Annotated in this window: 97 protein-coding genes and 1 riboswitch (1 of these 98 running past the window's edge); of the genes, 56 read left to right on the top strand and 41 right to left on the bottom strand. The window is 71.4% G+C overall.

Annotation, left to right across the window (positions count from 1 at the left end; all coding sequences use genetic code 11):
• A protein-coding gene (locus R3E98_16945) for an ADOP family duplicated permease (protein ID MEZ4425086.1) crosses the window boundary here: on the top strand, positions 1 to 1,361 show its 3' portion. Its footprint begins 1,072 nt before the window's first position; 1,361 of the gene's 2,433 nt are visible here — the last part of the coding sequence; the start codon falls outside the window, past its left edge; its stop codon occupies positions 1,359 to 1,361.
• A gap of 7 nt (positions 1,362 to 1,368) precedes the next feature.
• On the opposite strand, the gene R3E98_16940 is transcribed toward R3E98_16945, so the two are convergent.
• From R3E98_16940 to peaA, 7 genes are all read right to left on the bottom strand, one after another.
• Positions 1,369 to 2,247, bottom strand: coding sequence for a sulfotransferase domain-containing protein (locus R3E98_16940; protein MEZ4425085.1), 879 nt, complete (start codon positions 2,245 to 2,247; stop codon positions 1,369 to 1,371).
• Positions 2,247 to 3,071 carry a S8 family serine peptidase gene (locus R3E98_16935; GenBank protein MEZ4425084.1) on the bottom strand — a complete coding sequence of 275 codons (825 nt, stop codon included), beginning with the start codon at positions 3,069 to 3,071 and terminating at the stop codon, positions 2,247 to 2,249. Before R3E98_16935 ends, R3E98_16940 begins: the two co-directional genes overlap by 1 nt.
• Positions 3,068 to 4,714, bottom strand: a complete 1,647-nt coding sequence (locus R3E98_16930; protein MEZ4425083.1) for an ABC transporter ATP-binding protein — start codon at positions 4,712 to 4,714, stop codon at positions 3,068 to 3,070. The genes R3E98_16935 and R3E98_16930 overlap by 4 nt, the downstream gene beginning before the upstream one ends.
• Positions 4,715 to 4,793: 79 nt before the next feature.
• The gene (locus R3E98_16925) at positions 4,794 to 5,912 is read right to left on the bottom strand and encodes a hypothetical protein (GenBank protein ID MEZ4425082.1); all 1,119 of its coding nucleotides are present in this window, start codon (positions 5,910 to 5,912) and stop codon (positions 4,794 to 4,796) included.
• A complete protein-coding gene (gene qhpC / locus R3E98_16920; protein ID MEZ4425081.1) occupies positions 5,909 to 6,304 on the bottom strand; it encodes a quinohemoprotein amine dehydrogenase subunit gamma in 396 nt (131 codons plus the stop codon). Before qhpC ends, R3E98_16925 begins: the two co-directional genes overlap by 4 nt.
• 10 nt (positions 6,305 to 6,314) lie before the next feature.
• On the bottom strand, positions 6,315 to 7,754 hold the full coding sequence (gene peaB, locus R3E98_16915; protein MEZ4425080.1) for a quinohemoprotein amine dehydrogenase maturation protein: 1,440 nt from the start codon (positions 7,752 to 7,754) through the stop codon (positions 6,315 to 6,317).
• Entirely contained in the window at positions 7,751 to 9,418 is a 1,668-nt protein-coding gene (peaA, locus tag R3E98_16910; GenBank protein MEZ4425079.1) for a quinohemoprotein amine dehydrogenase subunit alpha, read from the bottom strand. Before peaA ends, peaB begins: the two co-directional genes overlap by 4 nt.
• A 260-nt stretch (positions 9,419 to 9,678) precedes the next feature.
• Between peaA and R3E98_16905 the strand changes: the two genes are divergently transcribed.
• Positions 9,679 to 10,194, top strand: coding sequence for a hypothetical protein (locus tag R3E98_16905; protein MEZ4425078.1), 516 nt, complete (start codon positions 9,679 to 9,681; stop codon positions 10,192 to 10,194).
• Between the two features lie 7 nt (positions 10,195 to 10,201).
• Complete coding sequence (locus R3E98_16900; GenBank protein ID MEZ4425077.1) at positions 10,202 to 11,110, top strand: hypothetical protein; 909 nt, start codon at positions 10,202 to 10,204, stop codon at positions 11,108 to 11,110.
• A gap of 56 nt (positions 11,111 to 11,166) precedes the next feature.
• Here the strand turns inward: R3E98_16900 and R3E98_16895 are convergent, their stop codons facing one another.
• The 3 genes from R3E98_16895 to R3E98_16885 form a co-directional block, all read right to left on the bottom strand.
• Positions 11,167 to 12,810, bottom strand: a complete 1,644-nt coding sequence (locus R3E98_16895; GenBank protein MEZ4425076.1) for an ATP-binding protein — start codon at positions 12,808 to 12,810, stop codon at positions 11,167 to 11,169.
• A 71-nt stretch (positions 12,811 to 12,881) separates the two neighbouring features.
• Entirely contained in the window at positions 12,882 to 13,421 is a 540-nt protein-coding gene (locus R3E98_16890) for a methanogen output domain 1-containing protein (GenBank protein MEZ4425075.1), read from the bottom strand.
• Positions 13,422 to 13,545: 124 nt separating this feature from the next.
• Complete coding sequence (locus tag R3E98_16885) at positions 13,546 to 15,060, bottom strand: hypothetical protein (GenBank protein MEZ4425074.1); 1,515 nt, start codon at positions 15,058 to 15,060, stop codon at positions 13,546 to 13,548.
• Positions 15,061 to 15,204: 144 nt separating this feature from the next.
• On the opposite strand from R3E98_16885, the gene R3E98_16880 reads away from it, so the two are divergent.
• The 3 genes from R3E98_16880 (at position 15,205) to R3E98_16870 (ending at position 17,437) form a co-directional block, all read left to right on the top strand.
• A complete protein-coding gene (locus tag R3E98_16880) occupies positions 15,205 to 15,681 on the top strand; it encodes an NUDIX domain-containing protein (GenBank protein MEZ4425073.1) in 477 nt (158 codons plus the stop codon).
• Between the two features lie 146 nt (positions 15,682 to 15,827).
• On the top strand, positions 15,828 to 17,102 hold the full coding sequence (locus tag R3E98_16875) for an amidohydrolase family protein (protein MEZ4425072.1): 1,275 nt from the start codon (positions 15,828 to 15,830) through the stop codon (positions 17,100 to 17,102).
• On the top strand, positions 17,099 to 17,437 hold the full coding sequence (locus R3E98_16870; GenBank protein ID MEZ4425071.1) for a hypothetical protein: 339 nt from the start codon (positions 17,099 to 17,101) through the stop codon (positions 17,435 to 17,437). Before R3E98_16875 ends, R3E98_16870 begins: the two co-directional genes overlap by 4 nt.
• A gap of 50 nt (positions 17,438 to 17,487) precedes the next feature.
• On the opposite strand, the gene R3E98_16865 is transcribed toward R3E98_16870, so the two are convergent.
• The 3 genes from R3E98_16865 to R3E98_16855 all read right to left on the bottom strand — a co-directional run bounded on the left by R3E98_16865 (position 17,488) and on the right by R3E98_16855 (position 23,492).
• The gene (locus tag R3E98_16865; GenBank protein ID MEZ4425070.1) at positions 17,488 to 19,968 is read right to left on the bottom strand and encodes an ABC transporter permease; all 2,481 of its coding nucleotides are present in this window, start codon (positions 19,966 to 19,968) and stop codon (positions 17,488 to 17,490) included.
• Positions 19,969 to 20,141: 173 nt separating this feature from the next.
• On the bottom strand, positions 20,142 to 22,565 hold the full coding sequence (locus R3E98_16860) for an adenylate/guanylate cyclase domain-containing protein (GenBank protein MEZ4425069.1): 2,424 nt from the start codon (positions 22,563 to 22,565) through the stop codon (positions 20,142 to 20,144).
• A gap of 99 nt (positions 22,566 to 22,664) precedes the next feature.
• Positions 22,665 to 23,492, bottom strand: a complete 828-nt coding sequence (locus tag R3E98_16855) for an arginine deiminase family protein (GenBank protein MEZ4425068.1) — start codon at positions 23,490 to 23,492, stop codon at positions 22,665 to 22,667.
• A 208-nt stretch (positions 23,493 to 23,700) separates the two neighbouring features.
• On the opposite strand from R3E98_16855, the gene R3E98_16850 reads away from it, so the two are divergent.
• Positions 23,701 to 25,629, top strand: a complete 1,929-nt coding sequence (locus tag R3E98_16850) for an amidohydrolase family protein (protein MEZ4425067.1) — start codon at positions 23,701 to 23,703, stop codon at positions 25,627 to 25,629.
• 41 nt (positions 25,630 to 25,670) lie between these two features.
• On the opposite strand, the gene R3E98_16845 is transcribed toward R3E98_16850, so the two are convergent.
• Both R3E98_16845 and R3E98_16840 read right to left on the bottom strand, forming a co-directional pair.
• Positions 25,671 to 25,856, bottom strand: coding sequence for a hypothetical protein (locus tag R3E98_16845; protein MEZ4425066.1), 186 nt, complete (start codon positions 25,854 to 25,856; stop codon positions 25,671 to 25,673).
• Between the two features lie 8 nt (positions 25,857 to 25,864).
• Positions 25,865 to 26,251: a VOC family protein gene (locus R3E98_16840; GenBank protein MEZ4425065.1), complete on the bottom strand. Its 387-nt coding sequence runs from the start codon at positions 26,249 to 26,251 to the stop codon at positions 25,865 to 25,867.
• 267 nt (positions 26,252 to 26,518) lie between these two features.
• On the opposite strand from R3E98_16840, the gene R3E98_16835 reads away from it, so the two are divergent.
• Positions 26,519 to 27,646 (top strand): DUF5924 family protein, encoded by a 1,128-nt coding sequence (locus tag R3E98_16835; GenBank protein ID MEZ4425064.1) that lies wholly within the window; start codon positions 26,519 to 26,521, stop codon positions 27,644 to 27,646.
• Positions 27,647 to 27,789: 143 nt separating this feature from the next.
• Entirely contained in the window at positions 27,790 to 28,506 is a 717-nt protein-coding gene (locus R3E98_16830; protein MEZ4425063.1) for an HAD-IB family phosphatase, read from the top strand.
• A 114-nt stretch (positions 28,507 to 28,620) separates the two neighbouring features.
• On the opposite strand, the gene R3E98_16825 is transcribed toward R3E98_16830, so the two are convergent.
• Positions 28,621 to 29,778, bottom strand: coding sequence for a PQQ-dependent sugar dehydrogenase (locus tag R3E98_16825; protein MEZ4425062.1), 1,158 nt, complete (start codon positions 29,776 to 29,778; stop codon positions 28,621 to 28,623).
• 251 nt (positions 29,779 to 30,029) lie between these two features.
• Here R3E98_16825 and R3E98_16820 point away from each other — a divergent pair, with 251 nt between their 5' ends.
• Both R3E98_16820 and R3E98_16815 read left to right on the top strand, forming a co-directional pair.
• Positions 30,030 to 31,886 (top strand): PQQ-dependent sugar dehydrogenase, encoded by a 1,857-nt coding sequence (locus R3E98_16820; GenBank protein ID MEZ4425061.1) that lies wholly within the window; start codon positions 30,030 to 30,032, stop codon positions 31,884 to 31,886.
• A gap of 67 nt (positions 31,887 to 31,953) precedes the next feature.
• A complete protein-coding gene (locus R3E98_16815) occupies positions 31,954 to 32,646 on the top strand; it encodes an SDR family NAD(P)-dependent oxidoreductase (GenBank protein ID MEZ4425060.1) in 693 nt (230 codons plus the stop codon).
• Between the two features lie 72 nt (positions 32,647 to 32,718).
• Here R3E98_16815 and R3E98_16810 read toward each other — a convergent pair whose 3' ends face one another.
• The 4 genes from R3E98_16810 to R3E98_16795 form a co-directional block, all read right to left on the bottom strand.
• Complete coding sequence (locus R3E98_16810) at positions 32,719 to 34,707, bottom strand: filamin/ABP280 repeat domain-containing protein (protein ID MEZ4425059.1); 1,989 nt, start codon at positions 34,705 to 34,707, stop codon at positions 32,719 to 32,721.
• A gap of 235 nt (positions 34,708 to 34,942) precedes the next feature.
• Positions 34,943 to 36,793: a hypothetical protein gene (locus R3E98_16805; GenBank protein MEZ4425058.1), complete on the bottom strand. Its 1,851-nt coding sequence runs from the start codon at positions 36,791 to 36,793 to the stop codon at positions 34,943 to 34,945.
• 224 nt (positions 36,794 to 37,017) lie between these two features.
• Positions 37,018 to 38,310: a serine hydrolase domain-containing protein gene (locus R3E98_16800; GenBank protein ID MEZ4425057.1), complete on the bottom strand. Its 1,293-nt coding sequence runs from the start codon at positions 38,308 to 38,310 to the stop codon at positions 37,018 to 37,020.
• A 172-nt stretch (positions 38,311 to 38,482) separates the two neighbouring features.
• Positions 38,483 to 39,175, bottom strand: coding sequence for an OmpA family protein (locus R3E98_16795; protein ID MEZ4425056.1), 693 nt, complete (start codon positions 39,173 to 39,175; stop codon positions 38,483 to 38,485).
• A 419-nt stretch (positions 39,176 to 39,594) separates the two neighbouring features.
• Between R3E98_16795 and R3E98_16790 the strand changes: the two genes are divergently transcribed.
• The 3 genes from R3E98_16790 (at position 39,595) to R3E98_16780 (ending at position 44,723) form a co-directional block, all read left to right on the top strand.
• Entirely contained in the window at positions 39,595 to 42,417 is a 2,823-nt protein-coding gene (locus tag R3E98_16790; protein MEZ4425055.1) for a carboxypeptidase-like regulatory domain-containing protein, read from the top strand.
• Between the two features lie 112 nt (positions 42,418 to 42,529).
• The gene (locus tag R3E98_16785; GenBank protein ID MEZ4425054.1) at positions 42,530 to 44,104 is read left to right on the top strand and encodes a fibronectin type III domain-containing protein; all 1,575 of its coding nucleotides are present in this window, start codon (positions 42,530 to 42,532) and stop codon (positions 44,102 to 44,104) included.
• Between the two features lie 91 nt (positions 44,105 to 44,195).
• Positions 44,196 to 44,723 (top strand): hypothetical protein, encoded by a 528-nt coding sequence (locus R3E98_16780; protein MEZ4425053.1) that lies wholly within the window; start codon positions 44,196 to 44,198, stop codon positions 44,721 to 44,723.
• A 51-nt stretch (positions 44,724 to 44,774) separates the two neighbouring features.
• Here the strand turns inward: R3E98_16780 and R3E98_16775 are convergent, their stop codons facing one another.
• Positions 44,775 to 45,473: a response regulator transcription factor gene (locus tag R3E98_16775; protein ID MEZ4425052.1), complete on the bottom strand. Its 699-nt coding sequence runs from the start codon at positions 45,471 to 45,473 to the stop codon at positions 44,775 to 44,777.
• 327 nt (positions 45,474 to 45,800) lie between these two features.
• Here R3E98_16775 and R3E98_16770 point away from each other — a divergent pair, with 327 nt between their 5' ends.
• Positions 45,801 to 46,292: a hypothetical protein gene (locus tag R3E98_16770; GenBank protein MEZ4425051.1), complete on the top strand. Its 492-nt coding sequence runs from the start codon at positions 45,801 to 45,803 to the stop codon at positions 46,290 to 46,292.
• Between the two features lie 63 nt (positions 46,293 to 46,355).
• Here R3E98_16770 and R3E98_16765 read toward each other — a convergent pair whose 3' ends face one another.
• Complete coding sequence (locus tag R3E98_16765; protein ID MEZ4425050.1) at positions 46,356 to 47,180, bottom strand: MBL fold metallo-hydrolase; 825 nt, start codon at positions 47,178 to 47,180, stop codon at positions 46,356 to 46,358.
• On the bottom strand, positions 47,177 to 47,746 hold the full coding sequence (locus tag R3E98_16760) for a DUF5706 domain-containing protein (protein ID MEZ4425049.1): 570 nt from the start codon (positions 47,744 to 47,746) through the stop codon (positions 47,177 to 47,179). The genes R3E98_16765 and R3E98_16760 overlap by 4 nt, the downstream gene beginning before the upstream one ends.
• Positions 47,747 to 48,117: 371 nt before the next feature.
• Here R3E98_16760 and R3E98_16755 point away from each other — a divergent pair, with 371 nt between their 5' ends.
• Positions 48,118 to 49,686, top strand: coding sequence for a M20/M25/M40 family metallo-hydrolase (locus tag R3E98_16755; protein ID MEZ4425048.1), 1,569 nt, complete (start codon positions 48,118 to 48,120; stop codon positions 49,684 to 49,686).
• 66 nt (positions 49,687 to 49,752) lie between these two features.
• On the opposite strand, the gene R3E98_16750 is transcribed toward R3E98_16755, so the two are convergent.
• The 3 genes from R3E98_16750 to R3E98_16740 are packed head-to-tail and all read right to left on the bottom strand — an operon-like array spanning position 49,753 to position 53,402.
• Positions 49,753 to 50,712 (bottom strand): glutathione synthase, encoded by a 960-nt coding sequence (locus tag R3E98_16750; protein ID MEZ4425047.1) that lies wholly within the window; start codon positions 50,710 to 50,712, stop codon positions 49,753 to 49,755.
• Positions 50,709 to 51,458, bottom strand: coding sequence for a hypothetical protein (locus tag R3E98_16745; GenBank protein MEZ4425046.1), 750 nt, complete (start codon positions 51,456 to 51,458; stop codon positions 50,709 to 50,711). Before R3E98_16745 ends, R3E98_16750 begins: the two co-directional genes overlap by 4 nt.
• A gap of 60 nt (positions 51,459 to 51,518) precedes the next feature.
• Positions 51,519 to 53,402 carry a hypothetical protein gene (locus R3E98_16740; protein ID MEZ4425045.1) on the bottom strand — a complete coding sequence of 628 codons (1,884 nt, stop codon included), beginning with the start codon at positions 53,400 to 53,402 and terminating at the stop codon, positions 51,519 to 51,521.
• Positions 53,403 to 53,602: 200 nt separating this feature from the next.
• On the opposite strand from R3E98_16740, the gene R3E98_16735 reads away from it, so the two are divergent.
• From R3E98_16735 to R3E98_16725, 3 genes are all read left to right on the top strand, one after another.
• Entirely contained in the window at positions 53,603 to 55,348 is a 1,746-nt protein-coding gene (locus R3E98_16735; GenBank protein MEZ4425044.1) for a D-aminoacylase, read from the top strand.
• 7 nt (positions 55,349 to 55,355) lie between these two features.
• On the top strand, positions 55,356 to 55,784 hold the full coding sequence (locus R3E98_16730; GenBank protein ID MEZ4425043.1) for a hypothetical protein: 429 nt from the start codon (positions 55,356 to 55,358) through the stop codon (positions 55,782 to 55,784).
• Positions 55,785 to 55,924: 140 nt separating this feature from the next.
• Positions 55,925 to 56,422 carry a hypothetical protein gene (locus tag R3E98_16725; GenBank protein MEZ4425042.1) on the top strand — a complete coding sequence of 166 codons (498 nt, stop codon included), beginning with the start codon at positions 55,925 to 55,927 and terminating at the stop codon, positions 56,420 to 56,422.
• Here R3E98_16725 and R3E98_16720 read toward each other — a convergent pair.
• The 4 genes from R3E98_16720 to R3E98_16705 are packed head-to-tail and all read right to left on the bottom strand — an operon-like array spanning position 56,343 to position 59,192.
• Complete coding sequence (locus tag R3E98_16720) at positions 56,343 to 57,527, bottom strand: hypothetical protein (protein ID MEZ4425041.1); 1,185 nt, start codon at positions 57,525 to 57,527, stop codon at positions 56,343 to 56,345. The genes R3E98_16725 and R3E98_16720 overlap by 80 nt on opposite strands.
• Positions 57,527 to 58,330, bottom strand: coding sequence for a prepilin-type N-terminal cleavage/methylation domain-containing protein (locus R3E98_16715; protein ID MEZ4425040.1), 804 nt, complete (start codon positions 58,328 to 58,330; stop codon positions 57,527 to 57,529). The genes R3E98_16720 and R3E98_16715 overlap by 1 nt, the downstream gene beginning before the upstream one ends.
• Positions 58,327 to 58,734, bottom strand: a complete 408-nt coding sequence (locus tag R3E98_16710; protein MEZ4425039.1) for a prepilin-type N-terminal cleavage/methylation domain-containing protein — start codon at positions 58,732 to 58,734, stop codon at positions 58,327 to 58,329. Before R3E98_16710 ends, R3E98_16715 begins: the two co-directional genes overlap by 4 nt.
• Entirely contained in the window at positions 58,731 to 59,192 is a 462-nt protein-coding gene (locus R3E98_16705) for a hypothetical protein (protein MEZ4425038.1), read from the bottom strand. Before R3E98_16705 ends, R3E98_16710 begins: the two co-directional genes overlap by 4 nt.
• 906 nt (positions 59,193 to 60,098) lie before the next feature.
• Between R3E98_16705 and R3E98_16700 the strand changes: the two genes are divergently transcribed.
• The 12 genes from R3E98_16700 to R3E98_16645 all read left to right on the top strand — a co-directional run bounded on the left by R3E98_16700 (position 60,099) and on the right by R3E98_16645 (position 76,753).
• Positions 60,099 to 61,280 carry a calcium/sodium antiporter gene (locus tag R3E98_16700; GenBank protein MEZ4425037.1) on the top strand — a complete coding sequence of 394 codons (1,182 nt, stop codon included), beginning with the start codon at positions 60,099 to 60,101 and terminating at the stop codon, positions 61,278 to 61,280.
• 2 nt (positions 61,281 to 61,282) lie between these two features.
• Positions 61,283 to 61,381: riboswitch (TPP riboswitch) on the top strand.
• A complete protein-coding gene (gene thiC, locus R3E98_16695; protein MEZ4425036.1) occupies positions 61,378 to 63,276 on the top strand; it encodes a phosphomethylpyrimidine synthase ThiC in 1,899 nt (632 codons plus the stop codon). (Overlaps the previous riboswitch by 4 nt.)
• Before the next feature lie 617 nt (positions 63,277 to 63,893).
• Positions 63,894 to 65,186: a TolC family protein gene (locus R3E98_16690; GenBank protein ID MEZ4425035.1), complete on the top strand. Its 1,293-nt coding sequence runs from the start codon at positions 63,894 to 63,896 to the stop codon at positions 65,184 to 65,186.
• Positions 65,183 to 66,535: an efflux RND transporter periplasmic adaptor subunit gene (locus R3E98_16685; GenBank protein MEZ4425034.1), complete on the top strand. Its 1,353-nt coding sequence runs from the start codon at positions 65,183 to 65,185 to the stop codon at positions 66,533 to 66,535. The genes R3E98_16690 and R3E98_16685 overlap by 4 nt, the downstream gene beginning before the upstream one ends.
• Before the next feature lies 1 nt (position 66,536).
• Positions 66,537 to 69,809, top strand: a complete 3,273-nt coding sequence (locus tag R3E98_16680; GenBank protein MEZ4425033.1) for a CusA/CzcA family heavy metal efflux RND transporter — start codon at positions 66,537 to 66,539, stop codon at positions 69,807 to 69,809.
• A gap of 66 nt (positions 69,810 to 69,875) precedes the next feature.
• A complete protein-coding gene (locus R3E98_16675) occupies positions 69,876 to 70,478 on the top strand; it encodes a DinB family protein (protein MEZ4425032.1) in 603 nt (200 codons plus the stop codon).
• Positions 70,479 to 70,766: 288 nt separating this feature from the next.
• A complete protein-coding gene (locus tag R3E98_16670; GenBank protein ID MEZ4425031.1) occupies positions 70,767 to 71,378 on the top strand; it encodes a sulfocyanin-like copper-binding protein in 612 nt (203 codons plus the stop codon).
• Positions 71,379 to 71,544: 166 nt separating this feature from the next.
• Positions 71,545 to 73,434, top strand: a complete 1,890-nt coding sequence (locus tag R3E98_16665; protein ID MEZ4425030.1) for a hypothetical protein — start codon at positions 71,545 to 71,547, stop codon at positions 73,432 to 73,434.
• Positions 73,435 to 73,518: 84 nt separating this feature from the next.
• Entirely contained in the window at positions 73,519 to 73,926 is a 408-nt protein-coding gene (locus R3E98_16660) for a DUF3052 domain-containing protein (GenBank protein ID MEZ4425029.1), read from the top strand.
• Positions 73,927 to 74,149: 223 nt separating this feature from the next.
• Complete coding sequence (locus tag R3E98_16655; protein ID MEZ4425028.1) at positions 74,150 to 74,665, top strand: sigma-70 family RNA polymerase sigma factor; 516 nt, start codon at positions 74,150 to 74,152, stop codon at positions 74,663 to 74,665.
• Positions 74,649 to 75,725: a zf-HC2 domain-containing protein gene (locus tag R3E98_16650; protein MEZ4425027.1), complete on the top strand. Its 1,077-nt coding sequence runs from the start codon at positions 74,649 to 74,651 to the stop codon at positions 75,723 to 75,725. Before R3E98_16655 ends, R3E98_16650 begins: the two co-directional genes overlap by 17 nt.
• Positions 75,722 to 76,753 (top strand): M20/M25/M40 family metallo-hydrolase, encoded by a 1,032-nt coding sequence (locus tag R3E98_16645; protein MEZ4425026.1) that lies wholly within the window; start codon positions 75,722 to 75,724, stop codon positions 76,751 to 76,753. The genes R3E98_16650 and R3E98_16645 overlap by 4 nt, the downstream gene beginning before the upstream one ends.
• Before the next feature lie 90 nt (positions 76,754 to 76,843).
• Here the strand turns inward: R3E98_16645 and R3E98_16640 are convergent, their stop codons facing one another.
• Positions 76,844 to 77,149: an STAS domain-containing protein gene (locus R3E98_16640; protein MEZ4425025.1), complete on the bottom strand. Its 306-nt coding sequence runs from the start codon at positions 77,147 to 77,149 to the stop codon at positions 76,844 to 76,846.
• Positions 77,150 to 77,493: 344 nt separating this feature from the next.
• Here R3E98_16640 and R3E98_16635 point away from each other — a divergent pair, with 344 nt between their 5' ends.
• The 6 genes from R3E98_16635 to R3E98_16610 all read left to right on the top strand — a co-directional run bounded on the left by R3E98_16635 (position 77,494) and on the right by R3E98_16610 (position 83,866).
• A complete protein-coding gene (locus tag R3E98_16635) occupies positions 77,494 to 78,042 on the top strand; it encodes a hypothetical protein (protein ID MEZ4425024.1) in 549 nt (182 codons plus the stop codon).
• Positions 78,043 to 78,181: 139 nt separating this feature from the next.
• Entirely contained in the window at positions 78,182 to 78,859 is a 678-nt protein-coding gene (locus tag R3E98_16630) for a nitroreductase family protein (GenBank protein ID MEZ4425023.1), read from the top strand.
• A 14-nt stretch (positions 78,860 to 78,873) separates the two neighbouring features.
• Complete coding sequence (locus R3E98_16625) at positions 78,874 to 80,787, top strand: glutamate-cysteine ligase family protein (GenBank protein ID MEZ4425022.1); 1,914 nt, start codon at positions 78,874 to 78,876, stop codon at positions 80,785 to 80,787.
• 21 nt (positions 80,788 to 80,808) lie between these two features.
• Positions 80,809 to 81,972, top strand: a complete 1,164-nt coding sequence (locus R3E98_16620; GenBank protein ID MEZ4425021.1) for a succinylglutamate desuccinylase/aspartoacylase family protein — start codon at positions 80,809 to 80,811, stop codon at positions 81,970 to 81,972.
• Between the two features lie 36 nt (positions 81,973 to 82,008).
• The gene (locus R3E98_16615) at positions 82,009 to 82,680 is read left to right on the top strand and encodes an SOS response-associated peptidase (protein MEZ4425020.1); all 672 of its coding nucleotides are present in this window, start codon (positions 82,009 to 82,011) and stop codon (positions 82,678 to 82,680) included.
• Positions 82,681 to 82,711: 31 nt separating this feature from the next.
• Positions 82,712 to 83,866: a response regulator gene (locus tag R3E98_16610; GenBank protein MEZ4425019.1), complete on the top strand. Its 1,155-nt coding sequence runs from the start codon at positions 82,712 to 82,714 to the stop codon at positions 83,864 to 83,866.
• Between the two features lie 166 nt (positions 83,867 to 84,032).
• Here R3E98_16610 and R3E98_16605 read toward each other — a convergent pair whose 3' ends face one another.
• Positions 84,033 to 84,266, bottom strand: coding sequence for a CsbD family protein (locus tag R3E98_16605; GenBank protein ID MEZ4425018.1), 234 nt, complete (start codon positions 84,264 to 84,266; stop codon positions 84,033 to 84,035).
• A 341-nt stretch (positions 84,267 to 84,607) separates the two neighbouring features.
• On the opposite strand from R3E98_16605, the gene R3E98_16600 reads away from it, so the two are divergent.
• A complete protein-coding gene (locus R3E98_16600) occupies positions 84,608 to 85,576 on the top strand; it encodes a DUF892 family protein (protein ID MEZ4425017.1) in 969 nt (322 codons plus the stop codon).
• A 156-nt stretch (positions 85,577 to 85,732) separates the two neighbouring features.
• Here R3E98_16600 and R3E98_16595 read toward each other — a convergent pair whose 3' ends face one another.
• On the bottom strand, positions 85,733 to 86,050 hold the full coding sequence (locus tag R3E98_16595; GenBank protein MEZ4425016.1) for a hypothetical protein: 318 nt from the start codon (positions 86,048 to 86,050) through the stop codon (positions 85,733 to 85,735).
• 186 nt (positions 86,051 to 86,236) lie between these two features.
• Between R3E98_16595 and R3E98_16590 the strand changes: the two genes are divergently transcribed.
• Positions 86,237 to 87,607, top strand: coding sequence for a cytochrome P450 (locus tag R3E98_16590; protein MEZ4425015.1), 1,371 nt, complete (start codon positions 86,237 to 86,239; stop codon positions 87,605 to 87,607).
• A 37-nt stretch (positions 87,608 to 87,644) separates the two neighbouring features.
• Here R3E98_16590 and R3E98_16585 read toward each other — a convergent pair whose 3' ends face one another.
• Positions 87,645 to 88,160 carry a hypothetical protein gene (locus R3E98_16585; protein MEZ4425014.1) on the bottom strand — a complete coding sequence of 172 codons (516 nt, stop codon included), beginning with the start codon at positions 88,158 to 88,160 and terminating at the stop codon, positions 87,645 to 87,647.
• 249 nt (positions 88,161 to 88,409) lie between these two features.
• Between R3E98_16585 and R3E98_16580 the strand changes: the two genes are divergently transcribed.
• Positions 88,410 to 89,558 carry a zinc-dependent alcohol dehydrogenase gene (locus R3E98_16580; GenBank protein MEZ4425013.1) on the top strand — a complete coding sequence of 383 codons (1,149 nt, stop codon included), beginning with the start codon at positions 88,410 to 88,412 and terminating at the stop codon, positions 89,556 to 89,558.
• A gap of 87 nt (positions 89,559 to 89,645) precedes the next feature.
• On the opposite strand, the gene R3E98_16575 is transcribed toward R3E98_16580, so the two are convergent.
• The 6 genes from R3E98_16575 to R3E98_16550 form a co-directional block, all read right to left on the bottom strand.
• Positions 89,646 to 90,647, bottom strand: a complete 1,002-nt coding sequence (locus R3E98_16575) for an SDR family oxidoreductase (GenBank protein MEZ4425012.1) — start codon at positions 90,645 to 90,647, stop codon at positions 89,646 to 89,648.
• Complete coding sequence (locus R3E98_16570; protein MEZ4425011.1) at positions 90,644 to 91,450, bottom strand: aldo/keto reductase; 807 nt, start codon at positions 91,448 to 91,450, stop codon at positions 90,644 to 90,646. The genes R3E98_16575 and R3E98_16570 overlap by 4 nt, the downstream gene beginning before the upstream one ends.
• A gap of 254 nt (positions 91,451 to 91,704) precedes the next feature.
• Positions 91,705 to 92,343 (bottom strand): redoxin family protein, encoded by a 639-nt coding sequence (locus R3E98_16565; GenBank protein MEZ4425010.1) that lies wholly within the window; start codon positions 92,341 to 92,343, stop codon positions 91,705 to 91,707.
• A gap of 176 nt (positions 92,344 to 92,519) precedes the next feature.
• Positions 92,520 to 93,701 carry a hypothetical protein gene (locus tag R3E98_16560; GenBank protein MEZ4425009.1) on the bottom strand — a complete coding sequence of 394 codons (1,182 nt, stop codon included), beginning with the start codon at positions 93,699 to 93,701 and terminating at the stop codon, positions 92,520 to 92,522.
• 108 nt (positions 93,702 to 93,809) lie between these two features.
• On the bottom strand, positions 93,810 to 95,303 hold the full coding sequence (locus R3E98_16555; GenBank protein MEZ4425008.1) for an AAA family ATPase: 1,494 nt from the start codon (positions 95,301 to 95,303) through the stop codon (positions 93,810 to 93,812).
• Entirely contained in the window at positions 95,303 to 97,000 is a 1,698-nt protein-coding gene (locus tag R3E98_16550; protein MEZ4425007.1) for an amidohydrolase family protein, read from the bottom strand. Before R3E98_16550 ends, R3E98_16555 begins: the two co-directional genes overlap by 1 nt.
• A 123-nt stretch (positions 97,001 to 97,123) precedes the next feature.
• Here R3E98_16550 and R3E98_16545 point away from each other — a divergent pair, with 123 nt between their 5' ends.
• Positions 97,124 to 97,324, top strand: a complete 201-nt coding sequence (locus R3E98_16545) for a hypothetical protein (protein MEZ4425006.1) — start codon at positions 97,124 to 97,126, stop codon at positions 97,322 to 97,324.
• Between the two features lie 4 nt (positions 97,325 to 97,328).
• On the opposite strand, the gene R3E98_16540 is transcribed toward R3E98_16545, so the two are convergent.
• Entirely contained in the window at positions 97,329 to 98,447 is a 1,119-nt protein-coding gene (locus R3E98_16540; protein MEZ4425005.1) for an aminotransferase class I/II-fold pyridoxal phosphate-dependent enzyme, read from the bottom strand.
• A gap of 232 nt (positions 98,448 to 98,679) precedes the next feature.
• On the opposite strand from R3E98_16540, the gene R3E98_16535 reads away from it, so the two are divergent.
• The 15 genes from R3E98_16535 to R3E98_16465 all read left to right on the top strand — a co-directional run.
• Positions 98,680 to 99,888 carry a 2,3-bisphosphoglycerate-independent phosphoglycerate mutase gene (locus tag R3E98_16535; protein ID MEZ4425004.1) on the top strand — a complete coding sequence of 403 codons (1,209 nt, stop codon included), beginning with the start codon at positions 98,680 to 98,682 and terminating at the stop codon, positions 99,886 to 99,888.
• 4 nt (positions 99,889 to 99,892) lie between these two features.
• Positions 99,893 to 100,750 (top strand): hypothetical protein, encoded by an 858-nt coding sequence (locus R3E98_16530; protein ID MEZ4425003.1) that lies wholly within the window; start codon positions 99,893 to 99,895, stop codon positions 100,748 to 100,750.
• Positions 100,751 to 100,823: 73 nt separating this feature from the next.
• Entirely contained in the window at positions 100,824 to 102,095 is a 1,272-nt protein-coding gene (locus tag R3E98_16525; GenBank protein ID MEZ4425002.1) for a pitrilysin family protein, read from the top strand.
• Complete coding sequence (locus R3E98_16520) at positions 102,092 to 103,453, top strand: pitrilysin family protein (protein ID MEZ4425001.1); 1,362 nt, start codon at positions 102,092 to 102,094, stop codon at positions 103,451 to 103,453. Before R3E98_16525 ends, R3E98_16520 begins: the two co-directional genes overlap by 4 nt.
• Entirely contained in the window at positions 103,453 to 104,028 is a 576-nt protein-coding gene (locus R3E98_16515) for an NUDIX hydrolase (GenBank protein MEZ4425000.1), read from the top strand. Before R3E98_16520 ends, R3E98_16515 begins: the two co-directional genes overlap by 1 nt.
• Before the next feature lie 54 nt (positions 104,029 to 104,082).
• The gene (locus tag R3E98_16510) at positions 104,083 to 105,381 is read left to right on the top strand and encodes an MFS transporter (GenBank protein ID MEZ4424999.1); all 1,299 of its coding nucleotides are present in this window, start codon (positions 104,083 to 104,085) and stop codon (positions 105,379 to 105,381) included.
• A gap of 232 nt (positions 105,382 to 105,613) precedes the next feature.
• Positions 105,614 to 106,273, top strand: a complete 660-nt coding sequence (locus tag R3E98_16505) for a sigma-70 family RNA polymerase sigma factor (GenBank protein ID MEZ4424998.1) — start codon at positions 105,614 to 105,616, stop codon at positions 106,271 to 106,273.
• A 195-nt stretch (positions 106,274 to 106,468) separates the two neighbouring features.
• On the top strand, positions 106,469 to 107,026 hold the full coding sequence (locus R3E98_16500) for a hypothetical protein (GenBank protein ID MEZ4424997.1): 558 nt from the start codon (positions 106,469 to 106,471) through the stop codon (positions 107,024 to 107,026).
• 12 nt (positions 107,027 to 107,038) lie between these two features.
• Positions 107,039 to 108,025, top strand: a complete 987-nt coding sequence (gene holA, locus R3E98_16495) for a DNA polymerase III subunit delta (GenBank protein ID MEZ4424996.1) — start codon at positions 107,039 to 107,041, stop codon at positions 108,023 to 108,025.
• Positions 108,022 to 108,654, top strand: coding sequence for an SPOR domain-containing protein (locus R3E98_16490; protein MEZ4424995.1), 633 nt, complete (start codon positions 108,022 to 108,024; stop codon positions 108,652 to 108,654). The genes holA and R3E98_16490 overlap by 4 nt, the downstream gene beginning before the upstream one ends.
• Positions 108,655 to 108,936: 282 nt before the next feature.
• Positions 108,937 to 109,542, top strand: coding sequence for a tetratricopeptide repeat protein (locus R3E98_16485; protein ID MEZ4424994.1), 606 nt, complete (start codon positions 108,937 to 108,939; stop codon positions 109,540 to 109,542).
• Positions 109,543 to 109,546: 4 nt separating this feature from the next.
• Positions 109,547 to 111,748, top strand: coding sequence for a hypothetical protein (locus R3E98_16480; protein ID MEZ4424993.1), 2,202 nt, complete (start codon positions 109,547 to 109,549; stop codon positions 111,746 to 111,748).
• A gap of 35 nt (positions 111,749 to 111,783) precedes the next feature.
• Positions 111,784 to 113,808: an AMIN domain-containing protein gene (locus tag R3E98_16475; protein ID MEZ4424992.1), complete on the top strand. Its 2,025-nt coding sequence runs from the start codon at positions 111,784 to 111,786 to the stop codon at positions 113,806 to 113,808.
• Positions 113,809 to 113,818: 10 nt separating this feature from the next.
• On the top strand, positions 113,819 to 114,667 hold the full coding sequence (locus R3E98_16470) for a hypothetical protein (GenBank protein ID MEZ4424991.1): 849 nt from the start codon (positions 113,819 to 113,821) through the stop codon (positions 114,665 to 114,667).
• 4 nt (positions 114,668 to 114,671) lie between these two features.
• A partial coding sequence (locus tag R3E98_16465; protein MEZ4424990.1) for a cytochrome c3 family protein occupies positions 114,672 to 115,343 on the top strand: 672 nt, incomplete at its 3' end.

Genomic DNA, 115,343 nt, shown 5'->3' with positions numbered 1-115,343 from the left:
TCTGGCTCACGGAGCGCCTGGAGCGCTTCCTGGCCGGGTTCCGCCTCGGTGTGGACCTTCCGGTGGATCTGCCCGTGTTGGCGTTCACCATCGCGCTCGGCCTGCTGACCTCCCTGGTGGCCACGGCGGCGCCGGCGCTGTACGGGACCGGCCGGGCGCCCGCCTCGTTGTTGGGCCGGGGCGGGGGTGGAGGCGTCGGCCCCAAGCGTGCGCGCTGGGCGTTCGTGGTGGTCCAGGTGGCGCTGGCCACCTCCCTCCTGGTCGGCGCCGGGCTCTTCACCCGGTCGGTACGGCACGGCCTGCGCGCGGACCTGGGGCTCGCGGCCGACGACGTGGTCGTGGGTCGCCTGGCCTTGCCGGGCGAGCGCTATGATGCGCAGAGCGGCCCGGCCTGGCGTGACGCGCTCGCGCGCCAGCTGACCGGCGCTCCGACCATCGCCGCGGTGACCTGGGCCGGCCGTGCTCCGTTGGGCGCCGCCCGGTCACCCGTTGCCGTGGGGATCCCGGGGCAGGTGCCTCCCGACGGACTGGAGGGGTTCGCCGTCGAGGACATGCCGGTCGGGCCGGGATGGTTCGACGTCGTGGGGCTCCCGCTCGTCGCGGGGCGGAGGTTGAGCGACGCGGACCACGTGACCTCCGCCGCGGTGGTCGTGAATCGCGCCTTCGCGGACCGCTTCTGGCCCGGGGAGGATCCGCTGGGACGTCAGGTCGTCCTGGACGGACGTTCCCGGGAGGTCGTCGGGGTCAGCGCCGATGCACGGCTGCTGGTCCAGGACGACACCCCCGTGCCCACCCTGTACCGACCGATGGAGGAGACGTATCGCGCATCCGCTGTCCTCGTGATACGCGTCGCGGGTCCCATCGCCGACGGGAAGCGCGCGTTGGCCGACGCCGTGAGCGCGGCCGATGCCCAGCTCCGGGTGGATCAGGCGCGTACACTGCGCGAGATCGCCAACGAAGCGCTGCTCCCGCAGCGCCTGGCCAGCGGTCTGATCGGGGTGCTGGGCGTGCTCGGTCTGGTGCTGGCCGTGCTCGGCATCCACGGCCTGGTCGCGTACACGGTCGCGCAGGAGACGCGCGAGATCGGCATCCGCCTGGCACTGGGCGGGAGCAAGGCCGGCGTCGGCCGGGCCGTGCTGACGAGGGGGCTCCGGGTCGTGTCGATCGGGGCCGGGGCCGGACTGCTCGGGGCCGTCCTGCTGACCCCGAGGGCGAGACCGTTCCTCGTGGGCGTCGCCCCCATCGATCCGTTCACCTACGGGGTGGTGGCCGTCCTGGTCCTGGGGATGGGTGCGCTCGCCATCGCGCTTCCGGTCCGGAGGGCGATGCGCGTGGATCCTGCCGTCGCCCTCCGGGCGTGAGCCCAGGTCACACGCTCCACTCGGCGAACGCCTCGCCCGTGAGTGCGCGCAGGCGCGCCGCGTCCGGCGCCAGGAAGTCGACCAGGCGTGCGCGGGTGATGTCGTCGAGGGAGGGCCGCTGGATGGGGCGCGAGAACGGCCGATACAGCACCAGCCCGATCCGGCGGCGCATCTCCGGAGAGAGGATGCGCGCCGGCGCGGTCCGGGACAGCCGGTAGAGGGCGCGCGCGACCGGCCCCTTCCGGCGCTTCACCGCCGTGGGATTCCAGACGTCGTGGAGTCGGGGGGACGCGAACGCGGAATCGACCTCCAGGAAACGGTAGATCCCCTGCAGCACACCTGCTGGATCGGCGCGCAGCCGCTCCAGGGACACGACGCGAAGCCGGTCTTGCGGATAGACCGCGAGATACTGCTCGAGCTGCAGGTGGTACCGGCTGCGCTCCACCAGGTCGTTCCCCTCCAGGACCTCCAGCGCATCCCGCAGGGGGCGGTGCTCCAGCCCGTCGGAGAAGCGGTGCACGTAGTCCGACACGATCCGCGCGATGGGGTCACGAACGATGTAGAGCAATCGCACGTCCGGGACGATGTCGTGCATGCGCTGAGGCACACCGCGGTGCTTGGGGAACGCGGTGTAGGTCACGGACGCCTCACCCCGCACGGGCGCGCGCGGGTCGAACTGTGCCCGATACCAGTCGAGCCCCCGCTCCCACCGCCGCCCGCCCGTGAAGAAGTGCAGCTCCTTCTCGCGCGTCATGGCGATCTGGGGATGCAGATCGAGTTGATGGTGCAGGCTGGTGGTCCCGCACTTGGCCGCCCCGATCACGATGAGATCCGGGAACGCGCCCCGGTCGCTGCCGTGGGCCGCCGACGGCGCGCCGGCGCCCATCAGGGGCTCCCGTCACACGGGTGCGGCGCGCCGGACGGGGACTCCCTCCCGCTCCGGGCCGCGAGGCCCTCGGTCCGGGCGGGGGCCTCGAGGGAAGCGGGGCGGAATGCCTGGCGCAGGCCCGCGAACCCCGAAGGCCGGCCGGTACCCTCCAGGACGCGCGCCAGCGCACCGGTGGTGGTCGCCACCGCGAAGCTGATCCCGTGCAGGTTGAGCGCGGCCGGGACGCCCGGGATGGGGCGGGGCAGCCCCACCGCCTCGGCGCGCACACCGCCGTCCGCGAGCGTGTGGAGACACACGGAGCCCTGGGGCAGGGCGGGGGCCACCCGCACCCCCACGGCCTGGGGGAGCGTGCCCGGAAGCCACTCCCGTCCGTCGTGCACGTCCGCCGAGACCACCAGCGTGCCCTGGGCTGAGGCGCGTGTCAGCACCGGCTCGAACGCGCTGCGGTGCGCGGCGGTGGCGGTGCCCAGGCTCAGGTTGACGAGATGCGGCTCCTGCGCCATCGCCCACTCGAGGGCCCGCACCAGGACATCGATGCGCGTGGCCAACCGGTCCTCGAAGACGCGCGCCACCCACAGCTCTGCGTCCGGCGCGTGTTGTTTGATGGCGGCGCACACGGCGGTGCCGTGGCCGAGCCGGTCGATCCAGTCCTCGCCCAGCGTGCCGTCCGCGCGCACGTCGACCCCGCCGGCCACCGCGCGCACGTGGGGATGCCAGGGGTTCACGCCGCTGTCCACGACCACCACCCGCACCCCGCGGCCCGTGCGCCCGGAGAGCCAGGCCGCGTCGGGGGGCACGGCGAACGTGCGCTCGGCGCTCATGCGCTCGTGAAGAGACGTCGCAGCGAGGGGCTCTCCGCCTCCAACGCGGCCGCCGCCCCCTGCGCCCGGATGCGGCCGTCTTCGAGCAGCACGATCCGGTCGGCGAGCCGGGCCAGCTCCGGTCGGTGGGTGATCACCAGGGTCGTGCGTCCGGTCGACAGACGCGCGTAGGTGGACCACAGCTCCGCCTGACTGGCCGGGTCCAACGAGGCCGTGGCTTCGTCCAGCACGAGCACCGCGGGGCGCGCCAGGAACGCGCGCGCGATCTGCACCCGCTGACGCTCGCCGGCCGACAAGCCCCGACCGCGCTCGCCCAGCGGCGTGGCCGCGTCGGGCCTCCGGTCGCGGACCCGCTCCAGGCCGGCCGCGGACAGCGCCCCCTCCAAGGCCTCGGCGCCGGCGTCGGGGACGGCATAGCGCACGTTCTCCTCCAGCGACGCGTTGAAGAGGAACGGCTCCGCGTCGATGGTGAGCACCGCGGTTCGCAGGTCGGACAGCGGCACGGAGCGCAGATCGCGCCCATCGAGGAGGATGCGACCGGCGTCGGGGTCGATCTGCCGTGTGAGCAGATCGGCGAGCGTGGATTTGCCGCTCCCGCTGGGGCCCACCAGGGCCACGACCTCGCCGGGTGCGATGTCCAGGTCCACGCCGGCCAGCACCGGAACGCCCTCGTGGGAGACGTGCACGCCCTCCAGGGTGATGTGCCCCCGGATGGGCCCGAGCGGGGCGGCCCCCGGCGCGGAGACCACCTCGGGCGTCACGGCGAACAGGGCCGCGACCCGGGTCAGCGAGGCGCGGGCCGAGGCGAGCCCGGCGTACAGGCCCATCAGCCCCTGGACGGGTGACAGCAAGCGCATCTGGTAGGCCATGAAGGCCGCGAACGTCCCGAGCGTGAGCGAGCCTGCGATGACGCGCGTGCCTCCGTAGAGGAAGACCGCCGCCGTGCCGAGCGTGAGGAGCAACGCGGGGAGCCCACCCGCCAGGTAGGTGGCCCAGCGCATGCGCAGCAGCGCGTCCACGAAGCGATCGTTCCGCTCCTCGAAGCGGGCCAGCTCGCGCTCCTGCGCGTTGCTGGCCACGACCAGGCGCATTCCCAGGAGCGTCTCGATGAGGAAGGAGCCGATGTCGGCGCTGCGCTCCCGCACCCGGGTCACGCTCGCCTCCAGGCGGCGGCGGTAGAGCACGAGCGCGAGCAGGCTGGGCGGCATCGCCAGCAGGCCGACGAGGAACAGCCGAGCGTCCAGCCAGATCATCACGGTCACGGTCCCCACCAGGTACAGCCCGCTGCCGATCCAGGCCAGCGCCGTCTCGGCGGCGACGCGCTGGATCTCGCCGATGTCGCCGTTGATCCGCGAGACGATGTCGCCCAGCGGGGTGCGCGCGAAGAAGCGGGGGGACAGGCTCTGCAGGTGCCGGTACAGGTCGCGGCGCATCGCGAAGAGGATGTCCGCCGAGACGCGCGTGTAGCGCAGCCCCGCCACGACGTTGAGGCCGAAGCCGAGCACGCCCAGGGCGGCGAACGCACCCACGATGAGCACGAGCGCACGGCCATCGCGACCGAGCAGCGCGTCGTCCACCAGCAGGCGGGTCAGGTAGGGGAGCGCCAGGGACGAGACCGTGGACGCGAGGCTGAGCCCCACCACCAGGGCCAGACGGTGCGCGTGGGGCCGGATGTACCCCAGTGCCCAGCGGAGCCCTGCGGGTGTGCTGCTCAGAAGCCGATCAATCCTCGGGCGGGACCAGCACCCATCCGATCATGTCGGTGTCGAGCGTCACCGTGCGCAGAGGCTGGTAGGTCGCTGCGTCGTAGACGTCGATCGTGGCGCCGGCCGTGGCGATGTACAACAGCTCACCGTTCGTGCTGGCGGCCAGCCGCATGCGCGGGCGTCCGGGGAACTCCTGGCGCTGGGCCACACGCCGGTTCTGCAGGTCGAACGTCCAGAACTCGTACCGACCGATGTCCGAGTAGAGGCCGTAGGCCGTCCGTCCGTCGGGTGCCAGCGTGAAGCTGACCGGCTGGCTGGGGCCGAGTGTGTAGAAGTCCACGTCCTTGGCCGCCAGGTCGACGCGCGCGATGCCCATGAGGCGGCGGTGCTGCACGGGGTCGGACGTGCGGAAGAGGCCGGTGTAGATGCCGGCGTCTTCGTAGAGGCTCTGCGAGAACCCGAAGAACATCTCCCCGAGCCCGGGCTCGATGGGGCGTGACAGCGCCCAGCGATCCACCTCCGCGAACGTCTCCGCGTCCAGGGCGACGAGGTCGTCGCCGAGCACCCACAGCAGGCGACCGTCCGGGGAGAAGAGCGTGGAGCCGCTGGCGGCGTCGGGGCCGTCGGGCCAGGGGATCGTATCCGTCACTGCATGGGTGGACAGATCGTAGCGGACCAGCACCGGCTCCCCGATCTGGAAGCGGTCCCGCAGCTTCGTGTAGGACTGGATCTGGAGGACCATCCAGCCGTGATCGGGTGCGAGCGCGATGCTTCCGATCCGGACCTGGGTGTTGCCCTGGTCCAGCGTGAAGTGGTCCACGGACCGGCCCGTGGCGCGCTCGATCAGCTCGACGTTGCGGTTGGTGACGTCGGTGACGATCAGCAGGGAGCGGTCGTCGGAGAGCGCCACGCGGGCCGGGATGCCGATCTGCGAAGGCCAACGCGCCCGGACGTCCAGCGTGGCCTCATCGATGACGTAGACGTGCTTGTCGTATGCCGCCAGGTAGAACGTGCCGTTCCCGCCGCTCCGGGCCTGCGCCGTGGCGGGGAGGGGTGCGCCTGCGAGCAGGGCCAGACCCAGCAGCGCCGCGCGCCGCAGGCGTGAGGGGTGGGCACGACCGGGTCGTGGGATCACGGGAAGATCAGGTCGATCTTGCGCCAGTCCTTCTGGGCCGACGCGCACGTGCCGGTCCAGTCGGGCGCGTAGTTGAGCTGATCCGGCACGTGCGCCGGCCAGAAGCACCCCAGGTGGCAGTCGAAGAGGTCGCGCTCCACGGGCTGACACAGGCCGGCGGTCCCACCCGAGCTGTCGGCTTCCCAGCCGGGGAAGAACACCAGCGAGCACCCGATCGGGAAGTGCGGGCCCGACTCCACGCTCTGGAGCGCCACCACGTCCAGCTCGTCCTCGCGGACGAACCCGTCGTCTCCGCCGACGTGCAGCGTGGGCTGCGGATCCGCCCCGCCGCCGTCGGCGGCCAGGCGCTCGATCCGCGCCGCCTTGCGGTTGATGGCCTTGATGTGCTTCACGCCGATCCTCCTAGGCCGTGAGCGGGAGAGGCTCGTCGAAGCGAGCGAGCACGTCCGGCCGCTGCTCGGCCAGCTCCCCGTAGATCTTCAGGCAGGTGTCCGTCCAGGAGCGCACCCAATCGCAGAAGTGCAGGTTGGCCTGGCCGGTGTCTCCATAGCGCACATGGGCTTCATGGTAGCATCCGCCCGCGCAGAGCGGGCGTGCCCAACAGGACGCGCAGTCCGTCTTGTTGACCATGTGGTGCTTCTTCAGGAAGTCGTACTTGCGCACTTCGTCGACGCCGTCGAAGACGGAGCCGAGGGTGTGCTCGTCCGAGCCCGCGAAGCGGTGGCAGAGCGCCACGTCCCCGTCCGTGGCCACTCCCATGAGCCCCAGGCCGGCGCCGCAGGGAAAGGCCTTGCTGACGCCCTTGTGGATCTCCTCCAGCGTGTCCTTCACGTTGGAGAAGCCATGATGACGGCCTGCCAGCGCCGCGTCACGATACTCGAGCGCCAGCGTCTCGAACTGCGCCAGCATGTGATCGAAGCCGCTGCCTTCGATGGCGAAGTCGCGTTGGGAGGCGGTCGTGACCGGTGCGAACCCGGCCTCGTGGAAGCCGATCTCCTCCGTCAGATGCCGGAAGATCCCCAGCACGTCCAGGTTCTGGCGGGTCAGCGTGACCCGGGCGCCGATGGGCCGGGAGCGGTGTCGCTGCAACAGGGCGCGGATCCGGGGCAGCACGGTCTCGTAGCTGCCCGCCCCGTTCTTGAACACCCGGAACTTGTCCTGGGCGTCCTGGGGGCCGTCGATGGAGATGGTGACGCCGATGTGGTTCTCCGCGAGCCACTCGATGATGTGGGGACGGAGCAACGTGGCGTTGGTCGTGAGCGAGAAGTCCACCTGTTTGCCCAGCGCCCGGCCGCGTTCCATGGCGTAGGCGTGGGTCGATTGCAGCACCTTGAAGTTGAGCAGCGTCTCGCCGCCGAAGAAGGTGAGGAGCACGCGGTCGTTGGCCGCACCCTGCTCGAACATCCAGTCCACCGAGCGCCGGGCCGTCTCCTCGCTCATGAAACGGGGCTTGTTCGTGGCCGGGACGATGGCGTCCTCGCCGTACTCGTAGCAGTACGTGCACGCGAGGTTGCACTTGCTCGTCACGTTGAGGACCATGGTGGTGAGCGGAAAGCCGCGCGGGGGCAGCACCGGGAGGGCGCGTTCCGGCTCGGCGCGCGTCGGTCCGAGCGCGCGCACCTCCGCCAGCTCCGCGATGGCCGCGTCCACATCCGCCGCCGGGAAGCGGGGCGCGAGCGACGCCACCACGTCCGGGCGCGTGCGCGGTCCCTGCTCCAGCGTGTCCAGCACCGCGGCGGACACGTCGTCCAGCCGGATGACTCCCGCGGACGGCACCAGGTAGAGGAAGCGCTGCCCCGCGGCCTCGAAGGCGTGGAACTCGCGCAGACCGATCGTGCTCATCGGCCCTCCGTCCACGGGTCCCAGCGCATGTAGAGCGGCACCGTGACCAGCAGGTGGGCGCGGGCGCGCAGGGGCGCGGCGCCACCACCGGGCGCGTAGGTCGCCACGGCCCAGACGTCACCCACGTTGTTGCGGGCGCCCGCCCGGCGGGGGTTGGGCCCATCCTCGGCGGGCGTGAACGTTCCGTCGGAGCCCATCCGGCCCACGAACTGGAGGTCGTCGTCCCCGAACGTGGCTGCGTACTCCTCCAGGCTCCACGTCACGTCCACGGGGCCCAGGGCCAGGTCGTCGTCCGTCTCGGGCTTGCCATCGGGACCGTCGTGGAAGCCCACCGCCTCGAAGCGCTGGAGCCCCTTGGGGAAGTGGGCGCCGCCCAGACGGGCCATTCCCCACGCCGGGGTCACCGCGATGCGGTCCACGCGGTCGGCCACCACCAAGGCGGCCGCGCGGTTCTGCCCGGCCAGGAAGAGATCGCGGGGTCCGGTTCCGGCTTCGGCGTCGACGTCCACCCGCAGGCGAACCCGCTCCGGCGAGAGCCGCTCCACCCCGCGCACGCGCACGCCCTGGCCCAGATCCACGTCGCCGGCCGACAGGCCCTCGGGCAGGTCGAGTCCGTGCACCTCGACCGTCTGGCCGGCGGCGCCGCTGAACAGCAGGCCCGGCCACGCGCCCAGGACCACGGGACCCTCGCTGCGCACCAGCTCCACGTCGATCCCCAACTCGTCGTACGCGCCCGTGAACCAGCGACCGCTGAGCCTGCGCCAGTCGCGCTCCACGAAGAGCACTTCGCGCAGCGCCTCGTCTCCTTCGCCGCTCCGCCCCCGCCACTGGTAGCCCGTGTAGACGGTGGCGCGGCCGCGCCGGGTCACGGTGCGTCCGTCACGGGCGTAGCGGTAGGTCGTCTCGGTCGTGAACTCATCCTCGGCGCCGGGCACCGGCGTGATGGTCACGCGTCCGTAGATGGGGCCGCGACCCAGCTCCGTCCCCGACACCGCCCACGAACCCGCCAGACGCGGGGGCCGCATGGCCGTGGACCAGGCGCTCCACTCGGGCGTCTCCAGCGGATAGGCCTCGGCCAGGTGGTCGATGGCCTTGTCCATGGGGTGCCGCGGATCTTCGCCGTCCTCGGGGGGACCGCCGCGGCGGAAGGACTGGAAGTCGATCAGGGGATAGTAGCCGCGATGCATGGCCACCAGCAGCTCCCACTCCTCGCGCGTCCGCCGTTGCACCAGGGCACGAGCCGCCGAGTGGCAGCCCGTGCAGGTGGGCTCAAGGTCGTCCGCGAAGTCGCGATCGTCGAGGCGACGCTCCACCTCGTAGAACGCGGGCCGCAGCTCTTCGGGTGCCAGTCCGTGCGCGTTGGACAGGTAGCGCACGATCCGACGGGCCGTTTCTGGATCGAGGTCCACGCCGTTCAGCGTGACCATGCGCCGGACGGTCAGCTCCCACCCCTCCGGCGTCTTGCGCGAGAACGAGATGCGGGACATGCGCCCGTCGTCGGCCACGGCGTGGCACCGCCGGCAGCTCTGCACCACCGCGTCGTCGCGCACGGGCAGGCCACCGTCGGGGATCCGTTCATCGGTCGCTTGGGCCTGCAGGCGGGGGGCCGGCAGGATCAGCCCCGTCAGCAGGGCCAGGCGGAGAAGGCGTCGGGGCTGTGCCATCGGCTGGTATTAGCACGATCTGCCAGCGGGGCACAAGGAGCGGGGGTGGGGAGCGTATTCCTCTGCGGTCATGCAAGGGAGGATGCCCGACGACGCGGTTCGCGGCGGCCCCGACAGACCGCCGACCCCCCTTGTGATCAATTACCCGACGCACGAACGAGCCGGCTCTCCCGAGCGGGCGGGCCGGTCGACCCGAGGCCCGCGGACACGCGGGCCCACACGCAGCCGGCCCCGCGCGTGCGGGCCGGGGGGAGGGACCGATGTACGCGAACCGGAGAACGGTCGGATGGGCTACGCTGCTGGTGGGACTGTGCGTCCTGCCCGCCGGAGCCATGGGGCAGCAGCGCATGGCGCAGCAGGTGCCGGCGCAGCAGATGCAGCAGATGCAGCGCATGCAGGAACAGGCGCGGTTGCTCGGTGAGACCATGCAGCGGATGCAGCGCATCCAGACGCAGGCACACGAGATGGAGCAGCTCATGATCCGCGACATGGAGCGACTGCGTCAACAGAGCCAGTTGCAGGAGCGGGATCTGCTCCGCTTGCGTGAGCAGGAGCGGGTCCGCGACATGACACACGCGTACTCCAACGCCGCGCGCGAGATGAACCAGTCCATGGAGCGCGTGCGCGACATGCTCGGAGACCCGGGATCGAACTGGGGTCCGGACATGGAGCGCGAGATGCTGCGCCTGCGCGAGCACATGGATGACATGGCCGGTCGCATGGAAGACGGTCTGAAGATCATGGACCGGATCCGCGACCGCCTCCATCCGTCGTGAGGCGGGCATGAACGCCCTTCGCAGCGCCGCGGGCCTCCTGCCCGCGGCGCTGATCCTGAGCGTCGGGTCGGCGGCGGGTCAGACGGTGGGCGGCTCCGTGGGCCTGCAATACGCGACGGGACGCTACGTGTTCGATCAGCGCATCCATGCCGTGTACCTCACGGGCGCCGCGCGCCTGACCTGGGCGCGCTTCGAGGTGTCGGGGTCGCTGCCGCTGGTGCTGCAGAACGGTGGGCTGGTCACGTTGGTGGCGGGTGTGCCGATCCCCACCGGCGGCGAGCAGGCGGGCGTGGTGGCCCGACGCGAGCGCGGTGAGACGATCGGGACCCGGCGCGGCCGTGGCGGCGGGCAGGGCGCGGGAGGGGGTGCCATGCCTCTCACGATGGCGGCGCAGGACGTCGTGGACTCCGTGGCGTTCGAAGACGGCATCCAGGGCCGTCTCGGCGACCCGGTGCTGGGCGCCGGGGTGGAGGTGCTGCGCGGGGACGGTGCGCTCCGCTCGGTGCGGTTGTCGGCGAGCGCGAAAGCCCCCCTGACCGACGTCGAGTCGGGAGTCGGCACGGGCGAATGGGACTTCGCGGCCGGCGCGTCGCTCGTGCTGGGGGTCGGCCGTCTGCTGACGTTCGTCGACGCGCAGTACTGGTGGCTGGGCGACCTGCCCGAGCTCGAGCTGGTGGACGGCGTGAGCTACGGGGTGGGGGCCAGCCTCTCCGCGTTCGACGGAGCCGGGTCGGTGCTGCTCTCGCTCAGCGGCATGTCACGGACGGTGGAGAGCCTGGAGGTGCCGCTGTCGGTTGCGCTGGCGCTCGGACATCGCGCCGGAGAGCGTGCTTGGCTCAGTGCGGGCGTGGGCGCGGGTCTGACCGAGTCCGCGCCGGACCTGATGGCGCAGGTGGGACTGTCCCTGTCCCGGTGAGACGACCCCTCCTCGCGCGCGGCGTCGAGCCGGAGGGGGTCGCGCAACGGCGGGCGTCAGGCGACGGTCTGGGTGTCCGTTGGATCCGCGGCGTCCGTCCGCACGGCGGCGGTCCTGGTGGCCGCGCCGTCCGCGCTGGTCGGCGCCGCGTCACGCGCGCCCGCATCGGAGGAGGGTGTGCTGCTGGCGTGCAGGGAACGGGCCAGTGCCACCAGCTCGCCGGGTGCGACCGGTTTGCCCAGGACCGCCTGGAAGCCGGCTTCCAGCGCGTGCCGGCGACCGTCCTGGATGGCGTGTGCGGTCACGGCGACCGCCGGCACGGTACGCCGGCCGGAGGATCGCTCGAAGTCACGGAGCTTGCGCAGGAAGGTGAAGCCGTCCTCGCCCGGCATCTGCAGGTCGCTGATCACGAGATCGAAGGCCTCCTGCTCGTAAGCGCGCAGGGCGCCATCGGTGGCGGCGAAGGCCGACACCGACGCGCCCGCCAGCGTCAGGACGGTCTCCAGCATCTCGCGGGAATCGTCGTGATCCTCGACCAGGAGCACCCGCAGAGAGGCCAGCGTGCCCGAGCGGGTGGAACGGTGGTCACCGCCGTGGGGCAGGAGTGCCTCCTGGGGCCGGAACAGCGGGAGCGGCAGATTCACGACGAACGACGCACCTCTGCCCACGCCCTCGCTCTCCGCCAGCACCATCCCGCCATGGAGCTCGGTGAGGTGTCGGACGATGGACAGGCCGAGCCCCAGGCCACCGTGCCGGCGCGTGGAGGTGCCGTCCGCCTGACGGAAGCGGTCGAAGATATAGGGCAACACGTCCGGCGCGATGCCTTCGCCGGTGTCGCTGACGACCAGCTCGACATGGGAGTTGACCCGGCGCAGCTGGACCTGCACGCGGCCACCCTTGGGCGTGAACTTGATCGCGTTGGAGAGCAGGTTCCATGCGATCTGGTGCAGGCGCTGCGGATCCCCGCTGATGGTGCAGGGACCCGTGTCGGCGAGGTAGTCCAGCCGGATCTGCCGCGCCTCCGCGGTGGGACGCATGGAATCGACCGCTTCGCGCACCAGGTGCTCGAGCTCCACAGGCTCGAGCGCGAGCCGGAGCCGGCCGGCCATCGCCCGCGAGGTGTCCAGGAGGTCTTCGGTCAGGCGCACCTGCGCATCGACCTGGCGCTCGATGATCTCGAGGCCCTGCGCGCGGATGGCCCCGTCCTCCGGCTGGGTGCGCAACAGGCTCACCCAGCCCAGGATGGCCTGCAACGGCGTCCGCATCTCGTGCGAGACGGTGGCCAGGAACTCGTCCTTGAGTCGATTGGCGCGCTCCGCCTCCTCGCGCGCGTCCCGCTCCGCCTCGATGAGGGCGGTCCGCTCCTGCTCGAGCTGCGCCCGCCGCCGCACCTCGGCGTAGAGCCGCTCGATCTGCCGGTTCAGCGCCACGAAGCGCGCGCTGGTCTCGATGGCGGGCCGCAGGTGGACGAGCACGCGGGCCGCGTCGGATCCGTTCCCATCCGGCAGCCGGCTGGCGTCGCAGCGCCACGTTGCCGGCGCGAAGTCGAAGCGCACGGAGCCCGGGATGGGGGACGTCGAACGGCTCGCCAGCGCAAGGTAGCGGCGGAACGTCGCGGGAGCGGTGGCGCGTGCGGCCAGGTCCGTTCCAGCGCCGCTCTCCGCCCACACCGTGCGCGTGGCCTGGTTCGCGGCTTCCACGCGGCCATCCGGCGCGAGCAGCAGAAGCGGTTCCCGGATCCGGTCCGCCAATCGGAGGAACGCCTCGGCGGTCAACGCGCGTCGGGTCCCCGGTAGTATTCCCGCCCCTGCGCCGCCCGCGCCGCCGCGGTTTCGCTCAGGTGCACGACCACCCGGCATTCACGGTCTCCGCGGGCGATGGTCTCCTGGAGCTCGACCTTCGCGTACCCGAGGTCGTGGGCGGCGATGGAGCCGAACACGTTCGACGTCATCATGCAGAGCGACGGGCGACCCGCTACGGCCGCACCGAAGGGACACCGGCGATTCCCGAGCACCACGGCGTCGTCGGAGCGCTCGATGACGTAGAAGTCGCCGTCGATGCGCCGCTTGAGGTCCACCAGGGCGTGCTCCACCTGCTCGCGGTCCAGGCGGTCCGTCCCCGCGTGGGCGCGGTACATGGTGCCGATCTCCTCGCCGATCTCCTGACCCACGACGCTGATCAGCCCGGCCGCCTCCTCGACTCCGACGACGTCCTGGAGGGTGCCGGAGAGGTGGCGCAGCAGGGAGCGCAGGAAGCGGTCGCGGTCCAAGGGGACCGCGTCGGCCTCGGGGGCCGGAGCGGGGTCGGTCATACACGGCCCTCCCGGGGCGCGTCAGGGGGGACCCGGAACAGTAGGTCATCGGGCCGATCTGCGCACCCCGGTCGGAGGGGGCCTACCGCCCGGGCGCGCTACGGGGGCCCACTGCCCGGACGCGCTACGACGGGGAGGGCGACCGCACCATCCGGAGCACCCCCTCGGCCACCAGGACGGACAACGCCCCCAGGAAGTCCGGCAGGATCACCGGCTCTTCCTGCCGACAGTAGCGCTCCCACAGCTCCGGGACCTCGATATCCGGCCGCGCCAGTCGCGCCAGCGCCAGCAGGTCCACCCCCCGCAAATGGCGGACGCCGTCCGGCCAGCGCGGCGTGAGGAGCCGCTCCTCGAGCCCGACGCGGGTTCCCACGACGGTGGGGCGGAGCGCCGTCTGCACCCGGCCCGGGGTCAACCCCACGTGTTCGGGCTCACGCAGGGCTGCGAAGGCCCGCAACACCTCCGGGTCCGTGCGTAACCCCTCCACGTCCGGGTCCGCCGCCAACAGACCGTCCTCCTCCGCGCGCGCGCGCGCCGTCCAGAACGGATGCGCGTGCACCCGCTCAGCATCGGTCGCGAAGCCGGCGGTATCGGAGCGCAGGCGCGCGGGGATGGCACGCTCGCGCGTCGTGTGCAACAGCAACGCGGCGTCCAGCAGGTCCGGCTCGGTCAGCGCGGTCTCGACGACGGCCGTGGCCAGCCAGGCGGAAGCCAACGCCTTCTTGACGCCGAACGATGTGAGCGGATCGAGCGCGCTGGCCGCGTCTCCGACCAGCAGCAGGCCGGGGCGCGCGGGCGGGTCCACGGCGTAGGGGCCCGCTTCACAGGCCCACGCCGCGCTGCGGCGTTCGGCACCGGACAGGAGCGCACCGAGCTCCGGGGCGGCGCGCAGCCGTTCGGCGTAGAGCACTTCGAGATCCCCGCGCACGAGCGCGCTGTGCCGCGGATCCACCAGGAAGCTGACATCGCGGGTGCCGTCCGGCAGCGGGATCGACCATCCCCAGCCGTCGGACTGCGATTCGATGACCGTGTCTGCGGCCGCGGCCTCCGGGCTTCCGTCGCGGACCCTCCAACGCGCGCTGACCGCCAACGCCGCGGGACCCGCCGTGCGCTCGGCCAGACCGCAGCGGACCGAGACGCCGCCGCGGCCGGTGCAGTCGAGCACCCAGCGCGCGTGGTGGGTCGCGGAGGCGCCGGGAGCTTCGACGCGCACCGCGGACGCCTCCGTGCCCGGCTCGATGGTCACGGCCCGTCCGGCGAGCAGTCGGCCGGCCGACGTCGTGCGCCCGGAGCTCGTGCCATCGGCAGCCTGCGCATCGCGCCGCATCCACCGCTCCAGGTCACCGGCCTCGCACAGCCGCGCGCTCATTCCCGGGGCGAACGCCTCGTGCCGGGTCTCTCCCGCCCAGTGCACGCGGTTCGCGCCGGAGCGCAGCGGCTCGGGCGCATCCCACAGCGATCCGAACCCGGCGCGCTGGAACAGCGGCCCACAGGTAGGGGGAAGCGACAGCGCGAGCGCGGCGTGGGGACGCGCCGGCCCCGGGATCCAGACGACGTCGAGCCCGCGGACCCGCAGCAGCGCGAACGCCGCGGAGCCCGCCGGGCCTCCGCCGATCACGATGGCATCCCGAACGTGCATGCGTCCCTTGGGTTCCGCAGGAGCGACATCGAGGCCGGCCACCATACCGCACCGGGCGGGCGCCGGGCCAGCGGAACCCGGCGCCGACCTGACGGGTGCGAGAGGCTCCCGAAGGTCGAAGTCATGGTCTGACCCACGAGCTCCATGCGCGAGAGTGCGGGCATCGTCCTGTGGCGCCGGCGAGAAGGCCGCCTGGAGGTGTTGCTGGTCCACCCCGGCGGTCCCTTCTGGGCCCGGAAGGACCGGGGGGCCTGGTCCATCCCGAAGGGCGAGATCGGCGCGCAGGAGACGGCGGAGGCAGCGGCCTTCCGCGAATTCGAGGAGGAGCTGGGCGTGCGGCTCGTCGGCGACGCGTGGGCCCTGGCCCCCGTGCGGCAGCGGGGCGGCAAGCGCGTGCTCGGCTTCGCCGTCGAGGGAGACCTGGATCCCGCGTCCATCCGGAGCAACCTCGTGCACACGGAATGGCCGCGCGGGTCCGGCCGCATGCTCGAGTTCCCCGAGGTCGACCGGGCCGAGTGGATGGAGCTGGCGCAGGCGCGGGACCGCGTGAATCCGGCACAGGTGGCGTTGCTGGACGAGCTGGCCGACCGGGTGGAGGCGCACGGAACGGACAAGGCGTGATGCTTGCGCCTGCGCGCCGCACCGTGGTACCCGTGCAGGGAGGGCCGCACCGTCCCGGTCCGGTCGTGAAGCTCGGGCCGGGCCGCGCGCAACGCTCCGGGCGCGACCGCCCGGACCCACCCGCATTCCCACCGACGAGGATCCGGATGTCCCGCCGACTGCACCTTCGCCGAACGCCCCTGCTCGTTTCGCTGGCCGCCGTCGCGGCGATGGTCGTCGCCGCGCCGCTCGAGGCGCAGGATCTCGTGCTCGTGCGCGCGAACGTCGTGGACGTCCGCGACGGGACCGTCCGCAGGGACGCCACCGTGGTCGTCCGGGACGGCCGCATCGTGTCCGTGGGCGGGACGGCCCCGCGGGACGGCTCGGTCCGCACGGTCGACCTGCAGGGCATGTACCTCATGCCCGGTCTGATCGACGCTCACGTGCATATCTCCACGTTCGACCAGGCCCGCCGCGCGCTCGATTCCGGCGTGACCACGGTCCGCAGCATGGGCGCCGACAACTACACGGACGTGGGGCTGGGTGCGCTGGCCGCGGCCGGCACCATCGAATCCCCGGAGGTGGTCGCGGCGGGATACCACGTCCGCCCCTCGCCCGCGGAGGACTTCTTCAAGAACCACCCGGACCTCGGACACTACCGTGCCGGAGGCATCGTGGGGACGGAGGCCGTGCGGGCCATGGCGCGCGCGCTCGTGTCGCGGGACATCGACTTCATCAAGGTCAACGCCACCGAGCGGGCCGGTCTGCCCGACACCGATCCGCGCAAGCAGCTCTACGGTGTGGAGGAGATGCGCGTCCTGGTGGAAGAAGCGCGAGCCGCGGGCATCCAGGGCGTGGCGGCGCACGCGCACGGGGACGAAGGCGGTCGGGCGGCGGTGGACGCGGGCGTGCGCAGCATCGAGCACGGGACCTATCTGAGCCCCGAGACGCTGGCGCGCATGGCGGAGCAAGGCACCTTCCTGGTCCCGACGGTGGCGATCGTGCGCGACCTGACGATCCCGGGAGGGGACTACGAGAGCCCCGTGCTCCAGATGCGCGGACGGCACATGCTGCCCCGTGTGCAGGAGACCGTCGGCCACGCCCATCGCGCCGGCGTGCGCATCGTGGCGGCCACGGATACGGGCTACGGACCCAACAGCGTGGTGCGGCTCTCCCATGAGGTGGAGGAGCTGGTCACGATCGGGCTGTCCGCCCGGGAGGCTCTGCAGGCCGCGACCGTCACTGCGGCGGAGCTGTTGGGCGTGGCGGATCGCACCGGCCACATCGCCGAGGGCATGGAGGCCGACCTCATCGTGACGGAGCGCAATCCCCTGGAGGATGTGCGCGCCCTGCAGGACGTGTTGCTGGTGGTGAACGACGGACGCGTCGCGATGACCAAGGGCGACTGGTTCGCCGCCGCACGCGCGTCGAGCTCGTGGTGAGCGCGGCGCGCGGGTCCTGGAGGCGCGCGGTCCCGGTCATCCTCGCATGGGTCGCGGCCTGCGCCGGAGGCAGCGATGGCTGGACGGAGGTGGCGCCCGGGCCGGGAGACGGAGTGATGCGCATCGAAGGGACGATCCGCCACCTGGACCTGGAGGGTGGCGTGTGGGTGCTGGAGGGGAGCGACGGCACGACCTGGAACCCCACGAACCTGCCCGAAGGATTCCGTACGGAGGGCCTCGCGGTCGAGGCGGAGGCGCGGGTCCAGGAGGACGCGATGTCCATCGCCATGGTGGGTCCGCTGATCGAGATCGTGCGCATCCGCCGCACGCCCTGACCGAGGAGCGCGCCCGGTGGGCCGGGCGCGCTCCCGAGGGTGATCCGGATCTACTCCTGCCGGAGGGCCCGGATCGGATCGATGTGCGCGGCGCGGCGAGCGGGAAGCCAGTTGGCCGACAGCGCCACCAGCGCCAGGACCGCCATGGCCAGCGCGAAGCTCACGAGATCGAACGAGCCCACGTAGAGGACGCTGGACAGCGCGCGCGCGCCCAGCACGGCCAGCACGACACCGATCCCACCGCCCAGCGCCACGCGGGTCATCCCCTGCCGCAGCACCATCCCCACCACGGAGCCCGGCTCGGCGCCGAGCGCCTTGCGGATCCCGATCTCCCGGATGCGGCGGGAGACCGCGTAGCCGATGACGCCGTACAGCCCCACCGCGGCCAGCACCAGCGCCAACAGACCGAACGCGCCGATCAACCAGGCGCCGGCGCGGATGGGGAAGAGGCGCACGTCGGCGGCAGCCCGGAGGTCGCCCGTGTCCAGGAAGACCATCTCGGGGTCGAGCGCGCGCAGCTCCCGCTCCAACGCCGGCAGGACGGAACGCGCCGACGTCGACGTGCGCACGAGGTAGATCCCGAAGCCACTCTGCATCGACAGCGGGATGTGGATATAGGGCTTGGGGGCCTCTCCGGGCGTGTCGACCTTGTAGTTCTCCACGATGCCCACGATCTGCCAGGGCTGGCCCTCCCAGGACGTGCGGAATTCGCGGCCGAGCGCGTCCTGGTCCGGCCAGAACCGCTGCGCCATCTCCTCCGTGATCACGGCGACCCGACGGCTCTCCTCGCGGTCGGCGCGCTCGAGGGCCCGTCCGCGCACGATCCGTAGATCGAGCGCCGCGAAGTACCCCTCGTCCACGGAGGCGCCGTCCAGCCCATAGGGTCGGTCGGCCCCCGAGCTCTGGTGCCCGTCGATGAAGACGCCGAATCCGTTGTTGTTGAGCGAGAGCGGCAACCGGCTGGTGAGGCCGACGGCCTCGACCTCGGGCAGCGCAGCCAGGCGCAGGCGTCCGTTCTCCAGGAAGGCGCCGCCCCGTTCGCCGTCGTAGCCGTTCATCTCCATCGCCAGCGAGAGCTGGGCGATGCGGTCCACGTCGTAGCCCAGGTCCACGCGTTGCGCGACGGAGAGACTGCGCACCAGGAGCGCGCCGCCCACCAGGAGCACCAGCGACAGCGCCACCTGACCCACCACCAGCGCGTCCCGCAGCTCGATGCGGCGGGCGCGCCCCGTGGCTCCGTCCCCGGAGTCCTTGAGCGCCGGCACGAGCTCGGGCTTCGAGGCCCGGAGCGCCGGTACCAGACCGAACAGGATCCCGGTGAGGACGGCGGCCAGCAGCGTGAACACCAGCACGCGCCAATCGGGGGCGATGCGCAGCCCGATGTCGATCGGGAGCGGCGGTTGGATGCGGGCGATCAAGCCCGCCAGCCAGGCGGAGACGGCGAACGCGACCGCGCCTCCGGCCAGCGCCACCACGAGGCTCTCGGTGAGGAGCTGGCGGATCAACCGGCCCCGGCTCGCGCCCAGCGCCAGGCGCACGGCGAGCTCGCGTCGTCGACTGGCGGAGCGCGCCAGCATCATGTTGGCCAGGTTGGCGCATGCGACGAGCAACACCAGCCCGACCGCGCCCAACAAGACCATTCCGGCCGGGGCCACCGTGCTGTCGAAGTCCGGGTTGATGCGCACGTCGTTCGTGGCCAGCACCGTGGTGCGTTCGAGCTCGTTGGTCTGCGGGTACTGTGCGGCCAGGCGGGCGGTCATGCCGGAGAACTCCGCCTGGACCTGCTCCACGGTCACACCCGGCTGCATCCGCCCCCGCAACCAGAGCCAACGACCTCCGCGGAGGTCGAGACGGGTCTGCCCGGGACCCGCGCCCAGCGACCCGCGCTGCGCTCCCAGCGGCTCGACCTCCGCGACCATCGCGGTGGGGATCCACATCTGCGCGCTCAAGGCCGGGAACATCCCTGCGAACGTCGCGGGCGCCACGCCTACCACCGTGTAGACGATGCCGTTCATACGGAACGTGCGTCCCACCACGTCGGGATCGGCGCCGAACCGGGTCTGCCAGAGGGCGTGACTGAGCACGGCCACGGGCGTGGCGCCCGGTGCCGCGTATTCCTCCGGCAGGAAGGCGCGCCCGAGGGCGGGCTGCACGCCCAGCACCTGGAAGTAGTTGTCCGTGACCATCTCGCCCACGACCAGCTCGGCGTTGCCGCCCTGCGTGAAGTTGGCGAAGAAGTTCACGTAGCCCATGAGCCCCGAGAGCGTCTCGGTCTGGGCGCGGTAGTCGAGGTAGTCGGGGTATGAATGCGTCTCGTGGCCGGGAGACGTGGAGCGGTAGCCGTAGATGTCGACGAGCTCCTGCGGCGCCTCGACCGGCAGGGGTCGGAGCAGGACTGCGTTGACGATCCCGAAGATGGAGCTGTTGACGCCGATGCCCAGCGCGAGCGTGATCACCGCGACCGCGGTGAAGCCCGGCGATTTGCGGAGCCCGCGCAGGGCGTACTGGAGGTCCTGGAGCAGCCGTTCCATGGGTGCCTCGACGTGCGGGTGGCGGTGGCGGCGCGGGGGGTACGCGCGGCCGTGGCTGCCCTTACGACGAGGTGCGTCGCGGCGTTTCGTCCGGGGGCGCGGGGCCCGCGATCAGCGCCCTTCCCGTGCCGGCACCCGCACGGCTGGGTACCGGAGGCCAGCGCGCGCCTGCGTCAGCGTCGCGACAGCCGCGCGAGCTCCTGGGTGAAGCCTTGGACCAACACCATCTCCACGCGGGCCCCCGACCCCACGTAGCGGGCCATGAGGAAGCGGTCGTCGCCGGGCGCCACCTGGTAGGACGTGGAGTTGTTGGCGAAGTAGAAGCTGTCCTCGATGGTGAAGAGCGGCCGCCGTTCGAGAACCGTGAAGGGAGGACCGGCATCGACCGAGGCCTCCACCAGGAGGCGCGTGCCCACGTTGGTGCCCCCTTCGTCGGAGACGTAGAAGATCGCGTCTCCGCTGTGCGCCCACACGGCGCCCCGTCCGCCGCCGTCGGAGATCTGGAACTTGCCGGAGCCCACCTCCGGGAACGGCCGCACGAACACCTCGCGCCGGCCGGTCTCGTCGGAGTGGTAGGCGAGCCAGCGGCCATCGGGGGACAGCGCCGGCGCCGCCTCGTCGAACGGTGAGGCGATCAGCGGTGCAGGCACGGTGTCCACGCCGGGTCGGAAGACGAAGAGGTCGCGGTTCCCTACGATGCCGGCGGCGCCCGCCGTGCGCAGCACCACGGCCGTGCCGTCGCGGCTCCACGCCGCCTCGGCGATGCTCTGCTCCATGTCCACGACGACGGACGCGGTATCACGGCCGTCGGCGGCGCGACGCCACAGATCCAGGTTGCCGTTGCGATCCGACAGGAATGAGACGTGGGTTCCGTCCGGCGACCAGCGCGGCATGCGCTCCTCTCCCTCGGAGTACGTGAAGCGGGAGAGGGGTCCGTCCGGCACGCTCTTGATCCAGATGTCGGGCCCGAGGTCGGTGACCGCCTTGAGGGCGATGCGCGTGCCGTCGGGCGAAAGGCTCCAGCCGCGGTTGTCCTGCCCGGGATCGAAGATCCACTCGGGATCGACCGGCTCGGCCGCGCCCGACAGAGAGACCCACATGAAGCGCATGGCGATCGGATCCACGACGCCCGTGCGGTAGAGCAGGTCGCCCTGTCGCGACAACACGAACTTGGAGGCCGGCCCGCCGCGCAGGTCGTCGTCGTCCAGCAGCACGACCGAGGGGCCGGTGATCCGCAGACGCCGCAGGTCGAACGGGGCGGCGCGCAGCGCGCCGTCCGCCGTGGAGAAGAGCAGGAAGCCCGGATCCACGTAGCGACCACGCGTCCCGGTGACGAGCGTGCGGACCGTATCCTCCCCGGGGATCCACGCGGCGACGGTCCCCCGCTCCGGCGTGCCCGGGCTCTCGATCGTGAAGAGCAGCCCTCGTCCGCCCGGAAGCGCCTGCGGGAAGCGCTGCACCCCGTCGGTGGGAGGTGTCCACGCTTCGGGCTCGCCGCCATGCGCGGCGATGCGATGCAGCACCCCGCCGCTCGGAAAGTAGAGGAAGCCGTCGTCGCTCCAGTCGGGCCCACCGGAGAGGCCCCGGGGCACCAGTGTTCCACTCGCCCCACCGCCCAGCGAGACCGTGCGCAGGCTCTCGCCCGCGCGGAAGGCCAGTGTGCGGCCGTCCGGTGCGAAGACCGGATCCCGGGCGTTCGCCGTGCCGGGCACGGGCGAGGGTCGCAGCTCGGCCAGGGTGCGCGTCCAGAGCTGCGTACCGCCTCCCGCTTCACCCACGTAGACGAGGCGGTCGCCACCGGGGCCCAGGGCGATGTCGACGCCGCTCACGTTGGGCAGCAGGCTCCGACCCTCCGGAGGCGTCACGTCGAAGCGCGCCAGCGGCCGGCTGGGTTCGCGGAAGTGGGTCCAGGTGAACGCCAGGGCGAACAGCAGCGCCACCGCGGCCGTCAGCAGGAGCATCCGGTCCGAGGCCAGGCGCCGGACCGTGCCGCTCCGCACCGGCCCTCCCGTGAAGGCTCCCGGGGAGGGGGCGGGTTCCAGGAGGTCTCCCCCCTTGGCGCCGCGCAGCTGGTCCGGAGACGGGACGATCAGCCCGTCGGCGGCGACGGCATAGACCTCGACGGGTCGCTGCACGTTGCGGAGCGCGAACAGCCCCAACAACAGCGTGGACATGGCCGGCTGGTTCTTGACGTCGTCGTGCACCTTGCCGGAGATGAGCACGCTGCCGGGTACACCCAGGGCCTCGATGCGTGCGGCGATGTTCACGCTGTCGCCGTACGCGCCCTGCGAGTCGAAGCTGACCTCACCCTGATGGATGCCGACGCGCAGCGGCAGCCCCGGCTCGCGCTGCGCGTCCTGCTGGATGCGGACGGCGGCCCGTAGCGCGTTGACGGCACTGGGGAAGATGCTGAGGCTGCCGTCGCCGAAGTACTGCAGCAGCTCGCCTCCGTGCTCGGCCACGGTGGCGCCGAGCACGGCGCGATGACGGGCGCGCTGGTCCCGGGCCGCGTCCTCGTCGTCCTGCATCAGGGCCGTGTAGCCCACCACGTCGGTGAACATCACGGCCATCAGGTGACGGCTCTTGGCGTCGGTCATCGGCGGGCCCGGGGGCGGAGGAGGCACGGCGGTGACTTCACACGTCCACCTTCGCGGGGGGACGAGGGCCCGGCAAGGCGGGCCGCGAGGACAGACGCGTCACGGGAGAGGGGCGTGGGGGCGCTGGCCCCCTGTCCGGGACCCACGGAAGCGAAGGGACATGCAGCTGAGGCCGGCGTCCAGCTTCTCCGCCTCTCCGATGTCCAGGATCTCGATGCGATGTCCCGCGCGGGCCAGGTGCTCGGCGGTGCGCGGCCGCCCGGCGGGCACGAGCAGGGTCTCGTTGACGCGGATGCAGTTCGCTGCGCCCGGCTCGTCGTCGGGCGCCACCTGGACGTCGTAGCCTTCGAACACGCCGGTCGCCGTCAGCGCGGCTGTGGCCAGGATGCGGTCGCCGCCGAGGGCGGCGCAGTCCGACTTGAAGTGCAGCACGCCGGCGGGGGTCTCCACCACGCGCACGACCCGGCCCCACGCCGTCAGGACGGAGGCCAGCGCCTCGGCGCCCGCGCGGCTGGTGCGATTGGACAGCCCGACCAGCACCTCGCGGTCGGTGACGAGCACGTCGCCCCCCTCGACGCTGCCTACCTCGAGGCGGACGAAGCGCTCGAAGCGCGCGCGGAGCGCCGGATCGAGCGTAGCGGGCTCCCCCGCCCGCGCCTCCGCGCCCGGGCGGAGCAGGATGGCCCCCTCCGGGAGGCACAGCGCAGGGTCTTCCACGAACACGCTGTCCGGCCAGGCCTCGTCGGGAGGCAGCACCGTGACGTGCACACCGGCGCGACGCAGCGCGTCCACGTAGGCGGCGTGCTGGGCGCGAAACCGCGCCAGGTCGGGCGGGCCGCGGTCCACGGCGCGGAGCCCGCGCACGCAGCTCGCCGCCGGTTCACGCACGAGCGCCGCGTCGAAGACGTGGCACGGCAACTGAGGCAAAGGGCGGCTCCTCGTGCGCGTGCGCGCTGAGCGGGTGGGCGCGGGCGGTGTCGTGAGGGACCCGCCCGGCGCCCGGGACGGTGCCGTTCCGCGCGGGTCGGGGCAAGGGGCGCCTGCTTTCGTCCGGCGGGCCCACCCACTAGGGTGCGTCCATGCGCCGCTGCGGTGCGTCCGACTGCGCGGCGGCCACCCCGAGCCCCGAGGTCCCATGCGCCCGACCCGTCTCGCGACCGTCCTCGTGGGAGTGGCCGCCCTGACCGCGTGCGCCGAGGCCCCGCCCAGCGAGGCGTCGTACGATCTCGTGATCCGCGGCGGCACCGTGCTGGACGGGAGTGGTCTGCCGCGCTTCTCCGCGGACGTCGGCATCGTGGGCGATCGCATCGTGGCGCTCGGTGCGCTCTCCGGGGCCCGCGGCGTGGAGGAGATCGATGCCACCGGTCGTTTCGTGGCGCCCGGCTTCATCAACCTGCACAGTCACGCCGAGCGCGAGGCGCTGCCCACCGCGGTGAACATGCTCACGCAGGGCGTGACCATGGAGGTGCTGAACCCGGACGGAGGTGGGCCGACGGAGGTGGCCGCCCAGCTCGACTCCCTGGAGCGCGCCGGACTGGCCGTGCATGTCGGAGCCGAGGTGCCGTTCAACAGCATCTGGGCGCGCGTGGTCGGCACGGAGGACCGGCGTCCCACCCCGACGGACGTCGAGGCGATGCGCGCGGCGGTCCTGCGCGGCCTGGAGGAAGGCGCCTGGGGCGTGTCGGCCGGGCTGGACTACAAGCCGGCCTACTTCGCGCGCACCGAGGAGGTGGTGCGGATCCTGGAGCCGGCGGGTCCGGCGCGCGTCCACTTCACGAACCACGATCGCCTGACGCCCGAGTCCAACTTCAGCTCACGTGTAGGCATCGGCGAGACGCTCACGATCGGGGAGCGGACAGGGCTGAACCCGGTCGTCACGCACATGAAGGTGCAGGGACTCGAGCAGGGCGGTGCCGGTGAGATCCTGCACGCCATGACACGTACCACCGCGGACGGCACCTATGCCGCGGCGGACGCCTACCCCTACCTGGCGGGTCAGACCTCGCTGGCCGCGCTCATCATCCCGGGATGGGCCCAGGCCGGAGGCGTGGAGGCCATGCTGGCGCGCTTCGCGGATCCCGCCCAGCGGGCCCGCATCGTGCGCGAGGCCGACGAGGCCATGGCCGCCCGCTTCGGCGGTCCGGCCGGCGTATATCTGCCGGCGAGCAACCAGGAGCTCGTCGACATCATGCGCGATCTGGGGGTGGAGTCCGGTGGTGAGGCCGTCGTGCGGGTGCTCGAACGCGAGACCCGGGTCGGTGCCATCCTGCGCTTCGGGCTGGAGAGCGACCTGGTGGAGATCCTGCGCCATCCCACCACCGCCGTGGCCTGCGACTGTGGCGCCGCGACCGGGCGGGTGGGCCACCCGCGCTACTGGGGCAGCTTCCCGCGCGTGCTCGGTCACTACGTGCGCGAGACCGGCGCGCTGACGTGGGAGGACGCCGTGCGCAAGATGACCGGCCTGCCGGCCACCCTCCTGGGTGCGGTGGACCGCGGCTTCCTGGCCGAGGGCATGGCGGCCGACGTCGTCGTCTTCGACAGCGCCGCGGTGATCGACCGGGCCACGTGGACCGACCCCGCGCTGCGCTCGGAGGGCATCGTGCACGTGGTGGTGGGGGGAGCGGTCGCGCTGCGCGACGGCGACCCCACCGGCGCCCGCGGAGGTCGCGCGCTCCGTCGCGGACCGGGCATGCCCAGCCGGCCCATGAGCAGCGACCGCGACCGCGCGGTCCGCGCCACCGGAGCGGGTCCGCTGGAGGCGGCGGTGGACGTGCGCCAGGGCTCCACGGAGCGGCAGGCGGAGGGGACCTTCCGTCTCGCGCACCCGACGGACGGTGTCGCGGTCGTGGCCCAGCGCCTCGGCCGACTGCAGACGGCTCCGGGCTGGGCGTCCTTCACCGGCGTGGCGACGGTCGGCGACGATCCCCGACCGCACGCGTTCGTGGCCGTGGTCCAGGCGGCCGACGGCGAGCAGCCGCCGCTCCTGCGCGTGCACGTGGAGGGGCTGCCGGCGGTCGAGGGTGCGCTCGATCCCGCTCCGGTGATCGAAGGCACGGGTCGCTGAACGAGGGGCGCGCCTGCGCCCCTCCTCCCGCGTGCACCCGCTCAGTCCAGCGCGGGACGCGAGAACGCGATGGCCACACGCTGCCGGCTGAACTGGAAGCCGGTGACCTGCCAGCCCTCGGAGCCCATGCGCTTGAGCAGCGCGTTGATCTGGTTCCAGTTCACGTCCGTGCCGGGCGTCAGCTCGAACGTGCGGATGTGGTTCTCCACACGGGGATGCCGGGCCACGGGCGCTCCTATCCGACCCGGGTGGCGATCCACCACGTGGTGCCGCCGGCGTCCTTGACGCCGCCGCGGCGATCCTCGTCCCCCTTCTGCACGGGCTCCTGCACGGCTTCCGCTCCCGCCGCGACGGCGCGGCGGTACACGTCGTCCACGTCGTCCACGTAGACGTGCACGTGCGCGGGCACCATGGGCCAGCTCGGGGCCGCGTCCGCCAGCATCACGACGGTGTCGTCGATGCGGACCTCCGCGTGCATCAGCGTCCCTTCCGGCGTGGGATAGGCCCGGAGCTCGCGCGCGTCGAAGACCGTGCGCAGGAAGTCGAGCGTGCGGCGCGCGTCCCGCACGATCAGATAGGGGGCGACGCTGGTGTAGCCTTCGGGCTTGTAGTCGAGATCCATGGACGGCTCCGGGAACGTGACCGAACAAAAACCGAAAATGAGGCGACCCACGCTGGGCCGCAAGGGCGGGGAGCCGCGGTCCGCACCCGCGCGAAGGGGACCCGTCGAGCCGCGGTCCGCACCCGCGCGAAGGGGACCCATCGAGCCGCGGTCCGCACCCGCGCGAAGGTGACCCGTCGAGCCGCGGTCCGCACCACCGCCGGGGGCGACCCATGAGCCCGGGACCGAGCGCTCCGACGACTTCTCCGACCTGCTAGCTTCGTCGCCATGAGCGACGCCATGACCGGGCCGGCCCCGGAACGTCCGCCGCCGTCGTCGGCCGCGCCGCCCCCCGGAGCCACCGCGCCCGCGGCGCCACGTCCGCCGGCCGCGCCCCGTACGTTCCGCGAGCGCTCCGGCGCCTTCTGGCAGCGGCATCGCACCCTCTTCTGGGCGCTTCATTCCGTGTGGGCCCTGGCCACGGGCATCGCGGTCGTGCTGCTGGCGCGCGAGCGCTACGCGTTCGTGCCCTGGGTGGTGGTGTTCCTCGGGGTCACCTGGGCATCGACGCTCTTCTTCGGCCGTCAGGCGGGCGAGCGGGCCGAGGAGCTGCAGCCCTACACGCCCGGTCTCAAGCAGGAGCTGACCTCCTACCTGACGCGCACGCTCTACCAGGAGACGCTGTTCTTCCTCCTGCCGTTCTACGCCTATTCGACCGTCCTGCGCTCGCCCAACGTGCTGTTCCTCGTGCTGCTGGGCGGTCTGGCCCTCTTCTCCTGCCTGGACCTGGTCTTCGACCGCTGGCTGCGCACGCGGGTGGTGTTCGGCATGCTGTTCTTCGCCTCCGTCTCGTTCGCGGCGCTGAATCTGCTGCTGCCCTTCTTCTTCAGCCTGCCGCCCCGGCTGGGCACCCCGCTGTCGGCCGTCCTCGCGGTCGGGAGCGCGGTGCCACTCGCGCTCCAGGCGGGTGTGCGCTCACGCGGGACGGGCCTGCGCATCGCGCTCTCGGCCGCGGCGATCCTCGGGATCGCCGTCGGCCTGCCTTCCGTGGTGCCGCCCGTCCCGCTCCGGATGGAGAGCGTCACCTTCGCGAGCGACATCGATCCGGAGACGCTCCAGCTCGCGGACACGCTCGCGTCCGCCGCTTCGACCGCCGAGATCGGAGAGCGACTGGTCGTGCTGGTGCACGTGTTCGCCCCCGCCGTCGTGCCCAGCCGGGTCTCCCTCGACTGGACACGCGACGGCCAGGCGCTCAAGAGCTCCCGCACGGTGGACATCCTGGCGCACGAGGGCAGCTTCCGGGTCTGGGACGGGTACCGGGCCCCGTCCGGCCGGGTCGAGCCCGGTCGCTACGAGGTGGTGCTGCACACCCAGAACGGGCGCGTCTTCGGCCGGGCCTCCCTGTCCGTCCGGTAGCGGGCCCGCAGCGCGGCCCCGCATCCGGCCCTCCCGTTCTTGCCCGGCCGGGACCCGTCCCCTACCGTGCTCCTCCCCCGACCCCGGGGGCTGCCCCCGCCGCTGTCACGCCCGGGCGCCCGGTTCATCCTGGAAGGACTCGCATGGCAAACTCCGATCGGCCCCTGAAGAAGGGACCGCCCTTCGATGTCATCGTCTTCGACTGCGACAGCACGCTGTCCGCGATCGAGGGGATCGACCAGCTCGCCCGCCGGGCCGGCCTGAGCAACGAGCTGGCGCAGCTGACGACCCAGGCCATGGAGGGAAAGATCAAGCTGCAGGAGATCTACGGCCTGCGGCTGGAGCGCATCCGTCCCAGTCGTACCGCGCTGCGCCTGCTGGGGGACCTGTACCGCCGTCGGCTGGTGCCCGGCGCCGCTTCGGCGATCAATACGCTGCGCGGGCTGGGCAAGCGGGTGTGCGTGGTCAGCGGCGGCATCCGTCAGTCGGTCGTGGGCTTCGCCACCCAGCTGGGTGTGCCGGAGGAGGACGTCTATGCCGTGGAGCTGCACCACGACGAGCACGGGCAGTACACCGGCTTCGACGTGGACTCGCCGCTCACGCGCAACGGCGGCAAGGCGGAGGTCTGTGCGGAGATCGCGCGCGCGCACGGCTCGGTCGTCGTCGTGGGGGACGGCGTGACCGACCTCGAGGTCAAGAAGGCGGGGTTCGACTTCATCGGCTTCGGCGGCGTGGTGGAGCGCTCCGCCGTGCGGCAGGGCGCGACCTTCTGGTTGCCGGGGCCCTCGCTGATCGGCGTGCTGAAGGTCGTGCTCACGCCGGAGGAGCAGGAGCGCGCGGCCACGCTGCAGAGCACCTGACCCGGAAACGGCAGCTCGGGCGGGGCGCTCTGCACACGAGCGCTCCGCGGACGAACGAGGGGCGCCGGAGCCTACCGCTCCGACGCCCCTTTCCTTCGACGTGACGGGTCGGCGTCAGCGACGGGCGACCGGCTCCAGTCGCAGGATCGGGGACGGGTTGTCGTCCTCGTCCTCGATGGCCACGTAGATGAAGCCGTCGGGCCCCTGGCGGACATCGCGCACGCGCCCGCGTCCGAGCAGCAGCGTCTCCGCATCGCGCACGGTGGTGCCGTCCAGCTCGAGCCGGACGATCTTCTGCCCCGACAGCCCACCCGCGAAGAGGTCTCCGCGCCACTCCGGGAACGCGTCTCCCGTGTACAGCATCATGCCGGACGTGCCGATCGAGGGCACCCACACGTGCGCCGGGTTCTCCATGCCTTCGCGCATGGTCCCCTCGTGGATCGCGGATCCCGAGCGATAGTTCACGCCGTAGCCCACGACGGGCCAGCCGTAGTTGCTCCCGCGGCGGATCAGGTTCAGCTCGTCGCCGCCCTGGGGGCCGTGCTCCGTGGCCCACAGGTTCCCGGTGGTCGGGTCGTAGACCAGGGCCTGCGGATTGCGGTGCCCCCAGCTCCAGATCGTGGGCTGCGCGCCGGTCCGGTTGACGAGGGGGTTGTCCTGCGGCACGCGGCCGTCGTCATGGATGCGGTTGACGGTGCCGTGGTGGTTGGTCACATCCTGCGCCGGATGCCCTTCCAGGTCCCCGGACGGCGGTGCCTGACGGTCGCCCACGGTGATGAACAGATGGCCGTTGCCGTCGAAGGCGAGCCGCGAGCCGTAGTGGCCGTTGCCACGCGACTCGGCCTCGAAGATCTCCTCCACGTCCGACAGGCGATCGTTCTCGAACCGTCCGCGCAGGACGGCCGTGGTGCCCCGCTCCCGGTCGGCCTTGGGCTTGGAGTAGCTCAGGTAGAGCAGCCGGTTGGACGCGAAGTCGGGATGCGGCATCACGTCCAGCAACCCGCCCTGGCCCTGCGCCACGACCTCCGGCACCCCGGGCACCGGATCGGGCAGCAGGCGGCCGTCGCGGATGATGCGCAGCCGTCCGGGCCGCTCCGTCACCAGGAGGTCGCCTCCGGGCAGGAAGGCCATCGACCAGGGGATGACCAGGCCGTCGGCGACGGTCACGACGCGGTAGTCGTGGAGGGAAGACCGGACGACGTCCTGGGCGGCGAGCGGAGCCGCGGACAGCAGGAGGCCCGCGGCGAGCATCGTGGCGGGGATCCGAACCATTCTGTACTCCTCACTCGTGGGAAGCCGGCAGCCGGAGGACCGGCGCGCTGGGCACAGGGACCCCGGGCCGGCGCGCCGGGTTCCGGGTGTGCCCTCCGGGCGATACGGTACCATCGGCGTCGGATTTCGGGGTGCCGCCCCGGAGGCATGGAGCCTGCACCGGACCGCAGCGTCCCGCGGACCGGGTGTCCGCCGGACGCGGGCTCTGCCGCCCAGGAGAGGGGCATCCCGTCCACGGTTCCGAGGAGCGCATGAAGGGATCCAGGCTTTCGCGTTGGCTGTTGTGGCAGATGCTCGGCCTGGCCGTGGTCCTCCTGGCCCCGCTGCGCTGGTGGTTGTCGACGACGCCCTGGTCGGCACCTGCGGATCCGGCGCATCAGGTGTGGCTGCAGGTCGGCGCCTACGGCATCGCGGTCGTGGTCATCGCCCTGATCTCGCTTCGCGGCGGGACCGTCCGGGCCCTGCCCGCCGTCGCGGTCCTCGGGGTCGCCCTGTCCGGGGCCTTCCTCCTGCTCCTGCTGGAGCGTCGCGAGTTCTTCCGCACGATCCTGGTGGCCTCGGCGGCGCTGACGGCGTTCTTCGTCCTCTTCCCCGTGCTGGTGGGTGCCCTGCGCAGTCGCTGGGCCACCGCCGTGTCCGGTGTCGCGCTGGCGGGGGTGGTGGTCGGGCTGGGTGCGGTCTCGCTCAAGGACCCGGATCCGCCCCGGCCGCGTCCGCTCTTCACCAACGAGTACGTCCTGGACGCCCTGTTCCACGAAGGGGTGACGCAGCACTCCATCATGGGTGGGGGTGGCCTCGCGGCCGTGGAGGGAGGCTTCCTCATCAGCAACGGGTACGGCCAGCTCTACCGGGCCGGGCTCGGTCCCGACGGTGGCCTGACCACGGTGGCGCTCGAGGCGCCGCCGATCGACTTCGGCGAGTTCATTCCGGAGACGGAACCGGAGGTGGCGCCGCGCCGCATGCGCGTCAACGACATCGACGTGGTGCCCACGGCGCAGGGAACGGTTCTCCTCATGTCCCACTTCTGGTGGAACCTCCAGGAGCGGTGTCGCACCGTCCGCCTGTCGGCGCTCGACGTCCGCGGCCTGGCCGACCCGACGCCGCTGCCCGGGGCCCGCTGGCGGGTGCTGCACGAGGCGCGGCCCTGCTCGCGCTTCGGCGAAAACGGCGATCCGTGGAACTTCCTCATGACCGGTGGCCGCATCCTGCCGCTCGGCGAGGGGCGCATCCTGTTCACGGTGGGGAATCCGTCGCACCCGATGCTGTCGCAGGAGCCGGGCTCGGACCTGGGCCGCACGCTGCGCATCGATCTGCAGACCGGCGACATCGAGGTGTATTCCACGGGACATCGCAACGCGCAGGGTCTGGCGCGCGATGCGCAGGGTCGGATCTGGTCGACCGAGCACGGCCCGAAGGGGGGGGACGAGCTCAACCTGCTGGTGGAAGGAGGCAACTTCGGCTGGCCCGTGCGCACGCACGGCGTCGAGTACGTGACGTCCTTCTATCCGGACTACTCGGACGTGGACGTGGGCTCGCCGCCCATCGAGCCGGCGCACGCCTGGGTTCCCTCGATCGGCATCTCCAACCTGATCGTGCTGGACAGCGAGGGACTGCCCGAATGGAAGGGCGACCTCCTGGTGGCATCGCTGCGCGCCCGCTCGCTCTACCGGGTGCGCGTGCGCGGCGAGCGCGTGGCGTTCTACGAGCCCATCTCCATCGGTCTGCGGGTGCGCGATCTCCTGCAGACGCCCGACGGCCGCATCGTGCTGTGGACGGACGAGGAAAGCCTGGTGGTGATCACCCCGCGCCGGATGGACGCGTCGCGTGAGCTGCTGACGGACTGCTTCTCCTGCCACACCTGGACCGGCGAGGAGGTCGGTACGGCGCCTCCGCTGCAGGACGTGTACGGCCGGGACGTGGCGTCGGTGCCGGGCTATGTCTACTCGGACGCCCTCAGCGTCCAGCGCGGGGAATGGACGGCAGAGCGGCTGAGCCAGTTCCTGAAGGACCCGGCCGCGATGGTGCCTGGAACCACCATGCAGTTCACGGGGATCGCCGACGAGGCCACCCGCGCATCCATCATCCGTTACCTTCAACAGAGCCGCTGAGCGATCGCCCGCGGCCGCAACGGAGAGGACCCCGACCTCCACGGACCCTGACCCGGAGGCCTCGCCCGTGATCCCCACTGCACTCGTCACCGGCGGCAATCGCGGCATCGGTGTGGAGATCTGTCGTCAGCTGCTGGAGCGCGGACATCGGGTGGTGCTGACCGCGCGCGACCCCGCAGCGGCCGAACGAGCCGCCGGTCACCTCGAGGCCCACGGACCGCTTCTCACGCAGGTTCTCGACGTCACCGATCCGGCGTCCGTCACGGCGTCCCGGGAGCGTCTGCGCTCGGAGGGCGTCGACGTGGACGTGTTGGTGAACAACGCGGCGATCTATCCGCGCGACGCCTTGCTCGAGCAACCGCTCGACGCCTGGGAGCGCACGCTCCGGACGAACGTCACCGGTCCGCTTCTGCTCTGCCAGGCGTTCCTGCCGGCGATGCTGGAGCGGGATCACGGCCGCATCGTCAACGTCTCGTCGGGCTCGGGCTCCTTCGGCGAGGGGCTGTACGGGCCGGCGGCCTACTGTGTATCCAAGGCCGCGCTCAACGCGCTGACGGTGAAGCTCGCGGAACAGATCGGCGAGGGGACCGACGTGCTGGTCAACGCCGTCTGTCCGGGATGGGTCGCCACGGACATGGGCGGCGCGGAGGCGCCGCGCACGCCCGCGGAAGGGGCCCGAGGGATCGTCCGCCTGGCGACGCTCCCCCGCGGCGGTCCCACGGGGCGGTTCTTCCGGGATGAGCACGAGATCCCCTGGTAGCACCGCGGCCGGCCGCCCGTCCGCTGCTGCGGACGAACGACCGGCCGGGTTCCTGCGGGCGCCGCGCCCGGCTCAGGCCGGTGGCGCGGCCACCCCGAGCCGGACGAACCCGCTCTGATCGAGCGGATCCGCTGCGCACCCCGCCGGGAACTGACGCTCCGCGGAGGTCTGCTCGAACTCGAGGAAGAGCACGCACAGCGGGACCATGGAGCCCGCCGACCAGGCCGCGTCCTCGGCGTCACCGCTGGCGAGGGGATGGGCCATCTCGTAGAACGTCCGCCCGCCGGCCGAGCCCACGGCGCCGGTGCCGTCCTGCTGTCCGTCGATGCGACCCCAGAACCGCTCGAAGTGGCCGTCGCGGAAGCGGCGCGGATCCAGGCGCAGGTCGTCGTCCCCGAGGTCGGTGACGCCGTTGCCGTCGTTGTCGAAGCGGACGCGCACCACGTCGAAGTCCGACGGGGAGCCGTCGACGACCTCGACACCGAGGTAGAGCGTGCCGGCATCGTTCAACATCCACAGCGTGCTGCCGGCCCACGGGCCAGCGAAGATCGGGAGCTGTTGCGCCTGATCCCACTCCCCGGCGGCGCGCACGCCGTCGATCACGGGCGAGCCCCAGCCGCTCGGGGACACACCGCTGCTGTACGGGCTCCCGCCGATCGGCACCCCGTCGATCGTGATCGCGACCGCATCCGCACCGGGGAGGGCCGGTGTGTAGCTCAGCGTATAGGTGCCGTCCTGATGGTCCACGACCGTCACGGGGGCTCCGGCGTTCGTCCCCGTCACGCTGCCGGCCACGACGCCGCCCCCGGTCGGATGGGCCACGCCGGGCGCCACCGCCGTCTGCAGGTGGATCACCGTCGTCTGCCCGGACGTGCCCGCGGGCACGGTGGCGGAGCTGGCCGCCGCGTCGACCGGCAGCGTGGAGCCGAAGTCGCTGAAGCCGCCGATCCCGCGCGTGTTGAGGCCCCCGTGCAGCGCGCGCAGCGGCTCCGGACGGAACAGGCCCGCCAGCCGAGCCACGCCGCGCGACACGCGCGCCGCCACCGAAAGCGGTCCGCTGCGCGTGGACGGGGCCGAGCCGGGGCCCGCGCACTGCGGCGCGCCCGGTGTGGTCACGAGGGGGAACGCCTGGCCGCCGCTCACCCGTACGATCTGCAGGTACTGATGTAGCGCGTGCGGCAGGAAGATCGGGCTTTGCGGGTCTTCCAGCGTCTCCGGCTGGCAGAGCACCATATCCGCGCCGGACAGGAACGTGACGGCGTTCCCGTCGGCGTCGCGCGCGGTGGCGCGCACGAAGAAGGGCACCCAGGGCGTGGACAGCTGCAGGCCCGGGGGCGGCGCGATGTGCTCGAGGCTCAGCACGAAGTGGGGATCGCCGTTCGGGACGACCGCGTCGTTGGCCGCGATTGCGACCTCGCCTGCGAACTCCTGGGTGGTGGGATTGCCCACCTGCACCACGCCGCCCTGGCCGACCGGCACCTGGATGACGTCGCAGTCGAGCACGGACGGATCGATCAGGCAGCCCTGGGCCGCCGGGAGCGCGCCGTCCTCGACGCGGAAGAGCAGGGGGACGACCCCGCCGGCCGGCAGGGTGGTCACGTTGGGCACGATCCCACCGCCCGAGCCGTTGCCGGTGGTCTGGAACGCGACGTCCACGGCGCCGAGCTCCAGCGGGCCGACCAGCGCGCGGATGCGGTAGATCACTCCCGGTGTGGGGGCGAGGGCGGCCGTGTTCCACCGCACCCCGTACAGCTGCTCGTTCGGGAAGAGCTGTACGGCAGGGGAGGTCTGCGTCGTGAACGACGCGAACACCGAGTTGCACGGCGACGACATGTCCGAACAGATCTCGATCCGTGGAGCCAGGCCCGCGTCGAACGGTCCGTTGACCACCAAGGGCGCCAGGGGCGGCGCGAAGCTGAACGCGCCGGGTGCGGCCTGGATGCCGACGACGAAATCATCGGCGCGGTCGGTCGCGGACTCGGGCGCGGATGGAAATGCCTGGGGTTCGCAGCCGACCAGCAACAACACGGCGGCCACGGCGATGCGACGGGGGTGCCTCATGGGGGAGAGCCCTCCGGGGGGGACGGGGAGCCTGCATGTGCGGGGACCGATAGCATGGGCGGGTTCGACTTCGCAAACGTTGCGGCGACGAGACAGTCGTTGCGCCGGTGCGTGATCGCGTCGGCCTCCGGGCGTGAGACGCGGGCGCGCCTCGCGGTGCAGTGGCGACCCGCCGGGGAACGGACGCTCTCCTGGCGCTAGACGGCGGGTCGCTCCCCGCGCCCCGCGGCCGGGCTCAGGACGCGGTCAGCAGCCGCTGGAATCCGGGATCGTCCTGGAGGTCCTTCCACCACCAGTGATTGGTCCAGCGCCATCCCTCCCGGTGCTCCGGGCTGGCCTCGAGGTAGCTGCGCAGGAGGTCCACGGCTTCGGCGCGTTGGCCCATCTGGACCCGCACCACGGCCTCGAACGCCAGCAACTCCCGCGTCGGATCGACGTCGGGCCCGGCCCGGCTGGCCCTCAGCACCGCGTCCGCGCTGTCGGGCAACTGGGCCCGGGCCAGCGTTCCGGCCACCGTGATCTGTCCGATGACGCGGTTCCATTCGCGCAGGTGCGGCGGGCTCAGCGCCACGAGCGTGTCCGCCAGCGCCCAGGCGCGCGAAGCATCCGCCGGTACGGCGCCCGCTGCCAGCAGCCAGAGCCGGCACTCGACGAACTCCGCCGCCGCCGGAAAGCGACGGCGGCCCTCGTCGCAGGAGGCGACCGCATCGTCGAACTGCTCCAGGTCGTACGAGGTCGCGTAGAGCCGCCACAGCACGTCCTGCGCGGAGCGCAGAAACGCGTCCTCCTCATACGCCCGCAGGGCGTTGACCTTGGCTCCGACGATGTCGTTCTGCTGGGAGCGGATGATGGACAGCAGATTCCACGCGTTGGCCAGGTTGGAATCCAGCGTGGTCGCCCGGGTCAGGTCCTGCTCCGCGGAGGCCAGCAATGCCTCGGCGGCGGCGGGTTCGGGCTCCAGCCCCAGACGCCAGCGCAGGTAGCGGAGCGTGCCGCGGTGCTCGAGCGCGCGTCCGTTGGCGGCGTCGAGCGTCAGGGCGCGCTCGGCATCCTCGAGTCCCCGCTCGATCCACGCGGCAGCTTCGTCCAGGTCTCCCGCGGTGAGTTGCGCCATGCGCACCGCCAGCTCGGCCCGCTGCACCTGCGGTCGGGACCAGCGCGGCTCCAGCGCGCTGGCCGCGACGAAGAAGGAGTCCGCCCGTTGCCAACGGGCGAGCGCCCCGTCCAGGTCGTCCTGGACCAGGCGCAGCTCGAAGTCCTTCCGGGCCTGCTCCCCACGCTGGACCTGGGCCCAGGCCGCCACGTTGCGGGTCTCGGCGGCATCCATCCGCAGCGCGATCTCCTCACCCAACCACTCCCGGAGCATACGCGCCACCTCGGCGCCCAGGTCCGACTGGAGCGCGAGCAGGTCGTCGCCGGCGCGCTCGAACGATCCGCGCCGGAACTCGGTGCCACTGGCGCCGTCCGACAGCGCCACGTTCACGCGGATCCGTCCAGCGGGAGCGTTCTCCACGGAACCGGTCACGATGGTGCCCGCGCCCACCGAGCGGGCCACAGAATCCCGCGGCAGCTCGAGGAGCTTGAACTGGAGCGCGCCGTTCTTGCTCACCACATTGAGGGCCGGGACGGCCGCCAGCTCGTCGATCAACGTCTCGGTGAGCCCGTCCGCCACGTGCTCGAGGGAGCGATCCGGGGAGACGTCGTCCAGGTAGAGGACCGCGAGGCGATGCGGGTCCAGCCCGGGCGTGCCGGCTTCCAGCACACCGACCTCCCGGCCGGCCGCGGCCGCGGACGGGGTGCGGAGCAGAACGGTGAGCCCCACGCCCACGAGCACGCACAGCCCGAGCAGGGCCATCTCGTCGCGGGAGACGCGCTGACGGCCCCTCTCCCCGTGGTACCACCCCACCACCAGCGCGATGAGCAGCCCGGCCAGATACCAGGCGAGCGTCACGTTGTAGGCGGCGGCCGGCACGATCTCGCGATCGACGAACTGGTCGATCACGCTCACGACGACCCAGCCCGCGGCGGCGTAGGACGCCACGATCTGGAAGATCCGTCGCTGCTTCAACTGATCGAAGAACCCCACCGCGCCTCCGCCGGAGCGACCTGGGAGCCATGCGCTCCCCACCACGCTAACGCCGCAGGGGGGCGCCGCTCAAACCGCCGACCGGCGGGGATCGCCCCTCGCGTCGGTCCGGGGATCGCACCGGCGCGGGTCCGGCCCGAACGCGCCGGTCCGCCCTCCGCGGTTCCCCGACGGACAGAGGCCCGGCGAAGCAGACCCGCGACGGGTCGATCCGTCAGGTGGACCTACGGGACCGGTCCGGTGATCGCCTGATAGACCAGCGTGCGGAACTTCGGCTGGAGATCGAGTCCGCCGGCCGGGACGAGCTGGGCGAGGAAGATGCCCACCAGCCGCTCCTGGGGATCGACCCAGTAGGTCGAGTAGTAGGCGCTGCCCCACCCGAACGTCCCGGGCGAGCCGTAGAGACCCGCGGCCCCCGGGTCCTCCAGGATCTCGAAGCCCAGGCCGAAGCCACGCCCGGGCTGCCGGTAGAGGGTGTCCACGTGATTGACGGTCATCAGGTCCACGGTTGCCGGGGCCAGGATGCGCGCATCGCCGAGCCGACCCCCATCGAGGAGGGCCTGGAGGAAGCGCGCATAGTCCTGCGCGGTGCTGACGAGGCCGGCGCCGCCGGAGAAGCTCTGGCGTGGACCGGTCAGATAGTCGCCCTGACCCATGCCCTCGTCGGCGGCGCGATGGATCTGCCCCGCCGCGTTGGCGGAGTAGACGGTCGCCATGCGGTCCGCCTTGGAGGCGGGCGGATAGAAGTGCGTGTCCCGCATGCCGAGCGGCTCGAAGATGCGCTCGCGGAAGAAGCGGTCGAGCGGCAGCCCCGACGCCACCTCGACCACGCGGCCGAGGACGTCGGTCGAGAAGCCGTAGACCCACGCGCTCCCCGGGTGCGCTTCGAAGGGCAGCGTGGCCAGCCGCTCCATGGTGGTGCCGATCGGCTCCGGCTTGTCCGCGAAGTACCAGAGGTAGACGCCCGCCTCCTGATAGCGTTGGGCCAGCCGGCCTCCGCCGTAGGAGATGCCGGAGGTGTGGGTGAGGAGGTCGCGGACGGTGATCTCACGCGAGGGTGCCCGCTCGGAGAACAGGAGGCCTCCGAAGCGTGTGCTGTCGGGTACGGCCACCCGCGAGGCCGCGAACGCCGGGATGTACCGGGACACCGGCTCGTCGAGGGCCAGTCGACCCTCCTCCACGAGCATCATGGCGGCGACGCTGGTGACGGCCTTGGTCATGGAGGCGATGCGGAACAGCGCGTCGGTACGCATCGGCCGGCCCTCCTCCACGTCGAGGGAGCCGTACGCCCGCAGATGGACGAGCTTGCCGTCCCGGGCGACCAGGCTGACCACTCCGGCGATGCGGCTCGAGTCCACGTAGGCTCGCGCGAGCCGGTCCCAGCGCTCCAAGCGGGCCTCGGAGATGCCGACGCTGGCGGGGGTGGCCGGTTCGAGGATCTGTGCGGACGCCGGCGGCGCCGCGCAGGCGACCCAGAGCAGCGCCGCGACCCGCAAGGACCGCAGGGGTGGCTTCACGTATGCGCTCCGCGTGGGAGGGGGATCAGGGGCTTCCGGGCTCGGACAGGGCGCAATCTACGGCGCGGCCTCCGGAGGAACGACCGCCGGGCCCTCCGCGGATCCGAGAACGACCGCGGCGCCCCTCCCGGAGGAGAGGCGCCGCGGGATGCCCTGGCGCGTCGGTGCCGGGTCAGGACCCACTGCCCGCCCGGCGGCGGGCGGCGGCCTGCAGGGAATCGCTGGCGAAGATGGCCACCTCGACGCGGCGGTTGAGGGCGCGACCGTCCTCCGTCTCGTTGCTCGCGACAGGCTCCGTCTCGCCCAGGCCGCGCTGCTCGATCCGGTCTGCGTCGACGCCGCGGGCGGAGAGGAAACGCGCAGCGGCCTGGGCCCGCCGCTCCGACAGCCCCTGGTTGTAGCGGTCGCTGCCCGTCGCGTCGGTGTGGCCGACGATCAGCAGGTTGGTGCCGGGATACTCCTCCAACGAGCTGGCGAGCTCCGTCAGGTTCGTTTCCGCGTCCGCCAGGAGGCGATCCGAATCGAATCCGAAGAGGATCCCCGACTCGAAGGTGACCTGGATGCCCTCGCCCACGCGCTCGACGGTCGCCCCCTCCAGCTCGTCCTCGAGGTCGTCCGCCTGTTCGTCCATCCGGCTGCCGATGATGGCGCCGGCGGTGCCTCCCACCACGGCGCCCAGGATCGCGCCCTTGGCGGTCGAGCCGCTCCGGGAGCCGATCACGGCTCCCACCACTGCGCCGGTGGCCGCTCCGACGGCAGCGCCTTCCTCGGCCTGCGTCTCCTCGCGGAGCGACGCGCACGAGGCGGCGGTGGAGGCCAGGAACACCAGGATCGTAGCCCGACCTGCGAAGGTCCGATATCGCATACCCACTCCTTGACGGTCTCGGGTGCGCGGCGTCGCCGCGCGCTGGGGAGTCAGGGTGCAGCGGCCATGCCAGAGGACGGCCTGCTCGCTCGCGCGCGCGCTCCAAACCCCTGTTGCGGCCGCGCTGCGCCGGATCCGGCCACCGGGTCGGAGCGAATCGCTCCAGACGGGCCGCGCATCCCCGTGGCCCCGGGGACGTCTCCGGCCTCGGTCCGTCACCGAGCCCTGCGGCCCGTAACGGGCCGTAGGCCCGCGCCTGAGGTCCACGTTCTCCAAGCTGTTCTGTATCAACGACTTGCCTCCTTTACCAATCCGTCACACTCCCGCGCGTGCCCTGTTACTCCCGCCCGGTAGCGTTCCATCCGAGTCGAATGGTCGGCTCACCGGACCCATGGGAACTCGCAGAGGAGACAGCGCATATGCACGCGTTGGTCGATTTCCTCCGGTCCGTCGGACGCTCCACCCTGGTGGCGGCGTTCCTGATCCTGACCTCGGGCGCGGCAGCAGGCGCCCAGGCCACGAGCGACGGACGGATCGTAGGGCGCGTGGTAAGCGCGCAGAATGGAGAGCCACTCTCCAACGCACAGGTCTACATCCCGGACACGGGGGTAGGCACGCTTTCGTCGTTGGATGGGCGGTTCGTGTTGCGATCCGTTCCGGCCGGAACGGTCGAGCTCCGGGTGGATCTGCTCGGATTCGCGTCCAAGACCGTGACCGGCGTCCAGGTCCAGACCGGTCAGACCGTCACCCTGGACGTCTCGCTCGAGCCCGAGGCGATCGCGCTCGACGCGCTGGTGGTCACGGCCGAGGCGGAGCGCGGCAACACCGTCGCCCTGATCACCGAGCGCCAGAAGGCGCCGGTCGTCGTGGACGCCATCGGCGCCGACCAGATCGCCCGCTCTCCGGACGGAGACGCGGCGGCCGCGCTACGGCGCGTGCCCGGGCTGTCCGTCGTGGACGGGAAATACGCGTACGTGCGCGGGCTCGGCGAGCGCTACAGCTCGACCACGCTCAACGGCGCGCCCCTGGCGTCGCCGGTGCCGGACAAGAAGGTCATCCCGCTGGACGTCATTCCCTCGAGCATGCTCGAGAGCATCGTGACGGCGAAGAGCTATTCGCCCGACCAGCCGGGGGACTACGCGGGCGGGCTGGTCCAGCTCCGCACCAAGGACTTCCCCGCGTTCCGCATCTTCAACGTCAGCGCCTCTTCCGGCTACAACTCCGCCGTGTCCCTGCAGGACGGCCTCGGCTACGCCGGGGGCGGCTACGACTTCCTGGGCTTCGACGACGGCACGCGCGACCTGCCGTCCCTCCTGCCCGGAGACCGGCCCATCAACCGCTCGAACTTCACGCCCGCCGAGCTCCAGGCTTTCGGACAGGCCTTCAGCGGTGCCTGGGGGCCGTCGAACCAGTCGATTCCCGTGAACGAGAGCTTCGGGCTGTCGTTCGGTGACGAGTTCGAGCTCTTCGACCGCTCGTTCGGCTTCCTGGCCTCCATCAACCAGTCGAGCGACTACGGCGTCCAGACCGATCTCGTCGAGCGCGCGTTCAGCGCGTCGGGCGGCAGCGACCCCGAGGTGGACTACGCCGGACAGGTGACGACGCACTCGGTGTCCCTGGGCGCGCTCGTCAACGCGTCCTACGAGCTGGCGCCCACGCACCGGCTGACCATCAACGGCGTCTACAACCGGCTCACCGACGACGCGGCCCGTTCGCTCCAGGGGTTCAACCTGGATTCGAACACCGACCAGCGGAACACGCGCATCCAGTACGTGGCCCAGACGCTGACCAACGGTCAGCTGCGCGGGCAACACGAGTTCTCCGGCCTCGGCAACGTGGGCTTCGACTGGCGCGCCAGCTACACGCGCGCCGAGCGCTACGAGCCCAACACCCGCGAGTCGCTGTACCGCGAATTCAACGGGCAGTTCTTCTGGGACGACTTCATCCAGAGCGGCAGCGTCTTCCACCAGGACATGGTGGACGACGGCATGAGCGGCGGTGCCAACCTCAAGGTGCCCTTCACGCTGCGCGGCCTTCCCGCCACGCTGCAGGTGGGCGCCAGCGCGGACCGGAAGGACCGGGACGCGTACTCCCGCCGCTTCCGCTTCCGGCCCCAGGGATCCGACATCAACTCCGAGGTGCGCGCGCTGGAGCCGGACGAGCTGTTCCAGCCCCAGTACATCTCGCCGACGGGCTTCGAGATCCAGGAAGCCACCTTCCGGACGGACAACTACACGGCCTCCGAGGACATCGACGCAGCCTACGTGATGATGGATGCGGAGATCCTGCCGCGGCTGCGCCTCGTGGGCGGCGCCCGGGTGGAGCGTTCCCGCCAGCTGGTGGACCCGACGGACCTCTTCCCGCAGGCGGGTCAGACCCCGTTGACCGGGGCGGACCTCGAGCGCACGCAGGTGCTTCCGGCGATCAACCTGACGCTGAACCTCGGCGAGGCCATGAACATCCGCGCCAGCGCGTCGCAGACGCTGGCCCGCCCCCAGCTCCGCGAGCTGGCGCCGTTCTCCTTCGCGGACTACGCCGGTGGATTCCTGGTGGTCGGGAACCCGGAGCTGGACGTGAGCCGCATCCAGAACTACGACCTGCGCTGGGAGTGGTTCTTCCAGCCGGGCGCCCTGATCGCGATCTCGGGTTTCTACAAGGACTTCACGAACCCGATCGAGGTGCAGGTGCTTCCCAGCACCGAGCTCATCAAGACCTGGGTGAACGCGCCGAGCGCGCAGAACTACGGGACCGAGATCGAGCTGCGCGCGCCGCTGTCCATCTTCGCCGATGGGCTCACGCCGTTCACCGCGAACGCCAACATCACCCTGGTGCAGTCGGACGTGGATGCGGGCGGCCTGATCCGCTACTACCTGCCCGGCACCGGCGCATCCGAGATCACGGTGCTGGAGCGCAACCGCGCCCTGCAGGGGCAGTCCCCCTACGTGGTCAACGCGGGCCTGAGCTACTTCAACGAAGGCAGCAACACCACGGCGACGGTGCTCTTCAATCGCTTCGGCCGCAGGATCGACGCGGTCAACCGCGAAGCGACGCCCGACATCTACGAGGAAGGACGCAGCCAGTTGGACGTGGTCTTCGAGCAGAGGCTCCGGGACAACCTGTCGTTCAAGCTGTCGGCGGGACGTCTCCTCGGGAATCAAGTGCTGTTCACGCAAGGCGGCGACCCCGTCCGGTCCTACGACACGGGACGGACCTTCTCGGTCTCCATCAAGGTGGGGAGCTGAGTCTGCACATGGACCGGCGTCGCTTCCGCTCGCAACACCTGGCCGCCCCGCTCCGGGGCGGCCCCACCGGGCCCTGGGCACGGGTCCATCCGTAACGGAGGAGACGTTCGGAATGTTCAGCATCAGACGCATGAAGATCCTGGCCTTCGGGCTCGCGGCGGCCGTGGCCATCGGCGCCTGCGACGACAGCGGCACCGATCCGGATCCGCAGCCGCCCGCCGCCCCCGGCGGCGTGACGGCCACGCTGTCCGGAGCGGACGTGACCGTGAGCTGGAGCGCGTCGAGCGGCGCCACCTCCTACCGTGTACAGCGCCGGCAGGTGGGCGGCGGCGCGTTCGCAGACGTGGCCGCCAGCGTGACCGGCACGAGCTACACCGACACGGGCGTCGCGGCTGGCAACACCTACCAGTACCAGGTGATCGCCGTGAACGCGGATGGTGCGTCGCCGGCGAGCGCGCTGGCGGAGATCGCGGTCCCCGCGGAGAACCGTACGGCCATCCTGAACGGCACCATCTCGGGGACGCGTCAGCTCTCCGCGGACACGACCTACACGCTGCAGGGCATCGTCACGGTCGAGGACGGCGGCATCCTGCGCATCCCCGCCGGCACCCTGCTCCTGGGCGACGCGGCCGTGCAGCCCACGGCGCTCATCGTCCGGACGGGTGGGCAGATCTTCGCGGAAGGAACCGAGACCAACCCCATCGTCTTCACCAGCTCGCGACCCGCCGGTCAGCGGGTGGCCGGGGACTGGGGCGGCGTGGTGATCAACGGGCTGTCGCAGTGCAACTTCCCGGCCGACGAGTGCGTGGGTGAGGGCAGCTCCGGCCAGTACGGCGGAACCGACCTGGCGGACAACTCGGGCGTCTTCAAGTACGTGCGGATCGAATACGCGGGCTTCGAGGTGAGCTTCGGGAACGAGCTGAACGCGCTGACGCTGAACGGTGTCGGCAGCGGCACGGAGCTGCACCATGTGCAGACGCACGACGGCCTCGACGACGGCTTCGAGTGGTTCGGCGGCACGGTCGACGCGACCCACCTGATCGCCACCGACATCTCGGACGATTCGTTCGACTACTCGACCGGGTGGTCCGGCAACGGCCAGTTCTGGATCGCGCTGCAGAACCCCGACGACGCCGACACCGGCTTCGAGGTGGACGGCAACGAGGACGACTTCGACGCGCAGCCGTTCACCAACCCGAACGTCTGGAACGTCACGCTGGTCGGGAAGGGCGTGGGCGGTCAGGGCGGCACGGCCGGTGAGTCGACGATCGGGATGCTCCTGCGGCGCGGCACGGGCGGCACCGTCATGTGCGCGATCGTCACCGGGTTCGGCACGGCCGGCCTGGATGTCGACAATCCCGAGACCGTCGGTCGTCTGACCGTCGGCTCCAGCATCCTGTTCAGCAACGCCAACGACCTCTCCACGGACAGCGACGGCTTCCAGGCCACGGTCTGGAACGCGGGCGCCGGCAACCAGATTGCCGACCCCGGCCTGGCGGACCCGTTCGATCGCGACGCTCCGGACTTCCGTCCGGCGGCGACCGGTCCGGCGGCCACGGGCTGCCCGGCCCCGCCCGCGAACAGCGGCCTGGAGACGGTGGACTACATCGGTGCGGTCGATCCGGCCGCCACCACCCCCTGGTACATGGCGGCCTGGACCCGCTGGGGGGATCCGAACGCGGGTTGAGCGCGGCCACTCCTCTGTCGTGCTCGACGCGTCACGCGCCGGGTCGGCCTTCGGGCTGGCCCGGCGCGGCCTATTTCCAGAGCTTCAAGGAATGATCCCACATCGGCGTCTTCGTGTGCTGCTGCCCGCCCTCACGCTCCTCGCGGCCTGCGGCGGCGAACCACCCCCGCCTCCGGCGCTCGCAGGCGGCGCCACGTCCCTGCCCGCCCTGGGTCAACTGGCCCTGACGGCGTTCGCGCGCGGGGACACGCTCACGCTGCATCGACTGCGGCTCAGCGAGGAGGAGCACAACACCAAGGTCTGGCCGGAGCTCCCGGCTGCCGACGGCTTCCCGGTGGACCTGGCGTGGCAGAACATCGAGACCCGCAACCGGCGCGCCCTGGGACGCAACCTGGATTGGTTCCGCGACCGCGAGGTCGAGTTCGCCGACGTGCGGTGTGACGGGGAGACCCGGCGCTTCGCCCGCTTCAGCGTCCGAACGGACTGCTGGGTGCGCTTCCGCGTGGACGGAGACGCACAGGCCGAGGCCCAGCTCTTCGAGGAGGCGCTGGAGTGGAGGGGGACCTGGAAGGTCTTCCGCTGGGCGGACGAGGAGCGCGTGAAGGTCCTGGAGCGCTGAGCTGCGGATCCGGCCCGGCCGTGGGCCGCGCTGCGCCTGCGGCCTGCCGCGTCAGCGGCCCGGCGGCACCCGGAAGCGGTAGCCGAACCCGCGGACGGTCTCGATCCAGTCTCCGGCAGCCCCCAGCTTCGCGCGCAGCCGGCGCACGTGCATGTCCACCGTGCGGGTCTGGATGCGGTCGGAGATCGCGGCGTCCAGGTCCCAGGCGCGCTGCAGGAGCTGCCGGCGCGACTGCGTCTTGCCGGGCCGTTCCATCAGCGCCTTCAGCAGGCGGAACTCCGTGGGGGTCACGGAGAGCTCCTTCCCCTCGTAGGCGACCTGGTGCGAGCTCAGGTTGAGCGCCAACGGGCCCGTGCGCAGGATGCGCACGCCGGTGTCCACCGCGGGCTCCCGGATCCGCCGCAGGATGGCCTGCACGCGCAGGACCAGCTCGCGGGGGCTGAACGGCTTGGTCAGGTAGTCGTCGACCCCCAGCTCGAGGCCCTGGATCCGGTCCTCCTGCTCCTTCTTGGCCGTGAGCATGAGCACCGGGAGCGTGCCGAGCGAGGCGTCGCTGCGCACCTGGCGCAGGACCTCGTCCCCCGAGACCTCCGGGAGCATCCGGTCCAGGACGATCAGGTCCGGCACCTCCCGCTCGACCGCCCGCAGGGCGTCGCGGCCCGTGGTCGCGGTCTCCACGCGGTAGCCGGCCCTCGTCAGCTCGTAGGCGATGAGGGCGGCGATGTCCGTCTCGTCTTCGACCACGAGCACGCGTGACCGCGGTTCGGTCCCGTTGGAGCCAGGCACTTCATCCTCCGCGCGAGCCTTCCCGTCCGATGGGTGGAAAACTCGGGGGCAGCCGGTAACGGCGGACCGCTCCGTCTGTAACGACGGGGTAACCTTGGCGAGCCGGTCAGGCGTCGCCCCGCTCGGCCCGCCGATGCTCCGGGGGGGCTCTCCACGATGCGGGCGCCGCCCGTGCGTGGTATCATCGGACCGTGCAAGCGGCGGTCCCCCGCGATCGCCCCACGCGCCGGGGAGGCGGGCGACCCGGACGCGCGGGCCCCCGCCCGTGCAGCGCTTCCCGAGGAGGAGCCCATGGAACGAGGCCGCGAGGTACGGGCGTTCGACTATGTGAATCGCCCCTGGTCGGACGTGCGCGATGCCTTGCTCGGCGATGCCCACGACGTCTTCCGACGCGCCACGCGCGCGGCCGCCTCGCGGGCCGAGGACGTGGCGGCGGGCCTGAAGGTGCAGATCGGCGGCCTCGAAGTGGGCGCTCCGATCGCGATCACCGTGACCGAGGCGCAGGAGGAGACCGGAAGCCGACCCTCGCAGAGCGTGGCACGCGTCCACCTGGAGTGGGAGGGCGCGAACTCCCCGCGGCTGTTTCCCCTGATGCGGGGGACGCTGTCGGCCTATCCCCTCACCGGGACGGAGACACAGCTCGAGTTCGAAGGTCGGTACGAGGTTCCCGGGGGTGCGGTAGGCAACGCCGTGGACACGCTGGTGGGGCACCGCATCGCGGAGGCCTCCGTGCACCGCTTCATCCGGGACGTGGCCGAGCACCTGCGCACGACGCTGGGCTGACGCCGGTCCGTCACCGGCAGCGGCAGGGGGGCCCGAGGACGGAGCGGGACCGCGCCCCGGGCGTCAGTCCTCGCCCAGCTCCAAGCGCATCCCGTCGCGGCCCGCCTCGACCGGGATGCGTGTACGCTGTGCAGCGGCGGCGGTGAGCGCGTCCAGCTGATCGTCCGTGCGCCAGGGGTCGTGGTGGACCAGCACGAGCTTGCCCACCCCGGCCGCCTCCGCGAGCGCGACCGCCTGCTCGATCGAGCTGTGTCCCCAGCCACCGCGTCGGTGGATCTCGTCCGCCGTGAACTGGGCGTCGTGCGCGAGCACGGCGGCTCCGTTCGCGAAGCGCACGAAGGCCTCGAACGGGATGTGGCCCTCGGCGCTCGAGCCCAGCTCGTTGTCGGGCATGAAGACGACGTCCCGGCCGGGAACGCCGATCCGGTAGCCGTACGTCCGGCCCGGATGGTTGCAGCGTTGTCGCCGGATGGGGAGCCCCAGCCCGTTCAGGTGGGGCATCGGATCCCCCGCGATCCGGCGGGCGTAGGCCGGCAGCGCCGCGGCGCGCACGGGGAAGTGGCGCCCGTCCAGCAGGGCCAGCGGGCTCCAGGGTCCCTCCTCCGTATCCGCGTCGAAGATCACGATGGTGCGGTCGCGTTCCCACAGGGGCGCGAAGAACGGCAGCCCCAGCACGTGATCGCCATGGATGTGGGTGAGCAGGATGCTCAGGTCCACGTCGCGTCCCTTCAACTCCGCGCCGAGGCGTCGCGCGCCCGTGCCCACGTCGACGACCAGGACGTTGCGGCCCCACTCCACGGAGAGACACGAGGTGTCGCCCCCGTGACGGAGCGTCTCGGCGCCGGGGACCGGAAAGGTGCCCCGCGTGCCCCAGAGGGTGACGATCACGGCACCACCGATCCGGTGCCGACCGCTCCGACCTCCCCCACCACCCCCATGTACACACCCAGGAACAGCAGGACGCTCAGGATGAGCGCCACCATGAAGGCCGTGTACGACGTCCGCAGCAGCGTGTACTTGCGCTGCAGGACCTGACCGAGGCCGTAGATGTCGCGCATCATGTTGGTGTAGAGCCGGTCGGTGTTCTCGAGCAAGGAGCGGAGCCCCGACACGAACTCCTCTTCGGGCATGCCCACGAAATTTCCGAAGAAGAGGATGTTGGACCGGTTGGACTCCACGTCCTCCAGGCTCACGCGCCGGTGCGTGACACGGGGCCGCGCCGCGAGGATGGCGTACACCATGGAGATCGCGCACCCCAGCAGCAGCACGCCGGTGGGCACCAGGAGCCAGGGATTGGAGTCGATCTTGGGTGAGATGGAGGCGATGACGACCGAGATCATGATGCCGTTGATCGAGATCATGATGTTGGCCTTGTTGTCCGCCATCGAGCTGAGGTTCAGGTGCGACTGGTACGACGTCCGGAACATCGTCTCCACGCCGCGCTGCGACCCCATCCCCTCCTTGTGCTTCTTGCCCTTCTTCTTGTCCTTCTTGTGCGGCTTGTCGGCGGAGGTCCCGTCCGCAGGATCGGCGGGGCCGCCCGGCTCCGGGGGGGGTGGGGCTGGGGTAGGGCGAGGCGTGGGGCTCGGGGTGGGTCACGGCGGTCTCCGGTCGGTCGAACGGGGGGGACGCTGCAACCTGATGCGTCGTGCCGCGGTGGGAAAGCGGGCAGGGCGGAAGGCACGCGCCGTCCCAGGGCCGGCGTGGACGACCGGAGCGGAGGCCCGTACGGGCTGCCCGTCGCGAGCCCGCTCCTTGCCCGCCGGCGCGCCGCTGCCTCAGTTGGACCCCTTCCAGCGAAGCCCCGCCGACCCGACGGAGTCCCATGACACCGACCCTCGTTCGCTTCCGCATCCTCGCCGCGGTGCTGCTGGCGACCCTGCTGCCCGGCGCGGCGCCGGCCCAGACCTTCCCCACGGCCGATCCCGTGATCCGCGCCATGTGGGAGCAGGGGATGGGTTCGGGCTCCCAGGTCGAGCCCCTGGCGCAGGCCCTGATGGACTCCATCGGTCCCCGGCTGATGGGATCGCCCGCGTACGACGCCGCCGGAGACTGGCTGATCTCGCGCTACCGGGAGTGGGGCGTGCAGGCGGAGAAGCGTCCGTACGGGACGTGGACCGGATGGGAACGCGGCATCACCCACGTGGATCTGCTGGCGCCGCGGGTGCGGAGCCTCCAGGCCATGATGCTGGCCTGGTCCCCCGGGACGGACGGCCCCGTGGAGGGGGAGGTCGTGGATATCCCCGCCTCCGTGGCGTCGGGCGCCGACCTGGAGCGCTGGCTTCCCGAGGTGCGAGGCAAGTTCGTGCTACTGACGTTCCCGGAGCCCACGTGCCGGCCGGACGAGAGCTGGGAGGAGTGGGCCACGGAAGCGTCCTTCGCCACGATGCGCGCTGGGCGCGACTCGGCCCGCACCGCCTTCGCGGTGCGCATGCGGGGGCTGGGGGCCGATCTCCCGGCCCGCCTGGAGGCCGCCGGGGCAGCGGGCGTGCTCACGAACCGGTGGTCGGCCGGATGGGGTGCGGACAAGATCTTCTCGTCGCTGACGGAACGCGTCCCCTCGCTGCACGTGAGTTGCGAGGACTACACGCTGCTCTACCGCATGGCGGAGCGGGATCAGGCGCCGCGCATCCGGGTCGACGCGCAGGCCCGCAGCCTCGGTGACGTCCCCGCGTTCAACGTCGTGGCCACGATCCCGGGTCGGGAGTTGCCGAACGAGTACGTGCTGTTGTCGGCCCACCTCGACTCGTGGGACGGGGCGTCGGGAGCCACCGACAACGGGACCGGCACCATCATGATGCTGGAGGCCATGCGCATCCTGAAGGCCACCTATCCGAACCCGCGTCGGACCCTCCTGGTCGGACACTGGGGCGGGGAGGAGCAGGGCCTGGTGGGGTCGGGGGCCTTTGCCGCCGATCATCCCGACGTGGTGGGCAACCTCCAGGCGGCCTTCAACCAGGACAACGGGACCTGGCGCATCGACTTCATCCGCATGCAGGGCTTCACGGGCGCGGGGGCCCACTTCGGCCGCTGGCTCAGCGCGGTGCCGGACGAGATCACCGAGCACATCGAGCTGGACATCCCGGGCGTGCCAGAGACGGGGGGCAGCGACCACATGAGCTTCATCTGCGTGCCGGCCGCGGGCTTCCGCCTGCAGTCCAGCTATCCCGACTACCGGCAATACACCTGGCACACCAACCTGGACACCTACGACAAGGTGGTCTTCGACGACCTGCGCAACAACGCGACGTTGGCCGCCATGCTGGCGTACCAGGCGTCCGAGGATCCCGAGCGCGTGCCCGTGGATCAGCGTGTGCTGCCCACCGACGAGCGTACCGGGCGACCGGGGACGTGGCCGCAGTGCCGTCCTCCACGCCGCAGCGCCGGCGGCTGAGCCGGGTCCGGAGGCTCCACGGCCGCGCGACCGGACCCGGACCGGTGGTGGAGGGTCGGCAGGCGTTCACGCGGTCGCCGGCCAACGCGTCGCTGCGGCCCGGGACGCCGCGTCCAGGTATCCCGCCAGCGCCCGCGCGATGGGCTGGCCCGTGTTCGCTTCGTAGTACGTGTATGCCGGACAGGGATTCACCTCGAAGCAGAACACCTCGCCGTCCGGAGCCAGCTTGAGGTCGATGCCGGCGAAGTCGAGGCCCAGGCGGCCCGACAGCGCCACACAGCGGCGCGCCAGCGCGGTTGGGAGCTCGAGCGGCTCGAGGCGCGTGCTGCCGCCGTCCTCGCGCGCGGCATAGCGGTAGTCGGTCCCCGTGGTCGTGATGGCCGTGGCGAACACCGCGTCGCCGACCGTGTGCACGCGCACGTCGCGTCCCTCGACGTAGGCCTGGAACTGGGTGGGGCACCAGCGGATGCGGTCCAGGCGCGCCAGGTCGGAGTCCTCCAGCTCACGTACGATGGAGCGTACGCCGCTGATCGACTTGTAGATCACGCGGCCATGCCGCCGACGGAACTCCCCGACCGCGTCCGGATCGTTGGTGACCAGCGTGGGCGGCGTGGAGAACCCCACGCCTACGATGGCCTGCGCCTGGTAGGGCTTCGAGAAGTTCGAGCCCATGGCGCTCAGCCGGTTGACCATGCACGCGGGGGTGATCTCGCTCCAGCGCAGCAACGCCTCGTGCAACGCGCGACACTGCGCGCGGCGCGGGGAATGCTGCGGCTCGTGCTCGAGCTCGGGCAGGGACCGGTCGTCCATGAGACGCAGGTACGCGCTACCGATCCGCTCCAGGGGCACCGTCCCGGTTGGACCGCGCAGCACACCGCGCACGCCGCGCGGTCCCACCTCGACGTCCAACGTGGTGCGCCCGAAGTCGCGTTGATGGAAGAGGTGGAACGGGGAGCCTCGGCGCTCGAGCTCCTCTGCCACGCGTTGGAGCGGCTCCTCCGTCCGGATTCCGGCGAGCAGGATCATGCCGCCACCTCCGCGCCGATCGCGAGCGCATCGGCCAGCGCATCGGCCAACGCTTCCCCGCCCGCGACGAGATCGGGCATGGGGTGCGCGGTGTGGAAGGTGAGGCGATCGCCGTCCGTCTCGAACTCGATCCCGAGCAGGGGGGTCTCCACCGCCTGCGCCAGGGAGCGACAGCCGGCCTCGAGGGAGGGGAGCGGAGCCCCGAGCACCCGCGATCCCACCACCCACGTTCGCAGACGCTCCCGGCCCGGGGTGGGCAGGCGCTGCCATCCCCCTCCCGGATCGGTGGGGCCTTCGCTGGAGAGGCGGTAGGGCTCCGTGGGAAGCCCCGCGGCCGCCGCGCGGGCCACCCATTCGGCCGTGTGGCGCCAGGCCCCGCCCAGCCCCTGCGGCGTGGGCGGATTGAGCAACGGTCCGCGCAGGCAGGCCAGCGCGCTCAACACCAGGGCGCCGAACTCCTGCTCCGCATACTCGCGGTCGCCGGGCGTGGCCAGCGCCAGGTGGGCGGGCTGACTCTGCACGACGCGGTTCAAGGTGCCCGACACGTCGCGGCTGTCCAGCAACCGGCCGTCCCGCAGCGTAGCCGTGAACCCGATCTCCTCTCCCTCCAGCCAGTGGTGCCACTGCACGGCGCCGGCCAGCTCCTCCTGGGTCACGTGTCGCACGTCGTCCCCGAATCGAGCGCGCAGGCGCTCCGCCGCCCAGGCCGCGGATGCGTCCGGCCCGGCGCTCAGGATCAACCACATCGCACACCTCCGTAGGCGAAGGGGGAGGCGGTCCGATGGGACCGCCTCCCCGACGTCGGGTCAGCGTTCGCCGAGCTTCTCGGCGTCCTTCTGGTCCTTGGCCTGCTTGCTGTCCGTGGCGTCCTTCTGCAGGCGCCCGCGCCGCGCGCGTTGCGCGTCCGGCTCCTGGTGGAGCGCGCCCGCGCTGAGGTCAGGTCGCAGCTCCGGACCGATGAAGTGGGCCAGATTGCCGAGCGCAGCCTCCAGGCGCGCGAGGCGCTCCTCGAGTGGGTCCCCCGTCGGGGCGCCGCTGCCCCCGCCCAGCAGAGGGCCCGGTCCCTCACCGGGCTTGTCGAGCGCCTTCTCCTCGATCAGCTCCTTGGGCTCCTTCCACTCCTTGAACTCCTTGCGCTGGTCCTTGAGCTCCTTGCGCTCGGGCTTCTCCAGCTTCTCGGATTTCTCGGGCTTCTCCAACTTCTCCGGCTTCTCCAGCTTCTCGAGCTTCTCCTTGACCGGCTCCTTGAACTCCTTCCACTCCTTGATCTCCCGCTTCTCCGGCTTCTCCTTGAAGGCCTTGAGCTCCCGGGCCGGCGGCTTGGTCGCGGAGGGGCCGAGCAGCCCCAGCGCCTGCTCGAGCGCCTGGAGGCGTGCTTCGAGGTCGGAGCCACGTCCGAACGGACCGCCCGGACCCCCGGGCAGGCCCGGGAACTCGCCCGGCTTGTCCTCCACGATCCCCTTGGGATCGTTCTCGAAGAACTCCTTGGGTCCGCCCTCGAAGATCTCCTTGGGCTCCTTGAACTCCTTGCGGATCTCCTTGATGAGGTCCTTGACGTCCTTGAAGCGGTGCTTCTCCAGGACCTCCTTCAGCTCGTGCTTGCCTTCGAACTTCAGCTCGATCTTCTCGAGCTTCTCGGCCTTCTCGAACTTCTCCAGCTTCTCCTTGGCCTTGGGCACGCACATGCGCACGTTCAACGCCGCCAGCACCGCGGCGATGGGGTTGGCGACCCCGATCACCCCTTCGGGCATGCCCGGGGCCGCGTCGTTCCCGGCGAAGTAGAGACCGACGACCTCGCGGTCTCCGTTGACCACGACGGAGCCGGAGTCGCCGCCCAGCCCGAAGACGCCGTTGGGCTGCGGTGTGCCGCGGATGAGGATCTGGTCGTGCAGGGTGACGTCCCCGATCCCATCGCCGTACGGCACCACGATGGTGGCGTTGACGGATTGGACGACGCCCTGGGTCAGCTCGGTGGTCCGACCGCGCTTGCGCACGTTCATTCCGTTGGTGGCCACGGCGGTGCCGGCCACGTCGCCGATGTCGAGGATCGAGCACCGGTGGGGCCGGCCGTTGATGCGGACCACCGCGCCGTCCACACCGGGATTGCCTCCCGCCGTGGTGCCCGCGATCACGGCGCGCTGCAGCGTGCCGGTGACGTCCGTCGGGCAACTGCCGCCGTCGGGCACACCCGGCTGCGCGATGGTGTCTCCCACGGTCCACCCGTTGTCGAGCGCAGCGACGTGGAAGTTGGTGAGCATCATCGCGTCCCCGCTCGCCACGTCTTCCACGATGCAGCCGAGCGTACCCACGAAGACATAGTTGCCCGCGGTCGGCACCTCGGGCGGCTCGAGATAGAGCGAACGGCAGGGCCCGATGCTCATGCCGCCTTCCAGGGTGGCGTACTGCGTCGCGTCCACCTGCGGCCCGAACTCCGTCAGGCGCTGCATGGCCGGGGTGGGCTTGAACGTGAGCTGGATGACGTCGGTCGGGATGCCCTCCACCTCGGCCGGGATCTTCTGTTTGGCCGAGACGTCCTTCTTCTCGGCGACGTAGACCCGGATGGCGAGCTGTCCGGTATCCTCGCCGCCTTTGATCTTCGTGCCCACGTCCACGCCGGTGACGCCGGGGCGGGCCAGGAGCTCGTCTTCGACCTTCTTCTTGACCGGAACGATGTCGCGGTATGTCGCCATGGGTTCGTCCCTCCAGACGGTGCGGGCGCACGGGATGTTCGGAGGACCGCGGGGGGAGGGGGGAGCGATCGGGGGTCCTCATGCCCACTGGCGCAGAAGACGCTCGGAAGGGGTCACCCGCGGTCCGCAGGGTTGCCGAAGGCCGCCCCGCAGGTCGATAGTGCGGGGACCACGAACCGGACTCCCCAGCCGCCCTTCCGATGAACGCTCCTCTCCGGCGCTTCGCGCTCTTCCCGGTCCTGCTCCTCCTGTCCGCGTGCGCCGCCATGGGCGTGGGCTCCGATCCCGCGCAGACTTCGGCGCCCCGTAGCGGTGGGGGCAGCTACGATCTGGTCATCGAAGGCGGACGGATCGTGGACGGAACGGGAGCTGCCTGGTTCCATGGCGACGTGGCCGTGCGTGGCGATCGGATCGTGCGCGTGGCGCCGCCGGGAATGCTGCGCAACGTGGCGGCGCGCGACCGCATCGACGCCACGGGGCTCGTGGTGGCACCGGGCTTCATCGATATCCAGGGCCAGTCGCGGTCCGCGGTGCTACGGGGCGACGGGCGCCTCGTGAGCAAGGTGACGCAGGGCGTGACCACGGAGATCCTCGGCGAGGGCAGCACCGACGCGCCGGTCAACGAGCGCATCCTCGAGGCGGGGGGCGTCCGCGACAGCGCGGCCGTGGCCCGCCTGCGCCGCTTCGAGGGGCCGCGTGGCTTCGACGCCTGGCTACGCGCCATCGAGGAGCACGGAGTCTCCACCAACGTCGGCTCCTTCGTCGGCGCCAGCACCATCCGGACGTTCGGGCGCGGGCTGGCCATGGGCGCGGCCAGCCAATCCGAGATGGAGGCCATGCAGGAGGCGGTGCGTGATGCCATGCGCGACGGCGCCTTCGGGCTCGCGTCCGCCCTGATCTATCCGCCGGGCAACTTCGCCGGCACCGAAGAGCTCACGCTGCTGGCGCGGGCCATGGCACCGTACGGGGGCCTCTACATCACCCACATGCGCTCCGAGGCGGATCGACTGCTGGAGGCCATCGACGAAGCCATCGAGATCGGCCGACGCGGTGGCGTCCCGGTCGAGATCTACCACCTGAAGGCAGCGGGCCGCCGGAACTGGGGCAAAGCCGCGGCCGCCATCGCGCGGATCGACTCGGCGCGTGCGGCCGGCCTCGACGTCCAGGCGGACATGTACCCGTACGTGGCGGGCGGGACCGGGCTGACCGCCTGCTTTCCGCCGTGGGTCTCGGCGGACGGGCGGCTCCTCCAGAACCTGCGCGACCAGAACGTGCGGGCGCGGATCCGCGAAGAGATCCGGGCCAACGACGGCAGCTGGGAGAACCTCTGCGAGCTGGCGACGCCGGAAGGCGTCCTGCTCCTCGGCTTCGAGCGCGAGGGCAACCGCGGCCTGGTCGGGCGCCGGCTCGCGGAGGTGGCGACGATGATGGGCAGCGACTGGATCGACACCGCCATGGATCTCGTGCTGTCCGAGGAGCAGAGGATCGGCACGATCTTCTTCATGATGGACGAAGACAACGTGCGTCTGCAGCTGCAGCAGCCGTGGATCAAGTTCGGGACCGACGCGAGCGGCGTCGATCCCGACGCGGCCGATGGCCTGGTGCATCCGCGGGCCTATGGGACCTTCACGCGGATCCTGGGCCGCTACGTGCGCGACGAAGGCGTCCTGCCGCTCGAGGACGCGGTGCGCAAGATGTCGTCCGCCGTGGCCACGCGGCTCCGGATCCGCGACCGGGGGCTGCTGACGGAGGGGTTCTTCGCCGACATCGTGGTGTTCGATCCCGAGACCGTGTCGGATCGTGCCACCTACGAGGATCCCCATCAGCTTTCGACGGGCATCCTGCACGTGCTCGTCAACGGCGTCCCGGTGGTGCGCGACGGCAGCCACACGGGAGCCACGCCGGGACGGGCCCTGCGTGGGCCCGGCTGGACCGGACGCCGGTAGCGGATCCGTGCCCCAGCGTGACTACATCCTGCGTCTCATCGAGCAGATGGGACGGGCGCTGGCGGAGCTGCGTCGGCGGATCCTGGAAGGGCCGGTCGACCCCGCCGAGGTACGCGCGGAGCTGGATCGCGCCCTGCAGGGCGTGGGCCTGGACGCCGACCTGGCGCTCCGGGCCTCTCCGGAGACGCTGGAGCTGATGATCCTCGGCGGCGGCGAGGTCGATCCGACCCGCGCCTGGGTGTTGGCGGAGGCGCTCTACATCCAGGGTCTCGGCGCGGACGCCGCCGGAGATCCGGACACCGCGCACGGTGCCTGGATCCGGGCGCTTCGCCTGTACGAGCTGATCCTGCCGTCTGCGACGTTCTACGGCCTCGACGAAGCGGAGGAGCGGCGCACCGACGTGCTGGCGCGGCTGCAGGCCCTGGACACCGGCTGACGTCGGGCGCGCGATCCGCAAGGGCGCGCTCTGCAGTGGCACGGGTCCATCACGGCGCCCGCCTTGCAACGGCGCCAGGTGGCGACCGACTCCCGCGGGCGTAGCCGCGCTGCGACGGACCGGTCCAGCCCACCGGTGCCATGGATCTCCTGCGTGCGATGTTCCGCTGGTACGTCCTCGAAGTCGCGGCCGCCTTCGCGGTCGTGGCCATCTTCCTGGCGTCGCCCCTGGAGCGGCTCATCTGGGCGGGCTTCGCGCTGCTTCTCGGCGTGATCCTGGTGCACAAGCACGGCGGGGACGGCGCAGGTGCACGGGCGCTCCGGGCGCTGTTCGGCCTGGGCGCGCTCGGGCTGGGGCTGGCGGGGTTGGCGATCCTGGGGTTCGGCGTGATGGTCTTCGCCGCCGGAAGCTTCGGGATCCTCGCGGGGATGGTGCTGGTGCCGCTCGGCATCACCGTCAGCGGGCTCGGCTGGGTCACGCTGGTCGCGATGCGCAGCCGACCGGGCCCCGGTGGGATCGAGCTGCGGATGAACCGGATGGCGAGCCGGGTGGTGCGGCTCAGCTCGCCGGTAGCGCCGAAAGATCCACCCACGCCCGCTGCGACAGTGGACGCGCGCGATCGAGCTCCGTCGCGTTGAGCAGCGCGCGCTCCACGGCGCAGCTCGAGTAGTCGACACCCGACCGCCCGAGCGTGCTCGTCTGCTCGATGTCCACGTTGTTGGCCATCACGGCGCCGTAGATGCGGTTGTCGGCACCCTCCGCGTCGTACGCACCCTGCGCGATCACCAGGCCGTTGAAGAGCACGTCCCCACGGACGACCAGGTCTCCCTCCACCAGCAGGATGCCCTGTCCCCGGGTCCCCGACTGCAGCGTGGCGTCTCCGGCGATATAGACGACGGGGAAGTACCCACCGCAGGGCGCGCCCGGATTCTCGGGATCGCCCCAGTTCTGTGTGTGTCCGTAGTCGCAGCCCCCGACCGGGTCGAGCTGGGCCCCGAACCGGGCGAGGGATCCGCCCCCGTACACCTTGGACGCCAGCGACACCAGCTCCGGCCAATCCATGTCCCCGAACTGGGTGAAGGTGTGCTGTCCGAGCGTCGGATCCTCGAGGAGCGGTGGGGCTCCGGTCAGCTGGCTCTGACCGCCGTTCGACACCGTGGTCGTGTCCTGCATGAGGACCCCGCCGCGGTTCGCGAGCGTGCCGCTGCAGACCCCCCCCCACCCGGGAGGGATCTGATCCTCCCCGTGCACCTCCGCCTGCCCTTGCACGGACACGTTCACGGTGGTCGTGACCGCCGCCCGCGGGTCCAGGCGAGGCAGGCTCATGCGCGCGGCCATCCCGATCCGGCGCTGGGCGCCCGTGTACAACACGCCGCCGTCGGTCACCGTGCCCGTGGCGTCCAGGTAGAAGATGCGTTCGCTGCCCCGTGTGAGCGTCACCGACCAGATGCCGGCGGAGGTCGTGTCCGCGAACTGCGCCGTGCCCCAGACCGGCAGGGCGGACGCCGAGGCGTTGCTCCACCCGCCCAGGACCTCGGTGAGTCCCTGCTCGGCCAGGTAGAGTGCCTTCGCGGCCCGCTCCCCCGAGGCCCCGATCCGCGATTCCTGCTGCACGGAGAAGAAGCCGGCCGTGGTGACGATGGTCAGGATCACGATCGCCAGTAGCGCGGCCGGCAGCACGAAGCCGCGCCGGTCCGAGCGATCGCGGGGCGCGCAGGCGGGAACGGCGGCGGTCATCGGCATCAGTTGCGCGAGAAGACGGTGGCCACGAGCGAGTCCACGAGCGGCGCGCCCGCGGCCGTGATGGCCGGGGACGCGGCGCGGACCAGCACATCGATGCGGTGCACGGCGGATGGCGTCAGCGCCGGATTGCCGAGCGCGTCGTAGTAGTCGAGCCGCAGGGCGGGGCCGGCCGTGGCGTCGAGGGGACCCACGAGCGGCGTGAAGCTGGTCCCCGGCGTCCAGGTGCCCAGGTAGGTGTGCCCGCCATAGAGCCCCAGCCCATAGGAGCGCCACTCGAACGCCCGGACCAGACCGCCGGAGCGGACCGAATCGGCGGCGAAGGCCGGACCCGCGCCGGGGAGGTCGATCCGCTGCGCGACCGCGCCGTTGCAGACCCCGAGCGTGTCCACGGGGCCGGCGCGAGCGGCGATCCAGGCATCGTCGGCGGCGACGTCGCGATCGCCGTCCGCGAAGACGAACAGCGAGTCGCCCGGCCGGAACGGCGCACCCACCGGGAGGGCCGTGAGGACGGGCGTGCCCCCGTAGGTGACATCGCAGATCAGCCCGGCCGTGCGCATGACCCGCACCGTGATGGAGTCGTCGTCCATGGAGACCACGTCTCCGCCACCCGGGCTGAGGGAGCGCAGCTCGGTGAGCAGCACGTCGAGTCCTGCGCGCGCCGACTGCTGCGTCTCCACCTGGCTGCTCTGGAGCGTGAAGGCGTGGCGCTGCGCGGCCAGCGTGCCGTACACGCCGACGAGCAGCAGCCCGCCCACCGCCGACACCACGAGGAGCTCGACGAGGGAGAAGCCGGATCGGTTCACGGCTTGAGCACCGGGTAGTCGAGGGTGTCGGCACGGGCCGGATCCACGAACGCGCCCTGCGGCCCGTACGCGAGCCCCGGGCCGACCGTGATCACGCGCACCTGCTTCACATACCGGCCGGTCGGCGCCACCGACCAGCTGACCTTGTACGGACCCGCGGCCTGCGAGCCCGCCGTCAGGGAATCGAAGTCGAACGACCGGACCCGCTCCACCGCGGCGACCACGGCCGCGGTCCGTTCCGTCCGGAGCTGGGCCAGCGTGGTCTGCCGCTGCAGCCCCACCGTCATCGCGGCCAGTCCCAGCGTGCCGAACGAGAAGAGCACGAGGCCCACCATGAGCTCCAGTAGCGTGAAGCCCGCCTGGGAGCCGCCGCGATCCGGGGATGCGGTGCCGTGCGCCCTCATGTCCCGATGATCTGACCGAGCGGGAGCACCTGCAGGGCGCTGCTCGCAGCGCCCCGCTGGAAGCGGATCGTCATCACCGTGCCGGTCCCGCAGGTGGGATCGGCGGTTCCGCGAGGCGTCATGCACAGATCCACGCTGCCCGCGGTCTGCACGTCGACGCCCAGCTCGTGATCGAACCGGAATCCCTCGACGACCTGGTTGCCGCGCTCGATCCAGACGCTGTCGCCGCCCGCGTCCAGGTGGAGCACGGCATTCTCGCCCCGCTCGATGGCCTGGGAGCGGGCCCGGGCCAACATGCCGCGGAAGGCCTGATCGGCCGATTGGACGGCCACGTTCTCGCGCACGGGCGTCGAGGCGCGGACGGAGAGGGAGACGAGCACGACGCCGATGGAGAGGGCCGTCAGCGTCTCGAGGACGCTGAAGCCACGTCGGCCGAACGAACCACGTTCCTGAAGCATAAGACCCTGGAAGTTGACCCTGGTCCCGTGGGGGGGCCGGGGGAATCCGGGTGTGGAGTGCGAGCGACCGATGTGGACCGACCGCCTCGGGCGGTTCGGGCATCCTGCCACATCCGTGCCGCGATCTGCCAGGGTGCGCGGCGTCCAGAACGGGAGAGGCGGTCGGCGGTGCCGATCGCGCAACCTCCTGGTGGAGTGCGGGTTACGCCATCGGGTCCACGGGCCGCCCGGTCCGCCCGGCGGACGCCCTCCCCTCGCGCCCGTCACGAAGTGCCGGTGGGCAGGGGCGCGCGGGCGCTGTCGTGCCAGGACCACACGACGCGCAAGGCGCGTCCGCCTCGGCCCCGTCCCGCCGCCTCCACCGCCGGGCGGGCGGGGCTGGCGCGTGCCAAGCGGCGCCGCCGGGCGAGCCGGACGCACGGCAACCAATCCGGCCGCCGGCGTATCCAAGGAAGTGACGGTGCAGATGGGGCCCGGGACGAGGTTGGGTCGAGTCACTCGTGGGCCTGAAACCGGACGCACACGTCGAACGTAGGAACCGGGTGCATCGTCGGGTCATCCGAGGCGGACGAAGGACGGACGCCCCGGGTGGGACTGGAACCGATGCGAGGGGCGGGGAGGAGGATGATGAAGACTGAAGACCGAATCCGGTACCTGCTTCGAGCGGCCGGCCGTGCCGAGGGTGAAGGAAACATTCGTGCGGCGAATGCTCTTCGGCGGATGGCCCGCGATGTACTCCCTCTCGATGCAGGTCCGCTCGATGCCTGAGTGACCGGTCGCCTGCCGGGCGGTGACGTCCGCGCAGGAGCAGAGGTTTCGAAGGCCCCGGCATCCGCCGGGGCCTTCGTCGCATCCAGCCCGCGCGTTCCGAGGAATCCCCGTGCGACAGCGGGGTACAGGCGCGCCATGGGAATGGCGTTCGCGATGGTGGGCCTGGGTCTCGTGGTCCTGGTCCTCGGTGCCGAGGTGCTGGTTCGGGGGGCGAGCCGTCTGGCGGCCCGCTTCGGGGTCACGCCGCTGGTCATCGGTCTGACCGTGGTCGCCTTCGGCACCAGCGCACCCGAGCTGGCCGTGAACCTCCAGGCGGCGTTCGCGGGCCAGGGGTCGGTCGGTCTGGGCAACGTGCTGGGGAGCAACGTCTTCAACACCCTCCTCATCCTCGGGCTGGCCGCGACCTTCGCCCCGCTGCGGGTGCAGGCCAGCCTGGTCCGCTTCGAGGTGCCGCTCGTGCTGGTGGCGTCCGTCGGCGCCTACACGCTCGCGATCGACCACGTCGTCTCCCGCGCCGACGGCATCCTGCTGCTGCTGGGGATGGTCGGATACTCCCTGTTCATGCTGGGATCCACGGAGGAGGAGGCCGGCACGACCGCCGCGGTGGAAGGGACCGGCGAGGAGAGGGAGAGCGGAGCCGGCGAAGCTGCCCGGCCGATACCGGGGCACGTCCCCGCGGCCGCCGTGGACCCGGCGGCCTCCTCCGCCCGCGCGCCGGGCGCTCCCATGCGGGTCTCGGTGCTCCTGGTCCTGGGCGGGTTGGTGCTCCTGGTCGGCGGCTCCCGGGCACTCGTGTGGGGGGCCGTCCGCATCGCCGAGAGCTGGGGCGTCTCCCCGCTGCTGATCGGCCTGACCATCGTCGCCGGCGGCACCTCGCTGCCGGAGCTCGCCACGTCGGTCGTCGCCAGCCTGCGCGGCCAGATCGACATCGCCGTCGGCAACGTGCTCGGAAGCAACCTGTTCAACCTGCTGTTCGTGCTCGGAGGCACGGCGACGATCCAGTCCGGCGGCATCGACGTGCCGGATCCCGTCCTCGCCTTCGACTTCCCGGTGCTGCTGGGCGTGGCCGTGGCCTGCTTCCCGATCTTCCTCACCCGGCTCGAGATCTCACGCCGGGAGGGCGTGGTCTTCGTGCTGTACTACGGCGTCTACCTGCTGTATCTGATCCTCGACGCCACCGGACACGCCCTCTTCGGCGGCTACCGGGCCGCGCTGCTGTTCTTCGTGCTTCCCCTCACGGCCCTGATCCTGGCCCTCACCTCCCTGGGCGCGTGGCGCGAGCGGCGTGCGGCTGACGCGAAGGCGTCGTCCCCTTAGGTTGGACCTGCTGGGGGTGCCTCGGATCCACCGGGGCTGAGATCACACCCTTCGAACCTGAACCGGCTCGCACCGGCGTAGGGAAGCGAGGCTCCGCATGTCGCGCGACACCCACGTTCTCGACCACGTCACCGCGCTCAACGAAGAGGTGACGCGTCCTTTTCCCCGCTCCCGCAAGATCCACGTCCCGGGCAGTCGTCCGGATCTCCTCGTGGCCATGCGCGAGGTGGAGCTGGACCCGACCCCGTCCTCCTTCGGCGCCGAGGAGAACCCGCCGGTCACGCTCTACGACACCTCGGGCCCCTACACCGACCCGGACGCCGCCATCGATCTGACCCGGGGGCTTCCCGCGCTGCGCCAGGGATGGATCGAAGAGCGCGCGGACACGGAGACGCTGGACGGACCCACGAGTCGCTACGGGCAGGAGCGGGGGAGCGATCCGGACCTGCGTCACCTCCACTTCCAGCTGCGGCGGACGCCCCGCCGCGCTCGTGCGGGCCGGCGCGTCACACAGATGCACTACGCACGCGCCGGTGTGGTCACGCCGGAGATGGAGTATGTGGCCGTGCGGGAGAGCCAGCGGATCGCGGAGCTGCGCGAGCGGGTGGCCGCCACGGAGTCGGGGGCGCGCCTGGTCGCGCAGCATCCGGGCCAGCCCTTCGGCGCCCGCGTGCCGGACGTGATCACACCCGAGTTCGTGCGGGACGAGATCGCCCGCGGCCGGGCCATCCTCCCGGCGAACGTGAACCACCCGGAGCTGGAGCCGATGATCATCGGCCGCAACTTCAAGGTGAAGATCAACGCGAACATCGGGAACTCCGCCGTCACCTCCTCGATCGCCGAGGAGGTGGAGAAGATGGTGTGGGCCACGCGCTGGGGCGCCGACACCCTGATGGACCTGTCCACGGGGAAGAACATCCACGAGACCCGGGAGTGGATCCTGCGCAACTGCCCCGTGCCCGTCGGTACCGTGCCCATCTATCAAGCGCTGGAGAAGGTGGGCGGCGTGCCCGAGGAGCTCACCTGGGAGATCTTCCGCGACACGCTGATCGAGCAGGCCGAGCAGGGTGTGGACTACTTCACGATCCATGCGGGCGTGCTGCTGCGCTACGTGCCGCTCACGGCCGTGCGCACCACCGGCATCGTCTCGCGCGGCGGTTCGATCATCGCCAAGTGGTGTCTGGCCCACCACCGCGAGAACTTCCTGTACACGCACTGGGACGACATCTGCGAGATCATGGCGGCCTACGACGTGTCCTTCTCGATCGGCGACGGGCTCCGACCCGGCTCGATCGCGGACGCCAACGACGAGGCCCAGTTCGCGGAGCTGAAGACCCAGGGTGAGCTGACCCGACGCGCATGGGCGTTCGACGTGCAGGTCATGAACGAAGGCCCGGGACACGTGCCCATGCACATGATCCAGGAGAACATGGCCAAGCAGCTCGAATGGTGTGACGAAGCGCCCTTCTACACGCTGGGGCCCTTGACCACGGACATCGCGCCCGGGTACGACCACATCACGTCGGGGATCGGAGCCGCCATGATCGGGTGGTACGGCACGGCCATGCTGTGCTATGTCACCCCGAAGGAGCACCTGGGGCTGCCCGACAAGCACGACGTCCGGGAAGGCATCGTGACGTACCGCATCGCGGCCCACGCGGCCGACCTGGCCAAGGGGCATCCCGGCGCGCAGATCCGCGACAACGCCCTGTCCAAGGCACGCTTCGAGTTCCGCTGGAACGACCAGTTCAACCTCGCGCTGGATCCCGAGCGTGCCCGCGAGTTCCACGACCAGACGCTGCCCAAGGAATCCTCCAAGGTGGCGCACTTCTGTTCGATGTGCGGGCCCAAGTTCTGCTCGATGCGCATCACGCAGGACGTGCGCGACTACGCGCGGGCCAAGGGGCTGGAGACGGTGCACGCCATCGAGGCGGGTCTGGACGAGAAGGCGCGCGAGTTCGTGGAGTCGGGCGCGGAGATCTACCGGGACGTCTGAGGCGGGCGGCCGGGAGGTCCCTTACCTGCCGCCTTCGAGGTCGCGGATCAGCGCTTCCATCTCCGCGCCCACCCCGCTACGCTTCCCCCATGGACCGGTCCCTTCGTCGCGCGCTGGCGATCCTCGCGGTCGGCACCCTCCTCGTGCCCGTCTGGGCGGGAGTGTGGTTCGGCCGTATGTGCGACGCCATGCCGTCGACGTCCATGACGGCCACGTCGGTGCCGGCGTCGGAGACCCACCAGGGTCACGCCTCCGCCGCGGATTCCCCGGCGGCCGCCGACCACGAGTCGGATCATGGCGAAAGGGCCGCCTGTCCCTTCGGCGCCGGGGCTCCCGGCAGCGGGTGTACGCTGCCTCCGGTCCTCCCGGCACCCGAGATGCGCCTGCCGATGCAGCTCGCCCACGCGGAGGCTCGGGCTCCCGAGCCGGCTCCCGCCCTGCCCGCGTTGGACCCCCACCCCCTGTTCCGCCCGCCTCGAGCCTGAGTGCACGTCCGGACGCCACCCGCGTCCGGCCCCACGTCCAGCGAATTCCGGATCCCGGGGCGCTCCGCGTCCTGATCTGATCCGCCCGTGCGCGCCGCGCGCGGGAGGGCACGTGCACGACGGAGACATTCCATGAAGGTGCTGACGACGTTGGCCGTCACGCTCCCGCTCCTGGCGCTTCCCGCGCGGAGTGAGGCGCAGACGGCCCCGATCCTGACGCTCGCGGAGGCGCTGCGGGCCGCCGAGCGCTCCAACCCCGAGCTCGCGGCGGTACGTGCCCTCGCGGAGGCCACGGCTGCGCGGGTGCCGGGCGCCGGTCGGCCGCCCGACCCGGTCGTGCAGGTGGGCGTGATGAACCTCGCGCTGCCGGAGCTGAGTGCCTCGATGCCCGCGTCGATGGCGCCCTCCGTCCAGGCCATGCAGATGCTGCCCGTGCCGGGCACGCTCGGTCGGGCCGAGCGCATGGCCGATCAGACCCGGCGGATGGCGGACGCCCGGGTGGAGGAGCGCGCCTGGGAGATCCGCGCGGCGGTGGCCGCCGAGTTCTTCACGGTCTACCGGATCGATGGCGAGCTCGAGGTGGTGGCGCGCAACGCGCGCCTGGTCGCCGATCTCCGCGAGGTGGCGCAGGCGCGGTACGCGAGCGGGGAGGGTCCACAGGCCGACGTGCTGCGCGCCGGCGTGGAGGTGGCCCGTCTGGACATGGAGATCCGTCGGCTGGAGTCGCTTCGCAGCGCGGCCGTGGCGCGGCTCAACGCGCGTATGGGCCAGAGCGCGCAGTCGGAGATCCCCGCCGTCGAGCTTCCGGCGCTGCCGGCCTCGACGCCCACCGCGGAGGTCTTGAGCGGCTGGGCGGAGGAGGTCCGGCCCGCCCTGGACGAGGCACGCACCGCCGTGGCGCGGGCCCGGACCGGGGTGGAGCAGGCCCGGAGCGCGCTGTGGCCGGACGCCACCATCGGCGTGCAGTACGGGCGGCGCCCCACGTCGTCCGGCGGCGAGCACATGGTGGGCGCCATGGTCGGATTCACGATTCCGGTCTTCGCGCGCAGCCGTCAGTTGAAGGGTCGGGACGAGGCGCGCGCCCTCGCCGCCGAAGCGGAGGCGGTGTTGCAGCGGACCCGTGTGGACGTCGCTGCCGCCATCATCGAGGGCCTGGCCGACCTGGAACGCGCTCGCGCGCTCCTGACGCTCTATCGCTCCGAGGTGGTGCCGTTGGCGGAGGCCAACGCCGCGAGCGCCCTCGCCTCCTACCGCGCGGGCGCGGTCGACTTCATGACCGTCCTGGAAGCGCGCCTCGGCCAGAACGAGCACGAGCGCAACATCCCCGCCCTGATCGCAGACTATGGCCGCGCGCTGACCCGCCTGGAGGCGACGGTCGGCCGGCCGATGCCCTTGGGCGAGACGCTCGCCCGGGAGGAACGATGAACAGCCGCTCGCAGATCGCACTCGCCTCGGCGCTGGTGATCGTGGCCTCCGCGATCACCTGGCTCGTGCTGCGCGGCGGCGCCGACGCTCCGGAGGCCGTGGGCACGATGGAAGGCCACGATCACGCCGCCATGATGGCTGCAGGCGGAGACGAGGCGCGTCCGGTCCGGCTCGATCCGGAAGCGGCCCGCCGCATCGGAGTCGCGTTCGCCACGGTGGTTCGTGAACCCCTCGACCGGTCGGTGCGCACCGTCGGCACGGTCATGTGGGACGAAACCCGACTGGTGGATGTCACCCCGAAGGTCGAGGGCTGGGTGGAGCGCCTGCATGTCGACTTCACGGGCGCGCCCGTGCGTCAGGGGGAACCGCTCGTCGATTTGTACAGCCCGGAGCTCGTGGCCGCACAGGAGGAGTTGATCCTGGCGCGCAAGCTGCTCGACGGCCTGTCGCCGGATCAGGGCAGGGCGTACGAGAACGCGCGCACCCTGCTGGATGCCGCGCGCCGCCGCCTCGGCTTCTGGGACGTCTCGGACGCCGAGATCGAGCGCATCGAGCAGGCCGGCACACCGTCACGCACGGTGACGCTGCGCGCGCCCGCGTCGGGCATCGTGTTCGAGAAGCCGGTGGTCGAGGGTGCGCGCGTGCTGCCCGGGATGGCCATGTTCCGCATCGGCGACCTGCGGCAGGTCTGGGTGGAAGGCGACGTCTACGAGAAGGATCTCTCGCTCGTGCACGAGGGACAGCATGCCGAGGTGACCGTCGAGGCCTATGCCGGGGATTCCTTCCATGGCCGGGTGGCATACGTCCACCCGACCGTGTCGGTGACGTCGCGCACGGGACGGGTGCGGATCGAGCTGGACAACCCCGATCTGCGCCTGAAGCCCGGGATGTACGCGTCCCTCACGCTGGAGGCAGCCCCGGCGCGCGCCGCGTTGCTGGTGCCGCGCGACGCGGTGCACTTCACCGGGGAGCGTGCGCTCGTCTTCGTCCAGGGCGAGGGCGGCGTGCTCGAGCCGCGCGAGGTGACGACGGGGATCGCCGTCGATCGTCAGATCGAAGTGCTCGCCGGGTTGTCGGAGGGCGAGACCGTCGTCGCCTCCGCCAACTTCCTCATCGACGCCGAGTCCAACATGGGCAGCGCCATGGGCGGGATGCCTGGGATGGACATGGGCGGCGGTGCCTCCGAGCCCCCGGCGGCTCCTGAAGGCATGGACCACGCGCAGCACGTCATGCCGGCCCCGCCCGACACCGGCGACACCGCCGCACCGCCGGGGACGGATCATTCGCAGCACGTCGTGCCGGCGGCGCCGGATACGGGCGTCCACCGCCACGACGGTCCGGGGGAGTGAGATGCTGAACCGGCTGATCGAATGGTCGGTGGCGAACCGCTTCCTGGTGCTCGCCCTCACGGTCTTCACGGTGGGGGCCGGACTCGTGGCCGTCCGGCGCACGCCGCTCGAGGCGTTGCCCGACCTGTCGGACGTGCAGGTGATCGTCCAGACCGAGTTCGAGGGCCAGGCGCCGCAGATCGTCGAGGACCAGGTCACGTATCCGCTGGCCTCGGAGCTGTTGCGCGTGCCGGGCGCGAGCACAGTGCGCGGATACTCGTTCTTCGGCGTGTCGTTCGTGTACGTGATCTTCGAGGACGGGACGGACCTGTACTGGGCCCGCAGCCGGGTGCTCGAAGTCCTCTCCACCGTGCGCGACCGCCTGCCCGAGTCGGCCCAGGCCACGCTGGGTCCGGACGCCACCGGGCTGGGCTGGGTCTTCCAGTACGTGCTGGAGGACCAATCCGGCACGCGTTCCCTCGCCGACCTGCGCTCGCTGCAGGACTGGTACCTCCGCTACCAGCTCACCGCCGTGGAAGGTGTGAGCGAGGTCGCGAGCGTGGGCGGGTTCGAGAAGGCCTACGAGGTGACCGTGGAGCCGGAGAAGCTGCGGGCCTACGGGGTTCCGGTGACGCGGGTCATGGCCGCGATCCAGGCGTCGAACCGGGACGCCGGCGCCATGATGATGGAGTTGAGCGAGCGCGAGACCATGGTGCGCGGTCTCGGCTATCTGCGGGGCGCCGGCGACATCGAGGACGTGGTGGTGGGCGCGACCGGATCGGGCACGCCCATCCGGGTGGCGGACGTCGCCCGTGTGCAGCTCGCCCCCGAGGTACGGCGCGGGATCGCCGACCTGGATGGTCGCGGCGAGGTCGTGGGCGGGATCGTGGTGATGCGCTTCGGGGAGAACGCGCTCGCCACCATCGACCGGGTGAAGGCCCGGCTGGCCGACATCGCCTCCGGGCTGCCGGAGGGGGTCGTGCTGCGGCCCGTCTACGACCGCAGTACGCTCATCGAAGCGGCTGTGGCCAACCTTCGCTCCAAGCTGGTGGAGGAGTCCATCGTCGTGGCGCTCGTCACGATGCTGTTCCTGCTGCACGCGCGGTCGGCGCTGGTCGCCATCTTGACCATTCCCGTCGGAGTGCTCATGGCGTTCATCGTCATGCGCGTCCTGGGGATCGGCGCGGACATCATGAGCCTGGGCGGCATCGCCATCGCCATCGGTGCCATGATCGACGCGGCCATCGTCATGGTCGAGAACATGCACAAGCACCTGGAGCGCGCGCTGGCCGGGCGTCCGGGCTCGCGGCCCGGGCACCTCGACACGTCGGCGCTGTCCGCGGCGGAGCGATGGGCGATCGTGGTGCAGGCCTCCAAGGAGGTCGGACCGGCGTTGTTCTTCTCGCTCCTCATCATCACGGTCAGCTTCCTGCCGGTCTTCACGCTCGAAGCGCAGGAGGGGCGGCTGTTCACCCCGCTCGCGTGGACCAAGACCCTGACCATGGGCGCGGCCGCGCTGCTCTCCGTCACGCTGGTGCCGGTCACGATGGGGCTCTTCGTGCGGGGCCGGATCCGGACCGAGGCCTCGAACCCGCTCGCGCGCGTGCTCATGGCGCTCTATCGGCCCGTGATCCGCGCCGTGCTGCGCTGGCGTCTGCCGATCATCGGCGCGGCCCTCGCCTCCCTCATCCTGACGTTGATCCCGCTGCAGCGCATCGGCAGCGAGTTCATGCCGCCGTTGAACGAGGGCACGCTCCTCTACATGCCCACCACGCTGCCCGGCATCGGCGTGAGCAAGGCGCGCGAGCTGCTGCAACGACAGGACAGCCTCCTGGCCACGGTGCCCGAGGTCGCCAGCGTGTTCGGCAAGGCCGGCCGGGCCGGCACGGCCACCGATCCCGCCGGGCTGGACATGTTCGAGACCACGATCGTCCTGCGGCCCGAGGAGGAGTGGCGAGCCGGCATGACCATGGAAGGCCTCGTCGCCGAGATGGATTCCCTCATGGCCTTCCCCGGGATGAGCAACTCCTGGACGATGCCGATCCGCGGCCGTATCGACATGCTGGCCACGGGGATCCGCACACCCGTGGGCGTGAAGATCTTCGGACCGGATCTCGGCGAGCTGGAGCGTCTGGGACGGGAGATCGAGAATGCGGTGGGCATGGTGCCGGGAACGCGCAGCGTCTTCGCGGAGCGGGCCGTCAGTGGCTACTACCTCGACATCGAGATCGATCGCGAAGCGGCGGCCCGCTATGGCCTCACCGTGGAGAGCATCCAGGGCGTCATCGGGAGCGCGATCGGGGGGATGACCATCACGCGCACGGTGGAGGGACGCGAACGCTACGGCGTGCGCCTGCGCTACCCACACGAACTGCGTGACCAGCCCGAGAAGCTGGCGGAGGTCCTGCTCCCGGTGGCCCAGGGACGCCCGTCCGATCTGGGGCGCACCATGCCGGGGATGTCCGAGCGTGTCCCCGCGAGCACGGCGCAGGTACCGCTGGGCGCGGTGGCCACGATCCGCCAGGTGAGCGGCCCCATGGCCATCAAGACCGAGAACGCCTTTCCCACCTCGTGGGTCTACGTCGACGTCGAGGGCCGCGACATCGGGGGCTACGTGCGCGAGGCGCAGGACATGGTATCCGCCATGGTGACGCTGCCAGAGGGCTATTCGCTCCAGTGGAGCGGGCAGTTCGAGTATATGGAGCGGGCGCGCGAGACGCTGTTGCTGGTGGTGCCGGCCACCCTCCTGATCATCTTCCTGCTGCTGTACCTGAGCTTCCGCAGCGTGGGCGAGAGCCTGATCGTGATGGGCAGCCTGCCCTTCGCGTTGGTCGGTGGCGTGCTGTTCATGGCGCTGCTGGGCTACAACTGGTCGGTGGCCACCGTGATCGGCTTCATCGCCCTCGCGGGCGTGGCCGCGGAGACCGGCGTGGTGATGCTCGTCTACCTCGATCATGCCTGGGATGCTCGGCGCCTCGCCGGGCGGGTCACGCCCGCGGCCCTGCATGACGCGGTCATCGAGGGCGCGGTCGACCGGGTGCGGCCCAAGCTGATGACCGTCCTGACGGTGATCCTGGGACTGCTGCCCATCCTCTGGGGGCACGGCACCGGTGCGAGCGTGATGAAGCGCATCGCGGCGCCGATGGTGGGCGGCATGCTCAGCAGCACGCTGCTGACGCTCGTCGTCATCCCCGCGGTCTACTCGCTGTGGCGTGAGCGGCAGCTCCCGCGCCCGCTCGGCTCGCCGGTGGGCGTCAGCGCCGAGCCGGCCTGGGCGGCGCCCGATGGACCCTGATGCAAAGCCCGAGGCCTTCCGGCGTACCTCTGGGACGATGGGACTTCCCTCGATCCAGGAGCCTCCATGTCCGTCAGACCGTCTCGCCGCGCGGTGGGCGCCGCCTTCGTCTTTCTCCCGATGTTGTCGAGCGGGTGCGGCGGATCCCCCGAACAGGCCGCCGCCGAGCCTGCCGCCGAGACCTCGGTGGCGGCGTTCGACGCCATGTCCGAGCTCGCCTCGGCCGTGAACCAGGTGCAGGACAAGATGGTGGCGTTGGCCGAGGCCATCCCGGAGGATCGGTACGACTGGCGGCCTGGCGAGGGCGTGCGCTCCGTCGCCGAGGTCTTCATGCACGTGGCGGCCGACAACTACGTCCTGGCCATCCCGGCCGGTACGCCGGCACCGGCGGCGACCGGCATCACCATGGACTACGCCGGGACGGTGGTTCCCTACGAGAACCGCTCGGCCGACAAGGCGGAGATCGTGGCGGACCTGCGTGCATCCTTCCAGCACCTGCTGGGCGCGATGGATCGCGCCAGGGACGCCGATGCGCCGGCGGACATGTTCGGCCGCAGCTCGACCGTGGGCGCGCTGTGGGTCATGACCACCACGCACATGCACGAGCACCTCGGCCAGGCCATCGCCTACGCGCGCTCCAACGGGGTCGTGCCGCCCTGGAGCCAGTGAAGGCGCGCTGAGCGCGGCAGGGGAGGGGGCCGCCCCCGGCCTCCGCCCCATCCAGCCGTCGCGACGGGGCGGAACCGGCCCGTCTCGCAGGTCTTTCCGCCAGGCGGCACCCGGCCGCTCGAGGCGGCGCGCGGGACCTCCCCGGTACCGGGCCTGGGGGGTCTACGCTATTATTCCGCTCTATGGGTGCGCGGAGAGGGTTCTCCCGCAACTCCGCCCGGGGGTCAGCGGCCCGCCCGCCGGGATCCGGGATCCAGACGCCGCAAATCCAGCACAGGGAAGACAATCATGAAGCGTCTCGCTCTTCTGTCTGCTTTCGCCTTCGTCCTCGCCGGCACCGCCTGCGGCGGCTCCGAGTCCGGCGAAACGGCGGCGGCCGGTGGTGAGCAGGCCGCGCCGATGGAGCACGATATGCCGGCCGCCGGTGGGGAGACCACCGCCGCCGCGCCCACGGGTGCGTTGACCATGCCCGACTGGTACAGCCAGAACGGCTCGAACGTCACGCTCGGCATCACCGCCGGGTCCACGAACGCGCAGAACTACTGGAACTTCAACGGTTTCGTGGGCGGCCAGGGCGAGATCGTCGTGCCCGTCGGCTCGACGGTGACCATCAACTTCAGCAACAGCGACCCGAACATGGCGCACAGCCTCGGGATCGAGGAGTGGCGTGACAGCTTCATGGGCGCCATCACCCCGAACCCGGTGTTCGCCGGTGCCGTGTCCAGCAACCCGGGCTCGCTGACCGACGCCACCATGCCCGGTGAGTCCGAGACGATCACCTTCACGGCGGATCAGGCCGGTCGGTACCAGATGATCTGCTACATCCCCGGCCATGCCCAGATCGGCATGTGGGTGACCTTCACGGTCTCCGAGGACGGCTCGGCCGGCGTGCGTCAGTAGGCACACCCGGTCCGTACGGACGTCGAAGCGCCCCGGCCGCGGAAGCGGCCGGGGCGCTTTCGTGTGCCCCCCCGACGGGACCCGGGTCCAGTCGGACTGTGTATCTCCCGCAGCGGTGACGCGCACGTGGGGCGCGGCCGGCCCCCCGGGATGGAGAAGGACGGGCATGCTGAGCGGCGGTGGAGAGGCCCTCCGACGGGGGCTGGGCGGGGCGATGCTCGTCTGGGCCGGATGCGCCTTGCCGGCGACGGCCCAGGAGGCCGCACGGGCGGACTCCCTGGTGGCCGCCGCCCGCCAGGCGCAGATCGAGTTCGAGTCCTTCCGGGAGAGCCGGATCCCGCCCGAGGTGCGGGGTGGAGGCGGCGTCTGTGACGAGATGGTCGGGCGGCTCTGCCTCCGGCACGGAAGCGACGAATCCCCCCTGGATGACGAGCCGCCCGAGCTGACGCTCGCCCGCGACCGGCTGCTCCGCTCCCTCCTGGCGGCCTGGCGGGCCGCCCCCGACGCCTGGTTGCTCGGCCAGCTCGCCTTCTACGAGGGCGAGCGCGGCGGTTGGGCCCGCGTCTTCGCGCTGTCCGACGAGTGCCCCATCGCGGAGCGCTGGTTCTGCCTGGGCGTGCGCGGCCTCGCCGAGCAGCGGCAGGGGAAGACGGAGGCGGCGGAGTCCACGTTCGCCCGGGCGCTGGAGCGTATGCCGCCCGACACCGCAGCCTGGTTCGGCTCGCTGCGCTACCTGCTGGACGACGACGCCCAGCGCGCCTTGGACGATGCGTCCGACGACGCGCGGCGCGCGGAGGTGGAGCGCACGTTCTGGCTTCTCGCCGACCCGCTGTGGATGGAGCCGGGGAACGATCGGCACACCGAGCACTTCGCGCGCAAGATGGTGGTGCTCCTCCGGCGCGATGCGGCCAACGCCTTCGGCCTCGAGTGGGAGGACGACCTGGAGCAGCTCACCACGCGCTACGGGCCGGAGGTGGGGTGGGAGCGCGGGCGCGGCGTGGTGCCCGGACAGCAGGGGTTGGCCGGCGACGACCGCTACATCATCGGACGTCACCACCCCAAGACCGCGCAGTACGTCGCGCCCGGCGCCTACCTCGCCGACCCGACCGCCATCCCGGCGGACGCCTGGACCATCGAGCAGCGCGAGCCGCGCACGGGCTATGCGCCGAGCTATGCGCCCGATGTCGATCCCCTGTACTCGCAGGTGGCCCGCTTCCGCAGGGGCGACTCCCTGCTCGTGGTCGCGGCCTGGCAACCCGGGGAGGACCTGCAGCCGTCGGAGCCCGAGCGTCGCGCCGTCCCGTCCCGTCGGGATCCTCGGGCGAGCGGCGGCGGGAGCCCGTTCGATCGCAGCGATCCCTTCCGCGGGTCCGCCGGATCGGACTCCGATGCGCCTGCGCCCGAGTCCGCCGCCGGCCTGGCGCGCGCGGGCCTGACGGACGTGGAGACCGCCTTCCTGGTGCTCCGACCCGACGGCACGCCGGAGTTGGAGCTTCGCAGCTCGTCGGCGACCGGCGCGCTGACCGCGCAGGTCCCCAACGGCGCGTACCTGCTGGGCCTGGAGGTGCGCAGTCCCGGCCTGTCGTACGCGTGGAGGGCCCGGCAGGGCCTCAGCCAGATCTCGATCCGACCCGACCTGGCCGCCGCCTCCGATCTGCTGGTGCTGGACGCGGCGGGCGGCTTGCCCACGTCGGTGGAGGAAGCCGCGGCGCGGGCCCTGCCGGGCGTACGCGTGCGTGCCGGTGACCGGATGACCCTCGCCTGGGAGGTCTACAACCTCCGCCCGGGTGATCGGGCCCAGGTCACCGTCGGTGTGACGCAGGGGCGCCCGAGCCTGCTCCGTCGCGCCGGGCAGTTCCTGCGCATCCTGGAGCCCGAGGTCCCCCTCGTCGTCTCCTTCGAGGACGCGGGCCCGGACGAGCTCGGGACCGTGTTCCGCACGGTGGGGCTGTCGCTGCCCGAGCTCGATCCCGGCGAGTACACGCTGCACGTGGAGATCACGTTGGTGGGCCGCGCGCCCATGGTGCTCAGCCGGCAGGTCGTGGTGCTCGGATGACGTGCGGGTCCCCCCGAGCGCGCCGGCCCGCGCCCGCTCGCGGACCGGGCGCCTGACGTGCCGGCCGGATACTCGGGCACCCCGTTGGCCCGGAAGCTGGGCCTGGAGGCCGGACAGCGCGTGGGCGTGCGCAACGCGCCCGCGCACCTGGAGACGCTCCTGGAGGGGGGCGGGCCGCTCCCCCGGCTCCTGCGGTTCTCGCCGCGGGGCGCCCGCTACGAGCGCATCCTCTGGTTCGTCCCCGATCAGGCCGCGCTCGGGCGGGGGATCGCGACCGTCACGGAGCGCCTGGACGTCGACGGGCGGCTCTGGGTCTGCTGGCCCAAGAAGCGCTCACCCCTGTTCCGTGACCTGACCGAGGATGGCGTGCGCGAGCAGGCCTTCCCGCTCGACCTGGTGGACGTGAAGGTGTGCGCCGTGGACGAGGACTGGTCGGGCCTCGCGCTCGTATTCCGGAAGGAGCGCCGGGCGGCCGTCGCGGCGGGTCGCTGAGCAACAGCGCGCACGCGCGACGCCCGGGTGCGGCGGGGCGTGCCCCGGACGTGTGCAGGGTTGCGGTGCTCGATCGTCCTCCTCTCTGGAAGCCGCTCCCCGGGGCCGCCTGTCGGTCCCGGAGGCCCGCTCCCGATGGAGGAGGAAAGCTGCGCGGTCGGGCCCGTGGGACCGGCTCCCCCCGCGCGGCGCGGTGTAGGGAGAGCGGCAACCGAACGCGGGAGTGCATGCCGACGTGGATTGGGCCGACCTCTATCGTTCCGTCTTCCCCGACCTCGTCCGGTACCTGTACCGGAAGGTCTGGGACGAGGAGCGGGCGAACGAGCTCGCGCAGGAGGTCTTCGTGCGCGCGCTCCGGGAGACCCCGGAGCGCCCGCGCGCCTGGCTCTTCACCGTGGCGGCCAACCTGGCGCGCGACGAGATCCGCACCGTGATCCGACGCAAGAAGCACCTGACCCTGCTCAAGGGAGAGATGGACGCCGAACGCCCACAGCAGGAAGGACCGGACCGGGTCCTCGAGGCCGAGGAGCGCACGCGCGACGTGCGCGGCGCGCTCGACGCGTTGAGCGAGCGGGACCGCGAGATCCTGCTGCTGTGGGACGCGGGGCTGAGCTACGGCGAGATCGCCGAGCAGACCGGTCTGGCCGCGGGTGCGGTGGGTACGACCCTGTCTCGGGCGCGCAAGCGCCTGGTCGAAGCCTGGGAGCAACGGGAGGACAGCGATGCCGCACCTCTCTGACGGCGAGCTGCACGCCTACCTGGACGGCGCGCTGGAGCAGCTCGAACGCGGAGCCTCCGAACGGATCCGCGAACACCTCGAGCAGTGCGCCGGATGTCGGCGCCGGCTCGACGAGGAGCGTGTGCTCCATGAGCGGGCGGACGCGCTGCTCGCCGGCGCCGCTCCGGCGCGCGTCGCCGTCCCCTCCTTCGAGGAGCTGCGGCGGCGCGCCCAGGAAGGCGCTCCCGCGCCGGGCGCGGACGCGCCGCGCTCCGCGCGGCCCTGGACGCCCCCGTGGGGCCTCGCGTGGGCGGCGACGCTCGTGCTGGCGCTGGGGGTGGGGTGGGCGTCGCGCGGCGTGGTCGGTCCGGGCGATGGCGTGGTCCCGGAGAGGTTCGAAGGCATGACGGCCAGCGCACCGGTCGCCGATGCCGCGGCGGACGTGTCGGAGGAGGCCCGGAGGGCCGAAGCCGAGGAGGCCGTGGCCGAGTTGACGGATCGGTTGCGCGACGCGGCCCCGGACGCAGGGGCCGCTGCGCCGTCGGCGCGGATGCGGGCGCAGGCCGAGCCGGCCCCGCCCGAGGAGGACCGCGTGGCTGGCGCGCAGCGCCGCGCGGTCGCGGGGGCTGCCCCGCCTGTGCCGGAGACCGTCACGGCGATGAGGGCGGACCCGCAGGCGGCCAGCGCCGACCGGGCCAAGATGGAGGCCGAGGCGGACGCACCCGTTCCCTCGACCGCCCCGCAGTCGGACGCGCAGGCCACCGAGCCGCTCGCGGTCCCCGGCCTCGATGTCCTGGTCATCGAGCCGGACGCGGGCGTTCCCGGCCAGCCGGGTGTGCGGATCCTGCAGCGCCTGCATCAGGGCGACACGCTGGAGCTGCGCTACTTCGGGATCCTCAGCGCGACGGACGCGGGGCTCGGCGAGTCGCGGCCCGGGCGGATCCGCATGCGAGACCTGCCCAACCCCGCGTTGGAGCCGGGCTGGAGCCAGGTCGTGATGCGGCGTGGGAGCGGGTGGCTCGTGGCGCGCGCACCGATGCCGCGTGAATCGCTCCAGTTCCTCCTGCGGATGTTGCAGTGAGCGAGTCGCGCCACCGGCTCGCGGTCACGCTCGTCCTGCTGGGTGGAGCGGCTTCCGGCGCGTGCCGCGATGGCGCTGCCCGCGTCGATCCTGCCGACGCGGCCGCAGCCGTCGCCGGGATCACGGAGGCGGACGTGCTCGCGCGCATCGGTCTCCTCGCCGCCGACTCCATGAGGGGTCGCGCCACGCCCAGCCCCGAGCTGGAGCAGGTGGCGGTGTGGATCGCCGCCGAGATGCGGCGCTTCGGCCTGGAGCCCGCCTTCGACACCTCCTACATCCAGCGCTACCCGCTGGGGCCCGCCGGAGACGCCACGCTCCCTACGGCGCCCAACGTGGCGGCGCTGCTCCCCGGCAGCGATCCGACGCTACGGGACGAGGTCGTGCTGTTCAGCGCCCACATGGATCACGTGGGCGTCGGCGCGCCCGATGCGAGCGGCGACAGCATCTGGAACGGTGCCGATGACGACGCTTCCGGCACCGCCGCCGTGCTCGAGCTGGCCGAGGCCTTCGCGACCCTCGACCCGGCGCCTCGACGTTCCCTGGTGTTCCTCCTGGTGTCGGGCGAGGAGCGCGGGCTGCTCGGGAGCGCCGCGTTCGTGGCGGATCCGCCGGTCCCGGTGGAGACGATGGTGGCGGGCCTCAACGTCGACATGGTCGGGCGGAACTGGACGGACACGATCGTCGCGATCGGACGGGAGCACTCCGACCTGGGGCGGACCCTGGATGCGGTGGGTGCCGCCCACCCGGAGCTGGGCATGACGGCGATCGACGACCTCTGGCCCGAGGAGAGCTTCTACACGCGCTCGGACCACTTCAACTTCGCGCGCGCAGGCGTGCCGGTGCTGTTCTTCTTCAACGGCGTGCACGAGGACTACCACCGTCCGTCGGACGAGGTCGAGCGCATCGACGGCGAGAAGGCCGCGCGCATCACGCGCCTGTTGTTCTGGCTGGGTCTGGAGATCGCCGACCGGGACGAGGCGCCTCGCTGGAACGCAGCCAGCCGCGCGCGCATCGTGCGTCCTCGCTGAGGCGCACCGGACCCTCCGGCGTCCGGATATGCGAACGGGGTCCCGGCTTCCCGGCCGGGACCCCGCTCCACACACCGCCCGCAGGACGCGTCAGTCGGCGTCCTGCACCTCGTTCGGGAACACCCGGAAGTACTCATCCAGGCCCATCGCGCGGAAGAGCGCCCACACCCGCGTCGGGAGGCCTGCGAGCCATACGGTCTGGTCGTTCTCCGTGGCCATGCGCTGGGCGGTGAGAAGCCACGACAGGCTCTTCACGTCCAGCGTGTCCGTGTTGGAGAAGTCGAAGATCAGCGCGGTCTCCAGTGGCTCTCTGCCAGCCTCGTCCGCCGAGGTCACGGCAGCGGCGCCGACCAGGGCCAGGCCCGGCGTGCGATCGTCCCGTCCATGTCCTCTCATCGAACCCTCCTCGGAGTCACGTCCACCCGTTCCCCTCTGTGAGTATCGGCCGCGTCGTTGTCGGAGTTGTGCTCCGGGGTGCGGCGGCGTCGACTCGCCCGAGCAGAGGGTCAAGAGTCGTGCCAGGTCCGGGACGCGGGTCGCGCGCCACACACGCCCACCGGAAGCGGCGTAATCACGTCATCCGACGCGTGCGCCTCCATGGCACGACACGCCAGGCGCGACCGTTGCATTCCGCCCGGGGACCCGGAGGTCGCCTTGGTACCCGACGCGCTGAAGCCACACCGACGCGCGCTGGCCACGGTGATCTCCGGAGTGGACACTCCGTCACCCAGGAGGGTACGGTGAAAAGGTTCCACCGCAGCATGCTCTTCGTCGCAGGCATGATGACCGCGGCTGCGCCGGCGCAGGCGCAGCGCGTGGCGTCCGATCCTGGGCCCGAGCGCGCCTACCTGGATGCGGTCGCACGTCACTTCGGGGTTCCGGCCGCGGAAGCCGACGTGCTCGCGCGCTCGCTGGGAAGCGCGGAGGCCGTTCCCGTGCTCCTGCTCCTCTCTGCGCGCGCCGGCGTCTCGCCGGACGTCATCGGCGCCCTGCGGGGACGCGGGGCGCGTTGGGAGGTGCTGGCGCGTCGGTTCCGGATCGACCCGTGGAGCCTCGTCGTCCCGTTGGGCGGCGCGTCGGCGCCCCCCGGCCTGGAGCGGGTCTACGCTCCACGGGCCGCCGAGAGGCCGGCGCTGGAGGACGCCGAGATCGTCGCGTTGGTCCACGTGCGCATGTTCTCCGCCCTGCTCGACGTGCCCGTCGCGGCTCTGGTGGGACGCACCGACTGGACGGGGGACTACCCGCGCGTGTTGCGGGAACTCGGATCCGGGGCCCGCGGCGGCCGCTGACCTCCCGACCGGACCGCGGCGCGCTGCGCACCCTCCCACGATTCCTGCGGCCTCTCTTGACGCTCGACCCGCTCCCGCGGAACACTCAGGCGGGTGGGCCTGGGGTAGGCCTCCCATCCAGTGGACGCGAAGGAGTGCCGTGGCGCACGGGGAGCGGGTCCCCCTGTCGGGGTACCAGGAGCGGTCGGACGCGGAGCTCCGCGAGCGGGCCCGCCGCTTCGCCACGGAGGTGGCCGCCCGGCGCACCGTCCGGGAGTTCTCCGCCCGGCCCGTGCCCCGGGAGGTGCTCGAAGCGTGTCTGCAGGCGGCGCTGAGCGCACCGAACGGCGCCAATCGCCAGCCCTGGCACTTCGTGGTGGTGACCGATCCAGGGCTGAAGCGACAGGTCCGTGAGGCGGCCGAGGCCGAGGAGCGCCGGTTCTATGAGGGCGGTGCTCCGGAGGAGTGGCTGGAGGCCCTGGCGCCGCTGGGTACGGACGCGGACAAGCCGTTCCTGGAGGAGGCGCCCGTCCTGATCGCCATCTTTGCCGAGAGCTACGAGCTGCGGTCGGACGGCACCCGCGTCAAGAACTACTACGTCCAGGAGTCGGTGGGAATCGCCACGGGCCTGCTCATCACGGCGCTGCACCAGGCCGGGTTGGCGACCCTGACGCACACGCCCTCACCGATGCGCTTCCTGAACGACCTGCTCGATCGTCCCTATCACGAGCGGCCGTTCCTGCTGCTCGTGGTCGGCCATCCAGCGGCGGGCGCGACCGTGCCCGCGATCACCCGGAAGCCGTTCCGCCACGTCGTGACCTTTCGCGACGGCGGCTGACGAAGGAGGTCCGCATGGGTCGACAGGACGTGACCGCACCGGGAGCGGCGGACGTTCGGCTCTTCACCCGCGCGCTGCTGCGCGATCTGCAGGCGCTCGAGCGCATGCTGGCGGAGGGCATGATCGAGTCGGGTGTCCGACGCTTCGGGGCCGAACAGGAGCTCTTCCTGGTCAATCAGGGCTGGCGTCCGGCGCCCGTGGCCATGGAGGTGCTGGAGCGGCTCGGCGCGGGGCCCTTCGTCACCGAGCTCGCGCGCTTCAACCTGGAGTTCAACCTCGATCCCCATCTGCTCCGCGGGACCTGCTTCTCCGAGCTGGAGCGGGAGATCGACACGCGGATCGCGGAGGTGCGGCGGGCGGCGGCCGAGCTGGGGTGCGATGCGGTGCTGACGGGCATCCTGCCCACGCTCGGCAAGTCGGATCTCACCCTCGACAACATGACGCCGAAGGACCGCTACTACGCGCTCAACGAAGCCATGAACCGCATGCGGGGCGGGAGCTACCGGCTGCGCATCATCGGCATCGACGACCTGAATGTCGAGCATGATTCCGTCATGCTCGAAGCGTGCAACACGAGCGCACAGGTGCACCTGCAGGTGGACGCGGATGAGTTCGCCCGCTTCTACAACGTGGCGCAGGCGGTGACCGGCCCCATCATGGCGGCGGCCACGAATTCTCCAGTGCTCTTCGGGAAGCGGCTGTGGGCCGAGACGCGCATCGCGCTCTTCCAGCAGTCGCTGGATACGCGCAGCACCACGCTGCACATGCGGGAGCTGCAGCCGCGCGTCCGTTTCGGCGATCGCTGGCTGGACGAGAGCGTCCTGGAGCTCTTCCAGGAGGATATCGCCCACTTCCGCATCCTGCTCGCCACCGACCCGGGCGAGGATCCGCTTGAGGTGCTGGATCGCGGCGAGATCCCCCGCCTGCGGGCGCTGCAGCTCCACAACGGCACGGTGTACCGCTGGAACCGGCCCTGCTACGGGATCTCCGAAGGGAAGCCGCATCTGCGCATCGAATGCCGGGTGCTGCCGGCTGGACCTTCCGTGCTGGACGAAGTGGCGAACGCGGCCCTGTGGATCGGCGCCGTCCTGGGCGGGGTCAAGCACTACGGGGACATCCGCCCCCGCCTGCCGTTCGACATCGCGCGCGCCAACTTCCTGGCCGCGTCGCGCATGGGCATGCGGGCGGGCTTCTACTGGACGGACAACACGTCCATGTCGGCACAGACGCTGCTGGAGGAGGAGGTCATCCCCCTCGCGCGGGCGGGGCTGGCCGACGCGGGCATCGCCTCCGAGGACATCGAGCGGTACATGGGCGTCGTCGAGGAGCGGGTGCAACGCCGGGCCACCGGTGCTGCCTGGACCTTGAACTCGCTGGCGGCGATGCAGGGGCAGGGGACCCAGGCGGAGCGGCTGGCGGCGGTCACGGCGGCGACGGCGGCGCGGCAGCGGGAGGGCCGCCCGGTACACGAATGGCCTCTGGCGCGCATCGAGGAGGCCGGGGATTGGGCCCCGAGCTATCTTACGGTGGAACAGTACATGAGCACGGCGCTCTACACCGTCCATGAGGACGAGCTGGTGGATCTCGTGGCGTTCCTGATGGATCGCAACGTCATCCGCCACGTCCTGGTCGAGAACGACGACCACGAGCTGGTGGGCGTCGTGTCGTACCGGTCGCTGCTGCGCATGGTCGCGCAAGGGCGCAACCCCAACATGGATCCATTGCCGGTGCGTACGATCATGGCCCGCGACCCGGTGACGGTCACGCCGCAGACACCCACGCTGGAGGCCATCGAGCTCATGCGCGGTCGACGCCTGTCCTGTCTGCCCGTGGTCAACCGCGGCAAGCTCGTCGGCATCGTGACCGAGAGCGACTTCATGCCCATCGCCTACCAGCTGCTGTCCGATTCCCTCAAGGAGAAGACGTGATTCGCCGCAGGTCGTACTCCGATGTCCAGTAGTGCCGTCGCGGATCGAGTGGGCTTCGACGTCGAGCGTGTGCTCGGTCGCGTCCGCGGAGAACGCGCCGGTCCCTCGCTCGTGGTGGTGGGCGGACTGCACGGGAACGAGCCGGCCGGCGTCCTGGCGCTGAAGCGGGTGCTGGCCGACCTCAGCGGCCGTGCGGATCGGGTCCGGGGCGAGCTCGTGGCGCTATCGGGGAATCGGCGGGCGCTGCGTGTCGGCCGACGGTTCCTGGTCCGGGATCTCAATCGAGCGTGGAGTCCCAAGCGGATCGCGTACCTGCGGGCCGCCGACGCCACCCTGGAGGCCGGGGAGGACCAGGAGCAGGCGGAGCTCCTGACGGAGATGGAGCGCGCCTTCGCGGACGCGCGGGGCCCGGTGCACGTCCTGGACCTGCACACGACCTCCGGCGCGGGCGCTCCGTTCAGCACCGCCTGTGATACCCTGCGCAACCGACGCTTCGCCCTGGAGGTGCCGGCGCCGTTCGTCCTCGGTCTGGAAGAGCGCGTCGAGGGCACGCTGATGGACTGGGTGGATGGGCTCGGTCATACCGTGATGGTCTTCGAGAGCGGACAGAACCAGGACCCGGCGGCGGTCGACCGGGCGGAAGGGGCGGTCTGGCTGGCGCTGGTCGCGGCCGGCGTGATCGAGGAGGCGGATGCCCCGGAAGCGACCCGCGCGCGGACCGCTCTGCGCGCAGAGCGCGGGGACATCCCGCGGGTGCTGGAGTTCCGCTACCGGCACCCGGTGACGCCGGCGGCGCAGTTCAAGATGCTGCCCGGGTTCAAGAGCTTCCAACGCGTGCGCAAGGGTCAGGTCCTGGCGCAGGACATCCAGGGAGACGTCACGGCTCCGGCCACGGCCCGCATCCTGATGCCGCTGTATCAGGAGCAGGGGGAGGACGGGTTCTTCATCGTGCGCGAGTTCCGCTTCGTCTGGCTCAAGGTCTCGGAAGTGCTGCGCCGCCTGCATGCCGATCGCATCGCGCACTGGCTGCCGGGGATCCGCCGGGTCGCGGGCTACGACGATCGGCTGCTCGTCAACCGCCGGGTCGCGCGCTGGTATGCGCTCGAGCTGCTGCATCTGCTGGGGTACCGCCGCGAGCGCGAGAGCGGCGCCGCACTCCTCGTCCAGCGCCGTCCCGGCGAATGAGGCGGCGGACTCCGGCCGCCCGCCCCCGGGCCTGACATGTGTGGCCGCTACGGCCTGGCGCTCTCGGAGGAGGAGCTGCGGGAGCTCTTCGAGGGTGCGGACGTCCCCGCGGCCTATCAGCCGCGCTACAACATCGCGCCGACGCAGGAGGCCCTGGTGGCGCGCGGGACGGAGGCGGGCCCCGAGCTGGTCTGGGCGCGTTGGGGCCTGATCCCGTACGGCGAGGACGCGGTGCGGGCAGGGGCGCGTCATATCAACGCCCGCTCCGAGACCGCAGCGGCCCGCTGGCCGTTCCGCGACGCCTTCGCCCGGCGACGCTGCCTGGTGCCCGCCAGCGGCTTCTACGAGTGGCGCGCATCGGCCGGAGGCAAGCTGCCCTACTGGATCCAGGCAGCGGGTCCCCTGACGCTGGCCGGGCTCTGGGAGCCGGGACGGGGGGGCGATCCCCCGTCGTTCACGATCCTGACCCGCGATGCGCCGGCGGGCCTGGCCCACATCCACGACCGGGTGCCGGTCGTGGTGGCCCCGGAGTGGCGGCGGGCCTGGTTGGACAACCCTACGCCGGCAGGCGAGCTTCAGACCGTGATGCGCGACCTCCCTCCGCCGCTCCGGGCCCATCCCGTGTCGCGGAGGGTGAACCGGGCCGGCGAGGACGACCCGGCCCTGGTCGAGCCGGTGGACGAGCCCTTGGAGCTACCGCTGGAATGATGGACGTGCGGGCCCCCGATCGCGGAACGCCATGAAACCGGTTCCTTCCCCGCTCTGGAACGAGCATCTGCGGCAGGCCCGGATCCTCCTCGTGGACGACGAGGCGGACAACCTGCGAGTGCTGGAGCAGCTGCTGCGCACCTCCGGCTTCCAGGCGGTGGTGTCCACCCAGGACCCTCGCGAGGCGATCGACATCTTCCTGGGCTTCGAGCCGGACCTGCTGGTGCTCGACCTCATCATGCCACACCTGGACGGCTTCGAGGTGATGGCCGGCATCGAGCGCTACATCCCGGACAACACCTATCTGCCCATCCTCATCATCACCGGGCACCTGGATCCCGAGGCACGCCGTCGGGCGCTACAGGTGGGGGCCAAGGACTTCCTCACCAAGCCGTTCGAGGCCGGGGAGGTCCTGCTGCGGATCAAGAACCTCCTGGAGACGCGCTTCCTCCACCAGGAGCTCCGGCGCCACAACGAGACCCTGGAGGAGAAGGTCCGCGAGCGGACGCACGAGCTCGCGGAAGCACAGGTAGAGATCCTGCGCCGGCTCGCCATCGCAGCGGAGTACCGCGACGACATCACCGGGCAGCACGCGGAGCGGGTCGGTGTCCTGTCGGCCCTTCTGGCGCAGGAGCTCGGCCTCCACCGGGAAGAGGTGCGGCTGATCCGGCGGGCGGCGCCCCTGCACGACGTCGGCAAGATCGGCATCCCCGATTCCATCCTCATGAAACCGGGACCGCTCACGGAAGCCGAGTTCGAGGTGATGAAGGCACACACCACGATCGGCGCCCGGATCCTCTCCGGCAGCCACTACTCGCTGCTCGAGGTCGCGCGCCGGATCGCCGACAGCCACCACGAGCACTGGGACGGCGCCGGCTACACGGGGTTGGGGGAGGACGACATCCCCCTCGTCGGCCGGATCGTCGCCGTGGCGGACGTCTACGACTCGCTCACCCACAAGCGTCCCTACAAGGATGCCTTTCCCCACGAACTGGCCGTGGACCGCGTGCGGTCGAAGCGCGGGCGTCACTTCGATCCTCGCGTCGTCGACGCCTTCGACGCGCTGCTCGACCGGGGGCTCGTCGGAGAGCTCGAGGACATGGTGCCTGGCCTGGAAGGGGACGTGGCGTTGATGAACGCGCCGCCGATCACCCGGACCCCCACCCTCGGCTCGCGCGCGCACTGAGGCTCCTTGAGGCGCGGGCACGCCTCCCCCGTGCTCGTCCACCCGGGTCGCTCGTGCTCGTTCGCCCGGGCCGCTCGTGCCTCACCCGCCCGGGCGGCATTCCTGATCCCGGCGACGCTCCGTCACGTCGCAGCGATCTCCGTCACGGCGGGCTGCCTGCCGCTCCCTACTTCGGGGTGCCGCGCTCGCCCCCGTCCCCCGCATCCTGGGACGAGGCCCACTCGTCCATCTCCCGATCCACCTGCTCCTTCGCGGCCTGATAGCGCTCCTGGATGAGGTGCCGCAGCCGGTCGCGGCTGCCGTCGATGTGGTTGAGATCGTCCTCGGTCAAGCGGCTCCAGCGTTGCTTGATGCGGGACCGCGATTCCGCCCAGTTCCCCTGCACGTGCTTCCAGACCATGAACCCTCCGTGGCTCGAGCGCTCCGATCGTCGCGACCGGCTCCGGAACGGAGGAGGCAGGAGCTGTTCCGCGCAGCACGGTGCGCGTGCGGGCTGCTGCAACCGCGCGCGGCCGGGCTCCGGTGAGCGCGTCAGCGTGGGGGTGTCGCGGCTCGTGCGACCCGAAGCGTGTTTCGCTGCAGAGCGCGACTGCACGATCGACGTGCGGCGAGCGCTGGAATCCGCGACCGCGGGGCGCTCCCGCGCGGCGGCTGCCCGGATGCTGGAGCATGGCACGTCCCCTGCGCCTGGCGGGAGCCTCCCACCGACCAGCCAGCCCCGCGATCAGACGAGGACGCATCATGTCCAAGAGCCTCAGCGAAACCGTGACCAAGTACCTGACCGACGCCCACGCGATCGAAGAGCAGGCGCTGCAGCAGCTGCGCAAGGCGCCCGATATCGCAGGCGAGCCCGAGCTCGCCGGTGTCCTGCGGGAGCATCTTGCGGAGACCGAAGGGCACGAGCGGCGCGTGCGCGCCCTCCTCGAGGCCCGGGGAGAAGAGCCGTCGTCCGTGAAGGATGCGGTGATGCGCGCCGGAGGCTCGGGATTCCTCCTGTTCGCGCGGGTGCAGCCGGACACGCCCGGGAAGCTCGCCGCGCACACGCTATCCTACGAAGCACTCGAATGGGCCAGCTACGACCTGCTGGCGCGCACGGCGGACCGGGCAGGGGAGCCTTCGGTCGCCGAGGCCGCCGTCGCCATCCGGAGCGAGGAGCAGGCGATGATGGAGCGCGTCGACGGCGTGTTCGATCGCACGGTGGCGGCGTCGCTGGCCGAGACGTCCGACAAGGACCTGAAGGAGCGTCTGCTGGACTATCTCGCCGACGCCCACGCCATCGAGGCGCAGGCGATCCAGCTCCTGGAGTCGGGCCGGAAGATGGTGGACCTCCCGGAGTTGGAGACGGTGTTCGATCACCACCTGCAAGAGAGCCGTCGTCATCAGGAGCTCGTCGAGGAGCGCCTCGATGCCCTGGGCGGGTCCCGCTCCCTGCTCAAGGACACCGCGCTGAAGATCGGCGCCTTCAACTGGGGCATGTTCTTCCAGGCCCAGCCGGACACGGTTGGCAAGCTCGCCGCGTTCGCGTACGCCTTCGAGCACCTGGAGATCGGCGGCTACGAGCAGCTCAAGCGCGTGGCCGAACGAGCGGGCGACGCGGAGACCGCCGCGGTCGCCGAGCGGATCCTGGCGGAGGAGCGGGCGGCCGCCGACGCGCTCACCACCGCCTTCGAGCCTGCGGTCGAGGCCACCCTGGCGAAGCAGACGAGCTAGTTGGGTCCAGGGAAGGGCGGCGGGCGGAGGACTCCTCCGCCCGCCGTGCGGCCGCGGTGGGGCCGGAGGCGCCTGCCGGTCGGGTCGCTGTGGATGGCCTGAGCGCGAGGGGGCCGTGCGGGCCGGAGTGGAGGGCAGGTCCACGAGGCGGTGTGGCTAGCGCCACTCCGCCTCGTCTTCGGCTCCGGCCGCCGTATCGGCGGTGATCAGCTTGTTGAAGTTGCTGAGTTCCCCTTCGGCCGTCTCCTCCTGGAAGAGGAAGACGAGATCGCGGTCGTCGAACGTGTCGAACCACTCGTCCCACGTGATGGCCTCGAGAGCCCCCTCTCCCGTGTAGTCCGGGAAGTCGATGCGAAGGATGCCGGCGTCGTCCTTCGCATGGGTGGCGCTCACGGCGGACGGCGTGCCGTCCCGCTCTTCCGCCCATTCGCGGATGGTGGCGTGGTCGCGGGTCAGGTATCGCTCACTGGACATGATCATCCTCTCGTGATGTGGGCAGCGTCGGCCGACCGCCGGCATGGACGCGACCGAGAAGAGCAAGCGCCGTTCCCGCCAGCGACCTGCGGCGCTCCCACCGGTGCCGTGTCGGGAGTGCGTCTGCGTCATGCTTCTTGCACGACGCACTTCACTCTACCGACGCCCCAGACCCGCGAGGAGCCCATGCCGACGCTGCCGATCACATCGCCAGAGACGCACGCGCACGAGGGCACGGGAGCGCGCGCGCAGGATCTCTACGCGCTCCCCCGTGCCAGTGGCTTCGACCATACGGTCGCCTTCTTGCGCGACGGGTACGGCTTCATCGGGGATCGCGCGCGCAGCATGGGAACCGACGTCTTCCGGACGCGGCTCCTGCTCAAGCGCGTCGTATGCATGGTAGGGGAGGAGGCCGCCCGCATCTTCTACGGTGGGGATCGCTTCACCCGTGAAGGTGCGATGCCGCCCACCACGCTGCACCTTCTGCAGGACCAGGGCAGCGTGCAGCTCCTGGACGGGGAGGCGCACCATCACCGGAAGGCGATGTTCCTGTCGCTGCTGGGTCCGCACGCGGTCGCGAAGCTCACCGACGCGGTCGTCGACGAGTTCCGTACGGCACTCCCGGCCTGGGAACGCGCCGGTCACATCGTCCTGCATGACGAGGCCCAACGACTCCTCGCGCGTGCTGCATGCGCGTGGTGCGGCATCCCGACCTCGGGCGCGGCCGCCGACGAGCGGGCCGTCGAGCTGGGCGCCATGATCGAAGGCGCGGGATCGCCCGGCTGGAAGGCCGCCCGCGGGCTGCTCCTCCGCCGCCGGAGCGAGCGCTGGGCGCGCGCGTTGATCGAGGACGCGAGGGCCGGTCTCGCGAAGGGGTCGTCGGACACGCCGCTCCACGTCATCGCTCGGCATCGCGACACCGACGGTCGGCTCCTGACCACCGAAGCGGCCGCCGTGGAGCTCCTCAACCTCTTGCGGCCCACCGTCGCCGTAGCGCGCTTCCTCACGTTCGCGGCGTTGGCGCTGCACCGTTCACCGAGCGCACGCGCACGGATCCGGCACGGGGACGAGGCCTTCCTGGCGGCGTTCGTGCTGGAGGTTCGGCGGTTCTACCCGTTCTTCCCGGTCATCGGGGGGCGGGTGCGCCGTCCCTTTGAATGGCGGGGGGTAGGCTATCCGGTCGGGACCTGGGTCCTGTTGGACCTCTACGGAACGGACCACGACCCCCGGTCCTGGGACGATCCCGAACGCTTCCGTCCTGAGCGGTTCCTGGAGCGGGAGGTGTCCCCTTTCGAACTGGTGCCCCAAGGCGGCGGCACCCATCTGCGGGATCATCGTTGCCCCGGAGAGTGGGCGACGGAAGACATCCTGGCCGGAGTGGTGCGCCTGCTGGTGCAGGAGGTCGACTACACGGTGCCGCCTCAGGATCTCACCGTGGGCCTGAGCCGGATGCCTGCGTTGCCCGCGAGCGGGATGCGGCTGGAAAACCTGCGCGCGCCCGACGGCTCCGTGCACGACCGGGACGTCGATCCCGTGTTTCAGGGGTGCCCGGTTTGAACGGGCATCCACCGGTCTGGCGTGCCGGACCGGGAGCTCAGCGACGCGCCATCCGCGTCACGAGAGCCGTGCCCACGACCACCCCCAGGAGGATGGGCAGCGCGTTGCGTTCCAGCTTGCGTGCCGTCCCATCCGCCGCACCCACCGAACGGGCGGCCGATCCGAGCGCGCGTCCGAGCCGCGACTCGAGTACGTCCACCCGGTCCGCCAGCATGAGCAGCGCCCAGTGGCGGGCGCGATGCTCGGGGATCCCGTAGGCGCTGCGCCGGATCTGCCCCGATACGCCGTGCGGCGGCTGCGCGGTGCCGTAGACGGCGGTCAGGTCGTCGAGCCCCGCACGTCGAAAGTGTCGCTCGACGGAGGTCTGATGCACGATCCGCTCGGGTGCTCCCTCGGCAGGGGCCACCTCGCTCTCCATGGGCACGCCCGGCCGCTGCGACGCCTCGGCGTCCACGCCGCGCTCGCGCGCGCCGACCTGCAGATCCGGCGACTCCGTGAGCGCGCGCTCGGGATCTGCGCCCTCGGTGCTCGTGTGCTGTTCCTGGTCCGCCATGACACGCTCCTTCGGGCTCGGGTGTCCGACGGCGAGCTGGCGCGCCACCATCGGGCGACCCGAAGGGGCAAAGCCTGTGCCGACGACGCGCCCTGGCCGAGGCTGCGCGAACGATCGAACCGGTCGACCCATCGGCGTTCGCCCGTGCCCCGGACTCCGACGTGCGCTCCGCATGGCCCTTGCAGACGAAGGGGTCGGCCGACCTCCGGGTCGGCAGCACATCACAGGCGACGACCGGAGGAAAGTCCTATGCGCGCGATGATCTATCACGGACCCACCAAGGTCCGGGTGGAGACCAAACCCGACCCCCGGATCGAACACCCGAACGACGTCATCCTGGAAGTCAGCCGGGCCGCCATCTGCGGCTCGGATCTGCATCTCTATCGCGGTCTGGTGCCCGACACCCGCGTGGGACACACCTTCGGCCACGAGTTCACCGGGCGGGTGGTGGAGACGGGCGCCTCCGTGGAGCGCCTGGTGCGCGACGATCGCGTGGTGGTCCCGTTCAACATCTCGTGCGGCAGCTGCTTCTTCTGCTCGCGCGACCTGTTCGGGATGTGTGAGAACTCCAACCCCAACAGCGAGGTGGCGTCGGGCGTCTTCGGCTACTCCCACACGACGGGAGGCTACGACGGGGGACAGGCCCAGTACGTCCGCGTGCCCTTCGCCGACGTGGGGCCGATGAAGGTGCCCGAAGGTGTTCCGGACGAGGACGTGCTGTTCCTCTCGGACATCTTCCCCACCGGCTATCAGGCCGCGGAGATGGGGGAGATCAAGCCCGGCGAGACCGTGGTGGTGTTCGGATGCGGGCCGGTCGGCTTCTTTGCCCAGATCTCGGCGTGGTTGATGGGCGCCGGGCGGGTGATCGCGGTGGACCAGGTGGAGTACCGCATGGAGTTCTGCCGCCAACAGGCCGGCGTGGAGACGGTGGATTTCCGCGCGGTGGACGACATCGTCACCCACCTGAAGGACATGACCGAGGGCCGCGGTCCCGATGTGGCCATCGACGCGGTGGGGATGGAGGCCGACGGCTCCCGCCTGCACGAATTCCTGGGTCGGGTGGTGATGGCCGAGGCCGGAGCGCCCACCGCCATCGAATGGGCGATCAACAGCGTGCGCAAGGGTGGCAACGTGGTCCTGATCGGTGTGTACGGCCCGCCGTGGAATCTCATCCCCATCGGCACAGCCATGAACAAGGGACTGACCCTGCGCATGGCCCAGTGCAACACGAAGCGCTACATGCCACATCTGCTCGAGCATATCCAGGAGGGACGCGTGGATGCGAAGGCGCTGATCAGCCATCGCTTCCCGCTCGAGGACGCCGCGCAGGCCTACGAGATGTTCGCAGGCAAGGAGGACGGTTGCCGCAAGGTTGTCCTGCTACCGAACGGCCACTGATCGTCGGTCGTCGTGGTCACCGGGCGTGGAGCGGGGGCCATCGGCTCCGCGCCCGGACGCGACCCGGGCGCAGGTCGAGTGCCGGCGTCACCCGCGGACGTGGTTCCACAGCTTCCGCCCGGACCAGACGGCGCCGAGGAGGAGTGCGGCCGCACCCAGGGCGGTCTCCACGGGAAGGACCCGGACGGTGTCCGTCAGCGTGACGCCGCGCCAACCCCGTTGGCGCCAGCCTCCCCGGACCCGCGGAGGCAGGCCCGTCGGCTCGTGGAGGTTGTTGGAGCCGGCGGGCCGTCCCGAACGCGTGAACTCGACCGTATGCTGTACGAACCAATCGCCGAGCGCCGGCGAGATGCGGTTTGGCCCCGCGTACAGCAGATGGAAGCGACCGACGTGCTGATGGCGACGTCCGGTGCGGGCCAGCCCGGCGATCGCCGCGGCCACCCGCTCCGGGTCGGCCACCGGTGGAGGTGGTTGGGGGACCGTCCCGAGACGCGCCGCCGCATGCTGGTAGATGGGGGTGTCCACGGCCGGCAGGTAGAGCGTGGAGACGCGCACACCGGTGCCCCACAGCTCGGCCCGTACGCCCTCGGTGAAGCCGTCCACGCCCTGTTTGGTGGCGGAATACGCCGACGCCCAGGGCGCGCCGCGCAGCGCGACGATGGACGACACCTGGACGACGACCCCCTCGCCCTGGCGCCGCATGACGCGGAGGGCCTGGCGGGTTCCATTGATGGTGCCCACGAGGTTGACGTCGATGAGGCGCCGATAGTCGTCCAGGGGAAGATCGGAGACACCCGCCTGGGCGTAGACCGCCGCGCCGTTCACCCAGGTGTCGATCCGACCGAACCGCTCCACGGCGGTGTCGGCCACGCGGCGCAGCTCCGACTCCGAGGTCACGTCGGCGGGCACGGCCTCGGCTTCGGCGCCCCCCTCCACCAGCTCGTGGCGCACCTGGGCGAGCGCATCCGCGGAACGGGCCGTCAGCACCAGCCGGCACCCTCGTACGGCCAGGTAGCGCGCCGTACAGAGTCCGATCCCGCTGGATGCACCTGTCAGCACCACGACCTGGCCCGCGAGTCGGCGCCTCATTGGACGTAGGGGAGGGAGCCGAGCGCAGAGTAGTGCTCGTTCAACTCGCTCACGCGGCTCATCGCCTCGTCGTCCAGCTCGAATCCGAACGCACCCAGGTTCTCCTCGAGGTGCGGCACCTGGTTGGCCTTGGGCAACGGGACCACTCCGAGCTGCAGGTGCCAGCGCAGCAGCACCTGGGCGGGCGTCTGCTGGACCTCCGAGGCGATCTCGCCCAGCCGGGGGTCATCCAGGCGCTCCGCTCGTGTCAGCGGACTGTAGGCCTGGATGAGGATGTCCTTGCCACGGCAGTAGTCCAGGAAGTCCGCGCTCCACCCGAAGGGGGTCCACTCCACCTGATTGACCACAGGCACCTCGCCCGTGCGCTCCACGAGCGCATCGATCTGGTCGGCGGTGTAGTTGCTGACGCCGATGTCGCGGGTCAGCCCCTCGTCGCGGGCGCGGATCAGGCCCTCCCACAACGACACGCCCACTCCGTCGGGCGGCGGACGATGGACGAGCATCAGGTCGGCGTGCCCGCGCCCCATCTCGTCCAGGTTGCGGCGGGTCGAGGCGAACGCGTCCTCGTCCTCTTCCACCTTGGCCACCAGGAAGATGTCCTCCCGGTCGACCTCGGACGTACGCAACGCCTCACCGATACCGGGTTGCGAGCCGTAGTCGCCGGACGTGTCGATCATGCGATAGCCGAGCCGCAGTGCCTCCCGCACGGTATCGGCCGTGTCGTGCGTGAGGTTCCAGGTACCGAGCCCGAGCACGGGCATGGCCCGGCCGGTATGGAGCGTACGCGTGGATGCTGCGTCCATGGGTGGCCTCCTGCGAGCTGCCGGGACGAACGAAACGTTGGACAGGGGCGCACGATCGAGGCCACGCCGGGGCGTCAGGCTCCGCGGGCGCGGGTCTCCGGATCCCGCGCCGGAGGTCGACGCGCGGCGACCCCGTGCCGTGCGGCGGCGGTCGCGGCGAAACAATCCGCCATGTGCCGTGGAGGGCCGCCGGGGGCGGGGCCGAGGAGGTCGAGCCGGAAGCGTCGCGCCCGGTCGCGGACGCCGCACGTACGTCAGTCGACGTCCGCGCGTCCGGCGTACTGATCGACCGCGCCCGCCATCTCCAGAAGGGTCCGCTCCATGGACTTGGACCCGTAGGGATAAAAGGCGTCCTTGTCGCCGCGGTCCCAGGCCGCGCGCAACGCGGGCTGTGTGGGGTCCCAGTCCCCGCGGACCGCTCGCGTGGCCTGGCGTAGCACGTCGTGGAGCTCGGCCATGGAAGGGCGTCCCCAGTAGTAGTAGCCGTTGAAGACCCGGACGACCTCGAGCCCGGGGTTCAGGACGAGCGTGTGCGGGATCATGACGTCGTGCTCCTCGTCGGTGTACTCCGCGATCTCGAGGTCCTGCTGCACCCGACGCTCCTCGTCGAGGAGGAACGGCCAATGCGCGTGGAGCTGCTGACGCATGTTGTTGGCTGTGTGCCAGTCGTCGGTGGTGATGGTCACGATGCGCGTGAAGCCGACCACGAGCTGGGCATGGAACCGCACCAGCTCCTGGTGGTGCACACGGTCCTTGGGACAGAAGGCCCCACGTGTCAGCACCACGACCATGGGATCGTCTCCCTGCAGATCGGAAAGACGTCGCGGCACTCGGGTGTGATCGGGGAAGACATAGTCCGGAAAGGACGCGCCGGGCACGATGTCGGAACGCATGCAGGCCTCCTCGGCAGTGGGAACAGTGCTTCTCCTACCGCGAGCCCCGTGCCGACTCCCGCAGCGCGATCCACCCCACGGAATCGGTGCGATGCGCACCCGGACCCGGGGACCGGGGTTGCCTTCGTGATCGCCTGCGGCCTCGGCGGAGGTCGGTGGATCCGGCCGCAGGACCCTCAGCGCGCCTGACGATCGAGCCTGCGCACCTGCACCCAGGAGACGTCCAGGTCGTCCTTCCAGATGCCGAGGACCGCATCGTCGCCGATCTGCTCGATCTCGAAGCCCTCCGGGGCCGTGACATCGCCCAGCCAGAGCCCCGTTGGATCGAACACCGTCCAGGTCCGGCCGCCGCGGCGTTGGACCTGGTGTACGCCCACCCAGAGTGCGCCGCCCGGGTCCACGACGAGACGCTCGAAGAGCGGCCTGCGCTCCGGCCACCAGGTGTTTGCCCAGATCGCGTCGAACTGTCGAGCAACGGACGGAGGCGCAGGGGGATACGGGTGGAGCATCTCGGTGCGGATCGAGTCCTTCAGCGCCTGGTCGACCAGGCCCGGAATCCGCGCCCAGCGCAGGCTGCGCACCAGGACTCCGCTGGCCGCGTCGTGCACGTCCACCCGTGCGCGGTCGCCCCGACCTACGAAGACGAGATCGCCATCTGTTGCGAGAGACGCCCAGGTGCCCAGGAAGGTCACGACGGGGCGCCCGGCCGCGGTCACGAGATGGTGATGGTCGTAGGTCAGCACGGTATCGGGAGGGGCTCCATCGGAGCGCAGGATCAGGAGCGGAGCGGGGATCCAGTGCGCACCGTCGGGCCCGGGCCCGTACATCAGGGAGGACGCCTGGAGCAAGAGTCTGCCGTCCGAGCGCCGGCCGAGCAGGCTGAATCCGTACGGGGAGACATTGGGGAGGTCGAGGGTGCGTGCGGGCAGCCCACTCCGGTCGAGGATGGTGAGCCTCCGGCTTCCACCGTCACTGACGCCCATCGAGTCGGATCCTACCGGCGCCAGCAGCGGTGACCCCTGGTACTCCCCGGGTCCACCGCCGCGGCCGCCGAGGCTCCGCTCCCACGCCCCGTCCGGCCCGTAGAGATGGATGCGCGCGTTGATCAGGTCACTGATCCACACGCTGCCATCGGTGGCCCAGCGGGCCTGCACTGCGTCCCCCAGCTGCGTCTCTTCGCGTTCATTCCCGAGAGTCAGCAGCGCCGGCCCGATCCGCCACGCGTCGGACCCGCTCCAGAGAGGACGGGCGTTCGAGATCAGCTCGACGCCGGCGCTGTCCACCCGGCTGGGGCGGGCATCGGTGGACTCGCCGCCGCAGGCGGCCACCAGACACAGGAGAACGACAGGACGGTGCATGCGGTGCGCACGGCGGTGGATGGATGCGTGCCCCGACCCTGGGTGTAGCTCGACCGCAGCACATCCGCAAGTGTGGGCACTCCGCGGCGCCCGCGCACGAAGGGCGCCTCAGTTCGCCGGCACCGCCCGATCCCGCGCCCACGCGCGCATCTCGGCCACGCGCTCGGCCATCGTGACCGACAGCGGCAGGGTGCCGTCGATCTCGGCGTGCAGACCGCCGTCCGTCAGGGGCTGCCTGGCGGAGAAGGCGCTGAAGAGCGCCGCCACCACCACCTGCTCCAGCTCGGCGCCGCTGAAGCCGTCGCTGCGCGCGGCCAGACCGTCCAGGTCGAAGCCGGCCGGATCGTGGCCGCGCTTCGCCAGGTGGATGCGCAGGATGTCGCGGCGCACCTCCGCGGGTGGAAGATCCACGAAGAAGATCTCGTCGAAGCGGCCTTTGCGGAGCAGCTCGGGGGGGACACGCGCGATCTGGTTGGCGGTGGCCACCACGAAGACCTCGCCCTTTCGCTCCTGCATCCAGGACAGGAAGCTCCCCAGGATGCGGGTGGACACCCCGCCGTCCTCGGAGCCGCCTTCGGCGAACGCCTTCTCCAGCTCGTCGATCCACAGGACCACCGGTGCCATGCGCTCCGCGGCCTCCATGGCGCGCTTGAAGTTCTTCTCGCTCTCCCCGATGTACTTGTTGTAGAGGTTGGAGGGGTCGAGCTTGAGCAATGGCAGCTGCCACTCCGCCGCCACCGCCTTGGCGCACAGGCTCTTCCCGCACCCGGGCACTCCCAGGAGCAGCATGCCGCGCGGGAACTCCAGCCCGAAGCGCTGCGCGGCGGCCGGATCCTGCAGCACCGCCTTGCGCTTGCGCAGCCAGTCCTTGAGGCGGACGAGGTCCGCGATCTCCGTCTGCGCCTCCTCCAACGGGTAGTATTCCAGCAGCCCCTCGCGCTCGATGACCTGCTTCTTGGCGTCGATGACGTGTCGGATGTCCTCGACGCCCAGGCGCCCATCCTCCACGATGGCCTTGGTCAGGATCTTCTCCGCCTCGAGCAGCGTGAGCCCCTCGAGCGGGCGGAGCAGGCGCGTCAGCTCCGCCGGGGTGACCGCCACCTCCACGTGCTGACGTGCCGAGAGGTCGCGGATCAGTTGGGAGAGCAGGCCGCGCAGCTCCGCCTCGGAGGGAGCGGGCATCTGGAAGCGCGTGATGTGGGGCGTCACGGCTTCCGGCAGATCCACGTCGGGTCCGGTGACCACCAGAGTGGATCTGTGGGCCCGGGCCCGCGCCACCGCTTCCTGGAAGCGGGCCTCCAGGGCCGCGTTGCCCCGCAGCAGCGGAGCCAGCCCCGGGAAGTGGTAGAGCGCGGTCACGGTGCTGGCGGACACGTGGCCGAGGGCCGCGCCCGGATCGTCCGTCCCGTACACCGCGGCGCTCGCGCCCGCCCGCGTGAGCCCGCGCACGCGCGACCAGGTGAAGAGCGGCACGCCGACCGCGTCGGTGACGTGGTGCAGGAGCGTGCGCAGGCGCTCGTCGTCCGTCGAGTCCAGGACGAGCAGCGGATGGCGGGAGCGGACGAGCAGGCCCAGCTCGTGGGCGGCGTCGCGGAGCGGCACTACCGGTTCCCCCCGTCCCTGGTGAGCAGCCGGCCGGGCAGGGCCCAGGTGAGCGCTCCCTCCTCCACCACGGGCACCCCGCCCACGAGGACCAGCTCGATGCCCTCCGCGTACTGGTGCGGGTCGCTGAAGGTGGCCCGGTCCGTGATGCGCTCGAGGTCGAAGACCACCAGGTCGGCCGCCATGCCCTCGCGCACGAGGCCGCGGTCGCGCAGGCCGAGGATCTGCGCGGGCAGCGACGTCATGGAGCGGATGGCGTCCTCCAGCGACAGCACGCCGCGGGACAACGCGTAGTGACGGATCTTGCGCGGGAAGGTGCCGTAGAAGCGCGCGTGCACGGCGGGTCCGTCCTCCGGCAGCGCGATGCCGCCGTCGGATGCGGTCGCGACCCACGGCTGCGCCGCATAGGCCTCCACGTCCAGCTCCGAGAGCGAGAACCCGCGCACGCGTCCACCGCCGGATCGCTTCGGGTCCCCGAGGCGCTGCAGGGACAGCGCGGCCTCGACCGGATCCTGTCCCAGGATGGCTGCCACCTCCGCGAGGCTCTTCTCGATGAAGTCCGCGCGCGGATGATCGAAGACCACCACGCGGTCGGCGCCGCCGCGCCGCCGGATCTCGTGCGCGATGTCGGAGCGCACGCGGGCGGCCGTGGCCGGCGCGGCGAGCGCGCGCTCCAGCTCCGCGGTGCGGTCGGGCTCCTGACGCGCCGGTGCCCGGAACACCCAGGACGGGATGAGCACCGTGCTGCCGTCCGAGCCCGACGTGGCGTACGGGTACTGGTCGGCCCACACGCGCACGCCCTCGGCGCGCGCGCGCTCGATGAGCTGGATGGCCGCACCCGACGAGCCCCAGTAGTGCGCGCCCTTGGCCTTGATGTGCGAGGCCACCACGCGCGCACCGCTCCGACGCCCGATCTCGATCGTCTCCATCACGGCGTCGAGCAGCGTGGGCGGGCCCGCCGCGTCCTGGCTGGGCCAGAACCACATGGGATCGGAGCCCTCGCTGCGCTCGTGCGAGATGTAGACGCCGTCGAAGGGCACCAGCTCCTCCGCGAGCGCCGCGACCTCGTCGGTGGTGCTGAAGCGGCCGGGGACGTACTCGAGACCGGCGGACAGGCCCACCGCCCCTTCCTCGAGGCCCTGGCGCACCAGGGCGCGCATACGCGCCACCTCCTCCGGCGTCGCCGGGCGCTCCACGTCGTCCCGCAGCACCTGCCGGCGGACCTCGCCGTGTCCCACCATCAGCAGCGTGTTGGGTCCGAAGCCGAGTCGCTCCAGCGTGGCCCGCTGCTCGGCGATCGGCCAGAACGAGCGCCCGTCCTGGTTGACCACGACCGTGGTGACCCCTTGTGCCACCACGTTGGGGGCGGCCCGCCGGCGGGCGTCCGGCGAGCGTAGCCCGGACGGCTCGCGTCCCGGGAAGTGGTCGTCGGCGTGGGAGTGCAGGTCGATGAAGCCGGGAGCGACCATGCGCCCGCGGGCGTCGAGCACCCGCCGGGCAGGCTGCCCCTGCAGGCGGCCCACGGCCACGATCCGGCCGTCCCGGACGCCCACGTCCGCCTGGAACCAGGGATTGCCCGTGCCGTCGAGGACGCGGCCGCCCTCGATCAGGAGGTCGAACGGCTCCTGCCCGGCCGCGGGCACGGCCAGGAGGAGCAGGGCCGCCAGGGCGGCTCCGGTGTGGCGTCGGGTCCGCATCCGGCGGGGGTCTCCTTCACCTGTCGTGGGGTAGGGAATCGGCCTATTTTGGCCGATCCGTCGGTCCAGGGGGGCAGTCGCCCCGACGCGGCCCGGGGGTGGGAACGTGCAGCGGACCAAGCCTTGACGTTGAACCCGTCCACATCGAGCGAGACCATCCGGGAGCTGCACCGGCTCTGGGTGTCCGCGACCGCCGACTCCATCTCCCGCGATCTCGACCGGGCCACGGCGCTGGCGGAGGCCGCGCCTGCCGAGGACCGGGAGGAAGCGGCCCGCTACGTGGCCGCGCTGTGGCGCCTCGAGCGCTGGCTGCACGACCGCTGATCCCTCAGGCGCGCGCCGCCTCGAACTGGCGCGCCATCCGCTCCAGGCCCTCGAGCAGCAGCTCGGCGGGCGGTCCGATCCCGATGCGCAGGTGGTGGTCCATGCCGAAGTGGTCGCCGGGCACCACCAGCACGTCGTCCTCCGTGCGCAGTCGCTCGGCCAGCTCGGTGGAGTTCACGGGCGCGTCGTAGCGCACGTAGCAGATCGCACCGGCCTGCGGCGGCCGGTAGGAGAACAGCCCCTGCTGACCCTCCATCCACTCGATCAGCAGCGGCAGGTTGCGCGTCAGGATGGAGCGCGTGCGTGTGCGGATGCGCTCCCGGGTGGCGGGCTCCAGCGCCAGCGTGGCCAACAGGTCGGACAGCGTGGCCGGCGTGATGGTGGTGTAGTCGGTGCGGCTCCACAGGTCTTCCCGGATCTGCTCGGGTCCCACGATCCATCCGATGCGCAGCCCGGGCAGCCCGTAGGCCTTGGAGAGGGAATTGGTGACGAGGATGCGCTCGCCGCGGCCGAAGAAGGACGGCGTCTCGTTGCCGTCCAGCTCGGCGCCCTTGTAGACCTCGTCGGCCAGGATCCACGCCCCGAAGCGGTCGGCTTCGCGCACGATGGCGTCCATCGACGCCTCGGTGAGGATGGCGCCCGTGGGGTTGTTGGGGTTGGTGACCAGGATGAAGCGGGCGCCCTGCTCCAGGCACGCGCGCAAGCGGTCCAGGTCGGGCTGCCAGCCGGTCTCCTCCAGCAACGGGAAGGTGAGCACCTCGGCGCCGAAGGTCTCGAGCATCCCCGGCACCTGCATGTAGTTGGGGACCATCACCGCCACCTTCTGGCCCTGCTCCATCAGGTGCCAGGCCGCCGTGAAGTTGGCCTCGGCCCCGCCCACGGTGACGAGCACGCCGCGTTCGCTGGCGCCGGGATAGAGCGCCGCGATCCGCGCCCGCAGCGCGTCGGAGCCGTTGGACTGCCCGTATTCGTGCCGGATGGACAGCAGGTCCACGTCGCTGCCCGCCAGCTCCAGCAGCTCGGCCGTGTTGAGGGGGTGGACGCCGCTCTCGGAGAGGTTGTAGCGGACGCGGTGCTCGAACGTCGACTGGTACCGCTCCATCTCGAAGCGCGTGAGCTTCACGGGGTCTCTCCGGTGCGTGCGGACGAGGGCCGGCGGATGGCGAGCCCGGATCGTAGGAAGGGCGGGGGAACGGCGCAATCGGGCGGCGCCCCGGGCTCGCAAGTGCCGACGGCACCGTTCGATCCGACCCTTCCGCTCCCGGGGTACCCCGGGCGTTCGGCGACCTGCTACATTGCAGGTCCTCGGCCCGACCGGGCTGGTCGGGTCCGCAGACCCCCTCCCCTCTGGACGCATGAGCGCGATCACCGTTCCGGACGATCTGGTCTCCCGTGGTGACGGGGGCTCCATCGTCCTGCTCGTCCTCGATGGCCTGGGCGGTCTGCCCGGCCCCTCCGGTCTGACCGAGCTGGAGGCCGCACGTACGCCCCACCTGGACGCCCTGGCCGCCCGCTCCTCGCTCGGCGTCTTCAACCCGGTCGCTCCCGGGGTGACGCCCGGCAGCGGTCCGGCCCATCTGGCGCTCTTCGGCTACGACCCCCTGCAGTACCCGATCGGACGGGGCATCCTCTCGGCGCTCGGCGTCGGGTTCGATCTCAAGGCGGGAGACGTCGCCTTCCGGCTGAACCTGGCCTCGCTGGACCGCGAGGGGCGCATCAGCGATCGCCGTGCGGGTCGCCCCTCGGACGCCGAAGGGCGCGCGGTCATCGACAGGGTGCGGGGCGCGCTCGAGGTCCCCGACGACGTGGAGCTGCACGTCCTGCACGAGAAGGAGCACCGGGCGGTCATGATCCTGCGCGGCCCTGGCCTGGGGGGCGCGGTCGAGGACACCGACCCGCAGGAGACCGGGGTCCCACCGCTGCCGGCGCGCGCCGCCGGGCCCGACTCCGTGCGCACGGCCGAGATCGTGGAGTCCCTGCTCACGCAGTCGCGTGCGCTGCTCGCCGACGATCCGAAGGTGCATGCCTTCCTCGCGCGGGGGTTCAGCCGCTACGAGGGCATCCCTTCGTTCCGTGAGCGCTTCGGTCTGTCGGGCGTCGCGCTCGCGAAGTACCCGATGTACCGCGGCGTCGCGCGTCTCGTGGGCATGGCCGTCGAGGTGGAGCCCGCCGGGGACGAGGAGACCGTGGCGGCGCTCGAGTCGAGCTGGGAGCGCTTCGACTACTCCTTCCTGCATTTCAAGGCCACGGACGCGCGCGGGGAGGACGGAGACTTCGACGCCAAGGTGGCCGCCATCGAAGCCATCGACGCGCTCGTGCCGCGCGTCGTGGAGCTGGAGCCGGACGTGCTCATGGTGACCGGCGATCATTCGACGCCCGCCACGCTCAAGGCGCACTCCTGGCACCCCGTGCCCGTCCTGCTGGCCTCGCGCTGGGCGCGCCCGACGGCGCAGCGCTTCGGCGAGCGCGATTGCCGGGGCGGCGACCTCGGCCACTTCCGCGGCGTGGAGCTGATGTCGCTCGCGCTCGCGCATGCGGGTCGCCTCGAGAAGTACGGAGCGTGAGCCGGTGCTGACCGATCCCGAGGCGCGCGGCCGCGCCGTCGACCGTGCCTACGAGATGGCGGAGGAGGGGGACTGGGAGGGCTCGGCGGACGCGCTGCGCGCGCTGCTGGAGGAAGACGCGGACGACGTGACGGTGCTCTGCGCGCTGGGCGTGGTGGAGACCGCGCTCGGGATGGAAGGCATCGGCTACGAGCGCTTCCGGCGCGCGCTCGAGATCGGCATCGAGGATCCGGAGCTCCTGGCCACGGCGGGCGCCGGGCTGGCCCGGTTCGACGACCCGGACGCGGAAGCGGCGCTGCGCACGGCCACGCTGCTCGGTCCCACGCTCGCCCGGCCGCGCTGGCTCTACGGCGGCTACCTGGCGCGGGAGGGGTTCAGGGAGGACGCGCTCAAGGAGCTGGACGAGGCCATCCGCCTGGACCCGGACGAGCCCCTGGCGTTCCTGGAGCGGGGCGTGGCGCGCTCGCTCGCCGAGCAGCGCGAGGGCGCGCTGGACGATTTCTACCAGGCCAGCGCGCTCGACCCCGAGGACCCCTGGGCCCGCATCCTCGTGGGCCTCGCGCTCATCGAGGCCGACCGCGCGGACGAGGCCGCCGCCGACCTGGTGGTCGGCGCCCGCCTCGATCCCGAGGACATGGAGGCCCAGGTGCTGGCGGCGCTCGCCTCCGCGTCCCAGGGAGACGAGGACACCGCCTGGGAGATGCTGGAGCGCGCACGCACGCTCGAGAGCGAGGACGCCGACGAGACCGCGGTGGCGGAGGTGGAGGAGCTGCTGGAAGAAGGCGGCGACGCGGCCGGGGCCGCGCTCAAGGGCAGCTACGGCCCCCGCGCGTTCCACGCCCGCCTGATGACCCGTCCCTGACCGTTCGCACGCGAGTAGGACACGCGCTCCTGTGGAGCGCCCCCTCCCTGGTCCCCACAAGGAGCTCCCCGGTTTGATCGAGATCCCGTTCGAGCGGCATCGGCTGGCCAACGGCCTGCGCATCGTGCTCGCTCCCGACGACACCGCCCCGATCGTGGGCGTGAACCTCTGGTACGGCGTCGGCTCCCGCAACGAGCCCGAGGGGCTGACCGGCTTCGCGCACCTCTTCGAGCACATGATGTTCCAGGGCTCGGAGCACGTGCCCAAGAACCGGCACTTCGAGCTGGTCGAGCGCGCGGGCGGCTCGCTCAACGCGTCCACCTGGTTCGACCGCACCAACTACTACGAGACGCTGCCGTCCCACCACCTGGAGCTGGCGTTGTGGTTGGAGGCCGATCGCATGGGATGGATGCTCCCGGCGATGACCCAGGAGAAGCTGGACAACCAGCGGGACGTGGTGAAGAACGAGCGGCGCTGGCGCTATGACAACCAACCCTACGGGGACTGGGACGAGCGCATGCAGGCGCTCGTGTACCCGGACACGCATCCCTACCACCACACGGTGATCGGCTCGATGGAGGACATCGACGCCGCCAGCCTCGAGGACGTCTCCGAGTTCTTCCGCACGTTCTATCTGCCCAACAACGCCGTGCTCACGGTCTGCGGCGACTTCGAGCGCGAGACGGCGCTGGCGATGATCGAGCGCAACTTCGGGGAGATCCCCGCCGGGCCCCAGGTCCCGGAGCTTCCGGGCGAGCCGGACGTCGACCCGCTGCTGGGGGTGAGCGTGTTCGAGCGGGTGGAGGCCCAGGTGCCGCTCCCGCGGGTCTACGTGGGCCTGCGCGTCCCGCGCTTCACCGACCCGCGCTTCCACGCGGCCGACGTGGCCTTCGGCGTTCTGGCGTCGGGGCGCGCCTCGCGCCTGTACTCGCGCCTGATCCGTGAGCAGCGCATCGCCAAGGACGTCGCCGGCTTCGTCTTTCCGATCGACACCGGCGCCGCGCTGGCGGTGGTCTGGGCCACGGGCCTGCCGCACGTCGATCCCGACACGTTGGAGCAGGCGGTGCTGGCGGAGCTGGACGGGCTGGAGGACGTGCGCGGCGGAGAGGTCGAGCGCGCGGTGGCGCTGGCCGAGACCCGCCTCCTCTCGTCGGTGGAGGAGATCGGGGAGCGAGCGGACCTCTTGTCGATGTTCGAGCACTACTTCGAGGATCCGGGTCGCCTCTCCGGGGAGATCGATCGGCTGCGGGAGGTGGGCGCCGACGACGTGGAGGCCTTCGCGCGCGAGTTCCTGGGTTCGGAGAACCGCGCCGTGCTCACCTACCTCCCGGAGAACGGCGAATGAGCTCCCGTACCCACGTGGACGTGCCCGCGCCGGGTCGCATCCGGCCCTTCACACCACCGCGCGTGGAAACGACACGCGTCGGACCCGGAGTTCCGTTCACCGTGGCGCGCATGCCGCGCATCCCGCTGGTCACGCTCAACCTGCTGCTGGATGCGTCCGAGTCCGTGGTCGGGGTCGACGACGCCGGACTCGCCGTGTTCACCGGACGCGCGCTGGAGGGCGGCACCGCGCGCCGGAGCGCGTCCGAGCTGGCGGAAGCGCTCGAGTCGATCGGCACGGCCGTCTCCGTGCACACCGGGTGGGATGCGACGGTCATCGGCATGACGTGCACGGCCGACCGCACCCTGGAGGCGTTCGACCTGCTGGCGGAGATGGTGCTGGAGCCGGCTTTCCCGGCCGACGAGGTGGAGCGGTTGCGCAACCAGCGCCTCGCCCAGATCGAGCACGAACTCGCCGATCCCCGGACGCTCGCCGGCCACTCGGCCGCCCGCCTGGTCTACGCGGAGGGCGAGCCCTACGGGCGGCGCCTGAGCGGGGAGCGCGCGACGGTCTCCCGCATGGATCCGGAGCGTCTGGCCGCCTTCCATGCGCGCGCGTACCGGCCCGCGGGTGCCGCCGTGGTGGCCGCCGGGGACGTGGACGCCGACGCGTTGGCCGCGCGCATCGAGGACCGCTTCGCGGGATGGACCGGGGTGGGTCCGGGCCGGCCGGCCCTCTCGTGTGCGCCGCGCTCCGAGGAGCCACGCGTCTGGATCGTCCACCGGGAAGGAGCCGTGCAGTCGGAGATCCGCATCGGACACGTGGGCGCGTCACGCGCCACGCCCGACTTCTTCGCCCTGCGTGTCTTCAACGAGATCCTGGGCGGCCTCTTCTCCAGCCGCCTCAACCTCAACCTGCGCGAGCGGCACGGCTTCACGTACGGCGTGCGCGCCCGCTTCGACCTGCGCCGCAACGACGGGCCCTTCCTGGTCTCCACCGCGGTCGAGACCGCGGTGACCGCCGCGGCCGTGCGCGAGGCGCTCTCCGAGCTTCGCGCCATGGTGGGGGACGGCCCCACCGACGAGGAGGTCGAGTCCGCCCGCGACTACATGGCCGGCGTGTTCCCGTTGCAGTTCGAGACGGGCGGCCAGGTCGCCAACCAGGTGGGACGCCTGTGGGTCTACGACCTCCCGGAAGACGAGTACGACCTGTATCGCGACCGCATCCGGGCCGTCACGACGGACGCGGCGCGTGCCGCGGGCCGGGCGCACGTGCATCCGGAGCGGGCCCAGGTCGTGGTGGTGGGAGACGCCGACGCCATCCGGGCCGACCTGGAGGCCCTGGGCCACGGCCCCGTCGAGGTGGTGGAGCCCGGTTGATGCCGAGCGACGACTCCGCCCGACTCGATCGGCGCATGGTGCACGAAGGGCGCATCGTGCGGTTGAGCGTGGACACGGTGCGCTTCCCGGACGGCTCGGTGGGCGAGCTGGAGCTGGTGCGTCATCGCGGTGCGTCCTGCGTGGTGCCCTTCCTGGAGGATCCGACCACGGCCGCCGACCCCCGCGTGGTGATGCTCCGGCAGTACCGCTACGCGGCCGGCGGCGCGATGTGGGAGGTGCCCGCCGGCATGCCCGCCTTCGACGGGGAGGACTGGGACGTGTGCGCCCGGCGGGAGCTGGAGGAGGAGACCGGGTACGTGCCGGGCACGCTGCGGCGCTTGACGGAGATCCACACCACGCCGGGCTTCACCGACGAGGTGATCCGCATCTATGCCGCGTGGGACCTGTCGGAGGGCAGCACCGGGCGCGACGCCGACGAGTTCATGGAGGTCGTGGCCCTTCCCTGGAGTGAGGTCGAAGGGTTGATCGAGCAGGGCGAGATCACGGACGCCAAGACGCTGGTGTCCCTGTTGTACGCAGGACGCTTCCTGCTGGAGCCCGGCCGGCGCGGATAGCGGCGCCGACGCCCAGGGCCCGGTGGTTCCCCCCAACCGGTGCACCACAGGCGCATGGACAGGATCTGGAATCGCGACGTCGTCGGCTGGTCGCTGTTCGACTTCGGCAGCTCGGCGTTCAACACGCTGGTCGTGACGTTCGTCTTCAACATCTACTTCACCAACGTCATTGCCCCATCCGACGTGGAAGGGACGATCCTCTGGGGCCGGGCGGTGAACCTGTCGGCCGTCGTGGTCGCCCTCTTGATGCCCGTGTTGGGCGCCATCGCCGATTACTCGGGTCGCAAGAAGGTCTTCCTGGTCCTCTTCTCATTGCAGTCGATCGTCTTCACGTGCCTGCTCTTCTTCATGGGGCCGGGCGACGCCTGGGCGGCGGCGGCCCTGTTCGTCGTGGCCAACATCGGCTTCGAGTCCGCGAACGTCTTCTACAACGCCTTCCTGCCCGAGGTCTCCTCGGCGCGCACCATCGGGCGCATCTCCGGCATCGGGTACTTCCTCGGCTACATCGGTGGACTCATCTGCCTCGCACTCGGTCTGGGCATGGTACGGGGTTGGCTCCCCGAGGCCGACGATCTGAACGTGCGCGCCACGAATCTCCTGGTGGCGGGTTGGTTCTTCGTTTTCTCGCTGCCCATGTTCTTCGGCGTTCGGGAGCGGGCCGAGCGACGCGGGGCGCCGGAAGGGGGCTATGTCCGGGTGGGGTTCCAGCGGCTGCGGGAGACCACGCGCCATCTGCGGGAGCTGCGTGAGGCAACCAAGCTCATCGTGGCGCGCATGATCTACAACGACGGCCTCACCACCGTGATCGTCTTTGCCGGCGTCTACGCCGCCGCGGTGCTCGGGATGGAGATCGAGCAGGTCCTGGCGATGGGCATCGCTCTCAACGTGGCCGCGGGGATCGGCGCGTTCGCCTTCGGCTTCATCGACGACCGCATCGGCGGCAAGCGCACCATCGTCATCACGCTTCTCGGGCTGATCGTGGCCGGGGTGGTCGGCGTGAACGCGTCGAGCGTGGCGGGCTTCTGGCTGGCGGCCACGTTGATCGGCGTGATGATGGGCCCCAACCAGTCGGCCAGCCGCAGCCTGCTGGCCAAGCTGGTGCCGGAGCACAAGCACGCCGAGGCGTTCGGGCTGTATGCCTTCTCGGGGAAGATGTCCTCCCTGCTGGGGCCGCTGGCCTACACGACCGCGCTGGCCTGGACCGGCAACCACCGGGTGGCCATGGGCACCATCGTCGGCTTCTTCGCGGTCGGCCTGCTGCTCCTCCTGGGGGTGCGGGAGCGCGAGGGGATCGAGCTGGCGGCGCGCCTGAACGACGCGTTCGAGGTCGAGCGGGCGGGGGCGGCGGGATAGCGCTCGTGGCGTGGAGTCCGCCCCGGAGGCGACAGGGGGGCTGTCCCGTCCCGGGTTTCACCCCGTCCATTCTGAAACACTGGCCCGTCCCCCCTGGAGGACATGGATGGCGGAAACCCGCGTATCTGCTAGGGTTCCGCCATGGTATGGAAGGTGCCCTTCCTCACGGGCGGAGTTCCCCGGCTGTCTTCCTTCGGGGAAGGCGGTCCGAGCCCAATCGAAGCCTGGGGGGATGATGGGAGCGCGGAAGATCAGCCTGTTGGAGCGAGCGGGTCCCGACGGGACCGGCGCCTCGCGTGAGGCTCGTGTCGAGCGCGGCCAGCTCGGCGACTCGGAGGTGGTGCAGGCGTTCCTGGCCGGGGACGAGCGTGCCTTCGGTGAGCTGGTGGAACGCTACGACCAACGCCTGTTGAATTTCGTCTATCGCACGGTCGGAGACCGCGAGCGTGCGCAGGACCTGGTGCAGGAGACGTTCGTGCGGGTGTATCGCCACCTGCATCGGTTCGACCAGACCAAGAAGTTCTCCACGTGGATCTACACCATCGCGGGGAACCTGGCCAAGAACGAGTTGCGGAACCGCTCGCGGAATCCGCTGGTGCTGTTCCAGACCATCAAGAAGAACTGGGACGCGGACCATCGGCCGCTGGAGTGGGAGGACAGCAAGCTCAAGCCCGACGATCTCTACCGGAAGCGCTTCCTGCGCGAGAAGGTGGAGGAGGCCGTCTCCGAGCTGCCGGAGCACCACCGCGAGGTGTTCGTGCTGCGGGAGCTGGAGGGGAAGACCTACGAGGAGATCGCCGAGATCACCGACTGCAACCTGGGGACGGTCAAGAGCCGCCTGAACCGGGCCCGCAACAACTTCGCCCGGATCATCGCCCCGATGATCGACTAGGGCCGGCCTGGAGCCGCCCTGAGGGGCGGACCGACCGCACGACCGTGAGGGCGCCCCCGCGAAGGGCGCCCTCACGCCGTTCCGGCCTCCTCCCCGGAGCGCCGTGGCCGGAACCTGCCCCGGACCCGACCAGTATCACCCCTGGAGCCGCTCTCGGCGGCGCGACCTTCATCGACGCAGCGGATTCAGGGTCCCATGGGGTGTCAGGAGTTCCTGGCCGGATTCTCAGACTTTCATGACGGGGTGCTCGGCCCGGACGAGCGCGCGTCCTTCGCGCGTCACCGGGCTTCCTGCTGCCGCTGCGACCGCTACGCCCGCGTGGTGGAGCGGAGCGGCCGGGTGGTGCGGGACCTGCCCCACCTGGAGGCCACCCCGGAGTTCCGGGCCCGCCTCCACGCCCGCCTGAGCGAGGAGCGCGCCCTGAACCGGCTGGCCCGGAGCCCCCAGGGGTCTGTCGCCACCACGGGCGCCCTGGCCGGCGTGGCCGTGGTGCTGGTCATCCTGGCCTGGCTGCCCACGCTGCAGCCGGTGGTGGTGGACGTCACCTTGCCGGCCATCGCGGCCGTGCCGCCCACCCGTCCCCAGCCCCGGCTCCGCCTGGGGTCCACGCCCTTCCCCGGCGGGGCCGGTCTGCCGGGTGTGCTCGCGGACGACTTCTGGGGAGACGCCAACGCCCTCCTGCACGAGTACTCCTCCGTCGCCGGCTATCGGACCACCACGCCCCTGGCCGTCCGGGCCGCCAGCTTCCAGTAGGGCAGGGCGCCGGTGTCCTCCCCCCTCGACGGGAAGAAGGGCGGGGTCTTCTTCCTCCACGGGGATGACGAGTTCCGGAAGGAGCGCGCCTTCCAGACCCTGCTCGAGCGCCATCTCGACGCCTCCACGCGCGACTTCAACCTGGATGTCCTGCGCGGCACCGACGTGACCGTCGAGACGCTCGCGTCCGTGATCGGCACGCCTCCCATGATGGCCGAGTGGCGCGTGGTGCTGATCCGCGACGCAGAGGGCCTCGCGGCCAGCTCGCGCACGCGCGCCGTGATCGAGGATGCCTTGGCGCGCACGCCGCCGGGTCTGGCGCTCGTGCTGGTGGCGCGCACCGGTGGCTCCAAGGCCAAGTTCTGGACCACGCTCGCCCGCAAGGCGCGCTCGGTCGAGTTCGAGCCGCTCTCTCCCGACGACCTGCCGGGCTGGCTGATGAGCTGGGGACAGGAGCACCACGGGGTTGAGATCGAACCCGACGCGGCCCGCGCACTCGCGGCGGGCGTGGGAGCCGACCTCGGTATCCTGGACCAGGAGCTGGCCAAGCTGCGCGACCGCGTGGGCGACGCCCAGCGCATCACGGCGGCGGACGTCGAGGCGGCCGGGACCCGCCTGCCCGCGCAGGATCGCTGGAAGTGGTTCGACCTGGTCGGGGAGCGCCGCTTCCGCGACGCGCGCCGGGCGCTGCCGGTCCTCCTGGACCAAGGCGAATCGGGCGTGGGCCTGGCGATGAGCCTCGGCACGCACCTGCTGCGCCTCGGCCTCCTCAACACCGGGGGCGCCGCCGCGTTGGAGCGGGTGCTACCCGGGCATCAGAAGTGGCTGGCGCGCAGGCTCGCTCCCCAGGCGCGCCGCTGGACCGAGCCCCAGATCCGCGAAGCGCTCGTAGGCCTCGCGCGCGTCGATCGCCTCCTGAAGAGCGCGAGCTTCTCCGATGAGCACCTGTTGGAGGAGTGGTTCCTGACGCTGGAAGCGCGCGGCCGGAGCGCCGCGTGAACGTGCGGGCCTGGGTGGGTGCCGCTACGCTGGTGCTGGCGGTGCCTGCCGATCTCGCCGCACAGGGCTGGACGCTGGACGATGTCGAGGCGCGCGCCGCGGAGGCGCGGCTGGACGAGGCGCGCCTGGCGTTGGAGCTGTGGTGGGATGCTTTCGACGACCGCAGCGCCGCGGATCGCGAGCGCGGCCTGTGGCTGCGCGCGCGGCTCACCGTGGATCCGGACCTGGCGGCGCAGGACTACGTCCGCATCGTGCTGGAACACCCGGGCGGCAGCTACGCATCGCGCGCGCGCCACCGACTCGATCAGCTCGCCGAGGCCCGTGGAGAGCGCCGGGCTGCTCAGCCCCGGTCGGCACCGGCACCCCTGTTCGCGCTGGAGCTGGCCGCCACGGACTCCTACGCCCGCGCCGCCCGGGTCTTCGACGACGCGTTGCGCGCGGGCCTCTCCCCGCGGCTGGTCCGCCTCCCGTCCGACGGCGAGGACCGTTACCGCGTGCGGGTGGGTCGCTATGGCGAACGCGACCGGGCGCGCCGCGATGAGCGGCGCCTGCGACGGTACGACTTCGATGCGCGTGTGGTCGACGATGCCCGTTCCGAGACGGTCGTGCGTCGGCGCGGACCAGGGTAGGCCGTAGCGCCGGTTTGGTTTAGCCCGCACTCACTCCCCGTGGTTGCGGGGATCCCGCCCGGTTCGTCGCTGGTCTGCTACACCGCCAGCCCTCCGGTCCCGCTCTTGCCTCCGTAGTCCTACCCAGTGTCGGCCCGGTGAGGCTCCCCCGGTGGACGGTACGTGGTTCACGTACGACGCTGCCTCACAGCTCTCTCCGGTATCGCACCATGGACCGGAGAGCATCGAGTGGGTTCCTTCAATATTGAAGCGTCGCCGGCGCGTCCGCCCCGGAGAGGGCTGTTGCTGCTGGCGGGCGCGTTCGCGCTCGGGGTAGCCGTGCTGGCGTCGCTGCGCGCGGGAGCGCTTCCGGCGTCCGCTCCGCCGGCGCCGGATGCGTCCGGGCTGTCCGCCGACTCGCTCCAGACGCTGCACGCCGCCGCTGGCGTGCAGTTGGGTGCCCCCGGCGAATCCGTCGGCCCCGTCTCCGCCGAATACCATGCGCGCACGGAGCGTCTGCGCGCCCGCCTCGACGCCACGCCCGACGACGCGGCGACCCTGGATAGCCTGGCGACCCTCCTGTACGACGCACACAAGCGGGAGGAGGCTGCCACCTACTACGAGCGGCTCCTCGAGCTCGACCCCGGTCGCCGGCAGGCCTGGCTGGACCTGGCCAACTGCTACGGGTCCCTGGTGCGCTGGTCCGACGTGGGCGCCCTCATGACCCGCATGTTGGTCCGGTTCCCCGACGACGCGTCCGCCCTCTACAACCTCGGCGTGGCTGCGATCAACCAGGGAAGCGTGCAGGAGGCACGCGAGTGGTGGGAGCGCGCCGCGCGGCAGGAGACGGCAGGTGCGGTGGCCGCCATGGCGCGCGCCGCCCTCGAACGTACGCGGGACCAGGCGTAGGCCGATGAGGACGCTGGCGCACGGGTTGTCGCTGGTCGTCCTGACCGGCCTGCTCGCCATGCCGGGCAGCGCCCAGGTCGCCGGCATCAATCCCCACGGACCGCTGCCCGCGGACCTGGACTGCGTCTCCTGTCACACGCCCGAATCGTGGACGCCGGTCAAGTCGAGCCCCGACTTCGACCACGCACGCACCGCCTTCCCGCTGACCGGCACGCACGCCGAAGCGCAGTGCACGCGGTGCCATATGGATCTGCGGTTCGATCAACCGCGCGTCCCGCTCGCGGACTGTGCATCCTGTCACCTGGATGTCCACCAGGCGGCATTGGGTCAGGACTGCGCCAGTTGTCATTCCACGGCTTCTTTCCAACAGGTCGAAGCCGTGCAGTTGCATGCCCGCACGGAGTTCCCGCTCTCCGGCGCCCACCTGCAGGTCACCTGCGAGACGTGTCACACCGACGACCGCGGGGGCGCGTTCTCCACGCGCGATTCGGATTGCTTGAGCTGTCACGTCGCCGACTACCAGCGGACCGACGTCGTCGATCATGAGCGCCTGGGCTTCCCCACCAGCTGCCAGCAGTGTCATGGCACGCTGTCGTGGCGAGCGAGCGAATCCTTCGATCACGCGCGGCTGTCCGACGGGTTCGGGCTCGTGGGTGCCCACGTGGGGCTGGAATGCGCCCGCTGTCATCAGATGCCGTCCCTGGAACCGCTCTGGCGGCCCGCGGACCAGGACGACTGCGTCACCTGCCACGTCGCGGACTTCGACCGGGAGCATGGAGGCCAGGGTTTCCCGACGACCTGCCTCAGCTGCCACGGCGTCGATTCCTGGGACGGCGCCGGGCTCGACCACCCGACGTTGTCGGAGGGCTTCCGCCTGATCGGACGACACCAGGATGCAGCCTGCTCGTCGTGCCACAGCGGCCCCGCCTTCGACGTGCCGTTCCAGGCCGCGGACGACCAGGACTGCGTGGCCTGTCACCGGACGGACTATGATCGCGAGCACTCGGGCGGCGGGTTCCCGACTGGTTGCGTCCAATGCCATAGCGAGACCGGCTGGGAGGGCGCGGCGTTCGACCATCTGCAGGTCACCGGGTTCCCCCTCCTGGGGGAGCACGCCGAGGCGCCCTGCGCGGGCTGTCACCTGATCCCCAGCACCGAGCTGCGGTTCACCCCGCGCGACGTCGACGACTGCGTGGCCTGCCACCAGGCCGACTACGACGGCGAACATGCCGGGACGAACATCCCGACCGAGTGCGCCACCTGTCACACGGTGGATGGATGGGGGACGGCCACGTTCGATCACCTGGCCCTCTCGGAGGGCTTCGAGCTGGTCGGACGCCACCAGACGGTCTCCTGCTCGGCGTGTCACTCCGGAGCGGGCGGGGCCGTCCCGTGGAGCCCCGCCAACCAGGACGATTGCGTCGCGTGCCATCGGGCCGAGTACGACGGCGAGCATGCAGGCACGAGCATCCCCACCGATTGCGCCACCTGTCACGGTACGGAGCGCTGGAGCGGCGCCGTGTTCGATCACGCGGTGGCTGCGGGTGGATTCCAGCTCGTGGGTGCCCACGCCGGGGCGCAGTGCGAGACCTGCCACTCGGGCCCGAACAACACGGTGCCCTGGAGCCCGGCCAGCCAGGACGACTGCGTGGCCTGCCACCAGACGGACTACAACGCGGAGCATGCGGGGACGGGCTTCCCGACGACGTGTCTGTCCTGCCACAGCGTGAACACGTGGACGGGTGCGACGTTCAACCACGCCACCGTGGCCAGCGGGTTCTCGCTGGTGGGGGCGCACGCGTCGGCGCAGTGCAGCACCTGCCACTCGGGCCCGAACGGCGCCGTGCCCTGGAGCCCCGCCACCCAGAATGACTGCGTGGCCTGCCACCAGGCGGACTACAACGGCGAGCATGCCGGCACGGGCTTCCCCACCACCTGCCTCGACTGCCACACGCAGACGCAGTGGTCGGGCGCCACCTTCAACCATGATGGCGCCTTCTTCCCGATCTACTCCGGCAAGCACCGGGGAAAGTGGAACAACGACTGCAGCACTTGTCACACGAACCCCTCCGACTACGCCGTCTTCACGTGCCTGACCTGCCATGAGCACAGCAAGTCCAAGATGGATGACAAGCACAAAGGCCGGTCGGGCTACTCCTACACGAGCACGGCCTGCCTCTCCTGCCACCCCACGGGTCGGTCGTGAGCCGGGTCCGCGTACCGCGCACGTGGATCTGGGCAGTGCTGCTGTTTCCGGCGGCGGCCGCCGCCCAGGAGCCGCAGGGGCACCTGCGCGGCATCCAGGTGCAGGCCACGGGTCAGGGCACGCAGGTGCTTCTGACCACGACCGGGTTGCAGGCGGTGCGCGCGTTCCGCTTGAGTGGTCCCGCGCGCGTGGTGGTGGATCTCTCCGGTCTGGACCACGACCTGGAACGGACCGACTTCGCGGGGGTGCGCGGGTCGGGGATCGCGCGGATCCGTAGCAGCCAGTTCGACGAGACGACCGTGCGGGTGGTCCTCGACCTCGAGCGCGCGGTCGCCCATCGGCTCGAACGGGAAGGGGACGCCGTGGTGGTGCACCTGGACACCGGCCCGGTGCGCTTCGCCGCCTGGACGGTCGGTGTGGTCGATGCGACGACCCCGCTCCCCCCGGCACCGGACCCGGCGCCATCCGCAGCGGCACGCGCGGCGAGCCCGGTCGTCGAACCGCACGCGGTGTCCGCTCGCGTCCCGGATGCGACGCCGGCTCCGGAGACCCGGCAGGACGTGGTCGTCACCACCGTCACGCGCATCGCGGGCTCCACCCTGTATGTCGATCGCGGCACCGAGTCGGGCTTGATGGCCGACGACACCCTCGCGCTGCTCGCTGTCGACGACGCTGAGCAGGGGGGGCGTCGCCTCCACGTCCTGGCCGCGGCGGAGGCACGCGCAGTCCTCGAGTTCGTGGGGGCGCCGGTCCAGGTCACCCGCGGGGACCGTGTGCGCCTCTCACACGAGGGGCAGGGCCGGCCCACAGAGACCCTGATCGACGTGTACGCTCGCGCGTTCCCGGAGGGAGCAGCCCCGGCCGCGGCCACCGAGGTCGACGCGACGCGCTCGGCACGCGCGTCGGGACGTCTGCTGGTGGACCTGAACGCGGTGCAGTCCAGCACGCACTGGTCCGACAGCACGGAGTCCGGCACGGTCTCCCGCACGTTCGTGACCCCCACCGCCCGGCTGATGGGGACCGTCACGGATCTGCCTGGCGGGCTGCGACTCCAGGCGAACCTGCGCGGTTCCTACCGCCATGCGAGCGGCGGGATCGCGCTCGCCAACCAGCGGTCGCTCCGGGTCTACGAGCTCAGTCTGGACCGCGAGACCGAGCGACTCCAGGTGCGGCTCGGTCGGTTCTACAGCCCCTACGAATCATTCAGCGGCTACTGGGACGGCGGCGTGGTCCGTGTGGGTGGGCGCGAGCTTGGCGGCGGCGTGCTCGTCGGCTTCCAGCCGGACGCCTGGAACGAAGGGTTCAGCACCCAGCTCCCCAAGGTCAGCGCGTTCGTGGACCTCGAGCGCCGCACCGAGGGGTCGGGCTTCCGCGCGGACGGTTCCATCCATCGGCTCATGCCGCGCGAGGGACAGGCCGCCCACACGTTCCTGGGATGGTCGCAGCGTCTATGGTGGAGCCGCCTGACGGTGTCGAACGACCTGCAGGTGGATCAGGACGTGAACGACGGTGGGTGGAGGCTGACCGAGCTGCAGGCCAACGCGACGCTCCGGGTCCGCACCGCGACGCAACTCTACGCGCGACTCACGCGGCGCCAGCCCTACTACTACTGGCTGCCCGGTGACCCGTTCTCCTACCTGCGGGACGGTGCGGGAGTGGGTGCGAGCGTCGCCCTCGGAGGCGCGGTCGTCGGCGCCGATGCCAGTGTCAATCGCTCCGACGTGCGCGGCACCTCGCACGCGCTGAGCGGCTCGGTCCAGCTCCGGGGCCCCGGAGCGTGGAGCACGAACACCTACCTCACCTGGTGGAGTGACGGCCTGGGAACGGGAACGACGCTGTCGCCCACGCTCTCTCGCTCCCTGGGAGACGTCGATGCCCGGTTCGGATACCGGTTCTACCGGACCGACAGCGCCTTCAACCGGCTCACGACCCACGGCGTGGACGGGTCCGTGACATTTCCCCTGCGGGAGGGCCTGCGCGCATCGGTGCAGGGAAGCGGACAGTGGGGCGGCAACCTCCGCAACCTGCGGCTGTACAGCAGCCTCTGGAAGACGTTCTGAGGATCGGGCCGTGTTCCGTGGATTCCTCGTCGTCGTCTGGGTGGTCGTCGCGGTGGCCGCTTCGCTCCACGGTCTGGACTACTACCGCCTCCCGCTCGCCGACCGCCTCTACGCCGATTCGCACGCGCTCTTCGCGCCCAACGGGCTGCTGGGTCAGGGCTACGGAATCGTCGGGACGGCCATGATCCTGCTCGGGGTCGCGCTGTACACGGCTCGCAAGCGCTTCGTGTTCCTCGCGCGGTTCGGGCGCCTCAAGGGGTGGCTCGAGTTCCACATCTTCCTGTGCACGCTCGGGCCCTTCCTGGTCCTGCTCCACACGACGTTCCGTTTCGGTGGTGTCGTCGCCATCGCGTTCTGGTCCATGGCGGCCGTCGTCGTGAGTGGCGTCTTCGGCCGCTACGTCTACGTGTGGATTCCAAAGACGGTGAACGGGGCCTTCCTGTCCCAGCGCGCCATCGAGGACGAGAAGGCGGCGCTCCTCGAGCGCGCCCGGGCCATCGCGCCGGTGGACGAAGCCGCGTTGGCCGGCATCTGGGACTCCGCCGCCGTCGGGGCGCGTCCGGGCCTGCTTCCGGCCCTGTCGAGCTCGCTGGGATACCGCCTCACCGCCCGCGGTCGCCGCAGACGCCTGCACGCGGCATTGGCGCGCAGCGGCGTGCCCGTGGGGCTGCGGGCCGAGGTCGCTGGATTGTTGGAGCGGGGTCAGCGCCTGGGACGCCAGGGCGCGCTGCTGCAGCCCTTCCAGCGCATGTTCCGCTACTGGCACGCCTTCCACCTGCCGCTCGCGATCGTCATGCTGCTCATCCTCGTGGTGCATGTGGGGGTGGCGGTGGCGTTCGGGTACACCTGGATCTTCTGATCCAATGCGGACGCGACGGATCCGGCGTGTACGCAGCGGCCTCGGTGTGCTGCTGGGAGGGGTCGCCCTCCTCGGGAGCACCGCCGAGCTGGGCGCCCAGCTCATCTCTCCCGGCAAGCTCACGGAGGCGCATGCCTCCCTGGAGGGCATCCGCAACTGCACGCAGTGCCACGAGCTGCGGCAGAAGGGCGTGGCCGCCGGTCTCTGTCTCCAATGCCACACCCCGCTGGCGGGGCGGATCGAGCGGGACCAGGGCTTCCATGCGCGTGTGGATACGGACGATTGCGCCAGCTGCCACAAGGAGCACGCCGGACGGGAAGCCGACATCGTCCGGTTCGATCGCGACGCCTTCGCGCACGAGCGTGATGTCGGGTACGCCCTGGCCGGCGCGCACGGCACGTTGGAGTGCGCGCAATGCCACAACCGCGATGCCGTCGCCGATCCCGCGGTGCGCCGCTTCAAGGCCGCACGCGGCGCGGGGCTGGACCGGACGTTCCTGGGCCTGGAGACCGGATGCGTCTCCTGTCATCGCGAAGACGATCCCCACGACGGTCAGTTCGGGGGGCGGGCGTGCACCGACTGCCATGGGCAGGACACCTGGGAAGAGGCGCAGGGCTTCGATCACGATGACGCGCGCTTCCGCCTCACCGGCCTGCACCGATCGGTCGACTGTGCG

It is taken from the genome of Gemmatimonadota bacterium (assembly GCA_041390125.1).
In the GTDB taxonomy this organism is placed as follows: domain Bacteria; phylum Gemmatimonadota; class Gemmatimonadetes; order Longimicrobiales; family Gaopeijiaceae; genus JAGQIF01.
This window is presented reverse-complemented; position numbering and strand designations above follow the sequence as displayed.

Bases quoted from the DNA above. Each gene is read 5' to 3' on its own strand.
- R3E98_16940 (MEZ4425085.1), bottom strand. From the start codon at position 2,247: ATGGGCGCCGGCGCGCCGTCGGCGGCCCACGGCAGCGACCGGGGCGCG.
- R3E98_16935 (MEZ4425084.1), bottom strand. From the start codon at position 3,071: ATGAGCGCCGAGCGCACGTTCGCCGTGCCCCCCGACGCGGCCTGGCTC.
- peaB (MEZ4425080.1), bottom strand. From the start codon at position 7,754: ATGAGCACGATCGGTCTGCGCGAGTTCCACGCCTTCGAGGCCGCGGGG.
- peaA (MEZ4425079.1), bottom strand. From the start codon at position 9,418: ATGGCACAGCCCCGACGCCTTCTCCGCCTGGCCCTGCTGACGGGGCTG.
- R3E98_16905 (MEZ4425078.1), top strand. From the start codon at position 9,679: ATGTACGCGAACCGGAGAACGGTCGGATGGGCTACGCTGCTGGTGGGA.
- R3E98_16900 (MEZ4425077.1), top strand. From the start codon at position 10,202: ATGAACGCCCTTCGCAGCGCCGCGGGCCTCCTGCCCGCGGCGCTGATC.
- R3E98_16890 (MEZ4425075.1), bottom strand. From the start codon at position 13,421: ATGACCGACCCCGCTCCGGCCCCCGAGGCCGACGCGGTCCCCTTGGAC.
- R3E98_16885 (MEZ4425074.1), bottom strand. From the start codon at position 15,060: ATGCACGTTCGGGATGCCATCGTGATCGGCGGAGGCCCGGCGGGCTCC.
- R3E98_16880 (MEZ4425073.1), top strand. From the start codon at position 15,205: ATGCGCGAGAGTGCGGGCATCGTCCTGTGGCGCCGGCGAGAAGGCCGC.
- R3E98_16875 (MEZ4425072.1), top strand. From the start codon at position 15,828: ATGTCCCGCCGACTGCACCTTCGCCGAACGCCCCTGCTCGTTTCGCTG.
- R3E98_16865 (MEZ4425070.1), bottom strand. From the start codon at position 19,968: ATGGAACGGCTGCTCCAGGACCTCCAGTACGCCCTGCGCGGGCTCCGC.
- R3E98_16860 (MEZ4425069.1), bottom strand. From the start codon at position 22,565: ATGACCGACGCCAAGAGCCGTCACCTGATGGCCGTGATGTTCACCGAC.
- R3E98_16850 (MEZ4425067.1), top strand. From the start codon at position 23,701: ATGCGCCCGACCCGTCTCGCGACCGTCCTCGTGGGAGTGGCCGCCCTG.
- R3E98_16840 (MEZ4425065.1), bottom strand. From the start codon at position 26,251: ATGGATCTCGACTACAAGCCCGAAGGCTACACCAGCGTCGCCCCCTAT.
- R3E98_16835 (MEZ4425064.1), top strand. From the start codon at position 26,519: ATGAGCGACGCCATGACCGGGCCGGCCCCGGAACGTCCGCCGCCGTCG.
- R3E98_16830 (MEZ4425063.1), top strand. From the start codon at position 27,790: ATGGCAAACTCCGATCGGCCCCTGAAGAAGGGACCGCCCTTCGATGTC.
- R3E98_16825 (MEZ4425062.1), bottom strand. From the start codon at position 29,778: ATGGTTCGGATCCCCGCCACGATGCTCGCCGCGGGCCTCCTGCTGTCC.
- R3E98_16820 (MEZ4425061.1), top strand. From the start codon at position 30,030: ATGAAGGGATCCAGGCTTTCGCGTTGGCTGTTGTGGCAGATGCTCGGC.
- R3E98_16810 (MEZ4425059.1), bottom strand. From the start codon at position 34,707: ATGAGGCACCCCCGTCGCATCGCCGTGGCCGCCGTGTTGTTGCTGGTC.
- R3E98_16795 (MEZ4425056.1), bottom strand. From the start codon at position 39,175: ATGCGATATCGGACCTTCGCAGGTCGGGCTACGATCCTGGTGTTCCTG.
- R3E98_16790 (MEZ4425055.1), top strand. From the start codon at position 39,595: ATGCACGCGTTGGTCGATTTCCTCCGGTCCGTCGGACGCTCCACCCTG.
- R3E98_16785 (MEZ4425054.1), top strand. From the start codon at position 42,530: ATGTTCAGCATCAGACGCATGAAGATCCTGGCCTTCGGGCTCGCGGCG.
- R3E98_16780 (MEZ4425053.1), top strand. From the start codon at position 44,196: ATGATCCCACATCGGCGTCTTCGTGTGCTGCTGCCCGCCCTCACGCTC.
- R3E98_16770 (MEZ4425051.1), top strand. From the start codon at position 45,801: ATGGAACGAGGCCGCGAGGTACGGGCGTTCGACTATGTGAATCGCCCC.
- R3E98_16760 (MEZ4425049.1), bottom strand. From the start codon at position 47,746: ATGGGGTCGCAGCGCGGCGTGGAGACGATGTTCCGGACGTCGTACCAG.
- R3E98_16755 (MEZ4425048.1), top strand. From the start codon at position 48,118: ATGACACCGACCCTCGTTCGCTTCCGCATCCTCGCCGCGGTGCTGCTG.
- R3E98_16750 (MEZ4425047.1), bottom strand. From the start codon at position 50,712: ATGATCCTGCTCGCCGGAATCCGGACGGAGGAGCCGCTCCAACGCGTG.
- R3E98_16745 (MEZ4425046.1), bottom strand. From the start codon at position 51,458: ATGTGGTTGATCCTGAGCGCCGGGCCGGACGCATCCGCGGCCTGGGCG.
- R3E98_16740 (MEZ4425045.1), bottom strand. From the start codon at position 53,402: ATGGCGACATACCGCGACATCGTTCCGGTCAAGAAGAAGGTCGAAGAC.
- R3E98_16735 (MEZ4425044.1), top strand. From the start codon at position 53,603: ATGAACGCTCCTCTCCGGCGCTTCGCGCTCTTCCCGGTCCTGCTCCTC.
- R3E98_16725 (MEZ4425042.1), top strand. From the start codon at position 55,925: ATGGATCTCCTGCGTGCGATGTTCCGCTGGTACGTCCTCGAAGTCGCG.
- R3E98_16720 (MEZ4425041.1), bottom strand. From the start codon at position 57,527: ATGCCGATGACCGCCGCCGTTCCCGCCTGCGCGCCCCGCGATCGCTCG.
- R3E98_16710 (MEZ4425039.1), bottom strand. From the start codon at position 58,734: ATGAGGGCGCACGGCACCGCATCCCCGGATCGCGGCGGCTCCCAGGCG.
- R3E98_16705 (MEZ4425038.1), bottom strand. From the start codon at position 59,192: ATGCTTCAGGAACGTGGTTCGTTCGGCCGACGTGGCTTCAGCGTCCTC.
- R3E98_16700 (MEZ4425037.1), top strand. From the start codon at position 60,099: ATGGGAATGGCGTTCGCGATGGTGGGCCTGGGTCTCGTGGTCCTGGTC.
- thiC (MEZ4425036.1), top strand. From the start codon at position 61,378: ATGTCGCGCGACACCCACGTTCTCGACCACGTCACCGCGCTCAACGAA.
- R3E98_16690 (MEZ4425035.1), top strand. From the start codon at position 63,894: ATGAAGGTGCTGACGACGTTGGCCGTCACGCTCCCGCTCCTGGCGCTT.
- R3E98_16685 (MEZ4425034.1), top strand. From the start codon at position 65,183: ATGAACAGCCGCTCGCAGATCGCACTCGCCTCGGCGCTGGTGATCGTG.
- R3E98_16680 (MEZ4425033.1), top strand. From the start codon at position 66,537: ATGCTGAACCGGCTGATCGAATGGTCGGTGGCGAACCGCTTCCTGGTG.
- R3E98_16675 (MEZ4425032.1), top strand. From the start codon at position 69,876: ATGTCCGTCAGACCGTCTCGCCGCGCGGTGGGCGCCGCCTTCGTCTTT.
- R3E98_16670 (MEZ4425031.1), top strand. From the start codon at position 70,767: ATGAAGCGTCTCGCTCTTCTGTCTGCTTTCGCCTTCGTCCTCGCCGGC.
- R3E98_16665 (MEZ4425030.1), top strand. From the start codon at position 71,545: ATGCTGAGCGGCGGTGGAGAGGCCCTCCGACGGGGGCTGGGCGGGGCG.
- R3E98_16650 (MEZ4425027.1), top strand. From the start codon at position 74,649: ATGCCGCACCTCTCTGACGGCGAGCTGCACGCCTACCTGGACGGCGCG.
- R3E98_16640 (MEZ4425025.1), bottom strand. From the start codon at position 77,149: ATGAGAGGACATGGACGGGACGATCGCACGCCGGGCCTGGCCCTGGTC.
- R3E98_16625 (MEZ4425022.1), top strand. From the start codon at position 78,874: ATGGGTCGACAGGACGTGACCGCACCGGGAGCGGCGGACGTTCGGCTC.
- R3E98_16620 (MEZ4425021.1), top strand. From the start codon at position 80,809: ATGTCCAGTAGTGCCGTCGCGGATCGAGTGGGCTTCGACGTCGAGCGT.
- R3E98_16615 (MEZ4425020.1), top strand. From the start codon at position 82,009: ATGTGTGGCCGCTACGGCCTGGCGCTCTCGGAGGAGGAGCTGCGGGAG.
- R3E98_16610 (MEZ4425019.1), top strand. From the start codon at position 82,712: ATGAAACCGGTTCCTTCCCCGCTCTGGAACGAGCATCTGCGGCAGGCC.
- R3E98_16605 (MEZ4425018.1), bottom strand. From the start codon at position 84,266: ATGGTCTGGAAGCACGTGCAGGGGAACTGGGCGGAATCGCGGTCCCGC.
- R3E98_16600 (MEZ4425017.1), top strand. From the start codon at position 84,608: ATGTCCAAGAGCCTCAGCGAAACCGTGACCAAGTACCTGACCGACGCC.
- R3E98_16595 (MEZ4425016.1), bottom strand. From the start codon at position 86,050: ATGTCCAGTGAGCGATACCTGACCCGCGACCACGCCACCATCCGCGAA.
- R3E98_16590 (MEZ4425015.1), top strand. From the start codon at position 86,237: ATGCCGACGCTGCCGATCACATCGCCAGAGACGCACGCGCACGAGGGC.
- R3E98_16585 (MEZ4425014.1), bottom strand. From the start codon at position 88,160: ATGGCGGACCAGGAACAGCACACGAGCACCGAGGGCGCAGATCCCGAG.
- R3E98_16580 (MEZ4425013.1), top strand. From the start codon at position 88,410: ATGCGCGCGATGATCTATCACGGACCCACCAAGGTCCGGGTGGAGACC.
- R3E98_16575 (MEZ4425012.1), bottom strand. From the start codon at position 90,647: ATGAGGCGCCGACTCGCGGGCCAGGTCGTGGTGCTGACAGGTGCATCC.
- R3E98_16570 (MEZ4425011.1), bottom strand. From the start codon at position 91,450: ATGGACGCAGCATCCACGCGTACGCTCCATACCGGCCGGGCCATGCCC.
- R3E98_16565 (MEZ4425010.1), bottom strand. From the start codon at position 92,343: ATGCGTTCCGACATCGTGCCCGGCGCGTCCTTTCCGGACTATGTCTTC.
- R3E98_16560 (MEZ4425009.1), bottom strand. From the start codon at position 93,701: ATGCACCGTCCTGTCGTTCTCCTGTGTCTGGTGGCCGCCTGCGGCGGC.
- R3E98_16550 (MEZ4425007.1), bottom strand. From the start codon at position 97,000: ATGCGGACCCGACGCCACACCGGAGCCGCCCTGGCGGCCCTGCTCCTC.
- R3E98_16535 (MEZ4425004.1), top strand. From the start codon at position 98,680: ATGAGCGCGATCACCGTTCCGGACGATCTGGTCTCCCGTGGTGACGGG.
- R3E98_16520 (MEZ4425001.1), top strand. From the start codon at position 102,092: ATGAGCTCCCGTACCCACGTGGACGTGCCCGCGCCGGGTCGCATCCGG.
- R3E98_16515 (MEZ4425000.1), top strand. From the start codon at position 103,453: ATGCCGAGCGACGACTCCGCCCGACTCGATCGGCGCATGGTGCACGAA.
- R3E98_16510 (MEZ4424999.1), top strand. From the start codon at position 104,083: ATGGACAGGATCTGGAATCGCGACGTCGTCGGCTGGTCGCTGTTCGAC.
- R3E98_16505 (MEZ4424998.1), top strand. From the start codon at position 105,614: ATGATGGGAGCGCGGAAGATCAGCCTGTTGGAGCGAGCGGGTCCCGAC.
- R3E98_16500 (MEZ4424997.1), top strand. From the start codon at position 106,469: ATGGGGTGTCAGGAGTTCCTGGCCGGATTCTCAGACTTTCATGACGGG.
- R3E98_16480 (MEZ4424993.1), top strand. From the start codon at position 109,547: ATGAGGACGCTGGCGCACGGGTTGTCGCTGGTCGTCCTGACCGGCCTG.